The organism is Olivibacter sitiensis DSM 17696 (assembly GCF_000427965.1).
Lineage (GTDB): Bacteria > Bacteroidota > Bacteroidia > Sphingobacteriales > Sphingobacteriaceae > Olivibacter > Olivibacter sitiensis.
This window is the reverse complement of the sequence record NZ_ATZA01000006.1, coordinates 1-115,343: the sequence shown is the minus strand read 5'-3', so window position 1 is coordinate 115,343 and position 115,343 is coordinate 1. Positions and strand designations below refer to the sequence as shown.

Here is a 115,343-nt window from a genome sequence, read left to right as displayed (position 1 = left end):
CAATTATAAACAAAACGCAGAATATTCAAAATGTTCACCAAAGATATAGCGATGATTCATACCCATAGTACAAGCAGTTCCTGTTTTTTAATTATTAAGATAGCTGATGAATAGATGGTTTTTTTTAGTAATATGGTTAGGATTTAGTCTATTTGGCTGTTCAGGTGAACGGGCTGAGCTTTCCCACAATCCCTTAGATGTGGCCTTTGGTGACCCTTTCATTTTGTACGACGAGGATACCGATCGTTACTATATGTACGGTACAGGTGGAATCGAAAACGGATTTATGGCCTATGTTTCGGACGATCTGAGGAAATGGGAGCCTCAAGGTACAGTGTACACGTCCAAGCAAGAGAAAGCTTGGGGAACGAAAGATTTTTGGGCGCCTGAAGTGTACAAAAGGGAAGGAAAATACTATATGTTCTACAGTGCGCATTGGAAAGAAAATCCCAACAATGAACTGGAGAACTACCGGATTGGTGTTGCAGTCTCCGATAGTCCTACAGGCCCGTTTATTGACATGACTGGAACGCCCCTTTTTGACCCAGGTTATCCGATTATCGATGCAAATGTGTATTTTGGCGAGGATGACAAACTGTACTTATACTATTCCAGGTGTTGCTACAAAAATCCGGTGGAATCCGAAATAGCAGACTGGGCACGCAAGAAAGGGCTATACGACGAGATCGAAGAAAGTTGGGTCTATGGCGTAGAGTTGGCCAGCGATTTTTCGTCCGTTATCGGTGAGCCGCAGTTGCTCCTTCGTCCACCTCTATCTATGGACGACAAGCAGGCCGAATGGGAAAGCCGGTCGGTTACCTCGGGAGAGGTCAACAGGCGATGGACAGAGGGATCGTATCTCTTTAAGCACGATGGGTTGTATTACATGATGTACTCGGCCAACCATTTTGCCGGCGAGAACTATGCCGTTGGCTATGCCACATCGAGCGACCCATTAGGTCCGTTTGAGAAGTCCGTCGCTAATCCCGTCTTGCAAAAAAACAAACACGAAGGTGGCGTCGTTTCGGGTACCGGGCATAACAGCATATTGAAAGACAGAGACGGAAAGGTGTGGTGTGTTTACCATGCACGAACCGACCGAACAGGCAATGAAAGGATGGTCTTTTTGGACAAGATGGAAATTCTGCCCAATGGCCAACTGGTTATACATGGCCCTACGGTCAAACCTCAATAGCGATAAGGTAAGCGGGCATGCCCCATTCGCCGGAGAAAAACAAGACCAAAAAGAAAAATACAACAATAAAATTAAAAGTAGACAGTTAATCTGATACATATAACCATTAAAAACCAATACAAAAAGAACGCAAATTGTCGAGAATTCAAAAAAACGGATTATTTCATGAATAGAAAAGATTTCCTGAAAGCTTCTACTTTTCTTGCCGTTTCCACGGTCTGTTCGCGTGCCAACGCATTTGCGTCGGTAGATGCAAAGATCCGGGTAGGCCTCATAGGCGTAAACGGCATGGGATGGTCTGATTTGAACGCTTTGCTAAAGGATGATAGGGTCGTCTGTACCGCATTATGCGATGTCGACGAAAACGTTCTTCAAAAACGTCTGGACGAATTAGTCCAAAGAGGCATCAACGCCAAATCGTACATCGACTATAAAGCGATGCTCCATGACGACGTGGTCGATGCGGTCATTGTCGCGACACCGGATCATTGGCATTGCCTCCAGATGATCGATGCCGTGAGTGCCGGGAAGCACCTCTATGTGGAGAAACCGATAGGGAATTCCATCCGCGAATGTGAAGCGATGGTAGCGGCCGTACGTCGTCATAACAGCATCGTGCAGGTGGGGCAGTGGCAACGCAGCCAGCAGCATTTTCGAGATGCCATAGATTTTGTTCATTCGGGAAAACTGGGCAAAGTACGGCTCGTCAAAGCCTGGTCTTATGTAGATTGGAAAAAAAACATCGTACAAAAGCCAGACGAGGCGATTCCCGCCGGCGTACATTACGACAAGTGGCTAGGACCCGCACCGACCAGACCATTTAATAGAAACCGTTTCCATTTTGAGTTCAGGTGGTTTTGGGATTATGCCGGAGGACTGATGACCGACTGGGGCGTGCACTTGTTGGATTATGCCATGCTTGGAATGAAAGCCACCGTTCCGAGATCGGTCATGGCTACTGGAGGGAACTTTGCCAATCCGGATGGCGCGGCCGAGACTCCTGACACGATGACGGCAGTATATGAATTTGACGATTTCTATATTCAGTGGGAACACGCCATTGAAATAGGCCAAGGGCCTTATGGCAGAAATCACGGCATTGCCTTTATCGGCAATAACGGAACACTCGTGTTGAACAGAAGCGGTTGGGAGGTCATTCCCGAAAAGGATCAGATGGAGGCTATCCCACTGCAACCGGCAACCGACAACGGATTAGAAAGGCACATGCAAAACTTCGTGGACGCGATACGCCAAAAAGATGGCGGCCTACTGAACGCGCCGATCGAAGCAGGGGCCCGTATCGCAATCCTTTCACAGATGGGAAACATCGCATACAGGACAGGAAAGAAGTTGTTTTGGGATAACGCCGGCAGGAAATTCACCGACAAGAAAGCAAACAGCTACTTGATGGCGGCTTACCATAACGGGTATAAGATGCCGAAGGCCTGAGCAAGACGGCTGCTGATTTTGGATGTGGATAGACGGTCTAAGCCCACAGACGGTTTTTTTGGCTTCGAGATGATTAAAGAGAATAGATATAGACATAAATCCCAAAAATAAACCCAATGATGAACACAAGAAAAACATTGACCTTTTTTTACAAAGTGTTTCCTGCATGTGGTATGCTGCTGTTATGCTTGTTACACGGTGCGCAAGCCCAGACTTCCAACAGCAAAAAAGGCTGGAAAGACCTATTCGACGGCAAGACGTTGGCAGGCTGGAAAGTCGTAGGAGGAAATGCACCTTATACCGTAGAGGGCGATGCCATTGTAGGCACGATGACGAAGGGCACGCCCAATTCGTTCCTGGTGACGGAACAGGAGTACGGCGACTTCATCCTGGAGCTCGAAGTGAAACTGGAAGGCGACCAGACCAATTCGGGCATACAGACCAGGAGCCACTTCGATGCTTCGGCCAACGGTGGGAAAGGCGTGCTATACGGGCGGCAGATCGAGATCGATCCCACGGCACGTGCCTGGACCGGCGGTGTGTACGACGAGGCACGCAGGGGCTGGCTTTACCCATTGGATCTGAACGAAAAAGCAAAAAGCGCTTACAAAGCAGGCGAATATAACCACGTTCGTATCGAAGCCATCGGAGACGAATTGCGCAGTTGGATAAACGGCGTGCCCACGGCTTTCGTGATCGATACGGTAGACGCTAGCGGGATTATCGGCCTGCAGGTACACAGCGTCTCCGATGCCTTGCAGGGAAAGAAAGTGTATTTCAAAAATATACGTATACAGACCGAGGGGCTCAAATCCAAGGCTTTCCCCAAAGACACATACATTGTCAACCTCAAGCCCAACGACTTAAGCACGGTGGAAAAGAACGCGGGATATGCCCTACTATTCGATGGGCAGCATATGGAACAGTGGCGAAGCGTCCACAGTGATGACTTTCCCGCCAAAGGCTGGAAAGTCAGTGACGGCAAGATCACCGTATTGAAGTCGGACGGAGGAGAGTCCACCAATGGCGGGGACATCATCACCCGTGATCAGTATGCTGTTTTCGATCTGTCGTTTGAGTTCAAGCTGACGCCCGGTGCTAATAGCGGCGTAAAATATTTTGTGACGCTGAAGGAGAAGACAGTAGGATCGGCCATCGGCCTGGAATTTCAGGTACTGGACGATGCGCTACACCCCGATGCCAAGATGGGACGGGACGGCAACCGTACATTGGGTTCGCTGTACGACCTGATTACATCCAACAGGGACGAGCGGGCGCGCCGTCCAATAGGGGAATGGAACAGGGGGCGCATTGTCGTCACTGCAGACAACAAAGTCACCCATTACCTCAACGGCATCAAAATGCTTAGTTATGAGCGCGGCTCCAAAGAATTCCGTGACTTGGTCGCACTCAGCAAATACAAGGATTGGGACAATTTTGGCGAAGCAAAAACAGGCCATATCCTCTTGCAAGACCATGGTGACGAGGTCTCTTTCCGAAGCATCAAGGTCAAGAAGACAAAATAGTTTATCCTTCACCCTATACAGAACCATATGAACTATATGAACCATTATTTATCACGCCGCAGTTTCATTGCCAAGACGGCAATGGCCGGAGGAGCGATGTTATTGTCGAACAGTGTGCTAGGCAAGGTGAGCCTGGCAAAGCCGAACGAACGGGTAAACCTTGCCTGCGTGGGCATCGGCAACCGTGCAGCAGAGATTATCAAAGAACTGTACAAGACCGGGCTATGCAACATCGTTGCCCTGTGCGATGTAGATATGGGTGCAAAGCAGACCCTAGAAATCCAAAAAATGTTTCCCGATGTGCCGCGTTTTCAGGATTTTCGGAAGCTGTTCGACACGATGGGCAACCAGATCGATGCCGTGTCCATAGCCACCCCGGATTTTGCCCATTTTGCGGTGGCCATGATGGCGATGGACCTCGGCAAGCATGTGTACGTCGAAAAACCACTGGCTCGAACTTTTTTTGAGAACGAGCTCTTGATGCAAAAGGCAAGGAAATTCCCGACGGTGGTGACGCAGATGGGAAACCAAGGGCATTCCGAGGCCAACTATTTTCAGTTCAAGTCCTGGCATGAAGCCGGAATCATAAAAAACGTGACACGCATCGATGCGCATATGAACCTGGCTAGGAGGTGGCACGGCTGGGATCCCAATATCAAGAATTTTCCTCCACAGGAACCGACTCCGGCGACGTTGGATTGGGAAATATGGCAAATGCAGACGTGGGGGCACAACTACAACAAGGATTTCGTGAATGGACAATGGCGCTGCTGGTTCGACTTCGGCATGGGCGCATTGGGCGATTGGGGAGCACATATACTCGATACTGCGCACGAATTTTTAGCCCTGGGCTTGCCGACCAAAGTCGAGGCCTTATTTCTGGAAGGCCACAATTCCTTTTTCTTCCCGATGTCTTCGACATTGAAGTTCCACTTCCCTAAGCGTAGAAGCATGCCAGCAGTAGAGATCAATTGGTACGACGGACTGGACAACCTACCGCCAATCCCGAACGGATATGGCGTCTCGGGACTCGATCCCAATATTCCCCCACCGAGTACCGGCGAGATTGAACCGGCAAAACTCAATCCCGGAAAGATCATCTACTCGAAAAACCTCACCTTCAAGGGCGGTTCGCACGGTAGCACCTTGCAGATCATTCCCGAGGACAAAGCAGAGGATATGGCAGGGAAGCTTCCCGAAGTGCCAACCTCCCCGTCCAACCATTTCGAAAACTTCCTCAAAGCTTGCAAAGGCGAGGAAAAAACGAGGTCCCCATTTGAAATTTCGGCACCTCTGAGCCAGGTCTTTTGTCTGGGCGTCATCGCGCAGCGACTAAATGCTCGGTTCGATTTCGATCCTGTGAAAAAGGAAGTGGTCAACAACAGCTTTGCAAATGCCCTCTTGGTGGGACCGCCACCCGTCAAAGGTTGGGAACAGTTCTACAAAGTGTAGTCAGTGTTTTTTCTGCTATTGCACAGGAAAAATATATTTGTCACCTTTATGGCTATGAAAGCGCTCATTGTGGTAGACATGCAATACGATTTTCTCCCTGGCGGGGCACTGGCCGTAAATGAAGGTGATGCCATTATCCCTATCATCAACGACCTGATGGCTCATTATGATCTGGTAGTAGCCACCCAAGACTGGCATCCGCAGGAGCACGAAAGCTTTGCCTCCAATCATGTTGGAGGCAAAGTATTTGATCAAATTGAACTAAATGGCCTGCCACAAACGCTATGGCCAGACCACTGCATACAGGGAACAAAAGGAGCCGATCTATCCGATCAGCTTGACCAAAGACCCATCGCTGCCCTATTCCGCAAAGGCATGGACAAAACAATAGACAGCTACAGTGGATTCTTCGACAATGGACATGTAAAGAATACGGGACTGGGGTCATACCTGCAAGGGATGGCAGTAGAAGAAGTGCACGTCTGTGGTTTGGCGGCCGATTATTGCGTGTATTATACGGCACAAGATGCGCTTCAGCTAGGTTTCAAAGCAGCCATCGTACAAAACGCCACGAAACCGATCGATTCAACCAATTTTGAGATTTTGAAAGATCAATTTATCGCAGAAGGTGGCAGCATAATAATCGGCCACTCATTCGGGTAATAACAGGAAGCTAGTAATCACCAAAAGCACCATAATAGGCCGCACCAATAAGTGCTGCCTTGCTGTTCAATATCACCTTAATAGGTATTTCCTGCAACAGTTCCGTCATTCGCTCATTTTGGATAAATTGCTCGCGAAATAGCTCCTTACGCAAAAGCGGGTATATCCTTGGCGGTATGCCGCCGCCCAGCAAAAGTCCTCCAGTGGCCTTTAACTTCAATGCCAGACTGGTAGCCTCACGTGCCATATAGCTTACAAACAGGTCCATGGCCAGTATGCAGGTCGCATCCAACTCCCGCATGGCTGTATGCGTGACCACTGCAGTAGGATTGCTCTCATTTTTGAAGTTCTCTTTGAGCCAAGCAGGTTCCTTGTATCCCTTAGCATCGCGAAGAAAGCTGTATATCCGGAAGATGCCCGGGCCAGATACCACATACTCCCAATTCACGATGCCTGTGCTTTGCTTGAGATAGGCTTGAAGTTCTTGGTCAATATCGGTTCTGGGAGCAAAATCACTATGCCCACCCTCCGTGGCAAAAGGTCGGAATGCACTACCATCCCAAAACATGCCCGCCTCTCCCAATCCGGTGCCTGGAGCCAATATGGCCATATTTCCCTGTACTAATTGTTCCTTGTCAAATATGGTAGCGATATCTTCTTCATGGAGTCCCGCCAAACCATAGGCCGTAGCTTCCAAATCGTTTATGATAACCACATTGCCAATTCCCAAATCTTGTTGCAGCAGTTCGCCGTCCAACTCCCAGTCCAAATTCGTTAGTTTCACCTTGTTGTCCAGAACAGGGCCAGCAACACCTATGGACAGAATGGTAGGCTGTTGTAATATCTCTTGAGCCAGTAAGAACTTCTTCACAATTTCATTAAACGTAGCGTGCGCCTTTGATGGGAAGGTAGCTTCGCGCAGCAAAGAAAGCGCGGATCCGTTCATCTTAAACAAACCTAGGCTGGTTTTCGTGCCCCCTATATCGGCGGCCAGCACAATCATATCCTTGTTTGAATTTTTATCCTTATTGGGCAAGTATAATGAATAGGACATCGCTATTTAATTTGACGTGAAAAACTCCGTTAATAAATAAAAGTGACGTAAATATAAAATTTTAATTTGTCTTCCTATAATTCCATATAGCCCAACCGTTCAGTACGATGGCAAAACAGATAAGGTACAGAAATTCATATTTCACATCATCAAAGCCGCTCCCTTTTAAGATGATCATTCGGTCTACACGAATAAAATGGGTCACAGGGGTCAAATTGGAAATAACCTTGGACCATGGGGGCATGCTATCCGTAGACGTAAAAAAGCCGCTCATGAGGATAAAAATCATCATGAAAAAGAAAGCAATGAACATAGCCTGCACCTGATTTTCACTGTACGTGGAAACCAACAGACCGAATCCCAAAACCGCGACCATATACACCGCAGCGAAGCTATAAAGCAAAAGCAGGCTCCCCTGAGCCACAATGCCGTATACCAACCATGAGATCAATAACCCAAGTGTGAAAACCACCATACCGATGATCCAAAATGGAATAAGCTTGCCCAAAATAAATTGCCATTTCTGGATGGGGGTTACGTTGATTTGCTCTATGGTACCCACTTCTTTTTCCCTGACAATATTGAGCGCGGTCATGAAACCGCCTATTAAGGTGAGCAATAAAACCAATACCGCTGGCACCACATTGTACCTATACTCGGCCCGCGGATTGAACCAATTGGCATAGGTGATATCAATCTGATCCTGCGGTGATGATGCAGCGATGATTGCCTTTTGGTTAATCTCCAAATTGGCATTGAAATCGGCTATGACTGTATTTAAATAATTCCCGCCTATCCCTGCCTTTGCTGCATTGACAGCATCTACCGAAATAGCTACTTTTTCATGTCCTTCTCGCACCAAGTTGCGTTCAAAACCCAGTGGAATTTCGAGCACGAGATCGGCCCTTTCCTTCTCCAGATAGAATAATGCCCCCAGAAAGGAATCCTCCATACTTACTATCCTGAAAAACCCAGAGGCACCAATCTTGGAAATCAGTTGTTGGGAATAGCTACTATGGTCATGGTCTACCACGGCCAGCTGCACATGCTTAACCTCAAAGTTCATCGCAAGTGGCAAGACAATGAGCTGCATGGTAGGCATTACCAGCATCATGGCCAGAATGGTCTTATCACGAAATATCTGCCTAAATTCTTTCTGCAAAATAAATCTCAACACTTTCATTGCAATCTGATTTTAAAGTTCTTAAGCGCGATGAACAACAGGGAAATAGCCATCCCAAACAACACCAATGTCTCCTTCCAGACGGACTGGAAGCCGAGCCCTTTGAGCATGACGGATTTGACGATGAGGAAATACCATCGGGAAGGAACAATATTGGAGATGACCTGAAAAGGCTTGGGCATATTTTCCAATGGCATGATAAATCCCGTGAAAATAATGGTGGGCAACATCATCGCCATCAGGCAAATCAGCAAAGCCGTTTGCTGTGAAGCGGTCACATTGGAAATCAACAGTCCCAGCGATAAACAGGTAATGATGAAAAGCGTACTTTCGAGAAACAGGAGCAGTATACTACCCTTTATCGCGATATCCAACAAGAAAACCGTGAGGAGCAATATCAAGGTAAAATTGGCAATAGACAGGAGCAAATAAGGTACTGCTTTGGCTATTAGCACCATGATAGGTTTGAAGGGCGATACCAATAGAACCTCCATCGTTCCCATTTCTTTTTCTTTCACGACAGATACAGAAGTCAAGGCGGTGCAGACAATCATCAATATCAAAGCCATCACTCCCGGGATAAAATTGAGGGAACCATTGCCCTCCTCATTGTAGAGCATGCGCATCTCGGGCACTATGGTATAAGGCATGATGCTTGGTGTAGCGAATACTTGTTTTTGGAAATCGCCAATGATCCTACTCAGGTAGTTGACAATCGTCTTTGCAACATTAGGATCGGAACCATCGGCAATAATCTGTACCTGTGCACTTCCTCCATGTTTCAGGTCGTCCGAAAAGTTTGCTGGGATAATCAGCGCGCTTTTGGTATTGCCTTTTTTTAGCTTGGCTTCAATAGCCGTATAGGCCATTCCGGGGTCTTCTTCTACGATGAAATAAGCAGAAGCCCTTATTTTATCGGTCAGTTGGCCCGACAGTGCATCCTGTGCCTTATCGACAATCAGCAACTCCACATTTTTCACCTCATTGTTAAGCGCAAAGCCAAACAGCACGATCTGTACTACCGGTAGGCCAAACATAATGAGCAACGTGCGCTTATCACGGAATACGTGGTAAAATTCCTTTCTGATAAATATGAATAATTGTTTCATGCGTATGCAATTTAGTCACCAGTACGCTTAGCGCCCATGGCCAATCGATAAAATACCCCGTCCATGTCATCGGCACCATATGTTTCCTTTAGCTTGTTTGGGGTATCAAGTGCCTCCACGCGACCGTCAACCATGACCGATACCCGATCGCAGTATTCGGCCTCGTCCATGTAATGCGTCGTAACGAAAACGGTAATCCCGGACGATGCCGCCTCATAGATCATATCCCAAAACTGCCTGCGTGTCAGCGGGTCTACACCGCCAGTAGGCTCGTCAAGAAACACGATCTTTGGCCGATGGAAAATAGCGGTCGAAAATGCCAGTTTCTGCTTCCAGCCCAATGGCAAATCGGACACTAGTTTCTTTGCCTCCCGCTCCAGTCCCAAATCCTTTACTAGCAAATCGCTTCTTTCCTTTATTTCCTTTCTGGAAACGCCATAGACCCCTCCAAAAAATTCGATGTTCTCCAACACGGTGAGGTTCTCATATAAAGAGAACTTTTGGCTCATGTAACCGATATGACGCTTGATATCTTCTTGTTGCCTATACACATCAAATCCTGCTACGATGGCCTCCCCAGAAGTGGGATAAGACAATCCACATAAGATGCGCATGGCCGTTGTCTTACCAGCTCCATTAGCACCCAAAAAACCAAAGATCTCACCTTTTGCCACCTCGAAGGATATCTGGTTCACTGCATAGAAGTCACCAAATTGTTTGGTCAAATCTTTGCATATAATTACTTTTTCTGCCATGTCCGTGTTTCTATGGTTCGACTATTCCTCCTCGTTCATCAATCGAATGAAGCTATCTTCAATGCTTGGTTCTATCAATTTTACTAGCACCTGCTCATGACCCTTGCGCTCTGCCACATGCCGTAACCAGTCCTCTCCATCCACCTTGTCGCTCTTCAGCGTAACGTGAAGAAACTCGCCAAAGGCATAGCAACTTTGCACCTCTGCCAATTGTCTCAGGTCTATGAGCAAAGCGTACACGTTTTTTGACTTGACGGCATAGAGCTTGGCAGGAAAATCCTTGACGATATTGTCGGGTGTATTGACCGACATCAGCCTGCCCTGCTGCATGAGGGCTATACGCTCACATAGCTTGGCCTCATCCATATAGGGCGTAGACACCAATATGGTGATTCCCTGCTGTTTCAGCCTTTTCAGCATATCCCAGAATTCCTTTCTCGATACCACATCCACACCTGTAGTTGGCTCATCCAAAAGCAGTACCTCGGGCTTATGGATCAGTGCGCAGCAAAGCGCCAATTTTTGTTTCATTCCTCCCGAAAGCTTTCCGGCCCGTCTGTCCTTAAAAGGCTTTATCTGATCATAGATATCCTGGATAAGCTCGTAGTTTTGCGCCATGCTAGTACCGAAGACATTGGCGAAGAAATCCAGGTTTTCCTGTATGGTCAAATCCTGATACAGCGAAAACTTACCGGGCATATAGCCTACCCTGTTACGAATCTCCCGAAAGTCCTTCACCAAATCATATCCGGCCACATTGGCTGTCCCCCCATTTGCGAGCAATAGGGTCGTCAAAATCCGGAAAATAGAAGTCTTTCCCGCCCCGTCCGGCCCAATGAGCCCAAAAAGTTCTCCTTGCTTCACTTGCAGCGATACGTCGTCTACCGCCAAAACCTTCCCTTTATCATAGGTCTTGGTAATATGATTTAGGCTAACGGCTATCTTTTCCATCATTTTGCATCATTTTCACCCCATAGTACCTCACCGTACATGCCTATCTTGAGATAACCGTCGTTCTTCACCCGCACCTTAATGGCGTACACCAAATTGGCCCTTTCCTTTTTGGTCTGAATTGTTTTTGGCGTAAACTCGGCCTTGTCCGATATCCAAGCAATAGTCCCTGTATAGTTTTTATAGGCCTTGTCTCCTTGGTCAATGCGCACGGTAACTTGTTGTCCCAATTTAATACTGGACAACTCATCACCGGTAGTATAGGCACGCAAGCTTAAGGTATCGGTATTGGCTATTTTATAGAGCGGTTTACCCATCGTGGCCATCTCTCCCTTGAAGGCATACTTGCTTAGCACAGTGCCGTTTACTGGATTTATGATACGACCGCGATCCATCTGTTCCTGAAACTGTTTAGCGGTCACTTCCAAAGGTGTTCGTTCGCTCAACACCCCACGGTTATAGGTCTCCGTGTTGGATTCGTAGAGGTTTATCTGTTCCTTGGTAGCCACTATTTCCTTCTCCAACTGCTCGATACCTGCATCTGCGTCATCGAGCTGCTTGCTGGTGGCCGCATCGGCCTTTACCAGATTTTCCGTACGGAAACGTTCTCTTTGCTGCTGCGCCAGCAATGCCTGCTGCACGGCCAATTGCTTTCGCACTACCGCTACCTGTGCGTCTGACGTGTTGGTTTTTTCTCGCAGTGCTGCTATGGTAGCCTCTGCCTGTTGTTTTTGGAGACTGGGGATGGTCACATCTATCTGTCCAAGGGTATCTCCCGCCTTGAGCACATCGCCCTCATTCAATGCAAAGCGCAAGAGTTCGCCACTTTGCTGGGCAGAGACGATGACTTCATCGGCTTCGAAACTGCCCGATGCATTGTAATCGATCTTTGTGGAGCAAGCAGACAAACATTGGCCCGCTAGCCATACTAGAAATAAGTATCTTTTCATATGTATATAATTTGTTTTTTAATGTCCATTCGCCAGTTGGCGGATTCATTTACTTGTCATCAGTGATTACCGGAAATATTTTGTTGCTTATATTGTGCCTGTAGGAGCTGTACGGTGTGCAATATGCGTGTCTGCCTGGCCAAATGCTCGGCATTGAGCTGCGAGATATAATCGTGCGTAGTGGCCACACCGTTTTCCAATTGGGCCAATGCTGCTTTCCTAACGGATTCACGCAAGGCGATAGCTTCCTCATCGCGCTGCAGCAATAAGTGGTATTTGGCGATATCGCTATCTTGCTGCTTCAGTTGCATCTTCGTGTTGAGTACAAAAGTCTCCAGATCTGCATCAATATTCTTTCGACTGATATCCAAATTATTTCGAGTGTTCTTCAAGGTATAGAGGCTGCCCAGGTTCCATGTGAGCCGAAGCCCGCCCACATACCACGATCCAAAATCGTTACTGATGATATTTAACGTGGGGCGTCCATATGCGCCTTGAAAGAAAGCACTGATGCGCGGTAAATATTCGCCCCGTAACTTCTTTTCCTCCACGTCCAGTAGGCTTTTCTGCAATTGGTATAGCTTGACTTCCGGCCTGTTAATCTCATGGGCTCCCGCTGGCATATCGGGCATAACAAGTACTGTCTCTTTGTCCCACTCCTTGCCGACCAATAGGCCCAGCATCTGCATATAAGCCTTGCGATTGGCATCCAACTCGATGGAAGCCATTTCCACATTGACCAATTCGGCTTTCAATTCGTCTACGTTGCTTCTAAAGGCCGTACCATATTTCAAGGCTGCATCCATTTTTTGCTTGCCACTTTCGATATTTCCCTTTCTGATCTCATTTTGCTTCAGCTGTTCTTCCAACATGATGATCGCGAAAAACAGCTGATCGATCCGTTCTTTCACTACGTGGAAAGACACTTCCAGTCCTTGTCTTTGAAGAGAATCATTGGCCTTGATGTAGGCTCGCTGATTGGAGACCGCACCGGCATCATAGATGTTTTGCGACACTTCTGCCTGCAAGCGGTATTGATCTTTGCTGAGTTGTGGCAAGGGTGTACCTTCCGGTAGAAAGGAGCCCATTACATTGGAAAAATTGACCGTTTCCGACTGATAGCTTGCCTGCCCGTTGATGCCCAACTGCGGAAGGTAAAGCTTGCCGGCATTGGCCAATGAATAAGCACTGCTCTTGCCTATCAAATCGAGCTTACGGATAAGGGGGTAGTTTTCCCGGGCCCAAGCATAGCATTCGTCCAAGGAAATAGCCATTTGCTGCGCCGATAGGCCGCAAGGCCATAAGGATAACCCCCACATCAGGAACAATATTTGAGGAATCTTTCTCATAAAAAATATTCAATTGATTTAATCATTTGATTAATTATAGTTCAAAAAAAATCTAAGTCCTATTCTTTTAACATATCGGCAATCCACATAGGAACAAGCTTCTTTCTTTCATCCATCATAGCCTTAAAAGCAACCATGTCGACAACTCCTGCCCTTTGCAGGATGGGATTGGCGATAAAAGGAAACAACAGCATGCCCAACATATTCAACAAAAAATGCACCGGAGAGACATCCTTCTTTTTCTCTCTTATCTGACGTACCAAGACAGAATGCTCGAGCAGCTCTTTAACTGGCAACTGGGCAAAGGGACCTTCATTACCGGTTCTCAGCTCATTGAGCACAAAAATGGGAAGATCCGGATTCTTAAACAGCATATTGATATAGTTTTGTGCCAATAGTTGCAATTTTGTTTCTAGATCAGTAGACTCGTCCCTAATTATCGGAATCAAAACGCCGAACAACTGCTGTATCTTTTCGGACATGACCATTTGGAACAGCTTCTCCTTGCTTCGGAAATAGTAGTGCAGCATGGCCATATTGATGCCCGATTCTTCTGCTATGTCCCTGGTGGTAGCTGCTGCATAGCCTTTTTGGGTAAATACTTTGCTGGCCGCTTCCTTAATCTTTTCCTCCGTAGACACATCCAGTTCTGCCTTTTTCTTTCTGCCCATATGAGTTATACAAAAAAACTTGACTGCAAAGAAAGGCAATTATTTTTATTAATCAAACGATTAATAAAAATAATTGCCCCATTTGTAATGGTAAGGTAAACAAAAAAATGTTTGCATATATTTTCCGAACCACCATACTGACTATTTCACCTTAATAGTCAGTCCCGTATGCTCTTCTGCTAGCTGGAACAAAAGGAACTTATTGAAAAAGAACAAGTAGCGTTTTAGGAATGATATCGTTATTATTGCAATATAAGTAGTGGTAGGGATTGGTCCGTGCATTGAATTTTACGATAAATCATGTCTATTGGTAGAGTTATTACCCTTTTATTTTTCTTAGCATGTATAGCGGTATTCGTGCCGGTAGAAGCGCAAGAACCTGGAAAAGGTTGGCTTTGGCGTTATGTCAACTCCATTATCAACGATACCACTGCTGCAGACAAAGCCAATTTTACGGTTTATCCCACGTTTGCATCGGCACCAGAAACGGGAATAGAGCTCGGAGCTTCTATTCTGAAACTGTTCTATGCCAAGGACGACACGCTCAACCGCTTGAGTGAGTTGCAGGCTTTCACTTTTTTCACCTTTAAGGCCCAGTACGGCCTTGTCTTGGAAAATGCTATATACGGGGATAAAGACAAGTGGTTTTTTCTGGGTGAAACCAAAATACAGCAATTTCCACTTTCTTATTATGGCATAGGTCCCAATACATCAGGCCACAACCCTGCATTGGTAGATGCTTTCCAGGTCTCATTTAGGCAACGGGTGCTAAGGAAAGTGAAGAAAAACTTCTTCCTAGGCCCTGAAGTGGATTACCAATTGTTGTCGGGTGTGCAGTTTGAACAGCCACAAGAGGGCATGCCTCATGCTGTGCCACGTGGAGGCCACGGAACACAAAATCTAGGTCTCGGGATGGGTTTAGTATACGACGACCGCCACAATGTGCTTAATGTACGAAAGGGCAAGTTTGGAGAAATAGCCTATCTGGGCTATCTCAAGGGCTTTGGCAGCGATTTTGGTTTTGGCGGGGTAAACGTCGATTTCCGTTCCTACCACCCCATTGGCAAGAGCAACGTATTAGCCTGGCAAGTAAAAGGTCAATTCCTCAACGGAGAGGTACCTTTCAACCAATTGGCCTTGCTGGGTGGTGATCGGCTGATGCGGGGCTATTACCTGGGACGTTTCCGTGATAAGCACCTGATATCGGCACAGGTTGAATATAGGATATTGCCCTTTGCCTTCAGCAAGCGGTTGGGGGCCGCTGTATTTGCTTCTGCTGGCACGGTAGCTCCGCAGTTCAACGAATTTCAGATGCGCCATATGAGAGTAGCCGGGGGCCTTGGCCTGCGCTATTTGCTATTCCCAAAAAAGGACATCTACATTCGCTTCGATGTGGGCTTCACTAAAGAAGGGGCTAACTTGTATATCTTCAATGGCGAAGCTTTCTAAACTAACATGAGGCCTTTGTCTATCGGGGCACAAGACAGCTTGCCGTTTTATCATCCGCCAATCCTTTCATTTGCCGCAATAAAAATTAATCGTTAATTTTATGCATTTGAAATAAAGTATATGTCGCATGAACACGATTATCAATAGACCCCATATTTCAAGACCAGGCAAAGTAGATGTGGTTATGGCCATAGCCGCCTTAATTTTCTTTGTCTATTGCATCCTGAGCAATAGCGCTCTGATTCCCACGGCCTTGGCCTATGTCGGCATTGCTTTCGTCCTTCTGGCCAGTACCGCGAGGTTCCTTCTAGGCAAGAAACGGAACAAAGACAAGGACATATTGTAGCTCTTCAGACGGAAAGATTTCTTCCAATGGCAAAACACAAGGAAACCGACGACGTCAATTTAGCGCATATCCTAAAATATGGACGCCATAAGGTTAGCTTTCAGGACTTGCACCCCGTTATCTATCAAGGTGTCATGCTATTGCTCCTAGGCTTCGTGAATTATGGCGTCGTCCGCGATTCCAAACATAGCCAAGCTTGGCTAGCTTTTTTCATCATTGTATTCATGGCCGTTATGGCCAAGCTTATCTATGACCTCCATAAAAGATTATCTTTCTTTGGCATCACCACGCACTATGCAAAAGCCAGTAATGAGAAAATCATTCGCGACACTTTTTCCCATTTTCGCCTGCCCACCTACCAGTCTCCAAATCAACCCATACTGTATACGCAATACCAGAACAATCGCCGCTGGAACAACCCAATCAGTGTTTATGCCATCCCTTTGGATGGCGAAATCATCATCAATTTCCGAAATAGGAACTTTTGGCAGGTATTCAATTTTTCAACCAAAAACGAAGACCGCATCATCAGCCTCATGGAGTATCTAGGACAAGGAAAGTAAAAGTGCAACATCTTGCGTCCCTACAGACTGGGCACGGGTTTCTTTTTCTTCTTGAGAGGTTTGGCCTGCGCCCTGTTTTTTTCCTCCACCTGCCTTTCCAAATATTCAATCACTTTGGAGGCAATGTCTTTTTCCGTTGCCTTTTCTATTCCTTCCAAACCGGGAGAAGAGTTGACCTCCAATACCAAGGGGCCACGATCCGACTGCAACATATCCACACCACATACCGTGAGTCCCAATTCAGCCGCCGCCCTTAATGCCGTCTCTTTTTCTTCTTTGCTCAACTTAATGATTTCGGCGGAGCCACCACGGTGCAGGTTGGAACGAAACTCACCTTCCTTGGCCACGCGCTTCATCGCTCCAACCACCTTACCCCCTACCACAAAGGCCCGGATATCACAGCCCTTGGACTCTTTAATATACTCCTGGATCAGGATATTTTTTCCCATGCCGTAAAATGCCTCGATAACCGAACTAGCGGCTTTCTTGGTTTCCGCCAACACGACCCCGATGCCCTGCGTTCCTTCCAGCACTTTGATGACCAAAGGTACGCCCCCCACCATGGTCACCAGATCGTCCACATCGCTCGTATGCCGCGCAAAACCCGTTATGGGCAAACCTATACCTGCCCCCGAAAGGATCTGCATGCAGCGTAGCTTGTCGCGCGAGCGCGTAATGGCTTGGCTGGGATTGGCAGAAACCACCCCCATCAACTCAAATTGACGCACAATGGCCGAGCCATAAAAGGTAACCGAAGCTCCAATGCGTGGTATAATGGCATCAATATCGGACACATCATGTCCTTTATAATGTATACTCGGCTTTCCTTGACGAATGCCTACATAACACTGTCTGTGATCCAGCACGAAACATTGATGCCCACGCTGCTGTGCCGCCTCCACCAACCGACGGGTAGAATAAAGATTTTTATTGGTAGATAATACCGCTATTTTCATTCGAATAATTTATTTTTTTTAGCAATGAAACTTACCTGCTTACCGCAGGCGGACATAAGTTGTTCTTTATTCATCGCTTTCCGTAAGCGGCAACTTATGCAGGTTTCATATGGAAAAGAATGACCTATCTATGAGATGCAAAATACATGCCCGTATCTCCATTAAGGATCGCAAATACGATAAAGCCAAGTAAAATTGGGCTTATATAATTGGTTTTACAATAGATCTCCTATTATTATTTCGTTAACTATTTTCTTTAGAGATATGCTTTTTGGAAAGATTGGATCTGGAAACATCTACCAAGAATTTTCCCCTGATAAAGTTTCGACCTATCAGCATGGGATATTCCATTTTGGACCTATCGCGTAGCGAAAGCTCCATCTCATATTCCTGTTCAAATAATTTTACTTGTATGGTTACTACAAATCGACATTCTTCCTGACCGAAAGAGTTCTTGATCGTCATTTGCTTTTTACAGGGTAGGATAAAGCTGTCTTGCTTATTCGTCGGAGTGTGCTCATGACCAAAAGGCACAAAACGAACATAGTGCGCCCCTTTGTCCCTAAAATCTTCTATATGGACGCAATGCAGGACAGAGGTCTTGGCGCCTGTATCTACTTTGGCCTGTACTTCTGGTACGTTTAAGGTCACCAGCTCCAGGGTTTCTTTCCAGCCAATGGTCTTCAATTAATGGTTCTTGAATGGTTAATGATTAATTTATGGATCAAAACAAGCGCCGCATTGCTGCCTGACTCAGTCTAATATATGTCCCCTGATATCTAAAGACTAATTACTAATGATACACAAAAGTTCCATAAGGCGATTCGATAGTCACCTGCTTTTTTTCTGCCGCCTCTACCCTGCCTACTATTCGGGCATCTATATCGAAAGACCTGGAAATGGCGATGATATCGTCGGCCAGTTCCTCGGGCACATACAGTTCCATGCGATGCCCCATATTGAATACCTTGTACATTTCCTGCCAATCTGTTCCAGATTCCTGTTGAATGAGCTTAAACAAGGGGGGAATCGGAAAGAGGTCGTCCTTAATAACATGCAGCCCATCTATAAAATGCAACACCTTGGTTTGTGCTCCGCCGCTACAGTGCACCATCCCGTGAATACGGGAACGATATTTATCCAATACTTGTTTAATGACAGGTGCGTAGGTACGTGTGGGCGATAGCACCAGCTTGCCTGCATCTATCTCCTCGCCTGTTTCTACTTTCACTTTGTCAGTCAATGCCTTGCTACCAGCAAAAACCAGTTCATAAGGCACAGCAGGGTCATAGCTTTCGGGATAGTGCTCAGCAAGTACCTTATTAAACACATCGTGTCGGGCAGATGTCAGTCCATTGGAGCCCATGCCGCCATTGTATTCCTTTTCGTAGCTTGCCCGCCCGTAGGAAGACAAACCAACAATCACATCACCCGCTACTATACGGTCATTGCTTAGAACATCACTCCGCTTCATACGGCATGTGACGGTACTATCTACTATGATGGTACGTACCAAATCACCTACATCGGCCGTTTCGCCACCCGTGGAGTAGATACCGATGCCCAAATTACGCAAATCGGCCAATATCTCCTCCGTACCGTTTATGATCTCGGAGATGACTTCTCCCGGAATGAGGTTCTTGTTTCTGCCAATGGTGGAGCTCAACAGGATATTGTCCAAAGCGCCCACGCAAAGCAGGTCATCGATGTTCATGATGATAGCATCCTGGGCAATCCCTTTCCAAACGGAGATATCGCCGGTTTCCTTCCAGTACAAATAAGCTAGGGAAGATTTGGTGCCAGCTCCATCGGCATGCATAATGTTGCACCAAGCCTCATCGCCCCCCAATATATCGGGAATAACTTTACAAAATGCCTGTGGAAAAATCCCCTTATCGATATTTTTGATAGCATTGTGCACATCTTCCTTGCCAGCGGATACTCCGCGCTGATTGTATTTGAAATCCGACATCTTGGCGCAAACTTAGATAAAATTGCTCTTGTATGCAATTGTTAATAGTTAGTTGTTAGTGGTTAATGATCAATGGCTAATAGCTAAATGAATTTTAACAAGAGCAGAACCCAGCCTGCTACCAAGAAGAGTCCGCCAATGGGCGTAACAGGCCCTAGAAAACGAAGATTGATTTTCCAATAATCTTTAAAGGAAAGAAAATAAATACTAAAGGAGAAAAGTGCCGTGCCGATGATAACGCACCATGCGACCTTGTCGTAATTGCCGCTATCTGTGTGGGCCAGCAGTCCAATGACCAGCAGTAAAAGGGCGTGGTACATTTGATAACGTACTCCCGTCTCGAAACTGGACAATCGCTCCTCAGAAAGGATTTTCTTAAAGGCATGCGCTCCAAACGCCCCCAGCATAACGGCACTGGCGCCATAAAAAGCCCCGATAACTAAGATGGTTTCTTTCATTTGCCCAAAATAAGAATAAAAGATTAGAGACTCAAGACCAAAGCTCAAAGATTAAAAAACAAAAAATCCCCCAGCTACTGAGGGCTAGGGGACTTCGTGTTCAACCTTTATAAAAGTGTTATGTAGCAGATTTTGCTGTTCAGCGCACGAACAACAACTCGCGCAATTTAGGCAAAGGCCATTTGCTGTCGTCTACGATCTGCTCCACCTTGTTAATATGATAGCGAATTTTGTCAAAATAGGGCTTCACTTTTTCATCGTATGCGATGGCTTTCTCGCGTGTATCCTCCAGTATATTGGCTTTCTTGCGTTCTTGGCGCATGGCCTCCGCATTTTCCAGTATTTCGTTCACATGCCTAGAGATACGTTCAATGAGGTCGATTTGTGCATTGTAGGCCGTGCCTTTCAAACCTAAGTCTTTTAGGCCTTTCACATTCTCTATCAGCTGGTTCTGATAGGTAAATGCTGCCGGAGCAATGACACTATTCACCAACTCTCCGTATACACGTGCCTCAATCTGGATTTTCTTGTAATAGTTTTCCAAGAGAATTTCATGGCGTGCTTCACCTTCGCGCTTGCTCATGATGCCTAGCTCGGCAAACATATCCTCGGTTTTTTCGGAAACATATACATCCAAAGCCTTAGGCGTAGTCTTAATGTTGGAAAGACCGCGTTTAGCTGCTTCCTCTTCCCACTCTTGGCTGTAGCCATTGCCTTCAAAACGGATGGCCTTGGACTCTTTAATATATTTGCGCACGACATTTAGAAGCGCCAAATCTTTCTTAGTCCCTTTTTTGATTTGCTTGTCTACCTCTGTCTTAAACTTGATCAACTGCTCGGCTACGATGGCATTGAGCACGGTCATGGGGCTAGCCGAGTTGGCAGAAGAACCTACCGCACGGAACTCAAACTTATTGCCGGTAAAGGCAAATGGCGAGGTACGGTTACGGTCTGTATTGTCCAACTGCAGGGTAGGAATCTTGGGGATACCATGCCACAATTGTGTTTCTGCCTTCACCTTTTTGGCCACTCTTGCCGTTTCTATTTCATCTAACACGTCATTCAACTGGCTTCCCAAGAAAATGGAGATGATAGCTGGCGGCGCCTCGTTGGCACCAAGACGATGGTCATTGCTCGCAGTAGCAATAGATGCACGCAGCAAATCCGCGTGCTCGTATACGGCACGGATGGTATTGACGAAGAATGTCAAGAACATCAAATTGTTTTTGGGCGTTTTCCCCGGAGACAAAAGGTTGACTCCCGTGTTGGTAATCAATGACCAGTTGTTGTGCTTACCTGAACCATTGATGTCGGCATAAGGCTTTTCGTGCAGTAGCACCTTGAAGTTGTGACGCAGCGCTACCTGCTCCATGAGGTTCATCAACAATTGGTTATGATCTATGGCCAAGTTGATTTCCTCAAACATAGGTGCACATTCAAATTGCGAGGGGGCTACCTCGTTGTGACGGGTCTTCAAGGGAATGCCCAGCTTTAATGCTTCCACTTCCAGATCAGACATAAAGGCTAATACACGCTCCGGAATGGCGCCAAAATAATGATCTTCCAGTTGTTGTCCCTTGGCGGCCATATGACCGAAGAGGGTACGACCCGTGATCTGAAGATCTGGACGAGCATTGTACAATGCCAGATCTACCAAGAAGTACTCTTGCTCGATACCCAATGACGCAAAGACCTTGGTAATGCTCTTATCAAAATAATTGGCCACATCTACCGCTGCCTTGTCCAGGGCGTTCAGTGTCTTCAACAGTGGTGCCTTGTAGTCAAGCGCCTCCCCTGTATAGGAAAGGAAAACCGTAGGAATACACAGGGTTTTGCCGGCTCCCGTCTCATAGAGGAAAGCAGGAGAAGAAGGATCCCACCCCGTGTAACCTCTAGCTTCAAACGTGTTCCTGATACCTCCATTAGGGAAACTAGAAGCATCTGGTTCTTGTTGCACTAAAGCTCCGGCAGTAAATTTTTCTATTGCAACCCCGTCTGCCCCCGGCTCGAAGAAAGCATCGTGCTTTTCCGCCGTAGCACCGGTCAATGGCTGAAACCAATGGGTATAGTGGGTAGCACCGTTACTGATAGCCCAACTTTTCATGGCCTGTGACACGTGTTCGGCAAGATCCAAATCAATGGCCTCACCAGCATCAATCACATCCAACAATTCTTGATAAACGTTTTTGGGCATGTAGTCCTTCATCTTTGCGATAGTAAATACATTTTTCGCGAAAAAAGAGGACGCTTTTTCTACTGCAAATTCTTGAGCAGCTGTTTTTGGGCGAGAAATAGCAGCTTTCACTGCACTAAATCTAAGGTTTGACATGTTTAGTCCTGATTTTATTACTTTAAGACGTTGTTTTTCGATATTTGGGTAAAAATGCTGATATTATTTCAAATAATCACAATTTTTTAAAAAAAACTCCTTTTGAGAAACAAAAGTCTGATGGCTGTCAAGAGCTAGAAACGAAAGATTACCAAGGCCAAGGGAAAGGCCAAAAGAATGGAGGGCAAAAGAGTTATAAATCTCGATAAACAAGAAGTTCTTCTTCGTTATGAACTATGCGATAGACTCAAAATGTTTCACGTTCTTGGTGACGATTTCGGGCGTCCAATGGATATGTAATGTACGTTCTTCGCTGCGTATGGGGCAATGCGCTACGCCACAGTAATGACAGCAGGCAGGCACGCAGGGATCAGCATGGATAAACAGTTCGGTATGCACGTTGATCTCTTTGTTCATGAGCTCGCCTATTTTCGAAATCTCCTCATGCACCGTGTTCAGGTCGTAGTAATTGGGCAAGGTGACATGGCAGTCTATGTGCAGATCGTGCCCATAGCGCTGGACTCGCAAATTATGGACGTCTATCCAGCATTCGGCCTTGTACTTATTCAACACATCCACCACTTGGCCTATTAATTCGATATCGGACTCGTCCATAAGCCCGCCAATGGACTTGCGCAACAATTTGTAGCCGCTAAAGAGTATATACCCTCCCAGTCCCAGCGACAATAGCACGTCAATGAAATGGAAGCCGGTCACATATAGCAATAATAGACCGAGCAATAAACCACCAGTACTATAGGCATCGGTTTGGAGATGCTTGCCATCGGCATGGATAGTAATGGACTGCAAGACTTTAGATCGCTTGACCATATAACCACCCAACAGGAAATTGACCAAGCCCGTGAAAGCAATGATACCCATCCCTTCTAGCAGACTCTGCAGTTCTTCGGGATAGAAGATGTTGTAGATAGCCTTACCCAAGATAAGCAATCCAGCTATGGCTATGAGCCCGCCCTCGAGAAATACGGAAAAAAACTCCACTTTGCCATGCCCATAGGGATGGTTTTCGTCCCTAGGTCTTGAGGAAAGATACACGCTATAGAAGGCAAAACTACTAGCCACCACGTTGACGATGCTCTCCATGGCGTCCGTAAGAATGGCATTGGAACGCGTGAGCAGGTAGGCACCAAACTTGGCCAGCATGAGCACTATTCCCGTAATCAGGGAATAGGTAATGATTTTCCTTTCTTCGTTCACTGCACTAAATCTTGGTGGTCAAAGATAGGTATTATTTAAGATACAAGATGTGAGATATGAGACGTGAGATATGAGACTCAATCCTTTCTAACAGCAAATGACTAATCAACTACCACCGCGTCGACTATCGGTTTGGCTATTCCTTCCATCACCACATACGCTTCTTCGTTGGGATGGACACCGTCGTCGCCATAATGGGCTTTAAGTGCACCAGACTCATCCCGTAATTCTGAATTGTAATCTATATAAGCCAATTTATTGGCCTTGGCATAGGCTGCAATCTCTTCGTTGAGCGCATCGATCTTTTGAGGCGCATCCTTTATGCTTTCGTTCCACTTGAAGCCAGCGGCAGGCAGTACAGAAGAAAGGATCACCTTGATATTGTTGGCCTGAGCTATGGCGACCATCGCCTTGATATTATCAAACGTGAAGATGGGATCATAGCTCCCCGTGTTTTCAGCTATATCATTGGTTCCCACATTAATAACAACTGCCACTGGTCGGAGTGCTACCACATCCTGCTGAAAACGCAGGAGCAATTGAGGGCTTGTTTGCCCTCCTATCCCCCTACCAATGTAGTTATTGGAAGAGAAAAACCCTGGACGCATCCGCGCCCACCCTTGTGTGATGGAATTGCCAATAAATACCACACGCTTTTCATGCTTTTTTGGCGCAGGCAATAGCGCATTATCCTTCGCGTAAAACTTGAGATTGACCATGTCGTTTAGCTTCTGACCATATGCGCCAAAGGACAGAAAAAGGCCTATTAGGCTGAGGCCGCCAATTAATATATGGATTTTTTTCATTTTTCTAGGAATTTATAATTCGTCGGCATTTTTTTATTGGGTTGAAGGTATTAAATAAAATCCAAAAGATAAGCAGGTATGATTAAAATTTTATTTAGGTTTGCAAGTATTTACAGTAATACAAGCAATTAGAAAGATCAACGATTATAATGAGTACAGCAGAACTATCAGTACTGTCAGACAGGATAAACGACCTATCTGAGTCGGCTACCTTAAAAATGACCAAATTGGGCCGGGAATTGGCAGCACAAGGTGCCGATATCATTAGCCTAAGCGTGGGAGAGCCTGATTTCAACACTCCTGACCACATTAAAGAGGCGGCAAAAAAGGCCCTTGACGAAAACTATACCAGGTACTCCCCAGTACCGGGCTATCCGGAATTGCGGAAAGCCATCGTGAAGAAGTTGAAGGAAGAGAATAACCTAGACTATGATATATCGCAGATTGTGGTATCTACCGGGGCCAAACAATCACTGTCTAATGCCATATTGTGCACTATCAACCCAGGCGATGAAGTGATTATTCCCACTCCTTATTGGGTCTCCTATTCCGAGATGGTAAAGTTGGCAGGTGGAATCTCCGTATTTATCAACTCGGGTATCGAAAGCGATTTCAAAATCAGCCCCGAGGAACTGGAGGCTGCCATCACCCCTCGCACCAAATTGTTCATGTTTTCTACTCCTTGCAATCCCACGGGAACAGTATATAGCAAGGACGAGCTCGCTGCATTGGCTGAGGTTTTCGAAAAATACCCCGAGATATATATCATTTCTGATGAGATTTACGAACATATCAACTTCGTGGGCAAGCATGAATCCATTGCCCAATTTGATTCGATAAAGGACCGCGTAATACTGATCAATGGTTTCTCCAAGTCCTATGCCATGACGGGATGGCGATTGGGTTATTTGGCCGCCAGCAAGGAAATTGCCGCAGCCAATGATAAACTACAGGGCCAAACAACTTCTGGAACCTGCTCTATAGCCCAACGTGCTGGTATAGCTGCTTATGAAGGCGGCTTGGAAAGCGTTAATAAGATGAAAGAAGCCTTTGCCCGTCGCAGGCAATTGGTCTATGATGCCCTTAGCGAAATCGATGGCGTAAAAGCCAATCTGCCAGAGGGTGCCTTTTATTTCTTTCCTGATGTGAGCAGCTTTTTCGGCAAGAAAGACAGCCAAGGCAACACCATTGAAAACTCTTCAGACCTGGCACTTTACCTCCTCAACGAGGCATATGTGGCTACAGTAGGTGGAGACTCCTTTGGTAATAACGACTGTATCAGGCTATCCTACGCAGCCTCAGATGAAAAATTAAAAGAAGCGCTGAGAAGAATCAAGCTGGCGCTGGAAAAGTTGGCATAGCCGTATTAGAATTATTCGTCCTTAACGAAATACAGCATGGAAGTCCCACTTAAGAATCTAAAAGTGGGACTTTTCTTTCTCTCAAACTATTGGCATTTCAATCGAAAAACAACAATTTACACATCTTGTACTTTCTGCACATAGGTTTTCAGGAACACCAATGAAAGCAAGGCTCCGGTAAATGCCATAGCTACCCCTACCAATACTGGTGTATCGTAGTGATAGCCCCATATAATGGGCAGCCCACCGAGGTATGCGCCCATCGTATTGCCCAAGTTGAAACTAGCCTGTCCTGCTGCTGCGGCCATTGTCTCTGCGCCTTTTGCCGTACGGATGAGCATCATCTGTATGGGAGAGCCATTGGTGAACGAGACCATCCCCGTGACGAAAGCCATCACATAAGCCGTCCAACCAATGGGAGCGGTAAAATGAACCACCAATAGGCACAGTGCCATGGAGCTGAAACTGGCGATGGCCGCCTTAGTGGGCGAAATGCTATCGGCTAGCCTGCCTCCAATGAGGTTGCCAAACACCATGCCGAAGCCCACGAGTACCATGATGAGCGATACCTTGTCGGCCGGTACATGCGACACCTCCGTGACCAAAGGGGCAATATAGCTAATCCAGGCAAACATGCCTCCGGTGCCGATGGAGATAATGGCCACCAAGAGCCAGGCCGGCCAGGTCTTGAAAAAGGACAGCTGGTAAAAAATATTCCCCTTCTGGTTGACCCCCATTTTGGGCATCCAGAAGTAAAGAGCCAGCAAAGTCACTAGTCCCAGGAAACTGATAGCGCCATAGGTAATACGCCAGGAAAAGTGGTGACCTATATAGGTACCCAAAGGAACGCCCACCAGGTTGGCCAAGGTCATGCCCGTGAACATGATGGAAATCGCCTGCGCCTCCTTGCCTGGCTTTGCCAGCCTCGCTGCGACCACTGATCCCACGCCAAAGAAAGCGCCATGCGGAAGACCTGCAGCAAACCTTGAGATCTGCAAGGTGACGTAGCTGGGGGCAATGGCAAAGAGCCCGTTGAACACAAAAAACAGCAGCATTAAGAACAGTAGCACGTTTTTGGGCTGATATTTGCCCGTAAACAGCACCAATATGGGCGCCCCCACTACCACACCAAGGGCATAGAGCGCTATGAGGTGGGCCGCTGTGGGAATGCTTACCTGTAAATCGCGCGCGACATCCGGGAGCACTCCCATCATCGTAAATTCGGTCATGCCAATTGCCAATCCACCAAAGGCAAGGGCTATCAATCCTTTGTTCATTCTGCGTGCGAATTTCAGGAATTCTTTTCGATAGGCTGCTATCCACGCACAATTTATTATATAAATTTATCTAAAATTTACAGTGCGGCCGTATCAATAGCGGTAGATGGCCGCAACACCCGTCTGCGAAGGCATCTTGCCTTTGGGAATGACCATGCTTTGTCCGCCATAGCTGCGTACGAGATCTGCCAGATCGTCCAACAGGTCGTCTACGCCCGCATCGCCGCCTTGCTTGTAGACCACATCGGCACTCTTGGCGTCTATACTGCCCGGGATGATGCGGTTTTCCTCTACCAGAAGCGTGGCTACTCTTCCTGCTATAGCCTCTTTGGCCACCTGCTCTATTAGGTCAGAGCCAAGCCCCTGGGCCACGTTTGCCTCATAGCCAGCTACTGCTTCGTCGAGCCGCTTATCGTACTCAGGCTCAAAAAGTTGCCAAGCCCTGTTCCTTAATTCGTCCAGATCCAGGGAAGCGGCATTGCCTTTAATACCTTCTGGCAGCAATTGCTTGTTGTGACTTACACTTCTAAAAAGATTTTGGTGCTCGGGCAGCGAAGCCAAGATGAGTGGCAGGCCCGACGGCTTGGAGTAATGTTCTAATATAGCCCTATCTACTGCCCTAAAGAAACGTTCGGCGTCCTTTTGGGCCTCTTCACTCTTGTCCATATAGCCGTGCACGACATTGCCGGTAGACTGGTTGGCCGCCTTATTGGATCCGTTGCCGGTTGCAAAGGCCGTATTGAAGTGGTCGTCCGTAAGTTCTTCGCCCAGTGCCTCCTGCATCGTTTTGGGCACTTCGGCATTTAACTCCACCGGGTCTATGTGGTAGCGATTGCCCTCATAGAGCTGTACGCCATTGAGTCCTAGCACCAATACTTCGTAGCGATCGGCCGACTGCACGTACTTCTGTAGGGGTTTGGTGTGCAAGCTGTCGGCTACGATGGCCAACTCGGCCACCGGACGCTGCAGTCGATACACCCGGAACAGCTTTGGAGTAGCCAATATGGCCAAGCCCTCTAATGCGTGGTTCCAAAAATCCTTGTCGGTGGCTAGGGCGTCGAACTGAGCAAAAAGCGGTGCCGTAGCAACTTCTTCATATGTTCCTTGTGCTAGTTCTTTTAGTTGCTTTACTAGATTGCGGTACCTAATGGGGTCTTGCTCGCTATCGGGATGCGTGCGATGGGTAGGCATATAGAGTGATAAGCCGGGTGCTTGCTGTTTTTCCAATAATTCGGGAAGGTACTTGTCAGTGAAAATAGTTGCCATAATAAAAAATGTATTTAATTTAATTGGTTCAACATTTAATCGGTTTAACCATCCTTTTCATGCCCTAAGTGGGGATGTATGTGGACGACTTCCTATTATTCTAACAAGGTGGCACCGCAATTGTTGGCGTTAATATGTCGCCATATTGATGTGTGTAAGGCCATGATCAATAGAAAAAGTAAAAATTTATTATTTTTCAAAAAATATCAATCCACACTTTTCTATTTATCTATAATTATCACTATGAATTAAATATTGACTTTTTTTTGAAAAAAAAATAACAAAAAACCATTAAAAAAATATAAACCATATAAAAAATTAAACATAAATTAGAAAACAACTTGCCCTTTAACTTTTTTTAACATATATTCGCTGCTATAGACAAAAAAACAGTTAACACAGACAGGATTTTGCTTCTTTTTGGTAGATTTTTCACAAAAAACTGACATTGCCAAACAAATCAGTAAAAAATCAACCAAAAAATCACAAAAAAAACACACAACAAGAAGCAAAGAACCTATTTTTATTGGTACGGGGATATTATTGTTCTATCTACTTAATAACTCAAACACACATGAAAAAAAACTACACTTCCACTATTATTCCGCCTTTTTGATTTAGTTTAATTTTTGATTAGGCTTTCTATTAAATCCTGAAAAGCCAGTGATTGTTGCTGCGTGCCTATTCCAGTTGGGCACGAGATTGGGATCTTATTTTTTATCATTTTTTAATTCTAACACACATGAAAGAGAAATTACTTTATCTTTTCTTGTTCTGTTATATGTTGATTTCAACTGTAACAGCACAGGAAAAAACAATTGCAGGAAAAGTCACGGGAGGGGACGGTCTCCCAATCCCTGGCGTCAGTGTTGCCATCAGGGGTGCTGAGGTAGCTACCCAAACCGACTATAACGGGAACTATAAAATCACGGCCAGTACGGGAAATGTATTGGTTTTTTCCTTTATTGGTATGCAAACGACGGAGATGAAAGTGGGTGAAAATGCCATAATAGACGTCCAGTTAAAGGAAGATGCACAAGCATTAGGTGAAGTGGTGGTAACGGCCCTTGGACTGGAGGAAAATGAAAAGAGTCTGACTTATGCCACGCAAACTATTGGCTCCAGTACCCTGAACATCTCCAATGAAGGTAACTTGAAGACCGCTTTGGCTGGTAAAGTGGCGGGTATTCAGGTAGCTCGCAGGCAGGATCCAAACTGGGCAATTCCGGTGCTGTTTATCTAAGGGGAGCCTTGTCACTTACGGGTAAGGAGGAGGCTATCTACGTGGTAGATGGGATCGTAACCAATGCAGACGCAGTAGATCCGGAGAATGTAGAGAGCATAAGTGTATTGAAAGGCCCCAATGCTTCGGCCCTGTATGGTATGCAGGCCAGTTCTGGGGTCATTATGATAACTACCAAGAAAGGTAAAAGGGGAAGGGCGGTAGTTAATTTCCTGTCAGCAGCTACTTTTGATAAGGTAGCCTATCTTCCCAAATACCAGAATGAGTACGGACAGGGATATGACGGAGAGGAGGAATGGGCTACATGGGAGCAATCTGCCGATGCGCCTTCTTATTTTGCTCCTATGAATGGAGGTAGATATATAGTAACCCCATATGCGGATGAAAGTTGGGGCCCAAGGTTTGATGGGGGCGAGTATTATCCTTGGTATGCTTGGTTCCCGGGTACAGATGAGGTCGCCAATCCGTATTATGGACAATCGGCCAGATACGTGGCTCAGCCAAACAATATCAAGGATTACTTTGAGACTGGCACCAGTTTCAAGAACAGTGTAGACATTTCGGGGGGTGGAGAGAAATACAATGCCAGAGTGGGCTATGTCAACCTTAGCCAGAAAGGTCTTTTACCTAGCAGTGACTACCAAAAACATAATTTCACGGGATCTTTCAACTTGGATTTGGACGAAAAGTTCTCAGTCAGTTCCAATATTAACTGGGCTATGACCGAGACCAATGGAAATTTTGACGATGGCTATGGCAATAATACCACTGGTTCTTTCAATGGTTGGTTTGGACGTGACTTGGAGATGTCCAAACTCAGGGAACTGAAGGACTTAACCACGCCGGATGGCTATTACACGTCATGGAACTGGTGGGGTCCAGATGCTTATTCTGCCTATGGAGGTGATTATCAAAAGCCCGTTTTCTGGAATAATCCCTATAAGCATGCGGAGACCGAAACCCTCATTAGGAACTACAACAGGTTTGTCGGTAACATTAACCTCGACTATGAAATCACCAAATTCCTTTCTTCCAAGCTGGAGTTGCAACGTAGTAGCTTCACCTACGACTATGCTCATTACATTCCTTACGAACTGGAATATAGCTCTGCTCCGAGCTTGTATACCGATTTTGTGAATTCATTTGACATATCGGACATTCAACAATTTGAGCATACCGTGAGACCCAGCATCAACTTACATACCGATATTGTTCAGGACAAATTGAAATTGAATGCTACTCTGGGCTACGTGTACAGGAATTATCAATACAAAGGGTTAGAAGTTGATATGGCAGATAGCGGTAATCCCGGCGCTGGTGAAAGCGTGGGCTTGGTTATCCCTGATCTGTACAACTACAGCAATTCAAGGCAAAATATAGTGCCAACTAGGCGCGACAACCAGTTCAAAACCAATTCTTTCTATTCGCGTATCAACCTATCGTATAAAGATTATCTGATTTTCAATACCGATATTCGAAACGATTGGGATAGCAGATATGACATAATTGGCGCCAACAACTCAAACTCATTTTTGTATGGTTCGGCAGGGCTTAATTTTATCTTTTCAAAAGCTTTCCAGATGCCTGAATTCATGAATTTTGGTAAGGTTTGGGTAAACTATGCGCAGACGGGAACCGAGATCAGTATAAATAATCCGTATTTAATTAATCCTTCTTATTCGCTGTGGTCTGGATATAGCTACCAGAGTTATCCCTTGATGTACTCTCCTTTGAGCGGATCGGCCGCCAATATCGCTCCTGCTACCTCCAGTTCACTGGAAATAGGCACAGACTTGGAGTTCTTGGATAGACGCGTGCGCCTGAACCTGACCTATTATAACGAAGACCGAAAGGACGAGATATTGGATAGCGAAGTGCCTTCATCATCGGGCATGACAGGCTATTTGGCCAATGCTGGATTGGTGAATAGGCAAGGATTGGAAGTAGTGCTTGGATTGACACCTGTAAAAACCAGAGACTTTACTTGGGATATTAACTGGAATATTGCCTTTAACAAATCTAAAGTAAAGGAATTGGCAGAGGGTACAGACTCGTATCAAATAGGCGTTTCCACGTTTTCCGTGGCCTACCTCATGAATCAAAAAGACAAAGATTGGGGGCAACTGGTGGGCAATGCCATCAGAAGGGCCGAGGACGGAACCCCCATTCTCAATGCATCTGGAACTTATCAGCTGGATAACAGCGTGTCTTTTGGCAGTGTACTGCCCGACTTTGTCGGTGGTGTGGTGAATAACTTTAATTACAAAGGTCTATCCTTGTCGGGCACCATCTCTTTCCAAAAGGGCGGCAAGTTCTTTTCACTTTCCGAGATGTGGGGTACATATTCGGGCTTATTGGATAATACGGTTGGAACGAATGATAACGGCGAATATGTACGTACGCCAGTCGGTGATGGAGGTGGGGTGCACGTAGTAGGTGTCAATGAAGCTGGTGGTGTCGTAGACACTTACGTGGAGGCGGCGACTTATTATGGTCAATTCTACGGTATGGCGGAACCCTTTATCCATCGTGCTAGCTACATTAAACTGGCAGACATGAACCTTTCCTACAGTTTGCCGAAAAGATATATTGGAAAAGCCTTGAGCGGAGTAAGTGTAGGCGTTTTTGCCAGAAATCTGGCACTGCTTTCCGTGTCAGGAGACAATCATCATCGTTGGGATCCTTCTGAAATGTCCCAATTGTACGGTGAAAACGGACAGCTGCCGGGGACGAGAAGTTTTGGATTCAATCTACGGGTGTCTTTTTAATTTAACCAACTAAAGAATAGAGAAATGAAAAGAATATTGTTTTCTTTAATAGCCATATCCTCACTCTTGTTCATGACCACATGTGATCGAGTCGATTATGGGGATCTAAATCAAAATCCCAATGCGGGCAATGAGGCAAATGTCGATGCCTTATTCAGGCATGCTATTGCCCGTTATTTCAGCCAATCCGGTGGTAGTTACCTCACAGCCCCGATAGTGCTAAGTCAATATGAGTCGGAAACCGTTTACACCGATGTGCAGACCTATACGGTTTATGCCGGCAGCTGGTCTGTTGCTTATGCCTATGTTTTGTCTAATCTGAAAGAGATTACCTTGGTGGAGGAAGACATACGTGGCGGAACGGAGAACATAGCGGCAATGGCGGAAATTTTAAGCGTGTTTGTATGGAAACGCCTTACTGATTCCTACGGGGATATACCTTATTCGGAAGCGCTTCAGAAGGCGGAGAATGTAACCCCGGCTTACGATGCTCAAGAGACGATATACAAGGATTTGATTGCAAGAGCAAAAGCAGCAAGAGACCAGCTGGGGACAGAAGGTGCTTTTGCGCCAGACGAAACTATAGATATATTGTATGGCGGTGACCTAGATAAATGGCATAAGTTGGCCAATTCGTTAATCATGGCCATTTCGCTTCAAATGTCAAATAAGATTCCAAGCACCTCAGGTGAAGCGGCTACAGCTTTCCAAGAAGCTTTGGCTAGCGGACCAATTGCCGAAAATGGCGACAACTTGGTTTTTGTACCAGACCCCACGGGTAACGTAGTCAATCCGTTTAGTGGCTTGAGGCCGGCAGACTATGCACTTTCTCAAGAATTTGTGGATGCTTTAAAAGGCGTTACTACAGGTTTGAGTCCCACTTCAAACAGTGTCTATGACAATAGGATACAGCGTATAGCCAATAATGTAGCACTTTCCGGATTGCCTTATGGACACATTTCTTATTCCAGCACCAGTGGTTGGGCTCAAATTAATACGGCTATCACGGCAGCGTCGACCAGTCTCCATTTTTTTACTTCGGCTTATACTTACCTGCTTAGGGCCGAGGCGGCTGCAATTGGGTGGACTACCGAGGATGCCGCTGCTATGTTGAGATCTGGAATAGAACATTCATACGAACAATGGAATGTGGGCGGTGCCGACTCCTATGCTGGTGCTCGGGTATCTGATATCTCTACCTATGGATTGGAGCGAGTCATCGGTGAGGAAAAATGGGTGGCGCTTTTCCCAGAAGGAGTTACGGCATGGGCGGAGCAAAGAAGAACAGGATATCCGGCATTGTTGCCTGCTCCTGACGCCGTAAACGGAGGGGTTCTCCCGTCTAGGTTTATGTATCCCTCGGAAGAATCGACTAGCAATACGGCAAATTGGGAAAGAGCCTTGTCTGGGCTAAGCCCAGCTACGGATGCAAACACTTCCAAACCATGGTTCATGAACTAATTGGTTAGCGTATAGACATCACGTCCAAATCTCTTTTAGTAGTTTTTGAGTGTTTTGGTGTGTGTATGGTTTGAAATTCGTGGATGGATTTTAAACTTTAATCCCGATTGCCTCGGCAATCGGGATTTTTTATGTTACACAGTACAGCTCTCACCAAGCACAAAATTGTTAACAGGAATTCTAGCCAATACTTTTCTTGTAAATTGGATTGGACTTATTTGGAAATGGCCGGCCTATTAGCCCAAGTGTGGCTGGGCAAAGTTAGAACAAATCCTACTTATAATCAGTACTGCTCTTCCTGACTAGGAAAGCCGCCCGATTTCACATCCTTCACATATTGCTGCACAGCACCTTCTATTTGCTCTGCTAGATTGAGGTACTGCCGCAAGAACTTGGGCCTGAATCCTTTATTCATGCCCAGCATATCCTGTCCAACCAACACTTGGCCATCGCATTGACCGCCCGCGCCAATGCCAATGGTCGGAATACGCAGTTTGTCTGTCACCTCTCCGGCCAATTTGGCGGGAATTTTCTCCAGGACTATCGCAAAGCAGCCTGCATCTTGCAATACTTGTGCGTCGCTCGTGAGCTTATGTGCCTCATGCACACTCTTGGCACGCAGTCCATAACCTCCAAAAGCATGTACAGATTGTGGCGTAAGTCCTAAGTGACCAATAACGGGAATGCCAGCATTAACGATGCGCTCTATGCTTTCCCGTATCTCTACTCCTCCCTCTATTTTCACAGCATGCGCACCAGACTCTTTCAGGATGCGAATGGAGGACGTAAGCGCTTCAAATGGATTGCCTTGGTAACTGCCAAAAGGAAGATCAACCACTACCATCGCCCTTTTTGCAGCACGCACCACTGCAGTGGCATGGTAAATCATCTCATTAAGCGTAATGGGCAAGGTAGTGTCATAACCAGCCATGACATTGGCGGCAGAGTCACCCACCAAAATCATATCCACACCAGCCGCATCAAGTAGCGTAGCCATGGTGTAATCGTATGCCGTCAGCATGGAGATCTTTTCTCCTGCGACCTTCATCTCCAAGATGCTATTGACCGTAATCTTTTTATCTTCTCTATGTACAGACATGAAGCAAACCTAAGGATTTTTAACCTATCATCAATAATATAAACCCCAAAAAATCGTACTATTTCCTATCTTTGCCCATTATGCTATCCATTACCGAAGAGAACTACTTAAAAGCCCTGTTGCACATCACTACCGAAAAGGACGGTCAGCAGGAAGCCGGTACCAACTTGATAGCCGCACAGCTACAGGTACGACCAGCGACCGCTACGGATATGCTCAAAAAGCTAAAGGAAAAGGAATTGGTGGAATATGAGCGCTATGGCAAGGTAACATTGACCGAGAAGGGTAGGAAACTGGCCACAGAGGTAGTACGCAAACATCGGCTGTGGGAGACTTTCCTTTATGACAAACTCGGCTTTAGCTGGGACGAAGTGCATGAAGTGGCCGAACAATTGGAACATGTCAAGTCAGACAAGTTGATAGAACGTTTGGATAAGTTTTTGGGCTATCCCAGCTTTGACCCACATGGTGACATCATCCCCAAGGTAAACGGACAAATAGTTCCAAGTGGAAGAAAATCGCTCAGCCAAGCCGCTGTTGCAAACACTTATAAGGTAAAAGGCGTTCAAGACAATAGTCCCACTTTCCTCCAATATGTAGCCAAGTTGGGTATTGGTATCAACACCTCCATCAAACTGTTAGAACGATTCGATTTTGACGGGTCCGTGGCCATCGAGGTAGAAGGGGTACGCACGAGTCTATCACAAAAAGTGGCAGACAATATTTACATCATATAAAGCAAAACAAATATGGCGAGCAATAACGTCAATATACGCAATAAAAGGGCATCTTTCGAATACCATCTGCTGGACAGGTACACGGCCGGATTACAGTTGCTAGGCACCGAAATTAAATCTATTCGTGAATCGAAAGCCAATATCAATGATTCATTCTGCGCTTTCCTAAATGGAGAACTATACATCCGCAACATGCACATTGCCGAGTATTCTCATGGTTCGTTCTACAACCATGAGGCCAAGCGCGACCGCAAATTGCTCCTCACCAAAAAGGAGCTGGACAAACTGCGAGTCAAAGGCGAGGAAAAAGGATTTACCATTGTACCTTTAAGGATATTCATCGGTGAACGTGGCTTTGCCAAGGTAGAAATTGCTCTAGCCCAGGGCAAAAGGGAATTTGACAAACGGGAAAGCATCAAGGAAAGAGATACAAAAAGGGAGATGGCACGTATTATGAGGTAGTAGGGACGTATGGCATACGTCCCTACTACCAGGCCTGATCGCCCACCAATGGCACAAACCTGAAGGTATCCAGTTCGATCTTTTCAAATTCATTATCTCCTGTACGGATGACGGTAACCATTTTCTGCTCCTTGGCGTCTCCTACCGGTATGACCAATATACCACCGATGGTCAATTGCCTGAGCATGATTTCGGGGACAAATGGAGCCCCCGCCGTGACAATAATTTTTTCGTATGGCGCATGTTCGGGAATACCCCTTGAGCCATCGCCAAGAAAGAAATGCGGTGTATAGCCCATATATGGCAGCACTTGGATAGTACGCTTATAAAGATTTTCCTGACGCTCTATCGTATATACCTCTGCCCCTAGCTCCATAAGGACACAAGTTTGATAACCAGAGCCGGTACCTATTTCCAGCACTTTATCTCCCTTGCCAATATGAAGCAATTCGGTTTGGTAAGCTACGGTATAGGGTTGTGAAATGGTTTGTCCATCGCCAATGGGAAAAGCAATGTCTTTATAGGCCTGATTCCAGAAAGTTTTATCAAAAAAGAAATGGCGTGGCACTTTACCAATAGCCGCCAGTACTGCTTCTTCCTCGATTCCTCGTTTTCGAAGATGAGCCACCAGTTGCTTACGTGCACCTTTCTCTCGATAGTTATCTACAAATTCATAAGCCATAGCTCATCAAAAATAATACAGAAAATTCTATTTTTAGCATAAATAAGCCCCAATAACATTAAACTCCTTAATGCAAGCAAATTATTTTTCAAACAAATCACAACAAAAGCTCCTTAATTGTTTAGATTAGCAGCGTATCAATTAACCACTGTTATTTTTTTACCATGAAAAAGACACTACTTTTCGTTTTTGTCTTGTCGTATACACTGGGTAGTTATGCGCAAGTGAGGAGAATTGACACATTGACATTTGAAAACACCTATTTACCTAGACAACAACAATCTACAAGCCCCTCAGATTTTATGTATTCCATTGCTGTTCGCGCCTTTGCGCTGGAACAATTCCCTCAATTGCTGAATCAACCCGTTCCAGGTGACCTCTTTGCATCTTATCTGAATGGACTAATGTTCAAATTCAACGACAATCAATTCAGCTATCGCCTTTACGCTAGCTATTTTGACAAAAAGAATGTCAATTTGGATAATGTGGACAACGACCTCAGCAAAAGGGCCAACGGCCACCTCAAAAATTTGGCTTTGAAGATCGGGTTCGAAAAAAACCTAACCTATACCAAATTGCAGCCATATTTTGGTTTCGACATTGGATATATGAGACAGCATTTCGACGGCAATACCCAACTGATGCTAGCGGGTGCGCCTGACTCAAATGACTTCGAAGAGAACACCATAGACAGAAAAAACACGGCACTACTAAGTGGTTTCATTGGCATAAAACTCAATATTACCTCGCAATTCACCTTGCTTGCCGAAGCAAATGCAAACACGACGTACAGTTTTCAGAAAACAGACGTTAGCAGCGAGAACAGTGAAGGATTTCAATTTCAACAAAAACAGAAAGAAAAATGGGAATATTTCTTCAGCCCTATAGGCCAAATTGGCATCCAATTCAATTTTGGTTCTATCAATTGATACATTAGGCCAACAGGAAATCCTCAAAAAAAGCCATCGGTTTTTAATTCCTTAATCAATAAGGATCCACATCCACCTGCACATAAGCCCCTTTATTGGCCTTATCCTGCTCAAAAACAACGAGGCACTGCTTGAGTGCTTCCTTCACTTTGGCAATGCTGATGCCATCTCGCTCAATCTTGATGATGATGGTGCTGAGATAGTAGTTCCTAATACGTGAAACAAGGGGTACTTCGGGTCCCAATATGCGTTTAGCACCTATACTTTGCTGCAACAAGCTCGCCAGCCTGGCCGCACACCCAAACACTTGTTGCTGGTCCTTATGTTTCACGTTGAGTTCTATGAGCCTATAAAAAGGCGGATAGGCATAATGCTTGCGCTCGGCAATTTCCGTCATGAACATACCTTCATAGTCATGTGCTTTCACCTGTTCCAGTACACGATGGTGCACCGCATAGGCCTGAACCACCACTTTTCCCGGCTGTTCTCGTCTTCCGGCCCGACCACTGACCTGGCTCAATAGCGAAAAACTCCGTTCAAAGGCCCTAAAGTCTGGGTAGTTGATCAAACTATCGGCATTGATGATGCCGATGACGCTCACCTTGCCAAAGTCGAGGCCTTTGGCCACCATCTGGGTACCTACCAAGATCTGGAATCGCTGTTCATCAAAGTCATTGAGGATACGCTCAAAACTATCTTTCCCGCGTGCCGCATCTACATCCAAGCGCGCAATGCGTACATCGGGCATCAACATGCTCAATTCTTCCTCGATGCGCTCCGTACCAAAGCCCTTATTTTCGATATGTGTGGAACCACAGGCAGGACATACCTGTATGGGCTCCTCCCTAAATCCGCAATAATGGCAATGTAGTTTCCCTGTACTTTTATGATAGGTGAGGCTTACGTCACAGTTCACGCATTTGGGTGTATAGCCGCAGGTCTGGCAAATGAGCATAGGCGTATAGCCGCGGCGATTTTGAAAAAGTATCACCTGCTCCTTGCGTTCCAGCGCCTGCCCTATTTCTTGGAGCAAGACACTGGTAAAATAGCCCTGCAATAATTTACGCTTGCTCTCATCGCCTATGCTCACCACCTCAATTTCGGGCAGCACAGCCTTTCCGTAACGCTCTGACAACACCACCAGTCCATATTTGCCAGACTTGGCATTATAGTAACTTTCAATGGCGGGCGTGGCCGATCCTAGTAGGACTTTTGCTCGATGAAGCCCCCCTAGGTAGACTGCCGTGTCCCGAGCATGGTAGCGTGGCGCGGGGTCAAACTGCTTGTACGAATTTTCATGTTCCTCGTCTACGATAATGAGCCCCAAATCCCGAAATGGCAAAAACACGCCCGATCGGGCGGCAAGTATCACGCTGTACTCGCCATTCAATACCTTCTGCCATACCTCGGCACGTTCATTATCATTAAAACGGGAATGGTACACACCCACCTGATGTCCAAAATATTTGCGGAGACGTTGCACTATCTGGGCCGTCAGCGCTATTTCCGGCAACAAGTACAGCACGGTATTGCCTTTTGCCAATTGCTCTTGAATAAGCCTAATATAAAGTTGGGTTTTTCCCGATGCAGTCACCCCATGCAACAAGACCACGTCTTTCTGCCCAAAAGATTTCCTTAACTGTTCCAAGGCAAGCTCCTGCCCTTCGCTCAGTACAAAGTTATCCTCCTCTCCGTCTACTTCCGCCAATCGGCTCACCACTTTCTCCTCCGCGACGAAGATTTCTTTATCTATCAAGGAACGAATGGCAGAATCGCCACACCCACTGGCTTCCTGTAAATCATTTTTGGTGATTTCCGCCCCCTTGCGCGCCAGCTGTACATAGGCCAATAGGGCATCCAGCTGTTTTGGAGCACGGTTCAATTGCTCAAAAAGCGCTTTCCTGTTTTCTGGATCATCGTAGACCGCATTCAATTTCAGAAAAGTTTTTTTGCGTGGTTTATAGCGCTCTTGCAGTTCTTCGCTTACGCGGATGAAACCCAGGGATAAAAGCCTTTTTATGAGCGGGAAAACCGTCTTTTGTCCCAGCAATTTAGTCACATCGCTCACTTTCAGCTCCCCGGCAACGTCCAAGGCATCCATGACCAGAAACTCCTTGTCATTGAGCTCGGACCGCTCAATTTCTTCACGCCCAGTAGCCGAGATCTTAGTTTCACTGGCTAGCTTCAAGGCGGCAGGCAAAGCAGCCTGCATCACCTCTCCCAAATGGCAGAGGTAATAATCGGCAATCCATTGCCATAGAACAATCTGATTTTCGTTTACAATGGGCTGATCGTCCAGCACATCGAGTATGTATTTAGCTTCATAGAGTCGAGGTGCTTCTTCCGTAATATGATGCACGATGGCCGAATAAATCTTGGCCCGGCCGAACTGCACCACCACCCTTTTCCCTTTCTGCACCGCATCTTCCAAATCCTTGGGCACACGGTAAGTATAGGTTTTAGAAATAGACAATGGCAATATCACCTCTACAAAGCGTGTCTTTCGATGTTGATATTTGTCTGCAGACTGGAGATCGAGCATCAAGTCTTTTTATTTATTTCGTAAAGCTGCAAAGAAAAGGCATATCCACCCAACTATAAAGGAGACCCCTCCCAATGGGGTAATGGGGCCCAAAATATGGGCAAAGCCAATGCCTGTAAGTGTTCGCGTAGAAAGCAGGTAAAGAGATCCGGAAAAGAAAACGATCCCCAAAACAAATGCTATATAGGCCCCATTGATGATGGATATCCGTGCCCTCGAAAAGGTAGACAGAAACAGCAATGCCAATGTATGGTACATCTGGTAATTGACCGCCGTATGCCAATTTTCCACGCTGCGCGCACTGATCTTCCCCTCGAGCCCATGTGCACCAAATGCGCCCAAAATCACTGCCCAAGCACCAAAAAATGCAGCAGTCAATATGATTCTTTTATTCATTCCCTTAGATCAATAATGCTGCTAATTTAACAAACATGTTAGATTTTCTCTTGCTGCCGCCCTATTTTTTTAACTTTGTAAATAGAGCCATGAAGAAACTCATCATCGTCACCAGCATATTATTCATAGCAGTCATTGCCGCTGCTGTATTCTATTTCTCCAATATTCATAAAGACAATCGGGATCAAGGTAAGCTCCTCAACCACATTCCTGAGGACGCCCTCTTTATTAGCTCGTTTCAAAATGACAAGTCTTTTTTTGATATTTTCTCCGATTATGAGGCCGTCAACAGCCTATTGGGCAAGGAAAACGAGAATCGTCTATCCTATCTTTATGAGCACTTCCTGCAAAGTGACGCCTTCGGGGAGCTACTGGCAAGGCAACGCATTTACCTCTCCTTCCACCCCCAGAGTGGAGATAGCCTTGACTGGCTTATCAGCATCCCCTTTGCTCAAAAAACCAGCACAAAAGAGGCCACCAGCCTTTTGACGAAGATAGAAAACATAAGCCTATCGGACGTAGATAGTATTCCTAATTGTTTTAATGTTACGTTGAAAAATTTCGGCGGTGATCTGTACATCGGTTTTAGGCAAGATGCCGCTGTACTTAGTTTTTCTAAAGAGTTGGTTGTTGCATCGCTGGATGAAAATGCGGCGCACCTTTCTCCGCACCTAGTCGAAAAGATACAGACCAACCGACAAAAGGCCGCAAGCAATCTCTTGACCTTATACCTCAATCAAGGGCAATTGTTGCCAACTATACAGCAGATGATGAGCCGCAAAACAGGCAATGTACTCAATATCCTAAAAGGGTGGAAGGGCATGACCAGCCTGAACCTGAACTACAAGAGTGATGCCATCATGTTCAGTGGCCCCAGCGATCTGGATAGTGCCAGGAACATGTATTTGGGCTTGTTTGCCCAGCAGCAAGCGGTGCCACAAACCATTAAGCGGGCAGCCCCTGAAAACACCGCTTCATTTGTTTCCTTTGCACTTTCGGACTACACACTTTTTCATGCTGGGCTGGTGCAACTACTAAAAAACAGAAAACAATTGGACGGCATGAACCAGCAGTTTGCGCATATCCGTACCAACCAAAAGGTGGATATCGACTCCACGTTCATCCCGCTCTGGGATAATGAATTTGCCTACCTTGAGCTAAATACCCGAGAGCAAATAGGCATCTTGAAGATCAAGGACAGAGCTACATTCGATTCCATTATACCTCACCTTAGCACATCGCTACAGGATAGCATCTACCGAATGGATAATTCCAACTTGCTCTACTACAGCTTCGGCGATCCTTTGGTAGATTTTCAAAGGCCTTATTTTATCGTTTTGGACGACTATTATATCTGCGCCAATACCCAGAGTACACTTCAACACTACCGTCAAAATTATAGGCAGCATAAGCTGCTGGGCACCATGGCAGAGTACATCGAGTTTGACAACATGCAGGCGCATAAGGCCAATATATCGTTTTTCCTTCACAATGCCAATGCCGGCAACAACCTCCGACGCAACCTCAAATCCAACGTTTTCAAGCGTTATGATAACGAAGATGACTACGGATTCAAGCGTTTCTACGGCCTGTCCATACAACTATCAGGCTATAATGGCGCCTTTTTCACAAATCTGTATGCCAAGTATATCCCATCCGATCAACAAGCAAAAAAAACAGTATGGGACTTCAACGTCAATGGTCCACTAAGCGTACCGCCTGCCGTACTGCAATACAATGACACAAGCAAGTTCATACTCGCACAAACGGACAACGGACAACTATACGCCCTGAATAACAATGGAAAACAGCTCTGGAGAGCCACCCTGAGTGGTCCCGCCCTTGGCCAAATCCAACAATTGGCAGACCGCTCCATCGTATTGACCACCAAGGAAAAACTATACCGTTTTTGGGCAGACGGGAAGCCATTGCCCGGGTTCCCCGTAGAACTTAAGCCAGCAGCCAGCTATGGAGCCACTATTGTGGAACAGGGCGAGGAACTAAGGATCTATATTCCTGCGGGAGAACATATACTGGCATACGATGGAAAAGGGCAAACCTTGGATGGTTGGCGCGACAAAACCGTTAGCGGAAATATACTTTTCGACCTCAAAACGGCAACGCTCGCCGATGTCAAATACGTCATTGCAATGACCGATATTGGCAAGGCCTATTTCTTTAACTTCAATGGAGGCCTAGTAGGTTTAAACGAGGACGCTACCGGGGCACACTTCAACAATCGCTTCGGCCTGGAATTGGTGGACAATGATCCTTCGCGGTCACGTGTCATTACCAGCGACACCTCAGGGAACATCAAAAGTTTCTTTTTTGACAACAAACAATTGCGCAAACGCATCGCCTCTTGGGGCAGCACCCATTTCTTCGATGCTCAGAACATTGCTGGCGACAGCATTCCTGAATTTGTGGTACTAGACCGGCGACATCTCTACGTGTACAACAATGCCGACAGCTCTCTGATATACGACCATAGCTTCAACCAGGACATAACGGACAGGCCACAGTTTTTTGCTCAGAACAATAAACGCCAACTCGTAGGCATTGCCTCCGGCAGTGAGAGATTGCTGTATCTTTTTGAGGAAGACGGTAGCCCGGTAAAAGGGTTTCCCGTCAATGGGCTGCCCAATTTTTACTTTGGCAGGTTGAAGAACGACGGCGGTCGCTACCTCCTTTGCGCCACGAACGAACGCACCCTATCTGCCTATCGGTTTTAAAAATACAGGGCCGAGGTACGCTTGATTTCCTTGAGCACAAAGGTACTGTTGCTCACGCCGATATTTTCGATCTTGGAAAGCTTGTGCCGTACGAAATCGTGATAGGCCTCTAGGCTTTCCACATTGATCTTCAAAAGGAAATCAACCTGTCCCGCCATATGGCAACATTCCTGCACTTCCTCAAATTGCTGGATCTCCCGTTCAAAATTCTCAATAAATGCCTCATTGTGGTACCGCATGGAAACCTGGCAAAAAGTGGTAATGGGTCTCTTCAATAGTTTTTGATCGAGTATGGCCACATACTTCTTGATATAGCCCTGTTGCTCTAGCTTACGTATACGTTCATAGACCGGTGAAATGGAAAGATTCAGTTGGGAGGCAATTTCTTTGGTCGTTTTTTTCGCATCTTGCTGCAGGACGCGCAATATGGCACGATCGGTTTCATCCAGCGCATTTAAATTTTCCATAAAATTTTTTGTAACACTAAAATTGGCACAACACAAAAAGAAAATAAAATCTTAAAAAAATCAAATAAGCATAATTTTTACTGATTAAGCAAATATTATAAATCAATAAATCTTTATTAATTATTTTTGATCGAAATAAAAACTTCAGACAACAATACAATAAAAAAACACAATATACTCACCATGAGAACAGAAAATATTTTGGTTATCGGTGCCAACGGGCAAATCGGATCTGCCCTAACAGGATATCTTTCCAATATCTACGGAGCAGACCATATCATCGCCTCCGATCTTAGACCAAAAGAAAATCACGACGGCGTTTTTGAAGTACTGGACGTCACGGATGCCAAAAGGCTGGATGAACTCGTAAAAAAACACCATGTCACCCAGATATATCACCTGGCTGCCATTCTATCTGCCAGAGGGGAGGCCGATCCATTGAACACTTGGCAACTCAACACGCAAACCTATTTCAATGTATTGGAAGTAGCGCGCGCCAACGGTATCAAAAAGATTTTTTTTCCAAGCTCCATTGCCGTATTTGGCGATCATGTAGACAGGAATTTAGCACCCCAACATGCAGTGCTCTATCCCACCACCGTATACGGTATCAGCAAGGCCGCGTCAGAGAACTGGAGCAATTACTATTACAAACGCTACGGCATGGATATCCGCTCCGTTCGCTACCCGGGCATCATCAGTTACCAAAGTTTGCCAGGAGGCGGCACTACGGATTATGCGGTAGATATTTTCCACAAGGCGGTTAAGGGCGAAACGTTTACCTGCTTCTTGTCAGAAGACACCTATCTGCCCATGATTTACATGGATGATGCCTTGCGGGGAACCGTGGAGCTCATGGAAGCACCTGCCGATAACCTAAGCATACGCACTTCGTACAATCTTTCCGGCATCAGCTTCTCCCCTTCCGAGCTCACAGCCTCTATCAGGAAATGGCATCCAGATTTTGAAATCATCTACCAACCCGATTTCAGGCAGTCGATTGCGGATTCTTGGCCCAAGGCTATTGACGGCAGCACAGCAAAACAAGATTGGGGTTGGCAACCACGATTTGACATAGATGCCATGACTAAAGAAATGCTGGAGAAGCTAGGCGAGAAATACCGCAGGAGTATTTTAGAAATATAGACCTTAGATTAAAATGCATATCGCATATCGCATATCGCATATCGCATATCGCATATCTTATAATTAATTTTCAACCATGTACAATATCAAAGAACAACTTCAACAAGAACTGGAAGAAATAAAAGAAGCAGGGCTTTATAAAAGCGAACGTATTATCACTACGCCCCAAGCTGCCACCATCAATACCACGGCTGGCAAGGAAGTCCTTAATTTCTGCGCAAATAATTACCTTGGACTATCTTCCCATCCAGAGGTCATCAAGGCCGGCATTGAAGCCATAGAAACACACGGATTTGGCATGTCGTCGGTACGCTTCATCTGCGGCACCCAAGACATTCACAAAGAGCTGGAGAGAAAAACCGCCGAATTTCTCGGCATGGAAGACTGCATTTTATACGCCGCTGCATTTGATGCCAATGGCGGTGTTTTCGAACCCCTGTTTGGTGCCGACGATGCTATCATATCCGATGAGCTCAATCACGCCTCCATCATAGATGGCGTGCGCCTATGTAAGGCCAAGCGCTTTCGTTACAAAAACAACGACATGGCCGACCTGGAAGAGCAATTGAAGGCAGCCAAAGGTAGCCGCAGAGTGATTATCGTCACAGACGGTGTGTTTTCCATGGACGGCACCATTGCCCAGCTGGACAAAATATGTGATTTGGCCGAGCAATATGGTGCCCTGGTGATGGTGGATGAAAGCCATGCCACGGGCTTCGTCGGCAGGACCGGACGCGGCTCACAGGAGTATTGCAATGTCATAGGCCGTATAGATATCATTACTGGCACCTATGGCAAGGCATTGGGTGGCGCTTCTGGTGGCTTCACGGCAGCCAAAAAGGAAATCGTGGAAATATTGCGCCAGCGTTCAAGGCCTTACCTGTTTTCCAACACCGTGGCACCGGCCATCGTGGGAGCTTCCATCAGGGTCTTGGATCTGCTGAGTAGTTCCACCGCCCTGCGCGACAAACTGGAAGAAAACACCACCTATTTCCGCGAGCAAATGACGGCCGCAGGATTTGACATCGTCCCAGGTGTGCACCCCATAGTACCCATCATGCTCTATGATGCCAAATTGGCACAGGAATTTGCAGCCAAGTTATTGGATGAGGGCATTTACGTTATCGGTTTCTTCTATCCCGTAGTACCCAAGGACAAGGCCCGCATCCGAGTGCAGATTTCTGCTGGGCACGAGCGCCAGCACCTCGACAAGGCGATTGCCGCCTTTACCAAAGTAGGCCGCGAACTAGGTGCCATTCAATAGTACCGCTTTAGCAATGAAAAAGGCATATAGAACGAACAACGTTTGTTTTGTATGCCTTTTTTTGTCTTTTCTTCCTTTTCTGGGGCGTCCCCTGCAACTACTAGCATAGATATTCTCTATCTTTGTTATTTGCAGCATCAACATGATAGTAGAATACAGTCAGCTCATTGATCAGGCATCCGCCTGGGTTAAGGATTTTGTGCAGAACCACCCATCGCCGACCTTGGTTTACCACAACCAAGAGCATACCTTGGATGTAGTAAAAACCGTTCAACAAATTGCCGCTCACTACCCACTCAACGAGCGGGAATTGGCCATTGTAACTCTTGCCGCACAATTCCATGATATTGGTTACTTCAATGGCTATAAGGAAAACCACGAACTGAGGAGCGCGCAGCTTGCGGAAGATTTTTTAAAGCAACATACCGACGACAATGAATTAACAGAAGCGGTAAAAGGATGCATCCTCTCCACAAAAATGCCCCAGAGCCCCAGAAATCTCTTAGAAGAGATCGTCTGCGACGCAGACCTATTTCACTTGGGCTGTGATGATTTCCCAAGTAAGAACAAGCTTATGCGCAAGGAGGCAGAACTCAACCTCGATGGCGCACTGGACAAATCCCAATGGAGAAAGCATACTATTGCTTTGTTGGAAACACATCACTACCATACAGACTATTGCCAACATTTGTTGAATGAAAAGAAAGCGCAAAACCTAGCCAACCTAAAGAAAAAAGCCCTTATAGAGTCCCTAGACGAGGAGAAGAAAAAGAAAAACGAAGATCTGAAAAGACCAGACAGGGGCATAGAGACCATGTTCAGGACCACGTCGACAAACAATCAGCGCTTGAGTGATATGGCAGACAACAAGGCCAATATACTCATCACGGTCAATTCCATCATCCTTTCTGCCGTTATCTCCTTGTTGCTCCGTCATTTGGACGACAGCGACAACCTGACCATCCCTACCTTTTTGCTTTTGGGCATTTGCCTTACTACTATAGTCATTGCCATATTGGCCACTAGGCCCAAAATCCCATCTGGGGAATTTACCGCAGAAGAAGTGAAAAACAAAAGTGTCAACCTGCTTTTTTTTGGCAATTTCTACAAAATGCCTTTTGACAAGTACACAGCAGGTATGCAACAAGTGATGGAAGACCGCGAATTCCTATACGGCACACTTACCAAGGACGTTTACTCCCAGGGAGTAGTATTGGGTAGAAAATACCGCTTGCTGCGTCTGGCCTATAGCATATTCATGTTTGGCCTCATCGCGGCGATTTTAGCTTATGTTGTAGCCATTATCATGAACGATTAACTCTTAACAGACGATGACCTTACGCTCCTTTTTTAGAGAAACAGGCATATTCATAAGTAGATACGGCTTAGCTGTATGCCTTTTAACAGGCATGGAGGCTTGCGCACAAAAGAAACACGAGCCATACGACAGCCCGGAGGTATTTGATCTAAACCGGCCAACTACTTCGATACAGCTTCACAAAAAGCTAAGGGAGGTATCGGGCATATGCTTCTACCCTCAAAAAGACGACACTTTATATGCCCAACAGGATGAAGACGGCATTCTCTTTTCTATTGACCCGATAAGCAAGGGAACTCGGGAAGCCAAATTCGGAAAAAAGGGCGATTACGAAGACCTTACTATTTGCAAGGACAATTTTATAGTGCTTCGCAGCGACGGCACCCTATTCTCTTTTCCCTTTGCATCAAAGAATTCCCAGGAAATCACCGAGGTAAAGACATGGAAGAACCTATTGCCCAAAGGTGAGTATGAAAGTATCGCAACCGATCCAGCAACTCATCTGATATACACCCTTTGCAAAACCTGCAGCGCCGATAGGAAGGCAAAACAGACATCGGGGCATATCTTTCAGATGACAGACGACAATCAGCTCGTATCCTCAGGCAGTTTTGCTGTCGACAATGATCACCCTATGCTAAAAAATGCCTTGAAAGGCAAAGTGCTAAGACCCTCAGCCTTGGCAAAAAACAGCCATACCAATGAATGGTACATCCTTTCATCCATAGACAAACTGCTGGTAGTTACCGACAAAAACTGGAATATAAAGGCCCTCTACAAATTAGATTCCAATCTCTTCCCGCAACCAGAAGGCATTGCCTTCGACAGTAAAGGCAACCTCTACATCAGCAATGAAGCTTATGGAAAGAACAAGACGGGTACCATTTTAAAATTTGACTTACGGTAGCATGAAGCAATGTCGTCCCATATGGTTTTACGTAACACTTTTGTTCATTGGCATTTTTAGCTGCCCAGCCATCTTATTGGCCCAAACGGCTATCAAGCACCGAGCAATTTTCATCGGGCCAACGGGAGGTGATACGGCATTGCAAGAGAAGATCATATCGAAAGTCGAAGATATGCTCATAGCCAAAAGCAGCACTGTTTTTTATTTAGGCAGCCAAAAGGTAACAGAAAAAAAACAAGGATATCAGGCATTAAGTCGGCTTTTCAAACCATTTGAGAACAAAGAGACATCCGTCTTCATGCTAAGCGGCGAGAGAGATTGGGGAAACCAACCCAGTTGGCACGAATTGCAAACGCTGGAAGATTATCTAAAAGCCAATGCAGATAGCACATGGGTACACTTGATTCCAAAGAATGGCTGTCCAGACCCACAACTTTTCCAGCTTGATAGCAACTTGGTGGCCCTGTCGTTCGATAGCAATTGGCTTATCCAACCGACGGATATGAACAATGACGACGACGATTGCGACTGCGACACCAAGCAGGACGTCTTGGACAAAATCGAGGAACTGCTCTATCTCAACAGAAAGAAGACCATCTTGTTGGTCACTCACCATCCCGTTGCCTCGTATGGGCACCGTGGCGGCTATTACACATGGAAAGATCATCTTTTTCCACTGACCAACCTCAATAAAAACCTCTATATTCCGCTCCCAATTATTGGCTCTTTATATCCCCTTGGTCGATCCACCCTATTTTCCAGCGAACAAGATTTGCGCCAACCCCAATATAGCAGATGGATTGATGCCATGGAAGACATCATGGATCAACAGCACAACATCTACCTTTTCTCCAGTCACGAAAAGGGACAACAACTCATACAAACAGAAGACGGCAATATCCAAAGCATCACAGGAGCAAACAAATCTGCCAATTTGCTGCGCGGAAAGCGCGCCGTCTATAGTTCGGGGCGGCCAGGTTTCGTCGTTTATGACTACCTAGAGGACCAAAGCACACGGATCACGTTCTACTCCTTTCTCTCCAAAGAAAACGAATTCGTAAAAAGCTATGCCTATCACAATCCTTATACGCCAGACACCATTCAAGATACCATCCAAAATCTTTATGCCGATGTGGATAGCGTACTAACCGTCGCCAATGAAGCGTACGATAAAGTTGGCAAAACGCACCGGAAATTGTTCGGAGAAAACTATCGGAAAGAATGGGCACAAGCTACCACGGTCCCCATCATTCGGGCATCGCAATTTGCCGGTGGTCTCAGCCCCATTAAAAGAGGAGGGGGCATGCAAACCAAATCCTTGCGATTGGAAGACAAAACGGGCAAGCAATGGGTGATGCGGAGCGTCAACAAAAGTACAGACGCGTTGCTCCCAGATGAGCTCCTGCACACCTTTGCCCAAAACTTTTTAGATGATGCCAACAGTGCCCAGCATCCCTACGCAGCACTCATGGTGCCGCCTTTGGCCGATGCCGTAGAAGTGCCGCATACCAACCCCATCATTGGTATAGTGGCGCCAGATCCTGCCCTTGGCGGCTATAATGCTGTTTTTTCCAATATGCTCTGCCTGGTGGAAGAACGAGAGCCTCTGGGCAAGTCGGACAATACCGTAAAAATGCTCAAGAAGCTTCACAATGATAACGACGACGTCTATAAAGCGAAGAATTTCCTCCGCGCAAGGATGCTCGACCTATTAATTGGCGACTGGGATAGGCACGAGGATCAATGGAGGTGGAAAGACACCAATGAGAAAGGCGACAAAGATTATCTAGGTGTACCAAGAGACCGAGACCAAGCCTTCCGCATGACTGACGGCTTTTTCCCAAAAATAGTATCCCAGCCTTGGATATTGCCTACCATGCAAGCATTTGACTCCCAAATCAAAAGTCCCAAATACTCGCTCATCAAATCCGATTTCCTAAACGCACACTACAAAAGTCAATTTTCGCACCAAGAGTGGATGGACTTAGCTCGGGAATTTGTATCCGATATGACAGACAGCGTGCTCCACGAAAGCGTGATGAGACTGCCAAAAGCCATCTACGAATTGAGGTACGAGGAACTGTTCCAAAAACTAAAGGAAAGACGGGACAATATCCCACAGGCCATGGACAACTACTATCGATTCATCCACGAAATAGTCGATATCCGCTTGAGCAACAAACATGAACTAGTTCATATCACGGATGGCGACAGTGGTTCAGTAAAGTTAGTAGTCCGAAAAATAAACAAGGCCGATGAAGTAAAGAGAAAGTTGATGGACGCTACTTATTCACCCACCTTGACCAAGGAAATACGCATCTATCTGTCCAACGGTGACGATAGTGTTTTCGTAGATATCAAGCATTCTCCCATCAAGATCAGAATTGTCGGTGGCACAGGAAATAAGCAGTTTCAAGTGGAAAACGCAAACAAACCAATCAGGGTTTACGACAAGCCGAACACAACCAGCTACATTGGGCGAACAGAAAAACTGAAAATCCGAAGTTCTTCTGACACCTTGAACACACGCTATGTAGAAACTAATCTCTACAATGTATGGTATCCATTAGCCACATTGGGCTACAATGCAGACGATGGCCTCCTCATAGGTGGTGGATTTAGATACAGCCAGCAAAAAGGGTTTAGGAAGATACCTTTTACACACACGCAACAGCTCACCGTGGCAGGTTCCCTCAGAAATGGTGCTTTCCGGATCAATTACCTTGGCCATTGGAAAGACGCCATCGGGCGAGCGGACTTCTTGCTTAAAGCTAGCGCACTAGCCCCCAACACGCAGAACTTTTTCGGTTTGGGAAGCGCTTCCGAATACAACAAGGATTTTCCCATGAGCTATTACCGTGCCCGTTTCCATCTATACGATTTGACGCCATCCTTCCTTTGGGAGATGCGGGATAAAACCAGCTTGACACTGGGCCCTACCCTACAATATTATCATTTTTCACCCAGCCAAAACGCCGGTAGGCTGATCACGCAGCCGCAGGCACTCTATACGTACGATAGCCTTACGGTGAGCAAGAACAAGGCCTTTGCCGGCCTTGTGGCCGATTTCGTGAAAGACAAAAGGGACAACACACTCATCCCCACCTCAGGGGGATATATACACACCAACGTAAGTGCCTATACCGGATTGAACGCGTATTCTAAATCTTATGTCAAGATTAGCGCCGACCTCGCACTCTTTGTGCCCATTCTAAGAAATTCTATTACTTTTGCCAATCGTATAGGCGGGGCGGCTATCCTTGGCAAGGAAACCTTCTATCAATCCCTTTTCCTAGGTGGCCATGGCAACCTCTGGGGCTATAGGCAATTTCGATTTGCTGGAGAGCAATTGTTTTACAACAATGCGGAGGCAAGGATGAGATTGGCAGATATAGGCAGTTATTTACTGCCGGGACAACTGGGCATCACGGCCTTTTACGACGTGGGCAAGGTGTGGAGCAGCGATCGCGATGACGAAAAAATGAAGCATGCCTTAGGTGGCGGCCTGTATTATGCTCCTGCAAAGATTGCCGTGATACAAGTGGTGGCGGGCCGTTCGCAAGAAGGGTGGTATCCCTACCTAACCATGGGATTCCGCTTCTAAGAATTTGAACTATGGAGACGAAACTGTTACAGCTATTCCCTCAGGAGAATGGTTTGGAAAACGGGCCTGAAATACGCCTTTCCATTCGCCCCTTTTTGAAAAGGCTGGAGGAGTTGCGTTCAAGCAGCTCAGCAAGCAAACAAAAAATATTCGATTTTATACTCGATAGATTCCGAAAGGCCGAAGAGCGATTTGGGCCATTGAGCATAGATAATGTTGACAAGTTCAAGGAAGAGTTTTCCTATGCTTCCAATCTTTTTATTTCTCCACTGCAAGACGAAAGCAAAACTTTTTGGGCTTTGGCATTCCCTATTTATCCCAATATATTCTTTGGCACGGAAACCTTTTACGCTCGCATCAATACCGAACTGACCAATCAGGAGGGAACAGACTATCTCAAAAAGAAAGAAGCCAAGGTATTGCCTCAAATGTACTCCCTGATATTGGAACGGCTCTATGGGATTCCAGCCATCGAATTTGAGAACTTTATCTATTCGTGTCCCGACGACTGCACATCATTGCCCTTATTTTTTGAAGTAAAGATAGATAACACATTTGTCGAAGTTTCCCCAAATGGAGACTTGCCACCCTTGAATTTCAAACAAATCAGGCAGAACAATCTTCAAGAAGTGGATTGGCGGCAGCTGCAAGAATTGCTACCCATAGAAAAGTTCAGGTTTGAGGGCTTTTCCATCATCAGTCTGGTCGACGTAGGTGTTGAGCATACCGTGGAGACCATCAAGGATCTCATCCTGGACAGCCATTCGTCTACGGATACGCGAGACTACCATGAGATGGAAAACGCTCTGCACATCCTCAGTGGGCGAAAAGAACTACACATCAAGCTTTTGCCATTGTTAAAAATCAATGGAAGTCCCATTTACGACCAAGAACTTGTAGCAGGCAGCGTCATCTTCGACAAGCTTCCTCTCGGCTTGGGAGCACAACAGGGGCATGAATTAATCAACAGGTATCTACAGACGCCTGTCAATATCTTACATGAAGTTGAGGGCTTAAATACCGAGCCAATGCCTTTACTAAAGGTCAACTTGCCCAACTTGGATATCAAATCATACGTTTGTGTCCCTCTCTACCATTACAAGCAAGTAGTGGGATTGCTGGAAATATACAGTATGGACGACTATATAGACCGTTCCCAACTTGCTCGATTCAGACCTGTTTTATCGCTATTGGCGCAATTCCTATATGACAAGACACAGCTTTTCAACAATCAGATAGAAAGCATCATCAAGGAAAAATTCACGTCCCTAAAACCCGCAGTAGAATGGAAATTCATGGAGGAAGCATGGAACTACCTCAAACAATCTAGAATAGAAGGAGCCAAACCCACCATTCGCCCTATCCTTTTCAAGGATGTCTACCCTTTATATGGCGCCATTGATATCCGCAACTCTACCATAGAACGCAATGCCGCCTATATTAACGACCTCAGGCTTCAATTGGAACTGCTCATAGAGACGCTTCACAAGCTAAACGACTTGTTAAATATTGCCATCATTGATGAGATAACATACAACTGTGAGATTTGGTTGCAACAATTGGCCACAGAGCCGATAGACAACATCAGGCATAGGCTGAAGCACTTCATCGAGGTGGAGACCCAGCGAAGTCTGGATGTATTCAAAACCATCATTCCAAAGGCAGGAGAAATCATAGCCCATTACGAAAAAGAGACACACCCTGAAACGGGGGCTTGCTTTGCACAAAGGCGGGCATTGGAGTCATCCATAGAAATGGTCAATGCCGCCATCAATGGCTATCTGGATCTCTTCAACAACGAGGTGCAGCAATCCTATCCTTGCTATTTTGAAAAGTTCAGGACAGATGGTGTTGAATACGATATTTACATAGGCCAGTCCATATGCCCCAATAAGCATTTCGATCACCTCTACCTAAAAAACATCAGGCTATGGCAATTGAGCGCTATGGCTGCCATAACCAAACTGACTAGCAAGATCGTCCCGAATATGCCTCGTGCATTGGAAACCACCCAACTGATCTTTGTCAACTCGTCAGCCATAGATATCAGTTTCCGTATGGACGAAAGGCGCTTTGATGTAGAGGGGGCGTACAACATACGGTATCAAATTGTGAAAAAGCGGATTGACAAAATCCGACTGAAAGATTCGGAAGAAAGACTGACGCAACCTGATAAAATCGCCATCGTATTCCTAAACGAAGAGGACATGAACGAATACGGATCATATATATCCTATCTTCAAGGGAAAAAGATACTGAAAGATGATCTCGAAAAAGTAGAACTCGAAGAGTTACAAGGAATAAGCGGACTCAAGGCCTTAAGGGTTGGCGTGGAGTTGTAGACACGTCCGTTAAAATGTTCCCCTCAAGGCAATTCCTTGCAAGGCTGGGCTCAACTGCCAGGTAATCGGGTTTTTCTTTTTACCAAAGATGTGATCTTGATGGTTTGAATCCATCCTATTGATAACAGCTCTCGTACAAAAATAGGAAATAGCCGTACCAAAAACCATATCAGACATCCAGTGCGCATCCGTATGCAATCTGCCTACAAAGGTGGTGGCTCCTGTTGCATACAATAAGCCTTTCAGCCAAGGATTGTGGGCACGATGGCCAAGCACCAAGGCACTCACCATGGCTATCTGTATGTGCCCGGAAGGGAAAGAGTGGTAAGCTGGAGACTCGGAAAAAGGATCAAACGCCCAAGGTCCTACTTCCGTACCGGGCCTTGCCCTACCCACGGCTGTTTTCATCAAGGTCTGTAGGGCACCGCTGGTCAGATAGGCAGCACCCAATATCAGCCCTGTTTCCTTTGCCCACTCGTTCTTGAAGATTACCCCAGTGAGGTAGAAGCCACCCGTCATGATAAATGCAGCATACGGCTTGCCATAATGGAATCCAACACGCTCTATACCGTTCCATACCCTGCCCTCCTGATCCCGCATCAGGGAGCGAACAGGTTTATCCAACAGGGTAGACAATGCCGTGCCGGCCACCACGCCGCCTACGTTCACCCAATCTTTACCCTTCCAATGCACAGGAGATATAACGGTATGCGCCACGCCGTCTACGAACCGAGCCGCATCAACCAAACCACCCTGTGGATAGACCTTGTTGCTATCAGTTTGCAAGGTGTCGGAAGATTGCGACCATGAATGGGGAATATTGAACAACAAGAAGAACACAAACAAGGGTATTATATAGTATTTCATCACGGGTCGGTAAATTCAAATTGTCGCAAATATAAACATAAGTGCAAAACTCCTATCATAAGCCACCAAAATCCATACATCACACAGGCTATCTCAATGGCACAATGGTGTTCTTGGTCTTTCGACGCAATTAAATTGCCAGCCTCTAAAAATGACTTTCAATAACAGATAAATAATCTAAAAATTATCCAGCCCCATCGTTTTACCTTATCTTTGACGCTTAATCCATATGCAGCACATGATAAAGCAAGCTCTTGAAAATCTGAAAATCAATGCCCTTAACGACATGCAGCAGTCGGCTATCGATGCTGCCGAAAAAAACGACATCATCCTGCTTTCGCCAACGGGCTCTGGCAAAACATTGGGTTTCCTTCTGCCACTGCTGCACTTGCTTGATCCAAGCGTACCGACCGTTCAGGCCATGATACTGGTACCTTCGAGAGAGCTTGCCCTTCAAATAGAGCAGGTATTCAGAAGCATGGGCAGTGGTTTCAAGGTCAATTGTTGCTATGGAGGCCATCCGTTGAAGATTGAGATGAACAACCTATCGCAGCCGCCAGCGGTCCTGATCGGTACACCGGGCCGCATTGCTCACCACCTACGTCGCGGAAGCTTTGACACGTCTACGATCAACATCTTAATATTGGACGAATTTGACAAGGCGCTCGAATTTGGTTTTCAGGAGGACATGGCCTATATCATCAGGCAGCTGCCCCACATCAAAAAACGCATGCTCACATCGGCCACCCAAATGGATGAGATCCCTGCCTTTACAGGCATCTCCAAGCCCATAATACTGGATTATTTGACGCATACCGCATCGATACCCAACCTGAAACAAAAGGCGGTAATCGCTAGGGCTGCCGATAAACTGGATGCGCTGTTTGCCCTGATCTGCAAAATAAGCGACAAGCCTACACTGGTTTTTTGCAATCACCGCGAAGCAGTAGAACGCATCAGTGACCTCCTGTGGGACAGAAACCTGGCACATGATATTTTTCACGGGGGTATGGAGCAGGACGATCGCGAACGGGCATTGCTTAAGTTCCGAAACGGCAGCCACAGGATACTGATTACGACCGACCTAGCTTCTCGCGGCCTGGACATCCCGGAAATCGAGCATGTCGTGCACTACCAGCTCCCCCATACCGAAGAGGCCTTCTTGCATCGCAATGGGCGTACCGCGAGGATGCACGCCGAGGGCACCTCTTACCTATTTCTGGAACCGGACAAGAAACCAGAATACCTGAACGAACTACCGGAAATAGAGGAGCTAACAGAAAGGCCTACTTTGCCTGCACCGTCGCCGTGGACTACCCTTTATATTGCGGCAGGTAAAAAAGAAAAAATAAACAAGGTGGACATTGTGGGGCTATTGCTGAAAAAGGGCGGATTGGCCAAGGAAGAGTTGGGGCTTATAGAGGTCTTGGATCACTCATCCTATGCAGCCGTTCAACGCGATAAGGTGGAATCAATCCTGCATGCATTGAAGAACGAAAAAATAAAGGGCAAGAAAATCAAAATTGAAGTTTCCAGATAACAAAACACCATACCATGAGCAATAATGATATCATGAAAAAGCTACGGGTAGCTTTAAAGTTAACGGATGACGATATCGTAAAGATATTGGCATTAGTTGATTTTCGGGTAACTAAAACGGAACTGAGCGCCATCTTCCGCAAAGAAGACCACCCCAACTTCAAACCCTGTGGCGACCAGATACTCCGCAATTTCCTGAACGGATTGATCATTTACAAGAGGGGACCAAAATCAGACAAGACCGTAAAGTGATTTTCCTTTTGTCCCCAGAAGATCTACTTTGCGCTCTACCTCGATAGGCATCTCCAAAGGGGGCGCATGGTGGGGCTTTATTCTGGCATCAATAATAACAGGGCCACGACAGCCCCAATGCTTGAACTCCGTAAAGCTATCTATGCCATAGATGTCATGCGAGGGATTGCTCCTGGTAAAGGCAACCCAAACCAAGTTGTTCTCGTTTTCCGCAGCAAATGCGGCATCATCAGCCACGATGATGAGCCCTATGCCAAAAAAATCTACACCGGCAGCGGCCTTTGAAAACGCCTCCATATGCGCCTGCTCCGTAACATAATCGACAAAAGCGCTACCCTCCACGACCAATATGCCCGGCATGGCCAATTTGAAACGATCAAAAGGCCGTGGCAAGGCAAAACCAGCTGGCAATTCCGTCCACAGATCGCGCACCTTATCTCCTGCAGCAGCAAAGACAACCTTAGAACCCGCATTGAGTCCATCGCCACTGTAGTCCAGGGTATCAATAGTCGTCTTGGTATGGAAATGCAAATCCCTAGTAGGGTCGAAACGCTCGAAAATGTGCCTGAAAAAGGCAGGAATATCATGGATATCCAAACTCGGATTATCCTCATAGGCCGATATAAAGAGGTATTTGGCAAGACTGAGCTGGTTCTTACCCAAGATCTGATTGGCTATAGTTAGTATTTCCTGTGGTCTCTGTGTCTTCAGATAAGGTGTGTACCTTTCCGATCCAATGGCAAAGAGCAAGGGATGTACCCCCGCGGCATCCACGGCATGTACGGCATGCACGCCATTGATTTCCTTGGGCATGGCCTTGCCCGTTATCTCGTGAATCAAAGCGCCAAAACTGGTATCCTCTTGCGGTGGCCTGCCCACTACGGTGAACGACCAAATAGGGTTTTTGCGATGATATACCCGATGGACCTTCATCAAGGGAAATGGATGCACCAGGCTGTAGTAGCCAATGTGATCGCCGAAGGGTCCCTCGGGTTTGTTATCTTCGGGGTACACCGTGCCTGTTATCACAAAATCGGCGTCCGCAGAAACGGCAAATCCCTCATCGTCATAAAAATAGCGGAAGCGCCTATTGCCCAACGCGCCGGCAAAGGTCATCTCCGAAAGCCCTTCGGGCAAGGGCATCACGGCAGAAAGTGGATGCGAAGGTGGGCCACCAACGAAAATACTCACCTTGAGCGGCTTTCCCAAGGCATTGGCTTTGCCCTGATGTATGCCTATCCCCCGGTGTAATTGATAATGAAGCCCCACCTCCTTGTCTTGCGCATATTCATTTCCCGAGAGCTGAATGCGATACATACCCAAATTAGCGTTCATGATACCGGGCTTGGTCACATCTTCGGTGTACACCTGAGGCATGGTGACAAATGGCCCTCCATCCATGGGCCAATTGACGATCTGGGGTAAATCACTGATTTTGGCTCTGCCGAAATGGATAGGCGCAGATTTTCCTACCTTCATGGGAAGCGCCGATAAGGCTTGCATGGAAGCGCCGGCATACTTAAAGGGGTTTTTAAGCGCCTGCATGGGATCCATCTTCACGTCGACCAGCATCTTTACCTGATCGAGCGAATCGCGAAACATGAATTTAGCCCGATCCAAGGTACCGAAAAGGTTGGAAACAGCGGGAAACTTACTCCCTTTGATATTTTCGAACAGCAGTGCAGGTCCTTGTTGAGCATACACCCGAAGATGAATAGCTGCCATTTCCAAATAAGGATCTACCTCTTCCTTCACGCGCACCAAATGCCCATGTTTTTCCAAATCGGCCACGCATTCGGCCAAGCTTTTATATCCCATGAGGGCGTAAAAGTAAAAATTCAAAAGTGAAAACTAAAACCGATACAGCAGCCCTCTTCATGCAACGCTAGGCGATGGTCACCTCTGACGCAAGGTATACATCCTGCACGGCATTCAAAAGTGCTATACCCTCTTGCATAGGCCGCTGAAAAGCCTTACGTCCCAAAATCAGTCCCGTGCCACCGGCCCTTTTGTTAATGACGGCACTGCGCACCGCATCGGCCAGATCCGTAGCTCCTTTTGATTCACCCCCAGAATTGATCAACCCAGCACGTCCCATATAGCCATTGGCTACCTGATAACGACAGAGGTCGATCGGGTGGTCACTGCTCAGCTCACTGTACATCCTAGGATCGCTCTTGGCAAAATTGATCGCCGTAAATCCACCGTTGCTCTCAGGAAGTTTCTGTTTCAGGATATCGGCCTGTATGGTTGCCCCTATGTGGTTGGCCTGTGCAGTCACATCGGCCGCTGTCTCATAGTTCACCCCGTCTTTCTTAAAGGCATTGTTCCGCGTATAGCACCACAATATGGTTACCATACCCAATTCATGCGCCCTCTCGAAGGCTTCTGCCACCTCTACGATCTGCCTGCTGGATTCCTCGGATCCAAAATAGATGGTAGCTCCCACCGCTACGGCCCCTAGATTCCAGGCATCCTCGACGGATCCAAACATGATCTGGTTGTATTTCGTAGGATAGGTAAGCAATTCGTTGTGATTTATCTTGACGACAAAAGGAATCTTATGAGCATACTTTCTGGACATCATGGCTAAGTTGCCAAACGTAGTTGCTACGGCATTGCAGCCTCCTTCTATAGCCAATTTGATGATGTTTTCAGGGTCGAAATAGGCGGGGTTAGCAGCAAAAGAAGCACCAGCGGTATGCTCTATTCCCTGATCAACCGGCAAGATGGAAATATAGCCCGTGCCTGCCAAACGGCCATGATTACGAATAGATTCCAATGAACGTAGTACATGGGCATTCCTGTTGGACTGCGCAAATACTTGATCGATAAAATCGGGCGATGGCAAGTGCAGTGCTGACTTGTCAATAGTCTTACATTCATGCTGCAAAAGCTCATCTGCCTTTGCTCCCAGCAATTCGCGAATATGTTGATAGCTCATATTTTGTTATTTTGATTTGGAATGATATAAAGATAACCCCACAGCTTGAAAATAGTTGGCAAAAAAAGGAAAAAGACATGGCGATGATGGAAACGCACAGAAACAGGAATAATACAGTGCGATAAAACCATTCTTCTTAGATTTGTCATTGCACAAAATATTTCATTACCTTAGTTTTCTAATCAGTCCTTGACAAGCATATGGATGAAATACGAAGGCGTTTCAGCGAAATATCACAGAAGTATGACCAGCAGCGGGCTTACCTAATACCTTGCTATAACGATTTTTATAGCATAGCATTGCCCCTCCTCAAAGAGCGAAAAGCTGGCGAAAGCCTACTGGATATCGGAGCAGGTACCGGTTTGTTTTCTTACCATATTTACCAGGCCAATCCAAAATTGCGTTTCACTCTGCTGGACATCTCGCCGGAGATGTTGGAAGTGGCAAAAGAACGCTTCGCTGGACTAGGTAATTTTCAATACCTGGAAACGGATTACAGCAATAAAAAATTACCTGGAAAATACGACATTATCGTATCTGCCCTTTCCATCCATCACTTGGAAAACGACGAGAAAGCCAAGCTATATGAGCGGATATACGAAGCGCTTAACCCTGACGGATTGTTCATCAATGCCGACCAGGTGAAAGGCCGTACCGATGCATTGGACAATTTCTACAAAGAGTCTTGGAAAAAAGCGGTCATTGAGTCGGGTCTCGATCAAGAGGCTATTAGGAATGCTTTCAAAAGGACTGAACTAGATCGCTTTGCTCCGCTCACCTGGCAACTCAATGAACTGCAAAAGGTGGGCTTCACCGAAGTGGACTGTATTTATCGTTACCACAATTTCGTGGTGATGATAGGAATGAAAAAGTAAAAAAGAACCAACAACCATTCAAATAGGAGTTCATGAAAAGGAAATACGTAGTCAATAATACCATCTATATAGTCACTTTGCTATTTCTGGTTATTACCTGTACCAATGTAGAGAAACGGAAAAGCAGAAAGGAAAAGGCCGACTCCCTAAAGCAAAGTTCCCTGCTGGAGTGGGATAAGACCATACCTGGAAGCTTTAGCAACCAAAAAACACTTAAATTTGACAGTCTGGCGTTAGATCAATTCCTTTCTACCTACCCCCTGTTTAGCAGCTACAGCTCTTCCATGAAGCAATTCTACAGCAAGAGGCAATATACCTATGCCTGGTACGACCAAGAAGGATTGATTGAGCAAGCGGACAACCTTGCCGATAGGATGCTCCATCTAAGAGATGAAGGACTGGAAAAGGATATACCTTACCGCGAGGCGCTCGATTCGCTCCTGCACAATTATGGACATCTGGGAGATGATACGCTTACGGATCTCGAACTGATGCTGACGGCACAGTATTTCGTATTTGCCCATATGGCCTGGGAAGGCATGGATGCCGATGCCAGCAAAAAGAACGAATGGTTCGTGACCAGAAAAAAGGTTTCTTATGAAGACTATCTGGATAGCTTATTGCAAAAACCGCTCGATAGTGACGACATGGCCATAGAACCCGTCTATCGGCAATATGAAAAATTGCGGCACTACCTCTTGCAGTACCGCAAACTGGAAAACAGGGAGTGGCCGCAATTGGCCTTAGACAAAAAATCCATTAAGCCTAGAGATTCGTCCACACTACTGCCCCAACTACGGGAAAGACTATTCCTGTTGGGCGATTATAAGGATACTGTCCGCCAAAGCACCTACTACGACAGTATCTTCGTAAAGGCTGTACATCTCTTTCAACAACGGCATGGTTTGGCTGATGATGGCAGCATAGGTCCTGGTACATTGACTGAACTGAATATCTCTCCAAAGGCTCGTCTCAGGCAAATCATGGTCAATATGGAACGCTGCCGTTGGCTACCCGTTGATCTTTCTACGGATTACCTCGCAGTGAATATCCCTGAATTCAAACTTCACGTATACAGAGATGGCCAGCTCGATTGGGACTGCAATGTGGTGGTAGGACAGGCAGTGCACAAAACCGTCATCTTCTCCAATCAGGTGAAATATGTGGTCTTTAGCCCCTATTGGAATGTGCCTCCCAGTATCGTGCGGAACGAGGTGGTTCCCGGGATGAAGAAAAACAGCAATTACATCGCGCGCCATAATATGGAAATAACGGGCAACAGCGGTGGCCTACCTGTAGTAAGGCAAAAGCCCGGCCCCAACAATTCCCTCGGATTGGTCAAGTTTTTATTTCCCAATAGCTACAACATCTATCTGCACGATACGCCCGCCAAGTCGTTATTCAGCCAGGATAGTAGGGCATTCAGTCATGGCTGCATACGCGTGAGCGAGCCGGAGAAGCTGGCCAATTTCTTGCTGAGAAGGGACTCGACATGGACACCGGAAGCCATCCGTGCCACCATGCACGCCGGAAAGGAAAAATATGTCACTTTGAACCCTACCCTGCCTGTTTTTATTGCCTATTTCACGGCCTTTATTGACAAAAACGGTCGCCTCAATTTCAGGAAAGACATCTACAAACGCGACGAACGTCTGGCCAACATGCTGTTGGACAGCGAAAAACAAGGCAATTAATGCTAAGCAATTCGCAAGTATTAATGACTAAAGGGATAGGCTGGCCATCTTGATGGTTTTCTCCTTATCGTCAGACCAAGCGAAGATTAGCCTATTGCCCGATTTGGTTACTTGGGGGAAACCGCTTTTTCTAGTTTCCGATGATGAGGCAATTGTCACTGATGGTTCTTTCGTACCATCGCGATGTACCTTATATACCTGGGTAAATGTCGTTAGTCGAATTTCATATTCTGTATACGTACGGCATTCAATATGGCTAATAAAGCAACCCCCACATCGGCAAAGACCGCTCCCCACATGGTGGCCATTCCACTAGCACCCAGAAGCAATACCAACAACTTTACGCCAAAAGCCAATACTATATTTTGATAAACGATGGCCTTTGTAGCTTTTCCAATTTTGATGGAAGTCGCCACTTTTTCAAACCGATCATCCTGAATAACCACATCGGCCGTTTCTATGGCCACATCGCTCCCCATGGCCCCCATGGCTATCCCAACATCGCTGATGGCCAAGACAGGTGCATCGTTGATACCATCGCCCACAAAAGCAATCACCCTATGTTTGTCTTTTTTCAGCGCCTCTATGTTTTCCACTTTTTGTTCGGGCAGCAAATTCCCAAATGCACGGTCTAGCTTTAAATAAAGGGCTGTTTTTTGCACAATGCCGTCGCTATCTCCGCTCAATAGAACCAACTCTTTCACGCCCTCTTTGCGCAAGGCCAGCAATCCACCCACTATATCTTCCTTGAGCTCATCGGCCAAACGCACGAAACCAACATATTCCTTGTCCAAGGCAAGCAATACTACTGTATCAACCTCCATATTCAATTGTTCTGGATAGGCAATACCGTATCGCTCTAGCAGTTTGGCATTGCCAGCAAGCGCCCACCTCCCATTCACCAATGCCTCTATGCCATGCCCTGCTATCTCCTTCACTTCCTCTACCTCAAAAACATGCTCTGCCGATCCAGTGTAATTTAGTATCGCCTTTGCTATTGGATGATTTGATTGCCTTTCCAAATGTTGGAGATAAGCCATAAACTCCACTTTATCAAGTACCGTTTCCATATAGTTTACGGCAAATGTTCCCTTTGTGATAGTTCCAGTTTTATCCATCACCACGGTGTTTACTTTGGTCAGGCTCTCCAGAAAATTGGCTCCCTTGAAAAGAATGCCATTTCTAGAGGCCGCACCTATGCCCCCGAAAAATCCGAGGGGAATGGATATCACTAATGCACATGGACACGATATGACCAGAAAAACCAGGCCCCTGTATAGCCAATCATGGAAATTATAGCTGGCAACAAAAAAATAGGGTATACAAACTACCAATAGCGCCAAAAAAAACACGATTGGGGTGTAGATTTTGGCAAAGCGACGAATAAGCAGCTCGGTTTTTGCTTTGCGACTTGAAGCATGCTGCACCATATCCAAGATACGCGCTATGGAGCTGTCAGCGTAAAGCTTTTCAGTTTTAAGTTCTATAACCCTATCCAATACAACCATTCCAGCAAGCACCCCCTCTCCCCGCCTATAAACCTTGGGCCTACCTTCACCCGTTATGGCCGCCGTATCGAGCTGAGCTTGCTCTGATAGGATGATGCCATCCAATGGCACACGTTCTCCTACTTTTACCTGTAGCAATTCGCCCACCTGTACTTCTTCGGGATTTACTTGTATGAAGCCTGCTCCCCTCTTTACCGTGGCACGTTTGGGGCGTATATCCAATAACGCCTTTATGTTGCTTCTGGCACGTGTAACTGCCGCTGATTGAAAAAGTTCGCCCAATGCGTAAAAGAGCATAACCGCGACCCCTTCCGGATATTCGCCAATATAGAACGCTCCAAACGTCGCCAATACCATTAGGGTAAATTCATTGAAAAAATCCAAATGCCTGATCGTTGCCCAAGCGTCTCGAACGACTGGCCAAGCTACGGGCATATAGGCAAGGGCATACCAGACAAAACGTACGTAGCCTCTGAATATCGGAAATTCGACAACATAATCGAGCAATAGGCCTATACCCAATAAAACAAAACTAATGCTTGCCGGCAAATAGGCTTTCCACCCTAAACCACTGGTATCGTGATTATGGTCGTGGTCGTGCCCTTCCATCGAACTATGGCTTCCTCCATGTTGGTGAACGTGTGTATGTACTTCATCGCTGCAACAAGCACATGTTGGTTTCTTTACTTTGGCAGGCACTAGATTTTCCATATCGATCCCGATTGCTGATATTGACAAAGGTAAGGAGATAAGGATGCAATGCGATTGCAAAGTTTAGTTCACATGTGAACATTGCTCGCAAAGCCCCTTAATGACAAGGCTTATTTCTTCCACCTGAAAATTGTTCGGGGTTTTCATTTGGCTTAGGTGATAATCCTTGAGGCAAAAGGTAGATTGACATTTATTGCAGTGAAAGTGTGCATGCAGATCTTGTGGAGCACAGTCGCAACTAGCCTCACAGAGCGCATATTTAAGTGCTCCCGTTCCGTCTTCAATGCGATGCACCAATTTATGCTTCTCAAAGGTTTTGAGGGTGCGATACAATGTTACGCGGTCTGCTCTTTCAAAATGGCCTTCCAAGTCATTCAAGCTCAATGCCGACTCGCTCTTGCTCAGCTCATCCAAGACCAACAGGCGCATGGCCGTTGGATGGATTTTTCTAGAAAGCAATATTTCCTCTAAATTGTCTTGCATGGCCCACCTCTCTTTTGGAGATAAGCAAATTTAGTGATTTATGAATTCAATTCCAATGCCCAAAACGGAACGCAGGTTCAACACTATTGCTCGTACCCAAAACTCTTCAAGTAATTCTTTTTGCTTCGCCAGTCTGGAATCACTTTTACGAACAGTTCCAAGAATACCTTTTTCTGGAGAAACTCTTCCATATCCTGCCGGGCATAGGTCCCCACTTTCTTGATCATGGCACCAGCCTTACCAATAATGATGTTCTTTTGCGAGTCGCGCTCAACAATGATTTCAGCACTGATCTTTATAATGTTCTCTTCCTCTTTAAAAGAAGTCACCACGACCTCCGTACTATATGGAATTTCCTTCTCATAAAGCTTGAAGATCTTTTCCCGTATCATTTCCGAAACAAAAAAACGTTCGGTTTTATCGGTCAACTCATCCTTGGCATAGAATGGCGGGTGAATAGGCAGATTTTCCAATACGAAGTCCATTATGCCATGTATATTATGGCCATGGAGGGCCGAAATGGCAAATATGGCCTGTGGCTGAAGCTTTTCCTGCCAGTAGGCAATTTTTTCCTTCACCTCTTGCTCATTGGATTTATCGATCTTATTGATAAGCACTACAATTGGTGAATTGGTCTTACGCAAGCGTTCGAGCACGTCTTCTTCATCATACCGCTCATGAATATCGGTCACAAACAAGATGACATCTGCATCTACCAACGATCCGTTAACAAAGCTCATCATGGATTCCTGGAGACTATAGACGGGTTTTATTACCCCTGGAGTATCAGAAAAGATAATCTGGTAGTCTTCGGCATTAACGATACCCAAAATACGGTGTCTTGTAGTTTGTGCCTTAGGCGTCACGATTGACATCTTCTCCCCTACTAATGAGTTCATTAGAGTAGACTTACCCGCATTGGGTTTCCCTACTATACTCACGAATCCTGCTTTGTGCTCCATTTTTTTCATTTTTTATTTGCACAGCAAAGAAACAAAATATATCTTTGCACTCCAATCAAACGAAAAACAAATATTTGTTTTCATGCTTTAAGAAGCATTTTTTAAAAACAAATTTTGTGTAGATTGGTTAAATATTTGAAATAGAGCAATAAGATTATCAAAGATATATTGCGGGGTGGAGCAGTTGGTAGCTCGTCGGGCTCATAACCCGAAGGTCACACGTTCGAGTCGTGTCCCCGCTACTAAAGGCCAGTGGGTTTCCGCTGGCCTTTCTTTTTTCAACCTGATTTCACCATGGACAAGACATTTACCGTATACGTCCTGTACTCCGAGAAACACGACAAGATATATATCGGCTTCACCTCCAACCTCCCAGAAAGGCTCAGATCGCACAACGAGCTCGGAAAAAAGGGATGGACAGTCAGGTTCAGGCCGTGGGAGGTCGTACACATGGAGATCTTCAGAACAAAACAGGAGGCCATGAAAAGGGAGAAACAACTCAAGTCCGGGGCCGGACGGCGGTTCATAAGGGACATCGTCAACCGGAACGATAACGGATAGACCGGTACGCCCGCTGGGCCGCACGTTCGAGTCGGTTGGGTTTGAAATATCCAGTGCAAGTGGAACTCTGGCAGCTCGTCGGGCCCATATCCGCCAAAGGCGGACACACGTTCGAGTCGTGTCCCCGCTACTAAAGGCCGGTGGGTTTCCGCTGGCCTTTCTTTTTTCAACCTGATTTCACCATGGACAAGACATTTACCGTATACGTCCTGTACTCCGAGAAACACGACAAGATATATATCGGCTTCACCTCCAACCTCCCAGAAAGGCTCAGATCGCACAACGAGCTAGCTTGCTAACTTTTTAAATCTTTTACCTTGCAAATCAAACATTTTGTATTATAATTGCAAGGATGGTAAAACGTAAAGCAGAAGCAGAAATCTTAGAGTTGCTGGATGAATATCCAGCTGTTGGGTTATTGGGGCCAAGGCAAGTAGGCAAGACAACCTTGGCGGAAACGATTGCCGCATCCGTCAATCCCAAACCGATCTATCTCGATTTGGAAAGCCCTTCTGACCACGCCAAACTGAAAGAGCCGGAGGATTATTTTGAGTTGCACACGGGCAAACTCATTGTTCTTGACGAAATCCAGCGCGTTCCTGAACTGTTTGCCGTGCTTCGTGGGGTCATCGACCGCAGACGCAGACAGGGATACCGCACAGGGCAATTCCTGATTTTAGGCTCCGCTTCGCTTGACTTGCTAAAACAATCCTCGGAGTCCTTGGCGGGACGTATCGCATACAAGGAATTATCGGGGATTACCGTTACTGAAATACCCGAAAAAACGCAAAGTGCCAGAGACTCGCTATGGCTAAGGGGCGGCTTCCCCGACAGCTATTTGGCAAAAAACGACGCGGCGAGCCTTCGTTGGCGCACCAACTTCATCAACACCTATTTGGAACGTGACGTGCCTCAATTCGGGCCAAGGATACCTGCCACCACCTTGCGGAGGTTATGGACAATGCTTGCCCATAGCCAGGGCCGCCAACTGAATATTGCACAGCTTGGCGCAAATTTGGATGTCGCTGCCCCAACAGCCAAGCGTTATATCGAATTGCTGGAAGATTTATTGCTTATCCGTACATTGAGGCCGTGGTCAGGCAATGTGGGGAAACGTTTGGTCAAATCGCCTAAGGTCTATATACGTGATAGCGGCATTACACATGCGCTGTTGAGCCTGACTACCTTGGATGACGTACTTGGCCATCCCATTGTCGGTGCAAGCTGGGAAGGTTTTGCAATAGAGAATTTATTGTCCTGCTTGCACGTAGGCATGACACCGTGGTTTTACCGCACCGCCGCCGGAGCAGAGATAGACCTTGTGATCGAGAAAAACAGGAAACAGTTGATAGCGATTGAAATCAAGCGTTCACTATCGCCTACGCCATCAAAAGGCTTCTATCTGGGCTGCGAAGATATAGGAGCCACGCAACGGTTTATCGTCTATCCCGGCAACGAACGTTTTCCTATCGCCAAGAATGTTGATGCTATTCCGTTAACGGAACTCATGTCAGTATTGGACACAAAAAGCGTAGGCTAACCAATCGCGTGAAATCCAGTATTATGATGATTTCCAAGAATATTCCGTTTGATTCCCCTTGAAATAAAGATTTTCGGGCTATTCGAGGAGGTTCTTTGCATTTAAAACAGCTTTATAGTGGCTAAAAAGGTCGACACTTGTAGCATTGCCCCTACTAAGTTTACCTAAGCCCATGAGCACTACTTTTACCGTATACGCGCTCTACTCCGAAAAACACGACAAGATATACATTGGGTTTACATCCAACCTTGCCGAAAGGCTCAAATCACATACTTATCATACTTGACATATAGCGTTATCTCCAAGCATCTTTCCCAACTAAAGGCTTTATACGTATCTTGCACGTGAAAGGGAGAGACAACAATGCCTATTAAAAAACCTGTCATAACTTTATTTTCAGCAATAACGGCATTACTATGTCTCCTCTCCTTTGGCATAGATCCATACATCGAACGATTGAAGGAACAGTTGCGGGCCTATATATTGGAGCATCCATTCATCAATCTCTATCTCCATCTGGACAAGGACATCTATATGGCGGGCGAGACCGTGTGGTTCAAGGCCTATCTCCCCTCTACTTCTATTATCGATAGCGAAGTGCTTTTCATAAGATTGCTAAATGAACGGAAACAGATCGTTGCAGAAAAGGAACTCCCTATTTACGACGTGCGATCGCACGGTGAAATAACACTACCTAACGACCTCTTTCCTGGCACATACACTTTATACGCATTTAGCGATAGGATGATCAATTTTGGCACTAGGGATATTTTTCATCGAGAGATAAAAGTCTCTGCAGATCCCGGCAATATGCTTCGCGTATCCGCTCATGTTGTCGATACCTCGGCCCTAAAACCCGGAAGCGATGTGAAGATTCGCTTTCGAGCAGAAAGCAGGGGTGCTCCTGCAAAAAATGTCAAAGGCAATTACAGGTTGCTCACTACCAGAAGTGAGGTAATCCAAGAAGACAAAATCTCCACAAATGCAGATGGAAATGCAGAAATAGCTTTCAAATATCCACCGATAGCGAATACGGAAACCATGCGGCTTGAGGCCATCTTTAACAAGAGCAACGCGGATGCAGAAGTAAATCTTTTATTACCTCCCTTACAGAAAGAAATCTCGCTGAACGTTTTTGCAGGTAATGGAGATATCATTGTAGATACACCATGCAAATTAGTACTGGAAACTACCGACCAAAACGGGAGCCCGATATCGACCAAAATTGCACTCCTCTCCAGAGCAAAAATCATTCGTAGTGTCATAACGGACAAAAATGGACTTGCTGCTTTTGATTTTTTACCGCGGGAAATAGACGGTTACAGTTTCCAAATACAGAACGATTTGCATAGAAAAACAGAGAAATTCCCCCTTCCGATAAAGAGACAGGGCTGGACAATGAAGCTGAAAAACCTTGAAAATGAAAGGAAGGCTATCGTGTACAATAAAGGGATGCACGAAAAAGCTACACTGGTATTGAGATCAGCAACGGATATCTTATGGGACCGTACCATAAACATAAAAAATGGAGATTCCATATTGTTGACGTTACCTGAAATCGATAGTGCAAAGCAAGTCTTAGGTCTATCGCTATTTGACCATCGTGATAGTCTCCATATCGAAAAACTGTTCCTAAGCCGCGATAAGGAAAACTACCATGTAGAGATAAGCTTTGAAAAAAAAGACTTTGGAACTGGCCAAAAAGTAAAGAGCTATATTCATATCGCGGATGCCGCTGGCAGACCTGTGGTATGCAATCTTTCAGTTTCTGTCGCATCTACCAGAACCATAGATGACAAAATCCACACGAACATCGTCCAGTCGGAAGAAAAGCTCATTTCCCTACTTTATCAAGAGCCAAAACAGCTCTATAGCCGATCAGACAGTCCTGACGACTTGCTTCTAGCCGCACAATGGAGATTAGCAAACTGGCAGGACGTTCTAAAGTATGAACCAAAGGGAGCTCTCAAGCTTATGAAAAACACTGGCGGTGTTTTGGGCATGGTAAAACCCAAACGGAAGAAGACAGCAATGCCTCAAGAAATGCATCTATTTGCAGCATCGGGGTATGTTGCCATACCCATAGAGCAAAATGGCCTTTTCAGCATTCACCCAAGCTATTTGCTGGCAAGGGAAGGACAAGAAAACCATTTGCTTACCGATGAAAAGTTTAGAGAAAAATACGGTGTTACACTTATCGAACCCTTGGACGGCTTTGACGATCAAGTCATTGGTATATTATCCTCGGACAAACACCTGTCTTATATGACAGCTACCGCTCCTCCGGAAAGATTACCTTTGATAACGGGTGTGATAAATCTCAAAGCAGTAGAGATTACGGCAAAGGTATCCGGCCTAGACTCGCTCACCTATCAAAAATTGCTAAGACAGTACCCCCGCAACTGTGCGGACTACGTGTGCGAATACAATATTTTGAATTGCCGCAACCACCGCACTGGCTCTCGACCGGTAATAGGTGCAACATATACCTACAATGGAAGATCACACCGCTATACCGAATGTCTCACTGCCCCGCCGGCAGAAGACAACAGTATTGCCTTAAAAAACATCAGCATACCCGAAGAGTTCCCTCAAGCGGACTCCACTACAACACCTGAAATGCTTTCTACGCTGTACTGGAATCCAAACCTCAACACCAATAAACAAGGAGACGCTGCTTTCGAATTCTTCACATCGGCACTAAAAGGCGATTTTATCCTAATCATTCAAGGAGTAGAAATCCATTCGTTGAAGCCGTTGTACGGACGGTCGGGATTTGCCGTTAGGTAAACGCCAAGAATAGATGCCCAGTCCAAACTCATACGCTCACCGTCGCCAATAATCCCATATGACTCCCAGTAATCAAAACGATTTCAAAATATCGATATCGTACATCGGTATTTTGAAATATAAAAAATTATCATTCTATTTGCTACGAACAATTATAACCTGCTTAACATGGCAGCAATTCGTGCTATAGACCCTTTACTAATCAGAAGACTCTGTGCAGGAGACGAGCGCGCTTTTCGGGAGATATACTTATTACTCCATGAAAAGATCTATCGCTTTGCCTTTACTTTTGTGAAAGACGAAGAACTAAGCAAGGAGATTACGCAAGAAGTTTTCCTACAACTGTGGCTTAGCAGAGATAAGCTCTCAGAAGACCTACCATTATATCCCTATCTTTTTACCCATGCCAGAAGGCTCACCATTGACATGTTCAGAAAAGACGCCGTAGTGAGGAAGTTCAGGCATGACTTAGTTGCCCGTATAGATCACTTATCCAATGACACCGAAAACACTGTATTTTGCAATGAGCTAAATCGAATTACCGAAGACGCGGTAAGCAGCTTACCTAAGCAACAACAAGTTGTTTTTAGGATGAGCAGAATGCAGGGACTTTCATACGAAGAGATAGCCAAAGAACTCCATATCTCAAAAAACACGGTTAAATACCATTTAATGTGTGCCTTGAAAACGTTAAAATCGCACTTTGTCAAGCATGATATCATGTATCTTTTGCTCTTACTTGCTTTATTGTCTTAATTTTTTTTATTTCTTCCTACCCATCCTTGCTTTTAATTCGTTTACAGCATATATAAACCGAATTAAGTTCGTATTAATATTTTTCTGTAATGACAAAGGAACGGCTTCGCAATCTGCTTATCTCTTATTGGGATGGTAGTATCTCCCTCAAAACGTTTGAGGAACTGGTACAATATCTCCAGCAACATCACGACGACAAGGAACTGGAAGAGGTCATGAAGGAAGTAGCGGAACTGACCGAATCATTGCAAACTGAGGAAGTACCCACACAAGCCATGTATGACAATATCATTCGTGATGTTCGCTACAGAGAAAGTACTATTCCAAGATCAATAAAACCTAGGGCATTGAAAAAATTCCTATTGCCTACCGCAATTGCAGCCTCAATTGCCTTATTGATGCTCTTCTATTTCTATCCTTCTAAGCAAGCAGCAATAGACATCCAAGGTGAAAAAACATATGTCGAGCAGTCAAATAAAAAGCATCAGGTAGTTCCGGGAAGAAAGCAGGCCACATTAACCCTAGCAGATGGCCGTATTATCACCGTAGACAGCCTACAGTACCAAGCAATCACTACACAAGACGGCATAAGGCTTAGCTTAGAAAATGGCCAACTGGTTTACGATGTGGACGACAAGCGAGCCTATGCCGCCACAAATACCATCAGTACGCCACAAGGTGGAGAGTACGAAATCACTTTGCCAGATGGAACAAGAGTTTGGCTCAATGCAGCTTCTTCCATCACCTATCCTATCGTATTTAAAGATGGTGTAAGAGAAGTATCCATAAATGGTGAAGTATATTTTGAGGTGGCAAAGAATAAGGATAAGGCCTTTGTGGTAAAAGCGGGAGATACACATATAAAAGTGCTAGGTACTCATTTCAACATTAGTGCCTATAAGGATGACTTTAGTATAAAGACAACCCTAATAGAGGGCAGTGTGCAAGTAGAGAAAGGCAACCTGGCAAGGATACTGAAACCGGGTCAACAAGCAGAAACATCTGATCGCTGGAACAATATTAAGGTCAATGACGTGGATATGGAAGAAGTGTTGGCTTGGAAAAATGGCTATTTCCTATTCAACAACGAAAATATCGTGAGTGCCATGAAGAAAATAAGCAGATGGTACAATGTCGATGTCGTCTATGAAAGTGACCTATCCAACAAGGGACTGGATGGAACCATTTCAAAAATGGAAGATATTCATCAATTGCTGAAGGCACTGGAACTTACAGGAGCTGCAAAATTCGAATTAGAAGAAAGGAGGATCATGATAAAAGAGTAAAACAATTCATTAAACGTTCATCATCAATAGTCTATACAAAAAGGAATCATTAGGAGCGGTGGTGCGCTCCCAATGACCATGGCCTTTTTGCGGCTATTCAGTTTATCAATTATCTTTTGGACCAATATTTAATAAACCTAATTTCAAATGTATAAAAAAATAATTGAAATGCCATTCGCGACATTGCGTCGTGATGTAGTCAGATTATTCCTTATTATGAAGCTAACCCTACTCCTTCTCGTAATGAGCATTCATTTGGCCACTGCAACAAGCTATGGCCAGAAGATCAATCTTGATCGAAGGCAGGTACCGCTGAAAGAGGCATTCCGGGAAATTCGCAAACAAAGTGGCTTTAATATCCTAATTAATGCGGAATTGCTCAAATCGACACGTCCTGTAGACCTAAGCTTAAAAGATGCTTCCATAACCGAAGCATTGAACAAATGCCTCGAAGGTCAGCATCTAAGTTATGAGATCATATCAAACAATGTTATCATAAAAAAGGTCATCAGTGAAATCGTATCCAGACAGGACCGCTTAGTGAAGGGCATTGTACAAGATGTCAATAACCAGCCCATAAGAGGTGCCTCCATTACGCTGAAAGAGAACCCACAACGAGCAACCAAAACAAATGAAAGAGGAGAGTTTTCCTTGATGGTACCCTCGGTGGCTACGCTAACGATTAGTTTTATTGGCTTTTCGAGACAAGAACTGCCCCTTACCAACGAGTCGGAGGTTATCATTACCCTTAATGAAGAAGAAGCCAAATTAGATGAGGTAGTGGTCGTGGGTTATGGTACCCAGAAGAAAAGTAGTGTAACTGCGGCAGTAAGTACCGTATCGGGGGAAACGCTAAAGAAAGTGGGGCCAGTGGCCAATGTATCCAATGCACTCGGGGGTAATGTTTCCGGGCTTATCACTCGGCAAACCACGGGTGAACCGGGAGCCGATGCATCTGCCGTATTGCTTCGTGGCAACGCCCCTCTAGTACTAGTAGATGGGGTAGAGCGCAATTGGAATCGTATCAATATGCAGGATATTGAAACAATATCTATCCTCAAAGATGCTTCGGCTGTGGCACCCTATGGATTGAGAGGCGCAAACGGGGTAATTCTGGTCACGACAAAAAGAGGTAAATCGGGCACTATGGTCCTCAATTATTCAGGAGAATACGGGATACAAGAACCGACAAACACACCAGAATTTATGAATGCCTATGATGGCTTGTCTCTGAGAAATCAGGCTCTTATCATGGACGGCAGGCCCAATGAAGTGATTGCAGACGATGTACTGGAGCTTTACAGACAGGGTACGGACAGATATCCAAACACCGACTGGGTGTCCGCTTATCTCCGTTCATCACGCACGCAAAATCATAATCTCTCCCTCAATGGAGGTTCCGAGAACATCAAGGCTTTTGTTTCTATGGGCTATTTCTATCAGGGAAGCATGTACGGCGACAATCAAGATTTGAATCGCTATAACGTGCGATCCAATCTGGACATCAATGCGACACCTACGACGCAATTATCAGTAGATATCAGCTTGATTGGTGACGAAAAAAAATCCAATTTATTGAACTCCAACGACATCATGCTCAATGTATATCGTCTTCGGGCAACAGACCCCGATGTATTCAGCAATGGACTGCCTGCATTTCAGACATCCATTGGTGGAAGTATGTGGAACCTGGTGCACGGAGGAGGTGATAAATCGGACAAGAACAACAACCAAAGCCTGGTACTAAGCTTGAAGCAGGAAATACCGTTCATTCCCGGACTATCTGTCAGGGGTTTTTATAATTATGACCGTCAAGCTTGGGATAATAAATATTGGACCGAGCCGGTCATCTCTTATAATTACAATGATGCCACAGGCGAATATATAGAGGACAATGCCTGGCTAAGGTCAAAACCCAACCTATCGCAAGGAAACCGAACCTTTACCTATCAAACCGCCCAAGGGTTTATCAACTATGCCAAAAACTTCAATAAGCACAATGTGACAGCGATAGCAGTTTATGAACGTAGGTGGGGAATAAGAAATGAATATACGGCCAGTCGAAGGGAGTACGATTTTACGATCCCCGAACTGGATATGGGCAGTCCGAACAAAGAATTTCAAGCCAATAGTGGCACGTCATACAGCACGGCCCAAGATGGATTTATCTTTCGGGCAAATTACGATTTCGACCAAAAATACCTATTCGAGTTTGCCAGCAGGTACGACAGGAGCTATAAATATGCGCCCGACCGCAGGTCGGCACTTTTCCCTTCCGCTTCCATAGGTTGGCGTCCGTCCGCAGAGTCTTTCTTTCAGGTACCATCCATTGATGACCTAAAAATAAGAGCATCTTACGGTAAATCGGGCAATCCCGTGGGTGGTGATTTCGCATTCATCCAACAGTACCTGATTCGAAACAGTGCAATATGGGGCACCAACCCCATCCAGGAACAAGGTGTTTATGAGGGCGTGGAACCCAATACCAGACTGACCTGGGAGACGGTATGGAAAGCCAACGTCGCTCTTAACCTCACCATGTGGAAAGGATGGCTTGATGTAGAACTTGATGCTTACCGGGACCTACGTGGAGATATGATCTTGGCACCCGATGCCGTCGTTCCCGAAGAATATGGCATTGGTCTGGCCGACGAGAATGCGGGCAAGAACGAACGGTATGGGTTTGAAACGACATTGAGTAGCCAAGGAGCTATTGGCAATCTGCAGATGAGACACACGGCCATATTCAGTTTCACAAGGGACAAAAGGCTAGAAATAAGGGAGGCAGCAGGAACCTATAACATACCACGTTTTCGCCAAACTGGCTTGCCGACCGGACAGTTGAGAGGATACAAGTCCGCAGGTCTGTTCCAAGACCAGGACGATATAGACAACTGGGCTTTTCAAAATGCCTCGACCCTACCTGGCGACATCAAATATGTGGATATCAACGGCGATGGCAAGATCAACTCGGAAGACCAGGTGGTCATCGGAAAAACACGGGTTCCCGAGATTATGTGGGGATATACATTGGGTCTGGATTACAAACGCTTTGACCTGAACGTTTTCATCCAAGGCACAGGAAATAGTTCCTACTATTTAGGACAGGACAATCAGGGCTCGGCCGATCGTGGAGTACGCTTTCCGTTTGATAACGACAAACCACGTGCAGACCATATCAATTCCTGGACATTGGACAATCCTGATCCCAATGCCCAATACCCTCGGTTGTCCTATACCAAAAGAACGCACAACTATGAACTTTCGGATTTTTGGGTGGTCAATTCTTCCTTTGTGCGGTTGAAGTCCGTCCAACTTGGCTATACCTTTGATCCGGAGCTGAGCCAAAAAGCATTCATAAAGAATCTGCGCTTATATGTCAATTTGTACAATCCGTTGATCATTTATTCCAAGTTACCTCGCGATTTTGATGTGGAGACACAGGGATACAATTCCTATCCGCAACAGTTTATCACATCATTCGGATTAAATGCAACCTTTTAAAAAAAACGTCATGTATAGAATATTTTTAAATATAAGTATTTGTTTCATTGTATTACTTGTTTCTTGTAGTGACGACTTCCTCAATGTCGATCCTCGGTCTTCCGTCACAGACGACGCCGTATGGTCATCAGGGGCAGGCACCAAGCAATTTATCAACGATGTCTATCAACAAACACTGGATGGTCCCCTGTACCGCTACACCGCCATAGACAATTATCAATTTGATTACATGTTCACGGACGACGGTGCCATAAACAATACTGGCTGGAACGAATTCAGCTTCACGGCATCTAACGTACATGCCCAAATCAGGCGGTGGAACCCTTGTTATACCAATATTCGAAAAGCAAATCTAGGAATCGAGCGGCTAAGCGAATCTACCGTTATCTCCGAGGCAGAGAAAGAGCGGTATCTTGGCGACCTCTATTTCCTGCGTGGCTTGCTGTACTTTGAGCTTTTCCGTTTCTACGGAGGCGTACCCATCATTACCAAGCCGCTGGACAGGAACGAAGATGAGATAGCCTATAGCCGCAATACGGAAAAAGAGGTGCTTGATTTTATCGTTAGCGATTTTCAGACCGCAGCAGATAAATTACCCTTGACAGTAGTTAACGAAGAATATGGACGTGCTACCAAAGGTGCTGCAATTGGGATGAAAGCAGTGGCCTACCTCCATGGAGCTGGTACGGTAGATGCCAGTTACTATGCAGCAGCGGCCGAAACAGCCAATATATTGATAAACGGCGATTTGGCGGGCAGGTACGGCCTGTTTGGCAAAGACGAAACAACTATCGAAAGAAAACGGGAAGCCTTCATCAATTTGTTTCTAGAACCGTACGAAGGCAATGCAGAAGTCATCTTTGACGTGCAGTACGCCTATCCATACAGAACTCAAGGTGGATATCAAACCATCGCCGCCCCCGGCGTACCAGGCCCTGGCCATGCTTATGGCTGGGGTTTTTCTGCCCCTTCGCAAAACCTCGTGGATGCCTTCGAGATGCAGGATGGTTCCAAATTTGACTGGAACAACCCCGCACAGGCCAGCAACCCATATGCCAATAGGGACCAGCGCCTATATGGAACCATATTGTATCATGGTGTTAACTGGAAAGGCGCACCGCTCTCGCTGAGCTCCAATCGCTTTGACAATGGCATAGAGGTAACCAACAATTTACCCAATGGCTTGTTCAGCACCAAATCGGAGGCGACAAAAACGGGATACTATATCCGCAAACACCAGAACGAGCCTGTGATATGCGGTCCCGATAATCGATCGGGCATAGGTGACGGTGGCAATGTCATCGTACTTCGTTATGCCGAGATTTTACTCACCTATGCCGAGGCACAGAACGAGGCGACAGGGCCAGATGCCAGTGTACATGATGCCGTCAACCAAATAAGGCGTAGGGCGGGCCAACCCGATCTGCCCACAGGGCTGGGGCAGACGGAAATGCGCCAACGCATCCGCAATGAACGGCGGGTGGAACTGGCTTTTGAGAGCAAACGCTTTTTTGACATCGTCAGATGGAGGGCTGGAGAAGAATACCTCAACCAACCCATCAGGGGCATGAACGCAAAGTATGTGAGAAATGCTTCCACTGGGGAAATCAGCATCACGTACACACCTTTCAATGTCTTTAATAAGCGCTTCAATGCACCCAAGAACTATCTTTTGCCCATTCCACAAAGCGCAATAAACAGAAATCCAAACCTGGTGCAAAACCCCGATTGGTAAGGTTAATTATAAATTGTTAATTATAGTATCAAGACATAAGACTCAAGTATCAAGACGATTCCGTCTAATGTCTCATATCTAAATATCATGAAAAAGAACATATTCATCCTCGTTGCTTCCTTATGGTGTGTCTTTATGGCATGTGCTAAAGTGGATTTTGAAATAGACCCGGTCTATGAAAGAGCGGAGATAACCGGTGTGGAACTATACAACCAAAATCTGAACAGGGCAGATCAAAGTGCTTCGATCAATTCCGAAGCGGGTACAATTAGTATCGTGCTGAGAGGAGGCGAAGACATTACCAGACTCAAAATGGCTGTCACAGCCTCCACGGGCGTAACCATATCCCCTTCAATGTCCGCTGGGCTTCAAGATTTTAGCCAACCCAAAACATACACCATCACCTCGCCCAATGGTACAGTTACCAAACAATGGACGATCAGTGTTCAGTAAACGGTAGCAAGGAAATAAAATAATGAATACCAGGTCTGCCACATCTGTTCTCTAGGTGGCAGACCTTTAAAAAACATACAGAAATGAAAAATATCTCAATTACGCTCTGTAGGCTCACTACCTATATATGCATTGGAATGCTCATTTTTATGGGGTCTTGCAAGAAAGTTGACACGGACGAACCCGACCCGGTAGATCCTCCGTTGGACAACTTCCCGGAAGTAGCCCTTAACGGTCGCCTCAACGTACTGGATTGTGGAGTGATTGGGGACGGATTCACAGACAATACCACCTTACTGCAACGAGCCATCAATGAATGTGCAGCAAAGTCGGCTACGGTTGTGTTCCCAAAGGGCACTTATTTTACCAGGCCATTGTTCATGAAATCGAATGTGACATTAGAACTGGAAGAAGAATCCATTATACTTGGAAGTCCACATAAGGTCGATTATGACCAGGTTTTTCCCAATGCCGGAGCGATTGAAACATCCGCATTGATCTACGGTAGAGAAGTAGAAAATGTAAAGATAATAGGAAAAGGCAAAATAGACGGACAAGGTGGAGCACCGTCCTTTTTATTGGGCAACGGGGCAGCAGGCAGGCCGAAATTGATCCATTTTATTGCCAGCAACAACATTACCTTGGAAGATGTACAACTGGTCAATTCGGCATTTTGGACGGTTCATTTCCTTACCTGCGATACGGTCAAGATTAAAGGTGTCAGTATCTACTCCCATAGTAATTGGAATAACGACGGGCTGGATATTGACGCACAAAACGTGGAGATAGCGGATTGCCTTATCGATGTAGATGACGATGCACTTTGCTTCAAGAGCGATCGATATGTCCCTTGTGAGAATATAACCGCAACCAATTGTATCCTAAAGACAAACTGCAACGCCATCAAATTTGGTACGGCGTCCAGACGTGGGTTCAAGAACGTCACCGTCAGCAATTGTACGGTCAGCAAAGCTTCCGAAGACAATTTTCGAAATTGGCAAAGCATTTATCCCTGGGCGGGCATAACGCAAGAGTACACCGTTTTGGCAGGTATTGCCGTAGAATCAGTGGATGGAGGTTATTTGGAAGATGTACAGATTTCCAATATAGAAATGACCGATGTACAGACGCCGATATTCATTCGCCTTGGAGACAGGGACAGAATCTATTCCGAAAACATCAGCTCCATTAAAAACGTGACCATTTCCAACATTACCGCAACAGCAGAGAGTAAAATCGCTTCTTCCATTACTGGAGTGCCCGAGGGTATAGTAGAGCATGTGCTAATAAAGGATGTACAGATTACCGTTCCGGGCGGAGGTACCCTAGCAGATGCCAATGCTGCAGTGCCAGAGGTAATAGACGCCTACCCTGAAAACAGAATGTTCGGTGTAGTATTGCCCGCATATGGATTCTACGTACGCCATGCCAGAAACATTGCTTTTGAGAACGTAACCGTCAACACTTTGCAACATGATGATAGACCAAAGTATAAATTTGAGAATGTGACCGGTTATGTCACAGATTAACCCTCTTTCAGGAACCATAAACAATTAATTTCAATGAAGCGTATTATTCTTTTTATACTTTTGGTCGCGACGCATATCGTGGATTATGCTCAAACCCACAGCTTGAGCAAACCCTCTTCCACGCAATCCGTATTTCTTAACTCCAATCCAGCCTATGGAGAAACCCAGGCGTGGCGACTCCAAAAAGCAGCAGATGTTGGGGCAGACGGAACAGAAATCTCATCCCTTAGTTATCAAGATAAAGATTGGATGGATGCGGTCATTCCCGGTACTGTCTTGACCTCCCTAGTGGCCAATAAGGCCTATCCAGACCCTTATTTTGGAGATCTGAACAAACGAAGCAAAAAAATCATTCCAGACATGGCCGATGTGGGCAAGGAGTTTTATCATTACTGGTTTAGGACTACTTTCACTGTTCCCGAATCCTTTACCGGAAAACGCCTTTGGCTGAAACTGCATGGGATAAATTATAGAGCCGAAATTTGGATGAACGGAAGAAAACTGGGCGATATGGCAGGGATGTTCAATAGCGCACAATTCGATATTACATCCATTGCTGATAGAAAAGGCAAAAACACATTGGCTGTCAATGTACTGCCCATAGATGTGCCTGGGCAGAGCGGATTGAAAACAGAACGACGCACGGGCGCACAGGGCGAAAACCACAACGGTGGAGATGGCTTGATCGGGGAAAACGTCACCATGCTGATGAGCGCAGGCTGGGACTTCACCTTTCCGGACGGCGTGCGCGATCGGAATACCGGTATATGGCGAGAGGTAGAGCTGTTCGCCACGGATGAAGTAATTTTGGAACATCCTTTTGTCATCAGCAAAATACCACTGCCGGACACGTCCTCCTCACGGCAAACTGTTTCTGTAGAAGTAACCAATCATTCGAACAGCAGGCAAAACGGAACATTAAAAGGAACGATATCCCCTGGTAATACCATTTTTGAGAAAACCATTTCCTTGCTTCCCCATGAAGCAAAAACGATAACTTTTGATCCAGAAGAGTACAAACAATTGATCATACAAGATCCAAAACTGTGGTGGCCCATCAACAAGGGAGAACAAAACCTATATCAGCTTGATCTGTCATTCATACAGGACAAAAAAGTAGGCCATAGCATATCTACCCGTTTCGGAATCCGTGAAATTACATCAGATCAGCATACGCCCGACAGCTCCAGAAGATTCCTCGTCAATGGATATCCCATATTCGTCAGAGGAACGAACTGGATTCCCGATGCCATGCTTCGCAACTCCTTAAAAAGGACACATGCAGAACTGACATATACCAAACAAGCGGGGTTAAACTTCATCCGTTTTTGGGGTGGCGGCATAGCCGAGTCGGACTATTTCTTTGAGCTATGCGATGAAATGGGTTTCTTGGTTTGGAATGAATATTGGATGACGGGTGATACCCGCTATCCGACCGACACCGCCCTTTACCTTAAGAACATCGAGTCGACCGTAAAAAGAATCAGAAACCATGCATCCTTGGCCTATCACGTTTCATCCAACGAATCGACCGAAATGCCCGGGGCAAGGGAACTGATCGCCAAACTCGACCCAACGAGAGGATATCAGATGCAATCCGAATGTTGCGGCGTACACGATGGTAGTCCGTACAAATATGAAAATCCGATGCAGTATTTTGAAAATACGGCTTCCCAAAGAGGTAGTCGCGTGGATGGTTTCAATCCCGAATACGGTACGCCGTGCTTGCCTACTATCGAGTCGCTCAGGGAGATGATGGACGAAAAAGACTTATGGCCCATTAACGATAGCGTATGGAATTATTTGGATGGCGGTGGTTTCCATCAGATTACTACCAAATACCGCGAAGCAGTGGATATGTTTGGAAAATCGAACTCCATAACGGAATTTGCCAAAAAGGCACAGTTCGTGGGTGCCTTGAATTACAGGGCTATATGGGAAGTATGGAATTACAATAAATTTGCTTATGGCGACCGCTTCGCTTCCGGATTTTTATTCTGGTACCACAACAGTCCTATGCGGCAAACAGGTGGACGCATGTACGATTGGAGCCTGGAGCCCACTGCCGCTTTATACTATTCGCAAAATGGATTGCAGCCATTACATCCCCAATATGACTATTTAAAGAAAAGCGTTTCGGTCTATAATGATTATAGAAAGAGTTTCCGCAATTACTCGGTCACGGCTACCCTATATAATATACACTCCGAGAAAGTATCCGAGAAAGCGGCGGTCATCGATATCCCTTCAGACGGTCTGGTAAAGGACGCTTTGTTCCTGGAATTTCCGAACGATTTGTCCCAGGTACACTTCATCAAACTAGCACTAAAGGATACCGACGGAAAGCTGGTATCGGAATCGTTCTATTGGCAATCCAAAGATGACTATCATGGCGCCTGGACCATGACGGGACCTGCGGTCTCGGGTTTTGAGGAAATGAACAAATTGGAAAAGGTACGATTGAATTCTGCTATCCGGCTGGATGGCGAAGTCGTAACCGTAGAGGTAAAGAATCCGTCAAAAACCCTATCCTTTTTTACCCAATTGAAATTGCAGGATGAAAAAGGGAAAAGTATAAGACCTGCATTTTATTCGGATAACTTCTTCTGTCTCCTGCCCGGCGAGTCAAAGACAGTGACCATTCAGTTTACAACAGCTGATGTACCTAATAAAGTAATAAAAATCATAACAGATGGATTCAATGCCGTTGAACAAGCCCAGACATTGACGCTCAATTAAATGAATTTTTATCCTTGAAAACATGAGACACATCATCAGATTCTTGCCTTACATCTTGTTACTTAAATTATCCATTGGCATAGCGCAGGCAAAAGTGAAGCTCCCACGCCTAATAAGTGATGGGATGGTATTACAACGTGAAGTGAGGATTCCCATCTGGGGATGGGCAGCACCGGGTGAAAAAATAGAAGTGCTTTTCAATGGACAAAAGTATACCACCTTGACGGGATCCGACGGAAAGTGGTCACTACCCCTACATCCCATGAAAGCCGGCGGTCCCTATACCATGGAAATAGAAGGAGAAAATCACATCCAAATCACAGATATCCTCATAGGTGACGTATGGGTTTGCTCCGGGCAATCCAATATGGAATTTTGGATGGATCGGGTGAAAGCAAAGTACGCGCAAGCCATAGCGAGCTCTGCCAACAACGCTATTCGACAGTTCTTGGTAAAGCAGACATACGATTTCCAATCGCCAGCGGATGATGTGGAATCCGATGGATGGAAAGAAGCCAATCCCGAAAACGTACTACAATTCACTGCTGTCGGTTATTTTTTTGCCAGATCGCTATATGAGCAATATCATGTACCTATTGGCCTTATCCTTTCGAGCAAGGGTGGTACCCCAGCAGAGTCTTGGCTGAGCGAAGAAGCGCTGAAAGCATTTCCACATTACTACCAAGAAGCTGTTCGTCTAAAAGACAGTTCACTTGTAAACAGTATAATTACACATGACCAACAAGTCCTAAAAGTCTGGAACGATCGCATTAAGGCAGAAGATCGTGGTCTTGCCCATGGTACTATTCCATGGTCGGCCCAAAACCACGACGATTCCAGTTGGGATACCATGGATATGCCTAATTATTGGGAAAAAGCCGATATGGAGGACACCGACGGAGTAATCTGGTTCCGGAAAGAAATAGAATTGTCCAGTGATATGGTCACACGTGATGCCCTTCTTTATCTGGGCCATATGGCCGATGATGACAGCACCTACTTTAATGGCGTGAAGGTTGGCTCCACCAATAGCCGCTACTTCCTGAGGGAATACCAGATACCTCACCCACTGCTACATGTAGGGAAAAACACCATTGCCGTCCGTGTGGTGAACAAAAGTGGTCCTGGCGGATTCATCAAGGATAAACCATATCAATTTGTCGCCAATGGCAAATCTATCTTCTTGGAGGGGATATGGAAATTCAAAGCGGGGGCAATAGTACCCCCGCAACCCAAAACCACTGCCTTTCCTTACAAACCACTGGGTTTGTACAATGCCATGATTGCGCCTTTGACAGCCTATGGGATAAAAGGAGTCATCTGGTATCAAGGAGAGGCCAATACCAACCGAGCGGCCGAATACCGCACCCTTTTCCCCGCTTTAATTGCCGACTGGCGCAGGCAATGGCATCAGGGGAACTTTCCTTTTCTCTATGTGCAGCTTGCCTCCTATTTGCCTGCGGTAAAAGAACCTGCCGAGAGCCAATGGGCAGAACTCCGGGAAGCACAGGCCATGACCTTGTCCGTACCCAAAACTGGAATGGCCGTCGCCATCGACATAGGCGAATGGAACGATGTCCACCCCGCCAATAAGGAAGATGTAGGCAAAAGACTATCCCTTGTAGCCCAGAAAGTGGCCTATAAAGAAAAAAAATCGATTTATTCTGGTCCATTGTACCAGAAAAAGAAAATCAAAGGGAACCAAGTCGTCCTCTCCTTCACCAATATCGGAAGCGGATTGGTAGCAAGGAACGGCGACACCCTAGGGTATTTCTCCGTTGCTGACAAGGACGGAAAATTCGTATGGGCCCATGCACGCATCGAGGGGGATAAAGTAATCGTATGGAACGACCAGATCAGCCATCCAGTACATGTGCGATATGCATGGGCAGACAATCCCGACGGCGCCAATCTCTTTAATGCAGAAGGCCTACCTGCTTCGCCTTTCAGAACGGATCGACCCTAATGAACCATTAATAGATATAAATCTCATGATACTTCAAAATAATAATATGACCGAATACCTTAAAAAAACTTACATGCTATTCTTTTGCCTGTTTGCTTTTATAATTAGTTATGGCAAGGATATTAATATCCTCGACCGTGGCGCCAAACCAGACGGTATCTTTGACAATACCTCGATCATTCAGGAAGCCATCAATGAATGCCATGATGATGGGGGTGGCACAATATATTTCCCCTCTGGCATTTTCCGCTCTGGGGGTATTTTCCTAAAGGACAATGTTTCCCTTTCTTTACATAAAATGTCCATATTAAAGGCCATTTCAAATGAAACCCTGTACTTGGGTCGCCATTTTTCCGAAAGCGGTTTCATCCGTTTGGACAGTGTATACAATGTTTCTATCACGGGAGAAGGTACTGTTGACGGTAGCGGCGATGAAGAAGCCTTTCAGAAGGGCAACAATGGTATGACAAGACCATATCTTATTCATGTCCGTGACAGCAGGAAAATCGACATAAAGGGCATAACTCTTAAAAATGCCGCTTTTTGGACCTTACGACTATTGGGTAATGAAGGTGTACGCATAGACGGGGTAAATATTTTAGGACATGCCAATTGGAATAACGATGGCATAGATATAGACAGCAAGGACGTCATCGTATCCAATTGCTTCATCGATGTAGACGATGACGCCATTTGCCTAAAAAGCGACAGAGCCAATCAAATATGTGAAAACATAACCGTCACCAACTGCGTACTGGCATCCAATTGCAACTACATTAAATTTGGCACCGCTTCACATGGTGGCTTCAGGAATATAGCTATCAGCAATTGCGTATTGAAACCTGCCAGTGTATCGCATCTAAGAAAATGGAATGAGCGAATAGAGGGTGTAAAAGATAGTATAAGTGGTACCTCGGGTATTGCCCTAGAAGTGGTTAATGGAGGGTTCATTGATCAAGTGGCCATTTCCAACATGAGCATGCGCGGTGTGCAGACCCCCATCTTTATTCGACTGGGAGGCAAGAGGCATCCCAAGGGCATGAGCGGCTCCCTGAAAAATGTAACCATCAGCAATGTGATAGCTTATGCATGTAGCAAAATACCGAGTACCATCACCGCGGCACCCGGCTTACAGGTAGAAAATATCACCTTAAGGGATATAAGAGTAGTTAACACCGTTTCGGAATCGGACAAAGGCATATTGAGCAGACCTGTGACCGAGGGTCTGGAAGAGTATCCGGAAAACCGCATGATGGGACACAGTCTACCGGGATCGGGTTTGTATGTAAGACGAGCTAAGAACATATTGATCGACAATTTTCAGATAGAAACCCAAGCACCGGACGCGCGTCCAGTAATGTGGTTTGACAATGCGTACAAAGTGACCGTAAGGCATGTAAGGGACTTGTCCAACAATACGCAAGAATCTGTCATAAAAAAAGAATCGGAGGTGATGGTTTTACAATAAATAACCATTTCTTTGTTTTTTACAGGCCAGTTAAGAGAATATAAAGCACAAAAACCAATATTATGAACATTTTCTCCATCACAACAGAGAAGGTCAGATCACGTTATTTCAGCCTTTTATACCTTTTTTTGTGGCTATATGGCATGGACGATATTTTTGCACAAAGGCAAGATGAGACTAGAAAGATGCTCACCATGGACATGGTGCACCACAACCCCGGCGAGGCACAGACCGATTCCAGGTTCCTGGACCCCGCCTTCCTGAAGGCCACCGGATACGATGCCAAGGTGTTCTTCCTCTTCGAGGCAGCCCAGTTCGGGATAGATTGGCAGGATTTTGACGGAGAAATCTTTCCACACGGTGGCCCGGCAAGGAAATGGGTGGAGCAAAAGAACGACACCCTCCAGCTCAAGTACTCGGCGGCAAAACAGGCCGGGCTGAAGGTCTACTGCATGCTCGACATGCTCGTCTTCCCAAAAAAACTGGTGGAGAAGAACAGGGAAGGCATGTGCAATGGCGATGGGAAAATAGACATAAGCCTGCCCTTCACCCAGCAGTGCATCCGGTCGCTCATCGGGCAGATGTTCCAGCGCTACCCCCAACTCGACGGCCTGGTCATCCGAACCGGGGAGACCTACCTGCAGGACGCCCCATACCACACCGGGGGAAGCCCACTGGTACACGGCTACGGGGACCACGTGGCGCTCATCAACATACTCCGCGAAGAGGTCTGCCAGAACAGGGACAAGGACCTCTTCTACCGTACCTGGGACTTCGGCAAGTTCCACGCCCTGCCCAAATACTACCTCGAGGTGACCGAGCAGGTAGAGCCCCACCCAAGGCTCTATTTCTCCATAAAGCACACCATCGTCGACTTCTGGCGCTCGGCAATTACCGATAGCTCCATGGATTATTCCGGGTTTGACGCATACTGGCTGGACGAGGCAAGCCGGCACGGCGTACCCTTCAACCCCTGCATCGGCATCGGCCGGCACCAACAGGTCATAGAGGTGCAGGCACAGCGCGAGTACGAGGGAAAAGCGGCACATGCCAACTACATCGCCGACGGGGTCATCAACGGCTTCGAGGAACTGAAAACTGCAGGTATCAGGCCCTATTCACTCGATCAGGTGAAGGACAATCCGCTGATAAGGGGCGTATGGACATGGTCGCGAGGCGGCGGGTGGCGGGGACCCTATGCCGCAAACGAGTTCTGGCCCGAGCTGAACGCCCACGTGGTCACCCAATGGGCCAGGGACCCCGACAGGAGCGAGGAAGAGGTATTCCGCGATTTTGCCCTGTCGAGGGGCCTGCCCGAAGCGGAAATACCCCTGTTCCGCAGGCTGTGCCTGATGTCCGCACAGGGGGTCATGAGGGGCCACTACAGCATGATGGGGGGCGTGTACGTCAACTGGACAAGGGACGACAACATCTCCGGGCTCCACCTCCTGAGGCCCTACTTCGACAGCATAATTGCACGCAATACGGCACAGGCCTACCTGGACGAAAAAACCGAGGCGCTCGAGATATGGAAAGAGATCGAGCGCCTTTCCGAAAAGCTCCACTTTCCCGACGGGGAGACCTCGCGCTTCGTGCGGCTGTCGTCCACCTACGGCAGGATGAAGTTCCAGCTGTTCGATGCCGCGTGGAAGGTCATGCTAAACGCCTACGCCGGGGAGAAAACGGGGAAAATCGACCTGGCCAAACTGAGGGAAAACCTCGAGTACTACGACAGGACCCTATCCGAGTGGACGGCATTTGCAGACGGAAACCCGACCGTGGCCTCCGCCTACCTTACTTCCTATCCATACGGAAGGGAGGATATTGGCATAGGCAAAACCATCGACTACTTCAGGAAAAAACTGGAATGAATTTTATTTATTGGTTTATTACCAATAAATTCTTACTTTAGAACTTGTTTTTGTATCGATAAAAAACAGCATGAATAATATTATAAACCGTAGAATAGCCATTCAGCACTTATTGACTGTGGCCGGTGCAGCCCTATTGATTCCCGCATGTTATGAGCCGTCGAAAAAAGCATCCATACAGCTCATTAATTTGAATATAAGCGGTGACCTTGAAACGTTATTGGCGACCTTAGTAGAAAACATATTGCCTACTAAAAATCTGCCAAAGGCTAAATCGTTTAATCTCCATCTTTTTGTGCTGAAAATGGTAGATGATTGCCATAACGAACAAGACCAGCACGACTTTATGGAAGGTATAAGGTCGTTTGAAAAGCAAGCGCGTCAACACTTGGGCAAGTCGTTCGCAAAAGGCTCTGCTGATGAGCAGGCAGCATTTGTTCAGGAAGTAAACGCAGGCAATATGAAGGCCGATAAGTTGGAGGAATTTTATAAAATGGTCAAATCACATACCATACAGGGTTTCCTCTATTCGGAATATGTAATGAAAGACCTCAAAAAATACGAACTGGTTCCAGGAAGATACAATGGCTACGCGCCGGTAGCAAGCTAAACAAACAACGATACAAATGTCTAACATCAATATAGATAGCGAAAAGGCCAGAACATTCGATGCCATTGTCATCGGTTCGGGTGCCAGTGGCGGATGGGCGGCCAAAGAACTAGCCGAAAAAGGGCTGAAAACCTTGGTGCTGGAACGTGGCCGACCAGTGGAGCACGTGAAAGACTACCCCACCACCAATATGTACCCTTACGAGTTTGAGCATCGCAACCAACTCACCTTCAAAGAACAAGAAGAAAACCCCATTGCTGCTAGTTGTTATGCCTATCGGGAGGATGCCAAGCATTTCTTCGTCAAGGACAAAGAACATCCTTATGTACAGGAGAAGCCCTTTGATTGGATCAGGGGCTATCAGGTAGGGGGAAAATCCCTTATGTGGGCCAGACAAACGCAACGCTGGAGTGATTTTGACTTCGAAGGCCCTGCACGCGATGGCTTTGCGGTAGATTGGCCCATCCGTTATGCCGATATTGCCCCTTGGTATAGCCATGTGGAGCGCTTTGCAGGAATTTCGGGAAACAGAGACGGCTTAGCAGAATTGCCCGATGGCGATTTCTTGCCTGCTTTTCCACTCAATGCCGTTGAAGACCATTTCAGGAAAACCGTAAAAGAAAAATACCAAGGTAGGCATATCATCAGTGCGCGATGTGCCCATCTCTCCAAACCCAATCAAACCCATATAGACCAGGGTAGGGTACAATGCCAGAACCGGATACTCTGTCAACGCGGTTGTCCTTTTGGGGGTTATTTCAGCAGTAACTCATCCACATTGCCTTGGGCACAAAAAACGGGCAACATGACCTTACGTCCATTTTCGGTGGTCCATTCCATCCTTTATGATGAGGCCAAGGGACGTGCCACCGGAGTGAAAGTCATTGATACCAATAGCAAAGAAGAGATCGATTTTTTTGCCCCTGTTATTTTTATCAATGCCTCCGCATTGAATACCAACCTGATCTTACTCAATTCCATTTCATCGCGATTCCCCCAAGGATTGGGCAATGACAATGGGTTATTGGGCAAGTATATTGCTTTCCATAATTATACGGCTGTGATCACTGCTGAATATGACGGTTTATTGCAGTACAAAACGGATGGGAGAAACCCGGCCGGAGGTGGCTATATTCCCCGATTTAGGAATGTTTACAAACAGGAAACAGATTTTCTAAGGGGCTACGCCGCCGGATTTGGTGCGTCCCGTGCCGAAGTACGGGACACTTCTGCTACGGGCGAGGCATTGATCGAAAACCTATTGAATCCCCAACTGGGCCCTTGGCGGGTAAACTCGCACATGATGGGAGAAACCATCCCTAAAGAAAGCAACCATATTAGATTAGACACTCAACAGAAAGACGATTGGGGGGTTCCTTTACTCCGTATCTCGATAGATTATGATGAGAACGACAGGAAACTAAGGCAGGATTATTATGAACAGATGAGCGAAATGTTTCAAAATGCCGGATTCACGAATATTAAAACACATGACGACAACCGTAGACCAGGGAACGACATCCACGAGATGGGGGGCGTGCGTATGGGGCACGACCCGAAAACTTCCCTACTTAACAAATGGAACCAACTGCACCTCTGTAAGAATGTTTTTATAACCGACGGTGCTTGCATGACTTCCACGGGCACGCAAAACCCTACGCTCACCTACATGGCACTGGCAGCAAGGGCGGTAGATTATGCGGTGAAAGAGATGAAAAAGAATGGGTTGAAAGGTTAAGAAAAAGAGGAATGCCCCCTTTTTCTTGTTATATTAATAGCTATTTGATATTCACGGAAGTCGCTTTATCTATCAAGAAAACCAGATTGGCCCTATGGGCGTTTGTTTGCTCATCATAGCCAGAAAGCGATCCAGACAGCTTATTCTTTACCTTGACCAAGGTAGCAAGTGCAGCTGCCTTGCTGGCGTTGTCATAACCTGCCGGCGCAGCCACGATGCCACTGGCAGCCTTCACAAACTCTGTCTGTAAGTTTTGGCGTATCAGGCTGACATCTGACTTCAAATCGGCATCGAAGATATCATCTGTCAAATCTTTCATCACCTCGGCTACCGAGTAGGTATTGCCATATAGACCGCTATTATTTATTCTGGTCAGGGTAGTAGGATGAAGTATATGCGCCAATACGCTCAACTGCAAGGATATAAAGCTGCTTTGCGGCTTGTAATCTTCCGTATTGCCAAAGAAGCCGAATCCACGACGTTGTATCTGCAAGTATGGGAAGAGTGGCGCATCGGCGTCAAAAGCATCCGGCGCAAACACATACTGATTGAGTAGCTCTAATGCCTTTTTTTGTTCAGCCACGGGCACGGGGGTAAAAGGGGCGGCGCTGGTCTTCTGTCCCACGAAACTTCTATCCACGTATACACCACCGATATACCTGCTGAGCGCCGCAGCTACGCTTGCCCGTTGTCCGTTGAGCTGCAAATATCGCTGCCGAAGTTCCTGATAGCTTTGATTGGGCTTGCTGAAACGCTCTTTCAGCTTGGGCAACATGTCATTGACCAATAGGAACCGTTCCTCACCATAGGCCATCATGTCATTGGTCTGGTCGTAGATGTTTACTCTCGGGTCTATGCCGTTGCCAGGGCTACGCATATCGTCCGCATCGTTGCCAAAAGCCAATTGCGGATCGGTACTGCGACTTAATATCTTGTTCAGCTGGGCCTCTTCCTCTGCCTCGCTAAATGGGGCATAGCCATATTCAATGGCCCAAAGATCGTAAGGGCCTGCCTTCGTCGTATAATAGTCGCCCTGTTTTTTACGATCGCGGCTTACGTTGACCAGAGGGTAATCCATCACCGATCCCTGCAAGCCGATTTTACGCGTAAGTGCCACATCGTTCATTTGCTTTGGGCTGAGCATCTGAGTAGCCTTCATGTTGTGATTGAGCCCCAAAGTATGTCCCATTTCGTGCATGATGAGGTAGTACAAAAACTGCTTGTGCATCTCCCTTACCTGCTCTGCCCTACGCTCTTCGGACAAATCGGCGTCCAAGGCTTCAATAGCAGTCAGTCCCGATTGAAACTGCATACTTAATCCTTGTGCTAAATCACAGTAGGCCATATGGTTGTGCTGCATTCCGTTTCCGTGCATGGACTTGGAAGCTTCAACGGGATTTTCCCAAGGGAGGGACATGGCAGCATTTCCACCGTTGAAGAGATCGTCCATCACGGGAGTTCCTGCGCCCGATTTCCACTCCACGGTTATATCGGCACCCAATATCTGTCCTGTGAGCGGATTATAGAAGCTTGGCCCAATGGCACCATATGACGGATTGGCCGAAGACACCCATCGGATGACGTTATAAGAAATATCTGCCGGGTCCCACGTGGCCGTATCGGGCATTTGCTTCATCACAACGGCGTTTTTGAAACCAGCTGCCTCAAAGGCCTCGTTCCATTTTTCGCCAGCTTCCTTGATAATGGCCCGGTATTCTACGGGAGTAGTATTTTCTATCCAAAATACGATAGGTTCTACGGGTTCACTCAATTTTGCCGTAGGGTCCTTTTTCTTTAAGTACCAGCGACTGATGAAATCCTTATAGGGGGTAGGCGAAATGGATGTGAGATTGTCTACTTGTGCACCAAAATAGCCTACACGTGGATCATCCCTCCTGGGACGAAAGTCGTTATCGGGCACTTCCAGGAATGAATGCTGCATCTTCACGCGTACGTAGCGTGCATCTGTAATGTCTTTTCCTCCACCGTTCAACGGAGCTGGATTGTCGTAGGCTAAGTTGACCACCACATCTGTATTTTTCTTGAACGAACGAACTTTCTCGTACTTAGACTTGGCAGTATTGAGATTTCCCAAATTGAACACCAGTCCTGGAGGGATGCCCGGAGGAAACACGGGCTTCACGGGATCTAGTTTATCTCCAAGGAAAAGTCCGTCCACGGAAATCAAATAGCCATCCTTGTCCTCGGCACTAATTTTTTCAGAGTAGAACACGGCATCTGCCACATCCACGTTGGCGGCTTTGCTAACCGCATTGTCCTTGTCATAATAGAAATTCGTATTCTTTTGCAAAAACTCCACCTTGTCATCACTTTTTTGAATATCAAAAAGCCACGTTGTTCTGATCATATTTTGATTGAGGAACAAACTGGTGGGGCCGCCCATGGAAAAACTTTGATAAATATAACCCTTACCTAGCTGATCTTTAGCAACATACAACTGCAGGTTTCCTGTCACTGTATCTCTATACACGGTAAAGAGCCCCTCAATCTTTTCACTTGATTTTGTTTTGTCGGCTATAGTAGGTTTTGGTGGCGTCGGTGGATCCTTTTTTGTCGTATCAGCGGCTGCTTTCTTAGTTGTATCAGCAGCATTTTTCGCCGTTTCCTTCTCTTGTGCTTGCAACCCCAGGCACAACAACAGCGCTAGGGAACATAAAAATAGATTTTTCTTCATTTTGGATTTGATAATTATCGAGCTTCCATCGTCTTTCGCATATTTTAGACAACTTATCTTCATGCAAGTTACAGAATTACAGATTAAATTTTGCAATCGGTTTATCAAATGCCAGGGTTAGTTTATGAGAAAACCATCAATTGTCTTCTCAAACGACTCACTATTTTACAGCTCCAATACTTGCCTTTCGCCCGTTTTACAAGACCTATATATAGCATCTATGATTTTCAAATCTTTCAGCCCTTCTTCACCGTCAACAGGCACCACTGGCTTATCACCATTCAAAATGATGCCAGCCATCGCATCCATCTGAACGGTTTGATGGGTGTAATGCGGTTGTGTCAGCTCTCCCTTATGCGTTCTTCCTTTCAGAGGTCCATAACCAGTTGACGGCTGCAGCTCTGCAAATCCCTTTTCTCCGTTGAGAAAAAAGCGATCTAGGTTGTCCATATTATAGGTTGACAGACAGGATGCTACCGCACCGCTTGGAAAGCCCAATTGAAACTGTATCGTCTCATCCACCCCTTCCTTGAATTTAACCGTATCAGTCTTGGTTTCTTGTGCCGTGATCCAAATAGGCTCCTCTCCTACCATATAGCGAGCACCATTCACGGCATATATGCCAATATCCATCAACGCCCCGCCACCTGCAAGTTTCTTGTCTAATCGCCACTGATTGGGATCGCCCGCCCTAAAGCCAGACAGACCTTGAAAAAATCTGATGTTCCCTAGTTCACCGTCATTTCGCATCCGGATGATCTCCAAGGTTTTCGGTTCAAAATGCAGACGATACCCTACCAGCAATTTTACGTCCGCCATTTTACAGGCATCTATCATTTCCTGCCCCTCACGCGCATTCAAGGCCATGGGCTTTTCACATATCACATGCTTACCAGCAGCGGCCACTCTGAGCGACTGTCCATGGTGCAAGGCATTGGGGGTAATCACGTATACAGCATCGATATTGGGATTGTCCTTGATACTGTCAAAATTCTCATAGTTGTAACAATTCTCGGCCGGAATGCCATATTTTGATTGCCAAGCCTTTATCTTGGCCGGTGTACCACTAATGACGCCAACCAGTTTGGCCCGCTGGCAAGACTGCATAGCTTCTGCTACGCGAGTGCCATAGCCGCCCAAGCCCATGATGGCCACGCGAAGCACTGGGCCGTCGTAGCGAGCCTGGCTGATTTGTTGTTCTGCAGACAGCCTACTGAACGAAAAAAAGGGAATACTAATAGCCGTCAAGGCAACCTTTTGCAAGAAATCGCGACGTGAATCCATTGTGTAATGCTTTAAGTGTTACAAAGTTCAAATTACAACAAGTAGGGCACGGTATGGTTTCAATATGCCGTGTTACGGCGCTTGCATAACATTAAATGGAATAATGAGTAGCCTAGAAAGGCTACTCAAAAAAACATACACGGAGTTAGTTTGACTCACAGAAGCGGGCTTATGAGCTCATATATCTTAAACCATTTTTAGCATTTCCTCTTTTAATCGGACAGCAACTATCTTCTCTTGGCCGGGCTTTAGCATCCATACGGTAAGCACCAGTTTATTATCTTCACTACTCGCTATTTCTATAGAAGGATTTCCTTCCCGAAGTCGTCGTTGCAATTCTTTGCCGTTGATTTTGATTTTATCTGCATCCCAGTTCATGTGCAAAGTAGGTGTTACATTGCCCAAAGGAGGCACGACAATTTCTGTAAAAATATTATCCGATACCGATTTTACTGCTTTGATAATATGGTTTACACTTGCTTCTTGGGCTTTCCATTCTTTCTCGTGGTCCAAATTCATGAACTTCTCCAACGCAACATACATCCCCAATATTTCTTCCTTGTTTACCTTCATTCCTCTTCCTATGGTATCTCCCCTGGGAAACATGTTTAAACGCGTTGCATCGATGAGGGCTTTCTTTCCCATAAGTATGCCCGCACTTTGAGGGCCTCTCATTGCTTTCCCTCCAGAGACGCATACCAAGTCAAAACCCATGTCGTTGAATCTCCAAAGATTGGAGACAGGCGGAACGTCGGCAGCCATATCAATCATTGTCGGGATATCGTACTTTTTTGCTATATCTAACCATTCTTGATGTTGTATCTGACCTTGGTCTGACATGATGTGTACAAAAAACATCATCGCTGTCCGCTCATTGATAGCATTCTTTGCTTCTTCCGCAGTTTCTACCAAAACAATTTTACAGCCCGTGTTTTTTAGCGCCCGCCCATAGCCGATATTATGTCCTTTTTGGCAAATCACCTCTGATTTGATATCGGTACCATCAATATGTGGCAATAGAGATACCTTATCCGGATCGTTACCTGTCAATATACCCGCAAGGCCTAATGTCAAGGCAGAAAAACAGCCCGAGGTAATAACGGCGGACTCTGCATGTACCATTTTAGCGATCCGTTCGCCCACCTTATCCTGCAAGTCGTCCAACATACAAAAATCCTGTGCGCTATAATTAATGGCTTCCAGCGTCTCTTCACGCATCAGTGAACCAGTCATTGCAGTATAAGTTCCTGCGGCATTGATAAAGGTCCGCACACCTAACTCCTCAAACAGATTGCGAGGCGCCTTTGACAAAACACGATGGTCTTCGTTGCCAAAATCAACATATTGGCTCATCGCTCCGCCAACAGGCACGACCGATAAATATTTCAATAGTTCTCTTCTTCTCATTTTACATATCTTTAACAGTGAAACAATTTATGACAATGGTAAAAAATCTCAATTCAATTATTTGGTTACAACTATAGGATAGGCAATACCGTTTAGGTCATAGACAATCTCTCCTGCTCTGATAGTCATTTCACACTCCAACTTTTCTTTGCCAGTTATTTTGTACCCTACACGGTCAAAAAAGCCGAAATCCCCCTTTTTTAATGCTAGAATTGCTATATCGGCTTCTGTTCCTACACTGAGATTCCCCAGTTCCTCCCTTTTAATTACCTGTGCGGGTTGCCAAGTACTGACCGCTATTACCTTAGAAAGGTCCATGCCCATTACCAAAAATTTGGACATTACATTAAGCATGTCTTTCATGGCAGCGTTCATACTTCCTGTATGTAGATCGGTACTTATACCATCTGGATAGAACCCTTCTTTTATGGCAGGAATTGCCTGAGAAAAGGCGAAACTCGCCCCACCATATCCTACATCAAAATAACGTCCTTGCTTCTTTGCTTCCCATGCAAAAGGCTTCACCTTTTTGGTCAGTGTATCGACTATAAACTCTCTACCGGGAAGCTGGGTGTAACAATGGGTAAAAATATCCCCTTTGCGTAAATGATTCAACAGCAATTCACTTAGAGGTAAGGGGGGCTCGGCACCACCAAAATCTACCATAACGGGCAAATTAGCAAGGTTACCCGCTTCTACCGTTCGATCTACAGCAGTCCAGTCATAACCCTCAAAATGAGCTACTTTGAAACCTACTATGTATTCTTTGTTTTGCCTTGCGACCAGAGCGGCCATTTTGGGATCGGCATCATTCATATTTTGTTCATATGCTCCCCCTCTCATACCCTCTCCAATAATGTTCAGAAAAACTAGAACTCTTGTCTTAGAATGTGCTATGGTTTGGTTTTTATAGGTTTCAAAGCTCCTCCAACCTGGACTACCCGCATCAACAACAGTAGTCACGCCAGTTCTAAAAGTAAAGCCATCTGGTGGCAGGGCTGTAAAACTATTCCTTAGATAGCTGTTTGGTTCTGTACCAAAAAAATGGTGCCCGTGTATATCAATCAACCCGGGTGTAACATATAGTCCTTCGGCATTTACAACCTGTACAGCCTCACCTTCGATATGCTTATCAACCTTTACAATCTTTCCTTCTGCAATGGCAATATCCATCACTTGATCAATTTGATTTTTGGGATCGATAACATGCCCACCTTTAATCAGGATGCTATACCTTTCCTGTGCAAATGCGCTGTTACCAAGACAAAAAAACAGACATAGGGCTATAATAGATTTTACTTTCATATTGTCATCATTTTATTTGATTTATTCAATTTCCACAATCATTTCAATCTCTACTGCAATGCCCGAAGGCAAAGAATTTAAACCTACTGCAGAGCGCGCATGCGGCCCTTTTTCTTTGCCAAAAACTTCAACAATGAACTCACTAAAACCATTGATTACCTTTGGTTGCTCAGTCAGATCCGGTGTTGCGTTTACCATACCTAAGACTTTCACAATGCGCTTTACCCTATCTAAATTCCCAATTTCAGATTTTAGCGTCTTTAGTAGGGCTATACCGGCTAAGCGGGCAGCCTCCCTACCTTCTTCTATTGTCAAGTTGTCGCCAACTTTACCAATTACTTGCCCTCCTTCAGGCTTGTCGGGACCATGTCCAGAAAGAAAAACTAAATTCCCGACGGTTACTGCGCCAATGACGTTTCCAGATGAAGGAGTAGATTCAGGCAGTATTACCCCTAACGTTTTCAGGCGATTTTCAATGATTGAGGTAGTGGGAATTTGAGCCAAAGAAAATTTTTTCAAAATAACCAGAAAGAGAATTGATAGAATGATATGTTTGATTTTACGCATTTTTGATTTTAGTTTTATATTAAACAATAATAATTTTCTTTAAAATATTCTTTTGATAAAGTTCTTTTTGATAAATATCATCAAAACCCGCCCATGGGACCATTCAACACTTTCATCTCAAAGATTTCTGTCTTACTTCGGCAACTTCTGCTAAAGTGATGGCACTAGCGTTATTATCAAAATTCTCCCTTATATAGGTTAACACTTCAGCAATCTGCTTATCAGTCAAGAAACTGCCATGTGCCGGCATCGCTTCATTATAAGGTACTCCCTTCACCTCAATAGGACCTGTAAGCCCATTTAAAACAAGCTCGATCAGCTTCTTTTTGTCACCACTGACCCATTCTGACCCTGCTATTGGAGGGAAACGACTTCCGTCTCCCAGCCCATTAGACTGGTGACATGATCTGCAAAAGGTATTATAAACAACAGAAGCATTTGCTGCCATGATCCTATCGAGATCATCACCTACTGGATCTGGGGTTTTGATATTTGGAGCAGTAAGTTTACGTTCTGCCATGGCAGCTAATTGTGCATCACCAAATCCAGCCTTATTTCCTTTAAACATAATCCGCCATATTTTACCCTTTTTGCTATCACTCACATACAAAGAACCATCAGCTCCCTCCGAAAGGCCTATCGGTCGATAACCGGCATCCGGTGCAGTGGGGATAGTATCCAATACGCCAAAACCATCAGCAAACACTTCCCATGGCCCCGTAACTGCTCCGTTTTTCATGGGAACAAAGGCAATGATATAGCCTGCCTGAGGATAAGGGGGGCGATTGGTAGAGCCATGGAAGGCAATGAAGGCTCCGTCTTTGTAACGTGCAGGAAACTGATCGCCTTTATAGAATAATAAATCGTTTGGAGCGAAATGACCTGGAAACCCTACTAATGGAGGGCTAAGCTTACCTCCATTGCCTTCTTTTTTACCGTCACCTCCATATTCAGGATTCAGCTTCTTCTTTCCCTCTAATTGATCATAATAATAATAAGGCCAGCCACCATCAAACCCTTGTGGAACCTTGAAAAACTCCTCGGATGGAAGTACTGCACTTTGCCAATAGTTGTAATAATCTGGCCAAAGCAACACGAGATCATCCTTACCATGTACCGCGGTATACAATGAATTCGATGCATTATCCCATGCCAATGCAACAATACTCCGTAGTCCAGTGGCATATTTCACACCATCTTCTTGATGCTGATTCAGTTTATTTTCATCAAACATCCAGATGCCTCCATGATCGACCAGGAGTGGGCATCCATCGTCGGGGTCATCGGCTTTCCCCATACCCGGTGAATTTGCCACCCTATTGTACACCTGGCAACCGTTTGACCCTGCACCCCAACCTACAAACATGTTACCTTTGCCATCAAAAGCCAAAGGTTTTGTAATGTGTTCATGTGGGGGGCCATCGTCTATCACAATTGTATCAATCTTATCTTCGGGGATCAATGTACCTGGTATTAGCTTACTCCGTAAAACAAGTAATTCCGAACTGTAATAAAGGTATCCATTGTGTATACGCATGTCTGTCCCATACTGCCCGCTCTCATATTCGCCCCAATATATGATACTGTCGATTTTACCATCTCCATCTATATCACGCAAGGCCACATTTGCCTTGCCATCGGGCGTGCTAACCCTTAATTTGGCATAGATATCTCCATTGTCGTTAATGGCTAGGTGCCTTGTACCAAAATAATTGCCTTGAGGCGTGGTTGAATTTCCCTGATTGCTCCGAATACGAGGGGGTTGATTGGGTGCCACAACACGCCGAGGACGCGGACGAGGAGAACTATTCTCCAGCATCGCCCCACCCCCGATGCTATCTATCACAACTAAGGCCTCAAAACCATCTGGCAAAAAAAGACCACCATTGTCTTTGTCTCCCAAAGGCAAATTAGATGAGCTCTGACAGCTAGTAGAAGCAAAAAAACTGATCATAAAGAGACAAAAAAGGCCAATTAAAGGTTTTCGAAACACATTTTTAACTTCTTCCGACATAGTAATTTATTATTCTGTTCAATTTTTATGGTATCATTTCGGCCTAACACCCCTTGGAATATCATTTCCATAAACAATACGCTTTCTAAAACAAAACAATCTATCTTCAGAAGGAATTTATTGACAAAATTTAACAGATAATGGAATAATGTTATCGTATATAAGTAAAGTTTCATGCTATAACCAAAAAAAGTCACGTTATTATCTACGACAAACCACATATGTATCCTTATACATAAATAATATAAACTAAGAACAGCTTCATAAGTGCACAGATAGTGCACTTATTCACTCAATCTGGCTCAATGAAGACTAGTTATCCTTATCCCACCACACTCTACCAAGTAAAGCATCACTTTGAGCCCTGACACTTGGGTCCAAAGGAAATCCCTGTCTTGCCAAAGCTTCTTGTTGATTTTCATTATTAGTAGCTCGTTCATCAGGATAAGGGAGTCTCCTAAACATTTCACCTCCGGTAACAGAACCTGGATAAGGCTGGTTACCCTGCCAATTCTTGTAATTAAATGCTGGATATCCGGTACGACGCCAATTAGACCAGACTTCATAGTCATCTCCCAATAAGCACAACCATTTTTGAATGGATATCTGTTCAAGCCGCTCATCGAAAGTACCACTTATATTATAAGGGTATCCAGAGGTAAGATAGGCAGTAATACGTTCTTGCGGAATCGTGCTGTTATTTGGCGATAAAGCCGGTACATTAGGCCACAAAGCCCATTGTTGCATAGCCCTGGTGACGGCAAGGTCATAAGCCTCTTTTTCAGTTACGCCATTATACCAACCTCTTAATACAGCTTCTGCAATAAGCAATTGTGCTTCCGCTGGGCCAAGAATCACCAAAGGAGATGTTTCCCTATCCCACCAAATGGGCGAATACTCAGAGTAAGTAGAGAAATCAGCTGGATAACCCAATATGGATCCTGGCACCATTCCCCTTTGAGCAGCCAATGTAGTGTCTGGAACGTATGTTGATCCCTGTGGACGCCAAACCACTGAGAGCACGTAGATACGTGGATCGCGTGTTGCCACAAATTGGTCGATCAAAGTTGTAGACAATTTGTCTCCCTGTGCATTGTCCGGGTCTTGGGTAGCCTGATATTCATTGTGAGGTGCCCTAGGATTTGGACTAGTGGCATTATACCTTAAATAAGCAATGTCTGCAATTTCCGTCATGACACCACCGCTTATTGCCTTAAGGGCATATGTTCTTGCAGTCTCCTCATCCGCATTGGACAAACGCATAGCCAAACGCAGCATTAACGTATAAGCAAATTTTCTCCATCTTACAACATCTCCATTGTAAAGCACATCTGCTGCACCAAAAGTCGGTAAAGATTCGGAAAGCGATGCAGCTGCCTCATCAAGCTCATTCAACATATCTTTGTAGATTTCCTCCTGTGTATCATATCTTGGCTCCAGTATGCCTTCAAGTGCTGCGGATGCTTCAAAATAAGGAACATCTCCTGTGGCGTCGGTAAGAATATGGTAACCGTAGGCCCGAACAATACGTAAGAGCGCTATTTTATTCCCGTCCTCAGGGGTGGTAAGCGCTTCCATACATTGCTTGATTGAATTAAATTGGGTCGAATAAATACCAAATCCGAATCCTAGAATATAATTATACTGCTTCCCTCCTATGTCTGGTACATCTTTATAAGTAGCAGTGTATTGCATCCCTTGGTGAAGTCCGGTATTCTGACGAGGCATATCCAGTTCTATCTGCGTAAAAAGATATTCAGGTATGACATAGTCAATCGTGTTTGGATCTTCATTCAATCCGGTCAACTCATCAGTATTGCATGCCGATAGTGCCAATATTGCAGCAACCGTATATATTATTTTTAAAATTCTCTTTTCCATAGCTCTTTCTACATAAATAATTAAAATTTCACCATTAAGTTAAGACCAAAGGTTCTCGCCCGTGGCATGTTTACTCCTCCGGTTCCTTGAGCATTAGATACCGACTCCTGAAACTCAGGGTCTAGCCCCGCTTCTTTCACCTGTTTATCGCGATATAGAATTAAAAGATTATTCCCTACTAAAGACAGGGAGGCTGCTTGCACTTTCATAAAATTGAGTTTATGCACAGGAATATGATAGCTTAATACAAGCCGACGTAGTTTCACGAAGTCTGTTTTGTAAGTAAAGAGTGCCGTTGATTGAATTCCAATTTGATTGTAATAGGACTGTATATTATCGGGTGTCCACAAGTAGTTATAAGGATTCCCATTCTGATCAACCCCTTCAAGTTGCAATCCAGTGTCACGTCCTTCCAGTGTCATCGGCGTCAATCCAAAGCGAGTAGCATATTGCATTAGATTGTTGTAACCTACAGCACCAAATTTCCCGTCCAACAATATATCCAATGATAGATCCTTATAGCGGAAGTTGTTGCCTAAGCCCATGGTATGAGGAGGTACCCCCACTCCGTATGCTACCTCTTCTTGTACAGGAAGATTGCTCGTGGAGTTATACACGGGTGTTCCATCGGCCGTAGTCATTGCCTGCATAACCATTAACGTACCATAAGGGAGGCCAGGCCTATTTACAACGCGAATGCCCCCAATCCCACTACCCAAGGAAATCTCGGCGACTGTTGGTGCCAATTCAACTATTCTACTTTTATTATAGGCATAATTGAAAGTAACATCCCATCTAAATCCATTTGACTGAATCGGATTACCAGTTATCAAGGTTTCAATCCCCTTGTTGGTTACTTTACCGATATTCACATTGCCACCGGTAAAACCACTAGCTGAAGAAATATTTACACTAACGATATCATTCGAAGTTACTTTACTATAATAGGTAAAATCCAGTCCAAGTCGGTTCTTAAAAAATTGTGCTTCAAACCCACCTTCCGAAGTGGTTACGGTTAATGGCCTCAGATCAGGTGACGGCAAAGCTTCAGAAACAATTTGGGACGGAATGTTATATGCATTAGTCGTGGAAATAGTATAAATCTGGTTGACCTGGCCAGCATTGACTGTAGCGCTTCCCACTTGTGCCCACGATCCGCGAAGCTTAAAAAAATCTATTTTCTCAGGCATTTTCATAAGATCAGAAAGCACCACTGCCGTTCCTATGGAAGGATAAAATATAGAGTTGCTTCCCGGATTTAGCGTGGAAAACCAATCATTTCTACCTGTAAAGGAAAGAAATATCGCCCTTTTATAATCAAAATCGGCAGATGCAAACACGGAGTTGGTTCCGGTACGGATTTCACGGTGATAAGGCGGATCACTGGTTGCTGTCGTTGTAATGGTGCTTAAGTTGGTCAAACTAATGAAATCTGGAACTACAAAATTAATTCCATTCAGGTTGTTGACTACAAAAGACGCTCTTTCCCGATTTACACCTGCCATGGCACTGATACCCCAATCTTGGGAAAATGTATTGTTATAATTAACAGTTCCTTGGATATTGGTTATCTCCTCGTTTCCATTACTGGTATTCAACGCACCAAAAGGTTGCGAATTTTTTCCGATGGGCGCAAAATCAGAACGCTCATAGTACTGATAGTCACGCTGTGCCCTTCCCATAAGAAATAAATTATCAGAAAGATTCAGCTGGATACTAGTAGAGGCAATATAACGTTTGGTTTGATCGTCATTTCCCATCCTGTTTACAATAAAATAGGGGTTTGGCGCTTCTGGCACCGGATTCCACGGCAATTCTACTCCCGTATCTGGATTATACCCTGGCGCCAGATTTTTGATATCTACCGTATTGGCTATTAGATAAACAGGCCATGCGGCATTCATTTCGGCATAACCGACAGTGGGCCTGTTCTTTCCATTAACAATGTTATATTGTACATCTGATTTGATCACTAAAAGATCATTCTTTCCGAGCTTCGTCATTAAAGAAAGATTTGCAGTTTGCCTATCATAAGTTGAATTGGGCTGCATACTGTTAGATCGTAGATCAGATAATGACAACCTTCCATTAAGTTTCTCAGATCCTGCATTAAAAGCAATATTGTTTGTAAAATCAGAACTCGACCTATAGAATTCATTTATGTTGTCTTTTACATTTACGGGCGCGTAAGGATGCAGTTGCCCATCAACCTGCATATATTGTATGGAAGGATCAACCCTAGCTCCGTAAGACAAACGACCTGAGGCCTGGGCCTGTGCAGCAGTAGTAGGGAAAGTGCCATTTTGCCCCTGTCCATATTCGTATTGATAATTGGGATAGGCGGTAGGTCTACCAACAGTGGCTACCGAATTAAACTCAATCCCTATGTTCTCTTGCGCTTTGCCCGATTTGGTAGTAATCAAAACAACCCCATTTGCTGCCTGACTTCCATAAAGTGCGGCGGCAGCACCTCCTTTTAAAACAGAAATGGTCTCAATGTCATCCGGATTGATCATGGATATCCCATCGCCTCGATCTACGTTCAAACCTGTGGTATTCTGGCTGGCACCACTATTTGAATTATTGATCGGTAAACCATTCACTACATATAAAGGTTGTTGATTAGGATTAGAACCACTCAGCGAGTTGTTTCCCCTAATGATGACCCTGCTCGAACTTCCTGGCCCGGCATTGATTTGGGTTGCATCCACACCAGCTATCTTTCCTGTCAAAGCACTGGCAATATTATTATCGCGGGCTTGTATAAATTCTTCTCCCTTAACTTCTGGAGCCGAATACACCAATCCTTTTCTTTCTTTTCTGACGCCAAATGCTGTCACCACCACTTCTCCTAATGCCTGCTCATCTTCCTTCATCGTCACTGTAAGGGTAAGTTGATCCTCTACCGAAATCTCCTGAAAAACATAACCAATCATTGAAAAAGTCAGTATAGTGGTCGTATTTTGAGGAACGGCTATGCTAAAGCTGCCTTCGTTGTTGGTTCTGGTTCCTATTCTCGTTCCCTTAGCCATTACGCTGACACNGGGTAGAGGTTCGCCAGATTCAGTAAGAACCATTCCTTTGATGACTTTATCCTGCAATTTTGCCATTCTTTCAGTATTCAGTATCACCTTGCGCCTCACTAGTATCGTAGCGTTCCGGATGGAATAGGAAAGGGGCTGACCGTCAAAACATGCATCCAAAATAGTTTCTATAGGCGCGTCTTTCAGGCTAATGGTTACTGGCTTTACACCTTGGAGGTCCTCCAGAAGATAGAGGAAATCATATTCCGTTTGCCTCTTCAATTCTGTAAACACCTTGGTGATAGGTGCATTTTTCAGGTTTAAACTTGCACTTTGGCCGAAGACTGCTGCCTTTACCTGGACAAATCCCAGTATAATGAGCATAAAACAGAGTTTCATGGCGATAAATAATTTAAAAAGTGCATGACATGATCTGCCGCTTGAATAAGCAGTATTATTTACGTACATTTGCATATTAGGTTTGATTAAAAAATTGTTATCGGCAATTAAATTCACCTAATTCGGCATCGCTTATGCCGAACAAAACCAGGGGTGGGCAAACACTTCTGGTTTTTTTAGGTTCGATTTTTAGATCCCCACTACGACATAACTATGACCCTCCTTCCTATTTGTTTGAAACGCAGATTACCGTTTATAGATTCAAGATAACTTAATAATTCGTCAATACTTTTCGCCTTGGAGAAAGTACCGCCAAATTTTTTCTTTGATATCGCGCCCTCATAACTGACATCTACGTCATACCAACGAGACACATCTCTCATGATAGCCCTAATATCCTGATTATCAAAAACAAAATAATCCTTTTGCCAAGCAAGTATATTGTCTATATCAACCTCTTTTTTGATTATTTCATTGCTCTTTTTATGGCCGACGGCTTGTTGATTTGGCTTCAGCATTGTCGTTCCCACGCCATTTGAGAGCTTTACACTGCCTTCTACTAAGGTTGTTACTACTTTATCATCTTCTTTGTATGCATTGACATTGAAACTGGTTCCTAGAACAAGGATGTCCATTCCACTAGCTTTTACAACAAAAGGTCTATTTATATCTTTTGCCACTTCAAAATAAGCCTCGCCGTCTTCCAAGATAACCTTTCGCTCATTCGCGTTGTTTTCAGAAGGAAATGAGAGTGTCGATGCCGTATTTACCCATATCTTTGTCCCATCTTCCAGGGTTAGCTTAAAGGTTTTTCCTTTGGGCACTATTAAACTGGCCAGTCTAGCGGTCTTTGAAGCGCCTCCTTGTCTGTTGTTGGCAAGAATTAATTCATCCGATGCTACCCTTTGCACCGTTTTTTCACCAAGCTTATAAGGATCTTCAGCACCTATGTGGCCTATAGAAAGTGTAGATCCGTCTGCAAGCAACAAAGCTACCTCCCCATCTGTAGAAAGAGTATCAACCAATGCTTGCTTTGGTGATTCGTCCGGAACAGCTTGTTCACTTTCATATGATAACCAAAATGTGATACTCGCCAACAGCAAAAACGATGCAGCAATAGCCATTGCCTTAACAAGCGAACGATAAGTTGAAGGTTTAGATGGAGTTTTAGAATAGAACCGATCGAGATACGCACGCATTTCATTTGCTGTTGTTTGCTTTTCTTCCTCACTGTCCCACTGCCAATCGCCCTTTGCAGACTGACTGGCAAACCAAAGCTCGAGCAATTGCTTTTCTTCTTCGACACAATCTCCATCAAGGTATTTCTTGAGCAATACATCTATTTTTTCCTTATCCATGAGGGCAAACTGCTTGTCTATTGCATTTCAGATCATTAATCCAATATCTTCAAAACTTATTCTCTTTTTTCATATAAAGATCATTTTGAAGGTGGTTATATTGAGTAAGTGCAAACAAAAAGCTCTTGGTAGTATAAAAAAGTTAAAATTAATTACAAACAACTCATTTACAGAAAAATAAAATCAACGACCAAAAAGCTCACACAATAGAAGAACACTTGAAAGGTACTGATTATCAATCTTCAAACGCAAAAATCGAATAGAATAGTTGATCTGTTTTTTTACGGTATTTTCCGATATGCCTAATTTGCCGGCAATTTCTTTATGAGAAAGATGCTCCATTCTGCTAAGCATAAAAACTTCACGCATTTTAGGGGGAAGGTTTAAAAGCTCTTTTTCGATGTATAGCGTTAATTCACGAGCATACAGATTTGCTTCCAGATTGCTTTCATGATCTGGTAAAAAGGCACTCATGGACTTAATATAATCATTACGTTGGATATTACACTTAATATAACGCAATGCCTTATAATGGGCAATGGAGAACAAATAGCCTTTTAAAGACTTGACATGTGAAAGCCTATCTCGCTGCTGCCACAAAGCAGCAAACGTATCCTGAACAATGTCTACGCTCTCATCTTTATCCTTTAGCACGCGAACAACGTACGTAAACAAACTTTCCCAATGGAGATCAAAGACCATTGAAAAAGCAGATTCATCTCCTTCGCTGAGCTTCTGTAGAAGTATATTTTCAGTCATAGTCGTGAAAATTAATACCTCAGTCTATTGTTTGATAATGGTTTACAATTGCAAAGCGTTTATTGTAACAGTAAAGTTAAGTATTTATTTCCACAATTCTGCAAATGGGATTTCTATCCTTTTGCTTGCATTCATACCCCTATCAAGATTGAAGATAATTATTATCAAGGAACATGAAGCACCAATCCCGTGAAATTGCCTCTATCATTTACTATTGACCTCCATAGGTAAATTATGATATACTTTCCCGTCTTGATCAACAGCCATCTCTATCTTGCCCAAGTCGTTAACATACTGTACCCAAAACTGGAAACAGTTTGCCTTCAGAGAAACAGGGCCTTCCCTAACCAGCACATCTTTAGGGAACAAGTACCGCAATTCCTCTATAGAACTGGCAAAACATCCATTTATTTCTTTGTATTTCTTCTGCAAGTAATAGATCTTCCACAGCCTACTCTCCACCTGCTTGTATCTTTCCTGGAAATGTAAGCCCTCATTGCCTCCTACTTTTTTGTCAGCAAATACCACATAACCCCACCTTTCGGGCATGTGTAGGTTCACAACTCCTTGTGGTGACCATACTGAATATTTAGCGTCTATAACATTTCCCAGAGAATCTCTGTTTTTTTTGTACTCTTGTTCCACTACTCCGATATCCCATTGTACACGCGAAAAATTCATTCTCCACATACTCCCTTCTACAAGCACATATTTTTGATTAAAAACAACAGCACTAACTGGAATAGCAAGCTCTATGCTCCAACAAGTATCTCTATCTGACGGGTCATTTAACGTTCCAGACAAACTAACAGCTTGTTTCAATCCCTTTATATCCCAGTCCCTTACATTAACACCCCGATCTCTGTAGGGCTTTGTCATGAATAAGTCCCAAATTGTCCCCAAGGCATTTATCTGTAGTTCGACATATTGCTGTCCATCTCCGTCGGCATCAATAAATAGCTCGAAAGCATTTTCATGAAAAATAGAAGAGTCAAACTGACGAAAAGTAGCCCATATATCCTTTTCCTTCAACTCCGCATAAACATACACGAAACGTTCGTCCCAAAGCATTTTGACCCTGGTTTTAAGCCCCGCATCTCGGCTGTGATCTACTATATCTCCAAAAGAATCTATAAAAGGAGCTGATAACCAGGCTTCCTCATCCGCTCGTCCATCTATCACTAGCGTATCAGAAGTTTTGTTTACTTGATAAAGGGGGGGCGTGACAAACAGTTTTTTATCTAGTACTTGTGCATTTGCAAAAGGTAGATTCAAAAAAGCCAATAAAACTACAATAGGTCTAATATTATCAATATAGGCTTTCGTATTCTTATAAAAAAGATGATTGACTACCCAAAAATCCAAGGTGTTACAAATTGAGATACAAACATCAGACAATGTATATCTAATAACGGCCTTAGATCGTGGGCAGTCTATCATTGATCGTATTTACTTTACGTAAGCGATGCAATCCATTTCTACAAGAGAGTCACCTGGTACGCCACCATATGTAGCTACAGTAGTACGCACGGGAGGTTTATTACCAAATTTTCCTTTATAAGCTTCGTTCATGGCTTTGTAGTCATGCAGGTCGGCTAGATAGACATTGACTTTAAGCACCTGCTCCATAGAAGAACCTGCCTTTTCCAGTTCTTTTTTCACCTCATCCAGCACATGATTTGTGTGTGCCGTTATGTCTCCATCGAAATGGGCTCCTTTACCCGCTACGAAAACCAGGTTACCAAATTTGGTATGTCCCGAAAAAAGAGGTACATCTTGCAGGGTAGTTACGTTTCCCACCTGTTTCTCTTGAGAAACTTCCCTATCTTTTGCTTCTACTTTGGAAAGCGCACCAAGACCTGCCACCCCCATAAGTGAGGTCAATATCCTTTTTACTACTGATCTGCGCTCGGTTTTAACGTTCATTTCATTCATAATTTTAAACTTTAATCAATAAATATTAATACAACATTATTTACTTCTCTCATTATGGTGGTACCCACTGACGTCCTCTATAGGCTTTTTATGCCACCAAGAGGCCAATATCGAACCCGTTATATTCATTAGAGGGCCAAAAATTGCAGGCGCCAACCCAACAGTAGCCATCTTGCCCATCTCCTTCGCAATCCCAGAAGCAAGTCCACCATTTTGCATGCCTACCTCAATTGCCATTGTGCGACAATCGCGTTCATTCATCCGAAAAAGACGTCCAGTCCAGTAACCGAAAAAATAACCGAAAAGATTATGCGCCAACACTATTAACAACAGCTTGCCCCCTATACTAAGCAAACTTTCCCTACCTGCAGAAGTGATGATGACAATAATAAGCATTATGCCAAACATGGATATCTTGGGCATTACCTTTTCGATGATCCAGGTCGCCCGTCCCTTTAGCAGTTTATTAAATAACAGACCCGCTCCTATTGGTATAATTACCATTTTAAAGATATCCCACATCATATCCAATGTGTCAATATGTACCAATGCCCCTGCCAATAGTTTCATCAACAATGGAGTGACCAGAGGCGCCAACATAGTGGAAACTGCAGTAATGGTAATGGAAAGTGCTAGGTTTGCCTTAGCAAGATAAGAAATCACGTTTGATGCCATACCGTTTGGAGAACACCCAATCAGGATAATACCTGCAGCAATCTCATCTGAGAGGCCGCTTGAAGTGGCAAGCAAAAACCCCATCAATGGCATGATCATAAAATGACTAACCACACCGATAAAAACACCTTTCGGTTCTTTCAGAACACCAGCAAAATCTTTGGTGCTCATAGAGGTACCCATACCAAACATGATTAGCTGAATACATGGTGTAATTAATGCTGAAAGCTTAAAATCCCCTATTTTGTCAAAACAGCTTGGATAGTACATACTTAACGCAACTGCGGCAAAGATTAAGAATGTATAAGTATACCCCTTTAATCCGTCAATAATTCTGATAGCTATTCCCACTGCAAAAAAGAACACTACCAGATACGGTCCTGCCGAGGCAAAATCTCCGCGTATCCCGCTCACCAAAAGAATCGTCAACATCAAAGTGGCAACCACCATGAAAATCTGATATACAATTTTCATTTTTGTTTAATTACCAGGTTCTATCCTTCATTAGTTTGTTCAATCCTTCCTTAGTCATCTTCACTTCCGGTCTACTTTCGCGTAACCAATTTAAGAAATCTTCCTTTATGGCCTCGCTCCACTGATTGTCAATCTCTCCGGTAGTAAACTTGCCTGTCTTAATCGCATAGTCACCATAGGCATCACGCAACAATATGAACTCCGCCCTTTCTATAACCTTCTCGGCCAAGTGCGAAGGTATAAACAATACGCCTTCCCGCTTTGCAAGCACCAGGTCTCCGGGCAATACAGTAGCTCTACCAATACGTATGGGCGCATTCAGTCCCAACAGCAGTGATTCCTCCAAAAAGGAGGGATGGAACCCCCGCACATATGCATTGAATCCTTCAATTTCCGACAAACCATCTATATCCCGAGCACCTCCATCAAATATCACCCCATTACCCGACCTGTGGAAGATTGAATTGCCAAGCGTCTGACCGATGAGGGTACCTCCTTCAATCTTGCCAAAACCATCAGCGACGTATACATCTCCCATTGAAAGCCGCTCTATTGGCCAAGAGTTAGTGCTCCCAGTAAATCCAAGGGATTTGCCCTTTTCCCTGATTACTGTATCGAGGTCTGGCCTATTTGGGACAAAAGCAGCGGTGAGTGCTCTGCCCACAACAGCCACATCCTCGTGCACTTTGCTCCATCCACCCTCAAATTGATTCTTATATCCAAAATTCCGGAGGATAGTCCAAGCGTCATCTATGCCGATGTGCTTAGCCCTCTCCAGAAGCTCATCTGAAATCTTGGGCCGCCCGTCCTCAAAACGCTCTCCCTCCCACTCTCTTGTTAAGAAGACAAGTTCTTCCTTTGGCAATACCTGACCAATCAAAGTCCCCTGAAATGACATTAGCCAGCAAAAAAAGCAGCACACAAGCACTCGAAAAGAACCTACAGCCTTTCTGGTGAACCTGCGGCTTCGTGTTATTTTTTTTGCAACAATTGATTTCCTCATTTTTATTTTGGTCTATAATAAATAGGGGTTGTTTTTCCATTCAGGTCATACACCACTTTTCCGTCCCTAATAGTCACTTCACATTCCAATCGCTTATCTCCAGCCTCTCTATGCCCTGTATAATCAAAGAAACCAAAATTCCCTTTACGAATTCCTAATATAGCAACATCAGCCGGAGCCCCGACAGATAGATGACCCAATTCTTCTCTCTTTATTACCTTCGCAGGCTCCCAGGTTACTGCTTTGATAACAGAATTGAAATCCATACCCATTGCAATAAATTTATCCATTACGGTAAGTAGGTCCTTCATTGCAGCATTCATACTACCGATATGTATATCGGTACTTAATGTATTTGGGTAAAACCCTTCCTTGATGGCTGGTATAGCTTGTGAATAAGCAAAGCTAATTCCTCCATAGCCAACGTCAAAAACAATGCCTTTATCTCTAGCTTCGTAAACAAATGGCTTTACTTTCTGGCTCTTCAAATCAACCAGATATTCTCTAGAATTCAATTGTGCAAAACAATGTGTAAAAATATCTCCGGGTCTTAGATGAGTCAAAAACAGTTCCTTTATTGACAATGGAGGATTACTTCCACCAAAATCTATCATAACAGGGATACCGCCCGCCAGCTCGCCTGCCTCTACCGCATGATCCACGGGAGTCCAATCCGCGCCTTCAAAGTGAGCTACTTTGAAACCAACCACATCATCCTTATATCTTTTTGCCATTAATGCCGCCATACGTGGATCCATATCAGAAGTATTTTGTTCATAAACACCCCCTCTCATGCCTTGTCCTACTATATTTAGAAAGGCCAACACACGAGTCTTTGATAAATCAATAGTCTGCTTCTTATATTTTTCAAAAGTAGCCCAGCCTGGACTACCTGCATCCACGATCGTTGTTATCCCATTTCTGAAAGTAAATCCATCGGGAGGAAAGGCATTGGGACCGTCCATGTACGCTTGATCTAGATTTGTACCCCAATAGTGATGCGTATGTATATCTATTAATCCAGGAACAACATAAAGCCCCGTTGCATCTACTACCTGATTCGCACCAGAAGCGTCTATTTTAGAATCAACTAAAGAAATACTTCCATCTTTTATGGCCACGTCCATTATACCGTCAATGGCGTTCTTGGGATCTATGACATGGCCACCTTTTATTACAATGTCATATGATTGGGCATTTACAGCAATGCCAATACAGCATACTATACTCAACAAGAACAACTTACGGGAAACTTTCATTTTTAATATTTTTAAAAAATAATCAACTTTTACATCAAACGTTTTTCACAAAATCCCATCCGCAACTTTCGCTTTACGTCCATCATGGACATAAAATATTGAAACCTCCCTATGTTAAGCATTCATATTCAGTTTTCCCTTTCCACCAACGAATCAACCGACCTTATTACTCGAAACGAACACTGTTTTACCATCTATCTTAAATTGTACATTGCCTATTGACGAAAGCATATTCAACAGCTCGGATAATTCTTCCTCCTGAGAAAGTACTCCTACAAATTTTTCTTTGGATACATTATCGGCATATATCACCTCTATATCGTAATGTCTGGCCACCTTTCTCATCACGTGATAAATATCTTCACCATTGAATTTAAATTCACGATGTTTCCATGCAAGCGCTTCTACCAGATCTGCAGACCGTACCTTTACCTTGCCATCTGTATACACATAACTCTCTTTATTAGGGACCAATAGCACAGAATCAGAAGAAATTTTCGAAAACACCTTCACACTTCCTTCTACCAGGGTTGTTCTAATGGCCGATTCATCATTATATGCTTTCACGTCGAATTTGGTACCCAACACCGTCACCTGCTGAGTTGATGACTGTACGACAAAGGGCACTCTCTCACCATTGGGGCGGTCACCTCTTTTAGTAACTTCAAAATATGCCTCTCCCTCTAATTTCACCGATCTTTCTTCGGTATTGAAGGCTCCAGGGAAAGATAAACTAGAAAAAGAATTCATCCAGATTTTTGTCCCGTCTGAAAGTTTAATTCGGTATTGTGCTCCCTTGGCCACCTTTAGCTCTATATTTGCTTTATCCATAGCGCCTAGGAAGATGCTATTTCCGGATTCGTCCTGAATGCCATTTGGCGTCACTTCAATTCCTCCAATATTTTTGTCTAGTTCCAAGCTCTCACCGTTGATAAGTAGCACAGCACCTTTTTGTATCAATTCTGGGGATGAAAACGTAATAGATGGACGTTGGTTTACCGAACTCAAGTGGCTACCATCTTGATGATAAATATAACCGTAATAAACAACAGAAAAACAGAAAACGATAGTTATAGCAGCAGCGAGATTCCATCTCCAAAGATTATGTAAATATTTTTCCCCTGCTTTAAGCTCTTCATCCATTTTTCCGATACGATCCTTGATTTTAGCACTTACGCGTTTTAACCTTACTCTTTCAGAATAGGTTGCGTCACCGTCATCCAGGTTCATTTCACCCAACTTATCACCGATCAAATTTCTCAAAGCCTTTTCATCACTTATAAGAAAGTAATTAAACAATAGATGCTCTTCTTCCTCATTACAATTACCTTCCAAATACCTATGAAATACCCGCTCTATATTATCTTTATTTTTCAAAAGTGAAAATGCAACTTAATGTCAATAAAAAACTTACTACAATTAATTACTATACGTCTGGAAGTGACATAACATCCATCTCGATACAAATAAAAAGCAGAACTTAATATTGCTTTTTACCAAACAGGAAATTCTTAATGGATTTTGTAGACTTTACGATATGGCCATTTATCGTGGAAATGGAAATCCCTAATTCTTCGCTTACTTCTAGATAGCTTTTCCCTTCTAATTTGCATAGCTTGAATACCAGTCTTTGCTGTAAGGGTAACTGCTCGATGGCGAGATTTAAGTTACCTAGGGTTTCCTTATATTGTAGATCTTCTTCCGTGTTCCGATCATATAAGGTTATTGTCTCAACTAGCCCTTTCTTCAGTCGACTTTCTCTACTTAATTTCCGATAGAAATCACATACCAATCGTTCTGTCACTCTATAAAGAAAGGGTCCCAAAGGCATATTTGTATCTATTTTTGATCTCTTATCCCAAATCTTGACAAAAACATCTTGCAAGAGCTCATCAGCTATTGATTCATCTCTGACCATTTTCAACAAGACTCTGTAGATATGAAGACTATATCTGTTATACAATAAATCAAAAGCATGCAGATTTCCTGAACACATTTCCTTCAATAATTCATTTTCTGGCTTATCATTCAAAGGAGTCATAGAAAAAAGTTAACTACTTACAACAATATAAAGACACCAAAACCATTGATTTAGGCTAAAGAAAAACAATAACCTATCGTCGCATTAAGCTTACAAGCCATATCAAGCACCAAGGTTTATCTATCTTTCGAATTTAATTAGAAAGTTACAAAAAAGTAAATTAAACACAAATAAAAATCAAACAAAATCCAACACGAGACTGTAAAATAAACTGTGTCAAGGATAATAAATAGAAGTATTATTTTTGACATAGTAATTATGAGTATTAAGGAAAACGATTTTGATTTTGAATCCATGAAGGACAAAGCGCTGGAACAGTTACGCAGCGGTGAATCACTTTATGGCAAGAACGGAGCTTTTGCTCCTTTAATGAAGAAGTTTTTAGAAGCAGCGTTAGAAGCTGAGATGGAGAGCCATATGGACGAAGCCCAGCGCACCAGTGGCAATCGGCGTAACGGCAAGTCCAACAAGCAGAT

88 protein-coding genes, 1 tRNA gene and 1 pseudogene are annotated in these 115,343 nt (G+C 45.1%); 45 read left to right on the top strand and 45 right to left on the bottom strand.

Annotated features, from left to right (window positions below; translation table 11 throughout):
- Nucleotides 1-106: 106 nt before the first annotated feature.
- The 5 genes from A37S_RS0105240 to pncA all read left to right on the top strand — a co-directional run bounded on the left by A37S_RS0105240 (nt 107) and on the right by pncA (nt 6,285).
- A complete protein-coding gene (locus tag A37S_RS0105240) occupies nt 107-1,195 on the top strand; it encodes a glycoside hydrolase family 43 protein (RefSeq protein WP_051292745.1) in 1,089 nt (362 codons plus the stop codon).
- Nucleotides 1,196-1,360: 165 nt separating this feature from the next.
- Nucleotides 1,361-2,644: a Gfo/Idh/MocA family protein gene (locus A37S_RS0105235; RefSeq protein ID WP_028296067.1), complete on the top strand. Its 1,284-nt coding sequence runs from the start codon at nt 1,361-1,363 to the stop codon at nt 2,642-2,644.
- 116 nt (nt 2,645-2,760) lie between these two features.
- Complete coding sequence (locus A37S_RS23695) at nt 2,761-4,170, top strand: 3-keto-disaccharide hydrolase (RefSeq protein WP_342663585.1); 1,410 nt, start codon at nt 2,761-2,763, stop codon at nt 4,168-4,170.
- Between the two features lie 27 nt (nt 4,171-4,197).
- The gene (locus A37S_RS0105225) at nt 4,198-5,622 is read left to right on the top strand and encodes a Gfo/Idh/MocA family oxidoreductase (RefSeq protein WP_342663584.1); all 1,425 of its coding nucleotides are present in this window, start codon (nt 4,198-4,200) and stop codon (nt 5,620-5,622) included.
- Nucleotides 5,623-5,676: 54 nt separating this feature from the next.
- A complete protein-coding gene (gene pncA, locus A37S_RS0105220) occupies nt 5,677-6,285 on the top strand; it encodes a bifunctional nicotinamidase/pyrazinamidase (protein ID WP_028296065.1) in 609 nt (202 codons plus the stop codon).
- 10 nt (nt 6,286-6,295) lie between these two features.
- Here pncA and glk read toward each other — a convergent pair whose 3' ends face one another.
- From glk to A37S_RS0105180, 8 genes are all read right to left on the bottom strand, one after another.
- Nucleotides 6,296-7,339: a glucokinase gene (gene glk, locus A37S_RS0105215; protein WP_028296064.1), complete on the bottom strand. Its 1,044-nt coding sequence runs from the start codon at nt 7,337-7,339 to the stop codon at nt 6,296-6,298.
- Between the two features lie 61 nt (nt 7,340-7,400).
- Complete coding sequence (locus A37S_RS0105210) at nt 7,401-8,522, bottom strand: ABC transporter permease (protein WP_028296063.1); 1,122 nt, start codon at nt 8,520-8,522, stop codon at nt 7,401-7,403.
- Nucleotides 8,519-9,631: an ABC transporter permease gene (locus A37S_RS0105205; RefSeq protein WP_028296062.1), complete on the bottom strand. Its 1,113-nt coding sequence runs from the start codon at nt 9,629-9,631 to the stop codon at nt 8,519-8,521. Before A37S_RS0105205 ends, A37S_RS0105210 begins: the two co-directional genes overlap by 4 nt.
- A gap of 11 nt (nt 9,632-9,642) precedes the next feature.
- Complete coding sequence (locus A37S_RS0105200) at nt 9,643-10,386, bottom strand: ABC transporter ATP-binding protein (RefSeq protein WP_028296061.1); 744 nt, start codon at nt 10,384-10,386, stop codon at nt 9,643-9,645.
- Between the two features lie 21 nt (nt 10,387-10,407).
- Nucleotides 10,408-11,340 carry an ABC transporter ATP-binding protein gene (locus tag A37S_RS0105195; RefSeq protein WP_245586312.1) on the bottom strand — a complete coding sequence of 311 codons (933 nt, stop codon included), beginning with the start codon at nt 11,338-11,340 and terminating at the stop codon, nt 10,408-10,410.
- Nucleotides 11,337-12,287 (bottom strand): HlyD family secretion protein, encoded by a 951-nt coding sequence (locus tag A37S_RS0105190; protein ID WP_028296059.1) that lies wholly within the window; start codon nt 12,285-12,287, stop codon nt 11,337-11,339. The genes A37S_RS0105195 and A37S_RS0105190 overlap by 4 nt, the downstream gene beginning before the upstream one ends.
- Before the next feature lie 59 nt (nt 12,288-12,346).
- Nucleotides 12,347-13,636, bottom strand: coding sequence for a TolC family protein (locus tag A37S_RS0105185; protein ID WP_028296058.1), 1,290 nt, complete (start codon nt 13,634-13,636; stop codon nt 12,347-12,349).
- Nucleotides 13,637-13,695: 59 nt separating this feature from the next.
- On the bottom strand, nt 13,696-14,307 hold the full coding sequence (locus tag A37S_RS0105180) for a TetR/AcrR family transcriptional regulator (RefSeq protein WP_028296057.1): 612 nt from the start codon (nt 14,305-14,307) through the stop codon (nt 13,696-13,698).
- A 300-nt stretch (nt 14,308-14,607) separates the two neighbouring features.
- Here A37S_RS0105180 and A37S_RS0105175 point away from each other — a divergent pair, with 300 nt between their 5' ends.
- From A37S_RS0105175 to A37S_RS0105165, 3 genes are all read left to right on the top strand, one after another.
- The gene (locus A37S_RS0105175) at nt 14,608-15,756 is read left to right on the top strand and encodes a BamA/TamA family outer membrane protein (protein ID WP_028296056.1); all 1,149 of its coding nucleotides are present in this window, start codon (nt 14,608-14,610) and stop codon (nt 15,754-15,756) included.
- 127 nt (nt 15,757-15,883) lie between these two features.
- Nucleotides 15,884-16,102 carry a hypothetical protein gene (locus A37S_RS0105170; protein WP_028296055.1) on the top strand — a complete coding sequence of 73 codons (219 nt, stop codon included), beginning with the start codon at nt 15,884-15,886 and terminating at the stop codon, nt 16,100-16,102.
- A gap of 26 nt (nt 16,103-16,128) precedes the next feature.
- Nucleotides 16,129-16,665 carry a hypothetical protein gene (locus tag A37S_RS0105165; protein ID WP_028296054.1) on the top strand — a complete coding sequence of 179 codons (537 nt, stop codon included), beginning with the start codon at nt 16,129-16,131 and terminating at the stop codon, nt 16,663-16,665.
- Nucleotides 16,666-16,685: 20 nt separating this feature from the next.
- On the opposite strand, the gene rimK is transcribed toward A37S_RS0105165, so the two are convergent.
- The 7 genes from rimK to A37S_RS0105125 form a co-directional block, all read right to left on the bottom strand.
- Nucleotides 16,686-17,621: a 30S ribosomal protein S6--L-glutamate ligase gene (gene rimK, locus A37S_RS0105160; protein WP_051292743.1), complete on the bottom strand. Its 936-nt coding sequence runs from the start codon at nt 17,619-17,621 to the stop codon at nt 16,686-16,688.
- Between the two features lie 243 nt (nt 17,622-17,864).
- The gene (locus tag A37S_RS0105155) at nt 17,865-18,308 is read right to left on the bottom strand and encodes an ATP-dependent zinc protease family protein (protein WP_028296052.1); all 444 of its coding nucleotides are present in this window, start codon (nt 18,306-18,308) and stop codon (nt 17,865-17,867) included.
- Between the two features lie 106 nt (nt 18,309-18,414).
- Nucleotides 18,415-19,593, bottom strand: a complete 1,179-nt coding sequence (locus A37S_RS0105150; RefSeq protein ID WP_028296051.1) for an AIR synthase related protein — start codon at nt 19,591-19,593, stop codon at nt 18,415-18,417.
- An 83-nt stretch (nt 19,594-19,676) separates the two neighbouring features.
- Nucleotides 19,677-20,051: a DUF423 domain-containing protein gene (locus tag A37S_RS0105145; RefSeq protein ID WP_028296050.1), complete on the bottom strand. Its 375-nt coding sequence runs from the start codon at nt 20,049-20,051 to the stop codon at nt 19,677-19,679.
- Nucleotides 20,052-20,190: 139 nt separating this feature from the next.
- On the bottom strand, nt 20,191-22,380 hold the full coding sequence (locus tag A37S_RS0105140) for a glutamine synthetase III family protein (protein ID WP_028296049.1): 2,190 nt from the start codon (nt 22,378-22,380) through the stop codon (nt 20,191-20,193).
- A gap of 234 nt (nt 22,381-22,614) precedes the next feature.
- Nucleotides 22,615-23,598, bottom strand: coding sequence for a cation diffusion facilitator family transporter (locus tag A37S_RS0105130; protein WP_028296048.1), 984 nt, complete (start codon nt 23,596-23,598; stop codon nt 22,615-22,617).
- Between the two features lie 101 nt (nt 23,599-23,699).
- Nucleotides 23,700-24,404: a GDSL-type esterase/lipase family protein gene (locus A37S_RS0105125; protein WP_028296047.1), complete on the bottom strand. Its 705-nt coding sequence runs from the start codon at nt 24,402-24,404 to the stop codon at nt 23,700-23,702.
- Between the two features lie 218 nt (nt 24,405-24,622).
- On the opposite strand from A37S_RS0105125, the gene A37S_RS0105120 reads away from it, so the two are divergent.
- Nucleotides 24,623-25,765, top strand: coding sequence for a pyridoxal phosphate-dependent aminotransferase (locus A37S_RS0105120; RefSeq protein ID WP_036601433.1), 1,143 nt, complete (start codon nt 24,623-24,625; stop codon nt 25,763-25,765).
- Between the two features lie 116 nt (nt 25,766-25,881).
- On the opposite strand, the gene A37S_RS0105115 is transcribed toward A37S_RS0105120, so the two are convergent.
- Nucleotides 25,882-27,042, bottom strand: a complete 1,161-nt coding sequence (locus tag A37S_RS0105115) for an MFS transporter (RefSeq protein ID WP_028296045.1) — start codon at nt 27,040-27,042, stop codon at nt 25,882-25,884.
- Nucleotides 27,043-27,135: 93 nt separating this feature from the next.
- On the bottom strand, nt 27,136-28,308 hold the full coding sequence (locus tag A37S_RS0105110; protein ID WP_051292742.1) for a baeRF3 domain-containing protein: 1,173 nt from the start codon (nt 28,306-28,308) through the stop codon (nt 27,136-27,138).
- 742 nt (nt 28,309-29,050) lie between these two features.
- Here A37S_RS0105110 and A37S_RS0105100 point away from each other — a divergent pair.
- From A37S_RS0105100 to A37S_RS0105090, 3 genes are read left to right on the top strand one after another with little or no spacing between them, the layout of a single operon-like run.
- Nucleotides 29,051-29,551, top strand: coding sequence for a carboxypeptidase-like regulatory domain-containing protein (locus A37S_RS0105100; RefSeq protein ID WP_036601344.1), 501 nt, complete (start codon nt 29,051-29,053; stop codon nt 29,549-29,551).
- A gap of 8 nt (nt 29,552-29,559) precedes the next feature.
- On the top strand, nt 29,560-32,319 hold the full coding sequence (locus tag A37S_RS0105095) for a TonB-dependent receptor domain-containing protein (RefSeq protein ID WP_028296041.1): 2,760 nt from the start codon (nt 29,560-29,562) through the stop codon (nt 32,317-32,319).
- Nucleotides 32,320-32,343: 24 nt separating this feature from the next.
- The gene (locus tag A37S_RS0105090) at nt 32,344-33,780 is read left to right on the top strand and encodes a SusD/RagB family nutrient-binding outer membrane lipoprotein (protein WP_028296040.1); all 1,437 of its coding nucleotides are present in this window, start codon (nt 32,344-32,346) and stop codon (nt 33,778-33,780) included.
- Nucleotides 33,781-34,063: 283 nt separating this feature from the next.
- On the opposite strand, the gene panB is transcribed toward A37S_RS0105090, so the two are convergent.
- Entirely contained in the window at nt 34,064-34,879 is an 816-nt protein-coding gene (gene panB, locus A37S_RS0105085) for a 3-methyl-2-oxobutanoate hydroxymethyltransferase (RefSeq protein ID WP_028296039.1), read from the bottom strand.
- An 80-nt stretch (nt 34,880-34,959) separates the two neighbouring features.
- Here panB and A37S_RS0105080 point away from each other — a divergent pair, with 80 nt between their 5' ends.
- Together A37S_RS0105080 and smpB are read left to right on the top strand one after the other, a co-directional pair.
- Nucleotides 34,960-35,616, top strand: coding sequence for a metal-dependent transcriptional regulator (locus tag A37S_RS0105080; protein ID WP_028296038.1), 657 nt, complete (start codon nt 34,960-34,962; stop codon nt 35,614-35,616).
- A gap of 12 nt (nt 35,617-35,628) precedes the next feature.
- Entirely contained in the window at nt 35,629-36,078 is a 450-nt protein-coding gene (gene smpB, locus A37S_RS0105075; RefSeq protein WP_028296037.1) for an SsrA-binding protein SmpB, read from the top strand.
- Nucleotides 36,079-36,103: 25 nt separating this feature from the next.
- Here the strand turns inward: smpB and A37S_RS0105070 are convergent, their stop codons facing one another.
- A complete protein-coding gene (locus A37S_RS0105070) occupies nt 36,104-36,760 on the bottom strand; it encodes a protein-L-isoaspartate(D-aspartate) O-methyltransferase (RefSeq protein ID WP_028296036.1) in 657 nt (218 codons plus the stop codon).
- Nucleotides 36,761-36,924: 164 nt separating this feature from the next.
- Between A37S_RS0105070 and A37S_RS0105065 the strand changes: the two genes are divergently transcribed.
- Nucleotides 36,925-37,689 (top strand): hypothetical protein, encoded by a 765-nt coding sequence (locus A37S_RS0105065; RefSeq protein ID WP_028296035.1) that lies wholly within the window; start codon nt 36,925-36,927, stop codon nt 37,687-37,689.
- Nucleotides 37,690-37,744: 55 nt separating this feature from the next.
- Here A37S_RS0105065 and priA read toward each other — a convergent pair whose 3' ends face one another.
- Complete coding sequence (gene priA, locus A37S_RS0105060; RefSeq protein WP_028296034.1) at nt 37,745-40,231, bottom strand: replication restart helicase PriA; 2,487 nt, start codon at nt 40,229-40,231, stop codon at nt 37,745-37,747.
- 9 nt (nt 40,232-40,240) lie between these two features.
- Entirely contained in the window at nt 40,241-40,627 is a 387-nt protein-coding gene (locus tag A37S_RS0105055; protein ID WP_028296033.1) for a DUF423 domain-containing protein, read from the bottom strand.
- 89 nt (nt 40,628-40,716) lie between these two features.
- Here A37S_RS0105055 and A37S_RS0105050 point away from each other — a divergent pair, with 89 nt between their 5' ends.
- A complete protein-coding gene (locus tag A37S_RS0105050; protein WP_169719442.1) occupies nt 40,717-43,359 on the top strand; it encodes an outer membrane protein assembly factor BamB family protein in 2,643 nt (880 codons plus the stop codon).
- Here A37S_RS0105050 and A37S_RS0105045 read toward each other — a convergent pair.
- On the bottom strand, nt 43,356-43,826 hold the full coding sequence (locus A37S_RS0105045; RefSeq protein ID WP_028296031.1) for an Lrp/AsnC family transcriptional regulator: 471 nt from the start codon (nt 43,824-43,826) through the stop codon (nt 43,356-43,358). The genes A37S_RS0105050 and A37S_RS0105045 overlap by 4 nt on opposite strands.
- Nucleotides 43,827-44,009: 183 nt before the next feature.
- On the opposite strand from A37S_RS0105045, the gene A37S_RS0105040 reads away from it, so the two are divergent.
- The 6 genes from A37S_RS0105040 to A37S_RS0105010 all read left to right on the top strand — a co-directional run bounded on the left by A37S_RS0105040 (nt 44,010) and on the right by A37S_RS0105010 (nt 54,407).
- Complete coding sequence (locus A37S_RS0105040; protein WP_028296030.1) at nt 44,010-44,972, top strand: NAD-dependent epimerase/dehydratase family protein; 963 nt, start codon at nt 44,010-44,012, stop codon at nt 44,970-44,972.
- A 76-nt stretch (nt 44,973-45,048) separates the two neighbouring features.
- Entirely contained in the window at nt 45,049-46,236 is a 1,188-nt protein-coding gene (gene kbl / locus A37S_RS0105035) for a glycine C-acetyltransferase (protein WP_028296029.1), read from the top strand.
- Between the two features lie 142 nt (nt 46,237-46,378).
- Nucleotides 46,379-47,554 carry a Pycsar system effector family protein gene (locus A37S_RS0105025; RefSeq protein WP_036601340.1) on the top strand — a complete coding sequence of 392 codons (1,176 nt, stop codon included), beginning with the start codon at nt 46,379-46,381 and terminating at the stop codon, nt 47,552-47,554.
- Nucleotides 47,555-47,567: 13 nt separating this feature from the next.
- Complete coding sequence (locus A37S_RS0105020) at nt 47,568-48,461, top strand: SdiA-regulated domain-containing protein (protein ID WP_028296027.1); 894 nt, start codon at nt 47,568-47,570, stop codon at nt 48,459-48,461.
- A 1-nt stretch (nt 48,462) separates the two neighbouring features.
- Nucleotides 48,463-52,065: a BamA/TamA family outer membrane protein gene (locus A37S_RS0105015; protein ID WP_051292741.1), complete on the top strand. Its 3,603-nt coding sequence runs from the start codon at nt 48,463-48,465 to the stop codon at nt 52,063-52,065.
- An 11-nt stretch (nt 52,066-52,076) separates the two neighbouring features.
- Nucleotides 52,077-54,407: a hypothetical protein gene (locus tag A37S_RS0105010; protein ID WP_028296025.1), complete on the top strand. Its 2,331-nt coding sequence runs from the start codon at nt 52,077-52,079 to the stop codon at nt 54,405-54,407.
- Between the two features lie 9 nt (nt 54,408-54,416).
- Here A37S_RS0105010 and A37S_RS23690 read toward each other — a convergent pair whose 3' ends face one another.
- Nucleotides 54,417-55,274: a phosphatase PAP2 family protein gene (locus A37S_RS23690; RefSeq protein ID WP_051292740.1), complete on the bottom strand. Its 858-nt coding sequence runs from the start codon at nt 55,272-55,274 to the stop codon at nt 54,417-54,419.
- A 238-nt stretch (nt 55,275-55,512) separates the two neighbouring features.
- On the opposite strand from A37S_RS23690, the gene A37S_RS0105000 reads away from it, so the two are divergent.
- A complete protein-coding gene (locus A37S_RS0105000) occupies nt 55,513-56,814 on the top strand; it encodes a DEAD/DEAH box helicase (RefSeq protein WP_028296024.1) in 1,302 nt (433 codons plus the stop codon).
- Nucleotides 56,815-56,828: 14 nt separating this feature from the next.
- Entirely contained in the window at nt 56,829-57,065 is a 237-nt protein-coding gene (locus tag A37S_RS0104995) for a DUF1456 family protein (RefSeq protein WP_028296023.1), read from the top strand.
- Here the strand turns inward: A37S_RS0104995 and A37S_RS0104990 are convergent.
- On the bottom strand, nt 57,045-58,883 hold the full coding sequence (locus tag A37S_RS0104990; protein WP_028296022.1) for a UbiD family decarboxylase: 1,839 nt from the start codon (nt 58,881-58,883) through the stop codon (nt 57,045-57,047). The two genes, A37S_RS0104995 and A37S_RS0104990, sit on opposite strands and share 21 nt — an antisense overlap.
- A gap of 67 nt (nt 58,884-58,950) precedes the next feature.
- A complete protein-coding gene (locus A37S_RS0104985; RefSeq protein ID WP_028296021.1) occupies nt 58,951-60,009 on the bottom strand; it encodes a class I fructose-bisphosphate aldolase in 1,059 nt (352 codons plus the stop codon).
- 200 nt (nt 60,010-60,209) lie between these two features.
- Between A37S_RS0104985 and A37S_RS0104980 the strand changes: the two genes are divergently transcribed.
- On the top strand, nt 60,210-60,884 hold the full coding sequence (locus tag A37S_RS0104980) for a class I SAM-dependent methyltransferase (protein WP_028296020.1): 675 nt from the start codon (nt 60,210-60,212) through the stop codon (nt 60,882-60,884).
- Between the two features lie 32 nt (nt 60,885-60,916).
- Complete coding sequence (locus A37S_RS0104975; protein ID WP_051292739.1) at nt 60,917-62,578, top strand: L,D-transpeptidase family protein; 1,662 nt, start codon at nt 60,917-60,919, stop codon at nt 62,576-62,578.
- 212 nt (nt 62,579-62,790) lie between these two features.
- Here A37S_RS0104975 and A37S_RS23685 read toward each other — a convergent pair whose 3' ends face one another.
- The 3 genes from A37S_RS23685 to era form a co-directional block, all read right to left on the bottom strand.
- A complete protein-coding gene (locus A37S_RS23685; RefSeq protein WP_084163760.1) occupies nt 62,791-64,797 on the bottom strand; it encodes a heavy metal translocating P-type ATPase in 2,007 nt (668 codons plus the stop codon).
- A gap of 63 nt (nt 64,798-64,860) precedes the next feature.
- Entirely contained in the window at nt 64,861-65,280 is a 420-nt protein-coding gene (locus A37S_RS0104965; protein ID WP_028296018.1) for a Fur family transcriptional regulator, read from the bottom strand.
- Nucleotides 65,281-65,363: 83 nt separating this feature from the next.
- Nucleotides 65,364-66,242 (bottom strand): GTPase Era, encoded by an 879-nt coding sequence (gene era, locus A37S_RS0104960; protein ID WP_028296017.1) that lies wholly within the window; start codon nt 66,240-66,242, stop codon nt 65,364-65,366.
- A gap of 169 nt (nt 66,243-66,411) precedes the next feature.
- Here era and A37S_RS0104955 point away from each other — a divergent pair.
- From A37S_RS0104955 to A37S_RS0104880, 18 genes are all read left to right on the top strand, one after another.
- Nucleotides 66,412-66,484: transfer RNA gene (locus A37S_RS0104955), tRNA-Met, on the top strand.
- Between the two features lie 52 nt (nt 66,485-66,536).
- A complete protein-coding gene (locus tag A37S_RS0104950; protein ID WP_028296016.1) occupies nt 66,537-66,803 on the top strand; it encodes a GIY-YIG nuclease family protein in 267 nt (88 codons plus the stop codon).
- Nucleotides 66,804-66,985: 182 nt separating this feature from the next.
- Nucleotides 66,986-67,102 carry a GIY-YIG nuclease family protein gene (locus A37S_RS26555; protein WP_084163759.1) on the top strand — a complete coding sequence of 39 codons (117 nt, stop codon included), beginning with the start codon at nt 66,986-66,988 and terminating at the stop codon, nt 67,100-67,102.
- A 53-nt stretch (nt 67,103-67,155) separates the two neighbouring features.
- The gene (locus tag A37S_RS0104945) at nt 67,156-68,343 is read left to right on the top strand and encodes an ATP-binding protein (protein ID WP_028296015.1); all 1,188 of its coding nucleotides are present in this window, start codon (nt 67,156-67,158) and stop codon (nt 68,341-68,343) included.
- A 172-nt stretch (nt 68,344-68,515) separates the two neighbouring features.
- Nucleotides 68,516-68,629 (top strand): GIY-YIG nuclease family protein, encoded by a 114-nt coding sequence (locus A37S_RS28270; protein WP_084163758.1) that lies wholly within the window; start codon nt 68,516-68,518, stop codon nt 68,627-68,629.
- Between the two features lie 77 nt (nt 68,630-68,706).
- On the top strand, nt 68,707-71,133 hold the full coding sequence (locus tag A37S_RS0104940; protein ID WP_028296014.1) for a hypothetical protein: 2,427 nt from the start codon (nt 68,707-68,709) through the stop codon (nt 71,131-71,133).
- Between the two features lie 168 nt (nt 71,134-71,301).
- On the top strand, nt 71,302-71,889 hold the full coding sequence (locus A37S_RS0104935) for an RNA polymerase sigma-70 factor (RefSeq protein ID WP_051292738.1): 588 nt from the start codon (nt 71,302-71,304) through the stop codon (nt 71,887-71,889).
- A gap of 89 nt (nt 71,890-71,978) precedes the next feature.
- The gene (locus A37S_RS23680; RefSeq protein ID WP_051292737.1) at nt 71,979-73,175 is read left to right on the top strand and encodes a FecR family protein; all 1,197 of its coding nucleotides are present in this window, start codon (nt 71,979-71,981) and stop codon (nt 73,173-73,175) included.
- A 216-nt stretch (nt 73,176-73,391) separates the two neighbouring features.
- Nucleotides 73,392-76,679: a TonB-dependent receptor gene (locus A37S_RS23675; RefSeq protein WP_169719441.1), complete on the top strand. Its 3,288-nt coding sequence runs from the start codon at nt 73,392-73,394 to the stop codon at nt 76,677-76,679.
- Nucleotides 76,680-76,689: 10 nt separating this feature from the next.
- The gene (locus tag A37S_RS0104920; RefSeq protein ID WP_028296012.1) at nt 76,690-78,414 is read left to right on the top strand and encodes a RagB/SusD family nutrient uptake outer membrane protein; all 1,725 of its coding nucleotides are present in this window, start codon (nt 76,690-76,692) and stop codon (nt 78,412-78,414) included.
- A gap of 87 nt (nt 78,415-78,501) precedes the next feature.
- Nucleotides 78,502-78,867 (top strand): DUF5018 domain-containing protein, encoded by a 366-nt coding sequence (locus A37S_RS0104915; RefSeq protein ID WP_028296011.1) that lies wholly within the window; start codon nt 78,502-78,504, stop codon nt 78,865-78,867.
- Nucleotides 78,868-78,950: 83 nt separating this feature from the next.
- Nucleotides 78,951-80,396 (top strand): glycoside hydrolase family 28 protein, encoded by a 1,446-nt coding sequence (locus tag A37S_RS23670; protein ID WP_084163756.1) that lies wholly within the window; start codon nt 78,951-78,953, stop codon nt 80,394-80,396.
- Between the two features lie 33 nt (nt 80,397-80,429).
- On the top strand, nt 80,430-83,135 hold the full coding sequence (locus A37S_RS0104905) for a glycoside hydrolase family 2 protein (protein WP_028296010.1): 2,706 nt from the start codon (nt 80,430-80,432) through the stop codon (nt 83,133-83,135).
- Between the two features lie 22 nt (nt 83,136-83,157).
- Nucleotides 83,158-85,101, top strand: a complete 1,944-nt coding sequence (locus tag A37S_RS0104900; protein WP_084163755.1) for a sialate O-acetylesterase — start codon at nt 83,158-83,160, stop codon at nt 85,099-85,101.
- Nucleotides 85,102-85,126: 25 nt separating this feature from the next.
- Nucleotides 85,127-86,569, top strand: coding sequence for a glycoside hydrolase family 28 protein (locus A37S_RS23665; protein WP_169719440.1), 1,443 nt, complete (start codon nt 85,127-85,129; stop codon nt 86,567-86,569).
- A 62-nt stretch (nt 86,570-86,631) separates the two neighbouring features.
- Entirely contained in the window at nt 86,632-88,440 is a 1,809-nt protein-coding gene (locus A37S_RS23660; RefSeq protein ID WP_157278425.1) for a hypothetical protein, read from the top strand.
- 70 nt (nt 88,441-88,510) lie between these two features.
- Nucleotides 88,511-89,050: a gluconate 2-dehydrogenase subunit 3 family protein gene (locus A37S_RS0104885; protein WP_051292733.1), complete on the top strand. Its 540-nt coding sequence runs from the start codon at nt 88,511-88,513 to the stop codon at nt 89,048-89,050.
- A gap of 16 nt (nt 89,051-89,066) precedes the next feature.
- Nucleotides 89,067-90,788, top strand: coding sequence for a GMC oxidoreductase (locus A37S_RS0104880; protein WP_028296007.1), 1,722 nt, complete (start codon nt 89,067-89,069; stop codon nt 90,786-90,788).
- A gap of 40 nt (nt 90,789-90,828) precedes the next feature.
- Here A37S_RS0104880 and A37S_RS0104875 read toward each other — a convergent pair whose 3' ends face one another.
- The 17 genes from A37S_RS0104875 to A37S_RS23630 form a co-directional block, all read right to left on the bottom strand.
- A complete protein-coding gene (locus tag A37S_RS0104875) occupies nt 90,829-93,483 on the bottom strand; it encodes a zinc-dependent metalloprotease (RefSeq protein WP_036601375.1) in 2,655 nt (884 codons plus the stop codon).
- Between the two features lie 165 nt (nt 93,484-93,648).
- Nucleotides 93,649-94,767: a Gfo/Idh/MocA family protein gene (locus A37S_RS0104870; RefSeq protein ID WP_028296005.1), complete on the bottom strand. Its 1,119-nt coding sequence runs from the start codon at nt 94,765-94,767 to the stop codon at nt 93,649-93,651.
- Nucleotides 94,768-94,953: 186 nt separating this feature from the next.
- Nucleotides 94,954-96,174, bottom strand: a complete 1,221-nt coding sequence (locus A37S_RS0104865; protein ID WP_028296004.1) for an aminotransferase class V-fold PLP-dependent enzyme — start codon at nt 96,172-96,174, stop codon at nt 94,954-94,956.
- A 57-nt stretch (nt 96,175-96,231) separates the two neighbouring features.
- Nucleotides 96,232-97,479 carry an amidohydrolase/deacetylase family metallohydrolase gene (locus A37S_RS0104860; protein ID WP_028296003.1) on the bottom strand — a complete coding sequence of 416 codons (1,248 nt, stop codon included), beginning with the start codon at nt 97,477-97,479 and terminating at the stop codon, nt 96,232-96,234.
- 21 nt (nt 97,480-97,500) lie between these two features.
- Nucleotides 97,501-98,046 carry a RidA family protein gene (locus tag A37S_RS0104855; protein ID WP_036601331.1) on the bottom strand — a complete coding sequence of 182 codons (546 nt, stop codon included), beginning with the start codon at nt 98,044-98,046 and terminating at the stop codon, nt 97,501-97,503.
- 112 nt (nt 98,047-98,158) lie between these two features.
- Nucleotides 98,159-100,000: a PQQ-dependent sugar dehydrogenase gene (locus A37S_RS0104850; RefSeq protein WP_211229723.1), complete on the bottom strand. Its 1,842-nt coding sequence runs from the start codon at nt 99,998-100,000 to the stop codon at nt 98,159-98,161.
- A gap of 372 nt (nt 100,001-100,372) precedes the next feature.
- A complete protein-coding gene (locus A37S_RS0104840) occupies nt 100,373-101,896 on the bottom strand; it encodes a SusD/RagB family nutrient-binding outer membrane lipoprotein (RefSeq protein ID WP_169719439.1) in 1,524 nt (507 codons plus the stop codon).
- A 65-nt stretch (nt 101,897-101,961) separates the two neighbouring features.
- Nucleotides 101,962-105,348 carry a SusC/RagA family TonB-linked outer membrane protein gene (locus A37S_RS23655; protein WP_051292732.1) on the bottom strand — a complete coding sequence of 1,129 codons (3,387 nt, stop codon included), beginning with the start codon at nt 105,346-105,348 and terminating at the stop codon, nt 101,962-101,964.
- Between the two features lie 215 nt (nt 105,349-105,563).
- Nucleotides 105,564-106,721: a FecR family protein gene (locus A37S_RS26115; RefSeq protein WP_051292731.1), complete on the bottom strand. Its 1,158-nt coding sequence runs from the start codon at nt 106,719-106,721 to the stop codon at nt 105,564-105,566.
- A gap of 183 nt (nt 106,722-106,904) precedes the next feature.
- Nucleotides 106,905-107,480 carry an RNA polymerase sigma factor gene (locus A37S_RS0104820; RefSeq protein ID WP_036601327.1) on the bottom strand — a complete coding sequence of 192 codons (576 nt, stop codon included), beginning with the start codon at nt 107,478-107,480 and terminating at the stop codon, nt 106,905-106,907.
- Nucleotides 107,481-107,684: 204 nt separating this feature from the next.
- Complete coding sequence (locus A37S_RS23645) at nt 107,685-108,755, bottom strand: carbohydrate-binding family 9-like protein (protein ID WP_036601366.1); 1,071 nt, start codon at nt 108,753-108,755, stop codon at nt 107,685-107,687.
- A 174-nt stretch (nt 108,756-108,929) separates the two neighbouring features.
- The gene (locus A37S_RS0104810; RefSeq protein ID WP_245586311.1) at nt 108,930-109,415 is read right to left on the bottom strand and encodes a RidA family protein; all 486 of its coding nucleotides are present in this window, start codon (nt 109,413-109,415) and stop codon (nt 108,930-108,932) included.
- 36 nt (nt 109,416-109,451) lie between these two features.
- Nucleotides 109,452-110,564 carry a bile acid:sodium symporter family protein gene (locus A37S_RS23640; protein ID WP_051292729.1) on the bottom strand — a complete coding sequence of 371 codons (1,113 nt, stop codon included), beginning with the start codon at nt 110,562-110,564 and terminating at the stop codon, nt 109,452-109,454.
- A gap of 10 nt (nt 110,565-110,574) precedes the next feature.
- The gene (locus A37S_RS0104800) at nt 110,575-111,462 is read right to left on the bottom strand and encodes an RraA family protein (RefSeq protein ID WP_051292728.1); all 888 of its coding nucleotides are present in this window, start codon (nt 111,460-111,462) and stop codon (nt 110,575-110,577) included.
- A gap of 107 nt (nt 111,463-111,569) precedes the next feature.
- Nucleotides 111,570-112,826, bottom strand: coding sequence for an amidohydrolase/deacetylase family metallohydrolase (locus A37S_RS0104795; protein WP_028295994.1), 1,257 nt, complete (start codon nt 112,824-112,826; stop codon nt 111,570-111,572).
- Nucleotides 112,827-112,979: 153 nt separating this feature from the next.
- Nucleotides 112,980-114,203, bottom strand: a complete 1,224-nt coding sequence (locus tag A37S_RS26110) for a FecR family protein (protein ID WP_051292727.1) — start codon at nt 114,201-114,203, stop codon at nt 112,980-112,982.
- Between the two features lie 103 nt (nt 114,204-114,306).
- Nucleotides 114,307-114,822, bottom strand: coding sequence for an RNA polymerase sigma factor (locus A37S_RS23630; protein ID WP_281169855.1), 516 nt, complete (start codon nt 114,820-114,822; stop codon nt 114,307-114,309).
- A gap of 303 nt (nt 114,823-115,125) precedes the next feature.
- Here A37S_RS23630 and A37S_RS0104780 point away from each other — a divergent pair.
- Nucleotides 115,126-115,343: pseudogene (locus tag A37S_RS0104780) on the top strand (IS256 family transposase); the annotation flags it as partial.

Coding starts and splice junctions, on each gene's coding strand:
- A37S_RS0105100 (WP_036601344.1), top strand. CDS start 29,051: ATGAAAGAGAAATTACTTTATCTTTTCTTGTTCTGTTATATGTTGATT.
- A37S_RS0105180 (WP_028296057.1), bottom strand. CDS start 14,307: ATGGGCAGAAAGAAAAAGGCAGAACTGGATGTGTCTACGGAGGAAAAG.
- A37S_RS0104880 (WP_028296007.1), top strand. CDS start 89,067: ATGTCTAACATCAATATAGATAGCGAAAAGGCCAGAACATTCGATGCC.
- A37S_RS0105045 (WP_028296031.1), bottom strand. CDS start 43,826: ATGGAAAATTTAAATGCGCTGGATGAAACCGATCGTGCCATATTGCGC.
- A37S_RS0105125 (WP_028296047.1), bottom strand. CDS start 24,404: ATGAAAAAAATCCATATATTAATTGGCGGCCTCAGCCTAATAGGCCTT.
- A37S_RS0104865 (WP_028296004.1), bottom strand. CDS start 96,174: ATGAGAAGAAGAGAACTATTGAAATATTTATCGGTCGTGCCTGTTGGC.
- A37S_RS0104860 (WP_028296003.1), bottom strand. CDS start 97,479: ATGAAAGTAAAATCTATTATAGCCCTATGTCTGTTTTTTTGTCTTGGT.
- A37S_RS0105145 (WP_028296050.1), bottom strand. CDS start 20,051: ATGAAAGAAACCATCTTAGTTATCGGGGCTTTTTATGGCGCCAGTGCC.
- A37S_RS0104820 (WP_036601327.1), bottom strand. CDS start 107,480: ATGACTGAAAATATACTTCTACAGAAGCTCAGCGAAGGAGATGAATCT.
- A37S_RS0105140 (WP_028296049.1), bottom strand. CDS start 22,380: ATGTCAAACCTTAGATTTAGTGCAGTGAAAGCTGCTATTTCTCGCCCA.
- A37S_RS0104965 (WP_028296018.1), bottom strand. CDS start 65,280: ATGCAAGACAATTTAGAGGAAATATTGCTTTCTAGAAAAATCCATCCA.
- A37S_RS0104950 (WP_028296016.1), top strand. CDS start 66,537: ATGGACAAGACATTTACCGTATACGTCCTGTACTCCGAGAAACACGAC.
- A37S_RS0105225 (WP_342663584.1), top strand. CDS start 4,198: ATGAACTATATGAACCATTATTTATCACGCCGCAGTTTCATTGCCAAG.
- A37S_RS0105210 (WP_028296063.1), bottom strand. CDS start 8,522: ATGAAAGTGTTGAGATTTATTTTGCAGAAAGAATTTAGGCAGATATTT.
- A37S_RS23685 (WP_084163760.1), bottom strand. CDS start 64,797: ATGGAAAATCTAGTGCCTGCCAAAGTAAAGAAACCAACATGTGCTTGT.
- A37S_RS23660 (WP_157278425.1), top strand. CDS start 86,632: ATGAACATTTTCTCCATCACAACAGAGAAGGTCAGATCACGTTATTTC.
- A37S_RS0105065 (WP_028296035.1), top strand. CDS start 36,925: ATGAAAAAGACACTACTTTTCGTTTTTGTCTTGTCGTATACACTGGGT.
- A37S_RS23640 (WP_051292729.1), bottom strand. CDS start 110,564: ATGAAAATTGTATATCAGATTTTCATGGTGGTTGCCACTTTGATGTTG.
- A37S_RS0104975 (WP_051292739.1), top strand. CDS start 60,917: ATGAAAAGGAAATACGTAGTCAATAATACCATCTATATAGTCACTTTG.
- A37S_RS0104850 (WP_211229723.1), bottom strand. CDS start 100,000: ATGATCAGTTTTTTTGCTTCTACTAGCTGTCAGAGCTCATCTAATTTG.
- A37S_RS26555 (WP_084163759.1), top strand. CDS start 66,986: ATGGACAAGACATTTACCGTATACGTCCTGTACTCCGAGAAACACGAC.
- A37S_RS0105200 (WP_028296061.1), bottom strand. CDS start 10,386: ATGGCAGAAAAAGTAATTATATGCAAAGATTTGACCAAACAATTTGGT.
- A37S_RS26115 (WP_051292731.1), bottom strand. CDS start 106,721: ATGGATAAGGAAAAAATAGATGTATTGCTCAAGAAATACCTTGATGGA.
- A37S_RS0105015 (WP_051292741.1), top strand. CDS start 48,463: ATGAAGCAATGTCGTCCCATATGGTTTTACGTAACACTTTTGTTCATT.
- A37S_RS0105165 (WP_028296054.1), top strand. CDS start 16,129: ATGGCAAAACACAAGGAAACCGACGACGTCAATTTAGCGCATATCCTA.
- A37S_RS0104810 (WP_245586311.1), bottom strand. CDS start 109,415: ATGAATGAAATGAACGTTAAAACCGAGCGCAGATCAGTAGTAAAAAGG.
- A37S_RS0105120 (WP_036601433.1), top strand. CDS start 24,623: ATGACCAAATTGGGCCGGGAATTGGCAGCACAAGGTGCCGATATCATT.
- A37S_RS0105080 (WP_028296038.1), top strand. CDS start 34,960: ATGCTATCCATTACCGAAGAGAACTACTTAAAAGCCCTGTTGCACATC.
- A37S_RS0105195 (WP_245586312.1), bottom strand. CDS start 11,340: ATGATGGAAAAGATAGCCGTTAGCCTAAATCATATTACCAAGACCTAT.
- era (WP_028296017.1), bottom strand. CDS start 66,242: ATGGAGCACAAAGCAGGATTCGTGAGTATAGTAGGGAAACCCAATGCG.
- A37S_RS23665 (WP_169719440.1), top strand. CDS start 85,127: ATGATACTTCAAAATAATAATATGACCGAATACCTTAAAAAAACTTAC.
- A37S_RS0105090 (WP_028296040.1), top strand. CDS start 32,344: ATGAAAAGAATATTGTTTTCTTTAATAGCCATATCCTCACTCTTGTTC.
- A37S_RS23690 (WP_051292740.1), bottom strand. CDS start 55,274: ATGAAATACTATATAATACCCTTGTTTGTGTTCTTCTTGTTGTTCAAT.
- A37S_RS0105000 (WP_028296024.1), top strand. CDS start 55,513: ATGATAAAGCAAGCTCTTGAAAATCTGAAAATCAATGCCCTTAACGAC.
- A37S_RS23630 (WP_281169855.1), bottom strand. CDS start 114,822: ATGTGTTCAGGAAATCTGCATGCTTTTGATTTATTGTATAACAGATAT.
- A37S_RS0104915 (WP_028296011.1), top strand. CDS start 78,502: ATGAAAAAGAACATATTCATCCTCGTTGCTTCCTTATGGTGTGTCTTT.
- A37S_RS0104980 (WP_028296020.1), top strand. CDS start 60,210: ATGGATGAAATACGAAGGCGTTTCAGCGAAATATCACAGAAGTATGAC.
- A37S_RS0104995 (WP_028296023.1), top strand. CDS start 56,829: ATGAGCAATAATGATATCATGAAAAAGCTACGGGTAGCTTTAAAGTTA.
- A37S_RS0105040 (WP_028296030.1), top strand. CDS start 44,010: ATGAGAACAGAAAATATTTTGGTTATCGGTGCCAACGGGCAAATCGGA.
- A37S_RS0104985 (WP_028296021.1), bottom strand. CDS start 60,009: ATGAGCTATCAACATATTCGCGAATTGCTGGGAGCAAAGGCAGATGAG.
- A37S_RS0105190 (WP_028296059.1), bottom strand. CDS start 12,287: ATGAAAAGATACTTATTTCTAGTATGGCTAGCGGGCCAATGTTTGTCT.
- A37S_RS0105185 (WP_028296058.1), bottom strand. CDS start 13,636: ATGAGAAAGATTCCTCAAATATTGTTCCTGATGTGGGGGTTATCCTTA.
- A37S_RS0105170 (WP_028296055.1), top strand. CDS start 15,884: ATGAACACGATTATCAATAGACCCCATATTTCAAGACCAGGCAAAGTA.
- A37S_RS0105025 (WP_036601340.1), top strand. CDS start 46,379: ATGATAGTAGAATACAGTCAGCTCATTGATCAGGCATCCGCCTGGGTT.
- A37S_RS0104800 (WP_051292728.1), bottom strand. CDS start 111,462: ATGTCATTTCAGGGGACTTTGATTGGTCAGGTATTGCCAAAGGAAGAA.
- A37S_RS0104990 (WP_028296022.1), bottom strand. CDS start 58,883: ATGGGATATAAAAGCTTGGCCGAATGCGTGGCCGATTTGGAAAAACAT.
- A37S_RS0105115 (WP_028296045.1), bottom strand. CDS start 27,042: ATGAACAAAGGATTGATAGCCCTTGCCTTTGGTGGATTGGCAATTGGC.
- pncA (WP_028296065.1), top strand. CDS start 5,677: ATGAAAGCGCTCATTGTGGTAGACATGCAATACGATTTTCTCCCTGGC.
- A37S_RS0105010 (WP_028296025.1), top strand. CDS start 52,077: ATGGAGACGAAACTGTTACAGCTATTCCCTCAGGAGAATGGTTTGGAA.
- A37S_RS0104920 (WP_028296012.1), top strand. CDS start 76,690: ATGTATAGAATATTTTTAAATATAAGTATTTGTTTCATTGTATTACTT.
- A37S_RS0105055 (WP_028296033.1), bottom strand. CDS start 40,627: ATGAATAAAAGAATCATATTGACTGCTGCATTTTTTGGTGCTTGGGCA.
- A37S_RS0104855 (WP_036601331.1), bottom strand. CDS start 98,046: ATGCGTAAAATCAAACATATCATTCTATCAATTCTCTTTCTGGTTATT.
- A37S_RS0104945 (WP_028296015.1), top strand. CDS start 67,156: ATGGTAAAACGTAAAGCAGAAGCAGAAATCTTAGAGTTGCTGGATGAA.
- A37S_RS0104885 (WP_051292733.1), top strand. CDS start 88,511: ATGAATAATATTATAAACCGTAGAATAGCCATTCAGCACTTATTGACT.
- A37S_RS23695 (WP_342663585.1), top strand. CDS start 2,761: ATGATGAACACAAGAAAAACATTGACCTTTTTTTACAAAGTGTTTCCT.
- A37S_RS0105070 (WP_028296036.1), bottom strand. CDS start 36,760: ATGGCTTATGAATTTGTAGATAACTATCGAGAGAAAGGTGCACGTAAG.
- A37S_RS0105110 (WP_051292742.1), bottom strand. CDS start 28,308: ATGGCAACTATTTTCACTGACAAGTACCTTCCCGAATTATTGGAAAAA.
- A37S_RS0104795 (WP_028295994.1), bottom strand. CDS start 112,826: ATGAAAGTTTCCCGTAAGTTGTTCTTGTTGAGTATAGTATGCTGTATT.
- A37S_RS0105150 (WP_028296051.1), bottom strand. CDS start 19,593: ATGTCGGATTTCAAATACAATCAGCGCGGAGTATCCGCTGGCAAGGAA.
- smpB (WP_028296037.1), top strand. CDS start 35,629: ATGGCGAGCAATAACGTCAATATACGCAATAAAAGGGCATCTTTCGAA.
- A37S_RS0105235 (WP_028296067.1), top strand. CDS start 1,361: ATGAATAGAAAAGATTTCCTGAAAGCTTCTACTTTTCTTGCCGTTTCC.
- A37S_RS23670 (WP_084163756.1), top strand. CDS start 78,951: ATGAAAAATATCTCAATTACGCTCTGTAGGCTCACTACCTATATATGC.
- A37S_RS28270 (WP_084163758.1), top strand. CDS start 68,516: ATGAGCACTACTTTTACCGTATACGCGCTCTACTCCGAAAAACACGAC.
- A37S_RS23680 (WP_051292737.1), top strand. CDS start 71,979: ATGACAAAGGAACGGCTTCGCAATCTGCTTATCTCTTATTGGGATGGT.
- priA (WP_028296034.1), bottom strand. CDS start 40,231: ATGCTCGATCTCCAGTCTGCAGACAAATATCAACATCGAAAGACACGC.
- A37S_RS0104900 (WP_084163755.1), top strand. CDS start 83,158: ATGAGACACATCATCAGATTCTTGCCTTACATCTTGTTACTTAAATTA.
- A37S_RS0105240 (WP_051292745.1), top strand. CDS start 107: ATGAATAGATGGTTTTTTTTAGTAATATGGTTAGGATTTAGTCTATTT.
- glk (WP_028296064.1), bottom strand. CDS start 7,339: ATGTCCTATTCATTATACTTGCCCAATAAGGATAAAAATTCAAACAAG.
- A37S_RS0104875 (WP_036601375.1), bottom strand. CDS start 93,483: ATGAAGAAAAATCTATTTTTATGTTCCCTAGCGCTGTTGTTGTGCCTG.
- A37S_RS0104870 (WP_028296005.1), bottom strand. CDS start 94,767: ATGGATTCACGTCGCGATTTCTTGCAAAAGGTTGCCTTGACGGCTATT.
- A37S_RS0105175 (WP_028296056.1), top strand. CDS start 14,608: ATGTCTATTGGTAGAGTTATTACCCTTTTATTTTTCTTAGCATGTATA.
- A37S_RS0105020 (WP_028296027.1), top strand. CDS start 47,568: ATGACCTTACGCTCCTTTTTTAGAGAAACAGGCATATTCATAAGTAGA.
- panB (WP_028296039.1), bottom strand. CDS start 34,879: ATGTCTGTACATAGAGAAGATAAAAAGATTACGGTCAATAGCATCTTG.
- A37S_RS0104935 (WP_051292738.1), top strand. CDS start 71,302: ATGGCAGCAATTCGTGCTATAGACCCTTTACTAATCAGAAGACTCTGT.
- A37S_RS23675 (WP_169719441.1), top strand. CDS start 73,392: ATGAAGCTAACCCTACTCCTTCTCGTAATGAGCATTCATTTGGCCACT.
- A37S_RS0105205 (WP_028296062.1), bottom strand. CDS start 9,631: ATGAAACAATTATTCATATTTATCAGAAAGGAATTTTACCACGTATTC.
- A37S_RS0104905 (WP_028296010.1), top strand. CDS start 80,430: ATGAAGCGTATTATTCTTTTTATACTTTTGGTCGCGACGCATATCGTG.
- rimK (WP_051292743.1), bottom strand. CDS start 17,621: ATGAAAATAGCGGTATTATCTACCAATAAAAATCTTTATTCTACCCGT.
- kbl (WP_028296029.1), top strand. CDS start 45,049: ATGTACAATATCAAAGAACAACTTCAACAAGAACTGGAAGAAATAAAA.
- A37S_RS0104940 (WP_028296014.1), top strand. CDS start 68,707: ATGCCTATTAAAAAACCTGTCATAACTTTATTTTCAGCAATAACGGCA.
- A37S_RS0105050 (WP_169719442.1), top strand. CDS start 40,717: ATGAAGAAACTCATCATCGTCACCAGCATATTATTCATAGCAGTCATT.